The sequence below is a fragment of the Amycolatopsis sp. SB7-3 genome (assembly GCF_041021335.1).
In the GTDB taxonomy this organism is placed as follows: domain Bacteria; phylum Actinomycetota; class Actinomycetes; order Mycobacteriales; family Pseudonocardiaceae; genus Amycolatopsis; species Amycolatopsis japonica.
In genome coordinates, this window is sequence record NZ_JBFPJQ010000004.1 from 341398 (window position 1) to 455162 (window position 113765).

The 113765-nt window shown below is 69.7% G+C and carries 108 protein-coding genes (2 of these 108 only partly in view); 59 read left to right on the plus strand and 49 right to left on the minus strand.

The features are described from left to right. Together AB8M46_RS29160 and pruA are read right to left on the minus strand one after the other, a co-directional pair. Positions 1 to 188: the 5' end (the start) of a proline dehydrogenase family protein gene (locus AB8M46_RS29160; RefSeq protein ID WP_072027892.1), read on the minus strand. 742 nt of this gene lie to the left of the window's left edge; 188 of the gene's 930 nt are visible here — the first part of the coding sequence; its start codon is at positions 186 to 188; its stop codon lies beyond the left edge, outside the window. A gap of 16 nt (positions 189 to 204) precedes the next feature. Continuing rightward, positions 205 to 1833 (minus strand): L-glutamate gamma-semialdehyde dehydrogenase, encoded by a 1629-nt coding sequence (pruA, locus tag AB8M46_RS29165; protein ID WP_378428249.1) that lies wholly within the window; start codon positions 1831 to 1833, stop codon positions 205 to 207. 206 nt (positions 1834 to 2039) lie between these two features. On the opposite strand from pruA, the gene AB8M46_RS29170 reads away from it, so the two are divergent. Continuing rightward, positions 2040 to 3554 (plus strand): PucR family transcriptional regulator, encoded by a 1515-nt coding sequence (locus AB8M46_RS29170; protein WP_394362303.1) that lies wholly within the window; start codon positions 2040 to 2042, stop codon positions 3552 to 3554. Between the two features lie 83 nt (positions 3555 to 3637). On the opposite strand, the gene AB8M46_RS29175 is transcribed toward AB8M46_RS29170, so the two are convergent. The 3 genes from AB8M46_RS29175 to AB8M46_RS29185 form a co-directional block, all read right to left on the minus strand. After that, a complete protein-coding gene (locus AB8M46_RS29175; RefSeq protein WP_037343811.1) occupies positions 3638 to 3874 on the minus strand; it encodes a S1 RNA-binding domain-containing protein in 237 nt (78 codons plus the stop codon). A 152-nt stretch (positions 3875 to 4026) separates the two neighbouring features. Then, a complete protein-coding gene (locus AB8M46_RS29180; protein ID WP_394362304.1) occupies positions 4027 to 5067 on the minus strand; it encodes an LLM class flavin-dependent oxidoreductase in 1041 nt (346 codons plus the stop codon). 7 nt (positions 5068 to 5074) lie between these two features. Beyond that, positions 5075 to 5467, minus strand: coding sequence for a DUF6221 family protein (locus tag AB8M46_RS29185; RefSeq protein WP_037343808.1), 393 nt, complete (start codon positions 5465 to 5467; stop codon positions 5075 to 5077). Positions 5468 to 5649: 182 nt separating this feature from the next. Here AB8M46_RS29185 and AB8M46_RS29190 point away from each other — a divergent pair, with 182 nt between their 5' ends. Beyond that, positions 5650 to 6132, plus strand: coding sequence for a hypothetical protein (locus AB8M46_RS29190; RefSeq protein ID WP_394362305.1), 483 nt, complete (start codon positions 5650 to 5652; stop codon positions 6130 to 6132). On the opposite strand, the gene AB8M46_RS29195 is transcribed toward AB8M46_RS29190, so the two are convergent. Together AB8M46_RS29195 and AB8M46_RS29200 are read right to left on the minus strand one after the other, a co-directional pair. Continuing rightward, a complete protein-coding gene (locus AB8M46_RS29195; protein ID WP_394362306.1) occupies positions 6129 to 7148 on the minus strand; it encodes a DNA polymerase domain-containing protein in 1020 nt (339 codons plus the stop codon). The two genes, AB8M46_RS29190 and AB8M46_RS29195, sit on opposite strands and share 4 nt — an antisense overlap. Before the next feature lie 19 nt (positions 7149 to 7167). Beyond that, positions 7168 to 7725: a GNAT family N-acetyltransferase gene (locus AB8M46_RS29200; RefSeq protein WP_394362307.1), complete on the minus strand. Its 558-nt coding sequence runs from the start codon at positions 7723 to 7725 to the stop codon at positions 7168 to 7170. A 24-nt stretch (positions 7726 to 7749) separates the two neighbouring features. Between AB8M46_RS29200 and AB8M46_RS29205 the strand changes: the two genes are divergently transcribed. The 8 genes from AB8M46_RS29205 (at position 7750) to AB8M46_RS29240 (ending at position 14171) form a co-directional block, all read left to right on the plus strand. Further along, the gene (locus AB8M46_RS29205) at positions 7750 to 8436 is read left to right on the plus strand and encodes a TVP38/TMEM64 family protein (protein ID WP_037344502.1); all 687 of its coding nucleotides are present in this window, start codon (positions 7750 to 7752) and stop codon (positions 8434 to 8436) included. A 166-nt stretch (positions 8437 to 8602) separates the two neighbouring features. Next, positions 8603 to 10204 (plus strand): protein kinase, encoded by a 1602-nt coding sequence (locus AB8M46_RS29210; RefSeq protein ID WP_394362431.1) that lies wholly within the window; start codon positions 8603 to 8605, stop codon positions 10202 to 10204. 73 nt (positions 10205 to 10277) lie between these two features. Then, entirely contained in the window at positions 10278 to 10583 is a 306-nt protein-coding gene (locus AB8M46_RS29215; RefSeq protein ID WP_037343798.1) for a hypothetical protein, read from the plus strand. A 19-nt stretch (positions 10584 to 10602) separates the two neighbouring features. After that, positions 10603 to 11025 (plus strand): peptide-methionine (R)-S-oxide reductase MsrB, encoded by a 423-nt coding sequence (gene msrB / locus AB8M46_RS29220; RefSeq protein ID WP_034318341.1) that lies wholly within the window; start codon positions 10603 to 10605, stop codon positions 11023 to 11025. Positions 11026 to 11100: 75 nt separating this feature from the next. Continuing rightward, positions 11101 to 11985, plus strand: coding sequence for a TIGR04222 domain-containing membrane protein (locus AB8M46_RS29225; RefSeq protein WP_394362308.1), 885 nt, complete (start codon positions 11101 to 11103; stop codon positions 11983 to 11985). Positions 11986 to 12098: 113 nt separating this feature from the next. Further along, positions 12099 to 13025: a TIGR04222 domain-containing membrane protein gene (locus AB8M46_RS29230; RefSeq protein WP_394362309.1), complete on the plus strand. Its 927-nt coding sequence runs from the start codon at positions 12099 to 12101 to the stop codon at positions 13023 to 13025. Next, on the plus strand, positions 13015 to 13830 hold the full coding sequence (locus tag AB8M46_RS29235) for a DUF692 domain-containing protein (RefSeq protein ID WP_038515728.1): 816 nt from the start codon (positions 13015 to 13017) through the stop codon (positions 13828 to 13830). The genes AB8M46_RS29230 and AB8M46_RS29235 overlap by 11 nt, the downstream gene beginning before the upstream one ends. Further along, entirely contained in the window at positions 13827 to 14171 is a 345-nt protein-coding gene (locus AB8M46_RS29240; RefSeq protein WP_394362310.1) for a hypothetical protein, read from the plus strand. Before AB8M46_RS29235 ends, AB8M46_RS29240 begins: the two co-directional genes overlap by 4 nt. Positions 14172 to 14188: 17 nt before the next feature. Here the strand turns inward: AB8M46_RS29240 and AB8M46_RS29245 are convergent, their stop codons facing one another. The 4 genes from AB8M46_RS29245 to hemE are packed head-to-tail and all read right to left on the minus strand — an operon-like array spanning position 14189 to position 18702. Beyond that, positions 14189 to 15535: a CoA transferase gene (locus tag AB8M46_RS29245; RefSeq protein ID WP_394362311.1), complete on the minus strand. Its 1347-nt coding sequence runs from the start codon at positions 15533 to 15535 to the stop codon at positions 14189 to 14191. Continuing rightward, positions 15535 to 16227, minus strand: a complete 693-nt coding sequence (hemQ, locus tag AB8M46_RS29250; RefSeq protein WP_038515732.1) for a hydrogen peroxide-dependent heme synthase — start codon at positions 16225 to 16227, stop codon at positions 15535 to 15537. The genes AB8M46_RS29245 and hemQ overlap by 1 nt, the downstream gene beginning before the upstream one ends. A 25-nt stretch (positions 16228 to 16252) precedes the next feature. Further along, positions 16253 to 17632 (minus strand): protoporphyrinogen oxidase, encoded by a 1380-nt coding sequence (gene hemG / locus AB8M46_RS29255; protein ID WP_394362312.1) that lies wholly within the window; start codon positions 17630 to 17632, stop codon positions 16253 to 16255. Continuing rightward, the gene (gene hemE / locus AB8M46_RS29260; RefSeq protein ID WP_394362313.1) at positions 17629 to 18702 is read right to left on the minus strand and encodes a uroporphyrinogen decarboxylase; all 1074 of its coding nucleotides are present in this window, start codon (positions 18700 to 18702) and stop codon (positions 17629 to 17631) included. Before hemE ends, hemG begins: the two co-directional genes overlap by 4 nt. Before the next feature lie 88 nt (positions 18703 to 18790). Between hemE and AB8M46_RS29265 the strand changes: the two genes are divergently transcribed. The 3 genes from AB8M46_RS29265 (at position 18791) to AB8M46_RS29275 (ending at position 22296) form a co-directional block, all read left to right on the plus strand. Beyond that, positions 18791 to 19354 carry a DUF3000 domain-containing protein gene (locus tag AB8M46_RS29265; protein ID WP_037343785.1) on the plus strand — a complete coding sequence of 188 codons (564 nt, stop codon included), beginning with the start codon at positions 18791 to 18793 and terminating at the stop codon, positions 19352 to 19354. Positions 19355 to 20245: 891 nt separating this feature from the next. Further along, positions 20246 to 20962 (plus strand): response regulator transcription factor, encoded by a 717-nt coding sequence (locus AB8M46_RS29270; protein ID WP_034318331.1) that lies wholly within the window; start codon positions 20246 to 20248, stop codon positions 20960 to 20962. A 68-nt stretch (positions 20963 to 21030) separates the two neighbouring features. Next, positions 21031 to 22296, plus strand: a complete 1266-nt coding sequence (locus AB8M46_RS29275; protein ID WP_394362314.1) for an HRDC domain-containing protein — start codon at positions 21031 to 21033, stop codon at positions 22294 to 22296. Between the two features lie 7 nt (positions 22297 to 22303). Here AB8M46_RS29275 and AB8M46_RS29280 read toward each other — a convergent pair whose 3' ends face one another. Further along, positions 22304 to 22960, minus strand: coding sequence for a TetR/AcrR family transcriptional regulator (locus AB8M46_RS29280; RefSeq protein WP_037343783.1), 657 nt, complete (start codon positions 22958 to 22960; stop codon positions 22304 to 22306). A gap of 177 nt (positions 22961 to 23137) precedes the next feature. Here AB8M46_RS29280 and AB8M46_RS29285 point away from each other — a divergent pair, with 177 nt between their 5' ends. From AB8M46_RS29285 to AB8M46_RS29310, 6 genes are all read left to right on the plus strand, one after another. Next, positions 23138 to 24604 (plus strand): amino acid permease, encoded by a 1467-nt coding sequence (locus tag AB8M46_RS29285; RefSeq protein ID WP_037343782.1) that lies wholly within the window; start codon positions 23138 to 23140, stop codon positions 24602 to 24604. Positions 24605 to 24615: 11 nt separating this feature from the next. Further along, complete coding sequence (locus AB8M46_RS29290) at positions 24616 to 25398, plus strand: DUF1989 domain-containing protein (protein WP_394362315.1); 783 nt, start codon at positions 24616 to 24618, stop codon at positions 25396 to 25398. After that, complete coding sequence (locus AB8M46_RS29295; protein ID WP_394362316.1) at positions 25395 to 26009, plus strand: urea amidolyase associated protein UAAP2; 615 nt, start codon at positions 25395 to 25397, stop codon at positions 26007 to 26009. The genes AB8M46_RS29290 and AB8M46_RS29295 overlap by 4 nt, the downstream gene beginning before the upstream one ends. Further along, positions 26006 to 29572 (plus strand): urea carboxylase, encoded by a 3567-nt coding sequence (uca, locus tag AB8M46_RS29300; protein WP_394362317.1) that lies wholly within the window; start codon positions 26006 to 26008, stop codon positions 29570 to 29572. The genes AB8M46_RS29295 and uca overlap by 4 nt, the downstream gene beginning before the upstream one ends. Continuing rightward, on the plus strand, positions 29569 to 31182 hold the full coding sequence (gene atzF / locus AB8M46_RS29305; protein ID WP_394362318.1) for an allophanate hydrolase: 1614 nt from the start codon (positions 29569 to 29571) through the stop codon (positions 31180 to 31182). The genes uca and atzF overlap by 4 nt, the downstream gene beginning before the upstream one ends. Positions 31183 to 31469: 287 nt before the next feature. Next, positions 31470 to 32057 (plus strand): D-alanyl-D-alanine carboxypeptidase family protein, encoded by a 588-nt coding sequence (locus AB8M46_RS29310; RefSeq protein ID WP_394362319.1) that lies wholly within the window; start codon positions 31470 to 31472, stop codon positions 32055 to 32057. Positions 32058 to 32064: 7 nt separating this feature from the next. Here AB8M46_RS29310 and bla read toward each other — a convergent pair whose 3' ends face one another. Next, positions 32065 to 32976, minus strand: coding sequence for a class A beta-lactamase (bla, locus tag AB8M46_RS29315; protein WP_394362320.1), 912 nt, complete (start codon positions 32974 to 32976; stop codon positions 32065 to 32067). Between the two features lie 185 nt (positions 32977 to 33161). Between bla and AB8M46_RS29320 the strand changes: the two genes are divergently transcribed. The 3 genes from AB8M46_RS29320 (at position 33162) to AB8M46_RS29330 (ending at position 38332) form a co-directional block, all read left to right on the plus strand. Beyond that, positions 33162 to 34394, plus strand: coding sequence for a thiolase family protein (locus AB8M46_RS29320; protein WP_005156956.1), 1233 nt, complete (start codon positions 33162 to 33164; stop codon positions 34392 to 34394). 1 nt (position 34395) lies between these two features. After that, positions 34396 to 36507: a 3-hydroxyacyl-CoA dehydrogenase NAD-binding domain-containing protein gene (locus tag AB8M46_RS29325; protein WP_394362321.1), complete on the plus strand. Its 2112-nt coding sequence runs from the start codon at positions 34396 to 34398 to the stop codon at positions 36505 to 36507. Between the two features lie 223 nt (positions 36508 to 36730). After that, positions 36731 to 38332 carry a histidinol-phosphatase gene (locus AB8M46_RS29330; RefSeq protein WP_394362322.1) on the plus strand — a complete coding sequence of 534 codons (1602 nt, stop codon included), beginning with the start codon at positions 36731 to 36733 and terminating at the stop codon, positions 38330 to 38332. A gap of 78 nt (positions 38333 to 38410) precedes the next feature. On the opposite strand, the gene AB8M46_RS29335 is transcribed toward AB8M46_RS29330, so the two are convergent. The 4 genes from AB8M46_RS29335 to AB8M46_RS29350 are packed head-to-tail and all read right to left on the minus strand — an operon-like array spanning position 38411 to position 42581. Beyond that, positions 38411 to 39235 (minus strand): aldo/keto reductase, encoded by an 825-nt coding sequence (locus AB8M46_RS29335; protein ID WP_394362323.1) that lies wholly within the window; start codon positions 39233 to 39235, stop codon positions 38411 to 38413. A gap of 26 nt (positions 39236 to 39261) precedes the next feature. Beyond that, positions 39262 to 40389 carry a cell wall metabolism sensor histidine kinase WalK gene (locus tag AB8M46_RS29340; RefSeq protein ID WP_037343763.1) on the minus strand — a complete coding sequence of 376 codons (1128 nt, stop codon included), beginning with the start codon at positions 40387 to 40389 and terminating at the stop codon, positions 39262 to 39264. Then, positions 40386 to 41063, minus strand: coding sequence for a response regulator transcription factor (locus AB8M46_RS29345; RefSeq protein WP_007033550.1), 678 nt, complete (start codon positions 41061 to 41063; stop codon positions 40386 to 40388). The genes AB8M46_RS29340 and AB8M46_RS29345 overlap by 4 nt, the downstream gene beginning before the upstream one ends. An 18-nt stretch (positions 41064 to 41081) precedes the next feature. After that, complete coding sequence (locus tag AB8M46_RS29350; protein ID WP_394362324.1) at positions 41082 to 42581, minus strand: PucR family transcriptional regulator; 1500 nt, start codon at positions 42579 to 42581, stop codon at positions 41082 to 41084. A gap of 111 nt (positions 42582 to 42692) precedes the next feature. Between AB8M46_RS29350 and AB8M46_RS29355 the strand changes: the two genes are divergently transcribed. The 5 genes from AB8M46_RS29355 (at position 42693) to AB8M46_RS29375 (ending at position 49689) form a co-directional block, all read left to right on the plus strand. Then, positions 42693 to 44144 carry a sodium:solute symporter gene (locus tag AB8M46_RS29355; protein ID WP_394362325.1) on the plus strand — a complete coding sequence of 484 codons (1452 nt, stop codon included), beginning with the start codon at positions 42693 to 42695 and terminating at the stop codon, positions 44142 to 44144. Positions 44145 to 44163: 19 nt separating this feature from the next. Further along, positions 44164 to 45117, plus strand: a complete 954-nt coding sequence (gene speB / locus AB8M46_RS29360; RefSeq protein ID WP_037343759.1) for an agmatinase — start codon at positions 44164 to 44166, stop codon at positions 45115 to 45117. Continuing rightward, positions 45114 to 46763: a thiamine pyrophosphate-binding protein gene (locus AB8M46_RS29365; protein WP_394362326.1), complete on the plus strand. Its 1650-nt coding sequence runs from the start codon at positions 45114 to 45116 to the stop codon at positions 46761 to 46763. The genes speB and AB8M46_RS29365 overlap by 4 nt, the downstream gene beginning before the upstream one ends. After that, positions 46760 to 48166, plus strand: a complete 1407-nt coding sequence (locus AB8M46_RS29370) for an aminobutyraldehyde dehydrogenase (RefSeq protein WP_394362327.1) — start codon at positions 46760 to 46762, stop codon at positions 48164 to 48166. Before AB8M46_RS29365 ends, AB8M46_RS29370 begins: the two co-directional genes overlap by 4 nt. An 80-nt stretch (positions 48167 to 48246) precedes the next feature. Beyond that, complete coding sequence (locus tag AB8M46_RS29375) at positions 48247 to 49689, plus strand: cytosine permease (protein ID WP_063274499.1); 1443 nt, start codon at positions 48247 to 48249, stop codon at positions 49687 to 49689. Here the strand turns inward: AB8M46_RS29375 and AB8M46_RS29380 are convergent. Beyond that, a complete protein-coding gene (locus AB8M46_RS29380) occupies positions 49686 to 50501 on the minus strand; it encodes an oxidoreductase (RefSeq protein WP_350599174.1) in 816 nt (271 codons plus the stop codon). The genes AB8M46_RS29375 and AB8M46_RS29380 overlap by 4 nt on opposite strands. 91 nt (positions 50502 to 50592) lie before the next feature. Here AB8M46_RS29380 and AB8M46_RS29385 point away from each other — a divergent pair, with 91 nt between their 5' ends. Next, positions 50593 to 51120: a TetR/AcrR family transcriptional regulator gene (locus tag AB8M46_RS29385; RefSeq protein ID WP_037343749.1), complete on the plus strand. Its 528-nt coding sequence runs from the start codon at positions 50593 to 50595 to the stop codon at positions 51118 to 51120. Between the two features lie 174 nt (positions 51121 to 51294). Here the strand turns inward: AB8M46_RS29385 and dxs are convergent, their stop codons facing one another. Continuing rightward, entirely contained in the window at positions 51295 to 53199 is a 1905-nt protein-coding gene (gene dxs, locus AB8M46_RS29390) for a 1-deoxy-D-xylulose-5-phosphate synthase (protein ID WP_125736473.1), read from the minus strand. Between the two features lie 254 nt (positions 53200 to 53453). On the opposite strand from dxs, the gene AB8M46_RS29395 reads away from it, so the two are divergent. From AB8M46_RS29395 to AB8M46_RS29415, 5 genes are all read left to right on the plus strand, one after another. Next, positions 53454 to 54938, plus strand: coding sequence for an aldehyde dehydrogenase family protein (locus tag AB8M46_RS29395; RefSeq protein WP_394362328.1), 1485 nt, complete (start codon positions 53454 to 53456; stop codon positions 54936 to 54938). 16 nt (positions 54939 to 54954) lie between these two features. After that, the gene (locus AB8M46_RS29400; protein ID WP_394362329.1) at positions 54955 to 56466 is read left to right on the plus strand and encodes an APC family permease; all 1512 of its coding nucleotides are present in this window, start codon (positions 54955 to 54957) and stop codon (positions 56464 to 56466) included. Then, complete coding sequence (locus AB8M46_RS29405; RefSeq protein ID WP_394362330.1) at positions 56463 to 58016, plus strand: GMC family oxidoreductase; 1554 nt, start codon at positions 56463 to 56465, stop codon at positions 58014 to 58016. Before AB8M46_RS29400 ends, AB8M46_RS29405 begins: the two co-directional genes overlap by 4 nt. A gap of 231 nt (positions 58017 to 58247) precedes the next feature. Beyond that, positions 58248 to 58790 (plus strand): DUF1062 domain-containing protein, encoded by a 543-nt coding sequence (locus AB8M46_RS29410; RefSeq protein ID WP_394362331.1) that lies wholly within the window; start codon positions 58248 to 58250, stop codon positions 58788 to 58790. 478 nt (positions 58791 to 59268) lie between these two features. After that, positions 59269 to 60525 (plus strand): DUF222 domain-containing protein, encoded by a 1257-nt coding sequence (locus AB8M46_RS29415; protein ID WP_394362332.1) that lies wholly within the window; start codon positions 59269 to 59271, stop codon positions 60523 to 60525. Between the two features lie 235 nt (positions 60526 to 60760). Here the strand turns inward: AB8M46_RS29415 and AB8M46_RS29420 are convergent, their stop codons facing one another. The 3 genes from AB8M46_RS29420 to AB8M46_RS29430 form a co-directional block, all read right to left on the minus strand. Beyond that, on the minus strand, positions 60761 to 61048 hold the full coding sequence (locus AB8M46_RS29420; RefSeq protein ID WP_228694581.1) for a hypothetical protein: 288 nt from the start codon (positions 61046 to 61048) through the stop codon (positions 60761 to 60763). Between the two features lie 248 nt (positions 61049 to 61296). Beyond that, on the minus strand, positions 61297 to 62502 hold the full coding sequence (locus AB8M46_RS29425) for a TRAM domain-containing protein (protein ID WP_350594297.1): 1206 nt from the start codon (positions 62500 to 62502) through the stop codon (positions 61297 to 61299). Next, positions 62499 to 64526: an APC family permease gene (locus AB8M46_RS29430; RefSeq protein ID WP_037343739.1), complete on the minus strand. Its 2028-nt coding sequence runs from the start codon at positions 64524 to 64526 to the stop codon at positions 62499 to 62501. Before AB8M46_RS29430 ends, AB8M46_RS29425 begins: the two co-directional genes overlap by 4 nt. A gap of 97 nt (positions 64527 to 64623) precedes the next feature. On the opposite strand from AB8M46_RS29430, the gene AB8M46_RS29435 reads away from it, so the two are divergent. Together AB8M46_RS29435 and AB8M46_RS29440 are read left to right on the plus strand one after the other, a co-directional pair. Then, complete coding sequence (locus AB8M46_RS29435) at positions 64624 to 65289, plus strand: TrkA family potassium uptake protein (RefSeq protein WP_016332962.1); 666 nt, start codon at positions 64624 to 64626, stop codon at positions 65287 to 65289. After that, the gene (locus tag AB8M46_RS29440; protein WP_016332961.1) at positions 65289 to 65945 is read left to right on the plus strand and encodes a TrkA family potassium uptake protein; all 657 of its coding nucleotides are present in this window, start codon (positions 65289 to 65291) and stop codon (positions 65943 to 65945) included. Before AB8M46_RS29435 ends, AB8M46_RS29440 begins: the two co-directional genes overlap by 1 nt. Here AB8M46_RS29440 and AB8M46_RS29445 read toward each other — a convergent pair. Then, complete coding sequence (locus tag AB8M46_RS29445; protein WP_394362333.1) at positions 65942 to 66670, minus strand: DUF3159 domain-containing protein; 729 nt, start codon at positions 66668 to 66670, stop codon at positions 65942 to 65944. The two genes, AB8M46_RS29440 and AB8M46_RS29445, sit on opposite strands and share 4 nt — an antisense overlap. A gap of 9 nt (positions 66671 to 66679) precedes the next feature. Further along, positions 66680 to 67060 carry an OB-fold nucleic acid binding domain-containing protein gene (locus tag AB8M46_RS29450; protein WP_034316985.1) on the minus strand — a complete coding sequence of 127 codons (381 nt, stop codon included), beginning with the start codon at positions 67058 to 67060 and terminating at the stop codon, positions 66680 to 66682. Positions 67061 to 67163: 103 nt separating this feature from the next. Between AB8M46_RS29450 and AB8M46_RS29455 the strand changes: the two genes are divergently transcribed. After that, positions 67164 to 67871, plus strand: a complete 708-nt coding sequence (locus AB8M46_RS29455) for an alpha/beta fold hydrolase (protein WP_394362334.1) — start codon at positions 67164 to 67166, stop codon at positions 67869 to 67871. Here AB8M46_RS29455 and AB8M46_RS29460 read toward each other — a convergent pair. Together AB8M46_RS29460 and dut are read right to left on the minus strand one after the other, a co-directional pair. Next, positions 67868 to 68521, minus strand: a complete 654-nt coding sequence (locus AB8M46_RS29460) for a DUF3710 domain-containing protein (protein ID WP_037343736.1) — start codon at positions 68519 to 68521, stop codon at positions 67868 to 67870. The two genes, AB8M46_RS29455 and AB8M46_RS29460, sit on opposite strands and share 4 nt — an antisense overlap. Next, entirely contained in the window at positions 68521 to 69003 is a 483-nt protein-coding gene (gene dut, locus AB8M46_RS29465; RefSeq protein WP_007033571.1) for a dUTP diphosphatase, read from the minus strand. Before dut ends, AB8M46_RS29460 begins: the two co-directional genes overlap by 1 nt. A 24-nt stretch (positions 69004 to 69027) precedes the next feature. Here dut and AB8M46_RS29470 point away from each other — a divergent pair, with 24 nt between their 5' ends. Beyond that, the gene (locus AB8M46_RS29470) at positions 69028 to 69528 is read left to right on the plus strand and encodes a DUF3093 domain-containing protein (protein ID WP_052120910.1); all 501 of its coding nucleotides are present in this window, start codon (positions 69028 to 69030) and stop codon (positions 69526 to 69528) included. Between the two features lie 87 nt (positions 69529 to 69615). Here the strand turns inward: AB8M46_RS29470 and AB8M46_RS29475 are convergent, their stop codons facing one another. Further along, the gene (locus AB8M46_RS29475; protein ID WP_005164528.1) at positions 69616 to 69924 is read right to left on the minus strand and encodes a DUF4193 domain-containing protein; all 309 of its coding nucleotides are present in this window, start codon (positions 69922 to 69924) and stop codon (positions 69616 to 69618) included. Between the two features lie 454 nt (positions 69925 to 70378). Between AB8M46_RS29475 and cei the strand changes: the two genes are divergently transcribed. Then, positions 70379 to 71062 carry an envelope integrity protein Cei gene (gene cei, locus AB8M46_RS29480; RefSeq protein ID WP_037343732.1) on the plus strand — a complete coding sequence of 228 codons (684 nt, stop codon included), beginning with the start codon at positions 70379 to 70381 and terminating at the stop codon, positions 71060 to 71062. 68 nt (positions 71063 to 71130) lie between these two features. Here cei and AB8M46_RS29485 read toward each other — a convergent pair whose 3' ends face one another. Continuing rightward, positions 71131 to 71949, minus strand: coding sequence for an inositol monophosphatase family protein (locus tag AB8M46_RS29485; RefSeq protein ID WP_394362335.1), 819 nt, complete (start codon positions 71947 to 71949; stop codon positions 71131 to 71133). Between the two features lie 67 nt (positions 71950 to 72016). On the opposite strand from AB8M46_RS29485, the gene ppgK reads away from it, so the two are divergent. The 3 genes from ppgK to AB8M46_RS29500 all read left to right on the plus strand — a co-directional run bounded on the left by ppgK (position 72017) and on the right by AB8M46_RS29500 (position 75038). Next, a complete protein-coding gene (gene ppgK, locus AB8M46_RS29490) occupies positions 72017 to 72778 on the plus strand; it encodes a polyphosphate--glucose phosphotransferase (RefSeq protein WP_037344485.1) in 762 nt (253 codons plus the stop codon). 246 nt (positions 72779 to 73024) lie between these two features. Beyond that, complete coding sequence (locus AB8M46_RS29495) at positions 73025 to 74425, plus strand: RNA polymerase sigma factor (RefSeq protein ID WP_016332951.1); 1401 nt, start codon at positions 73025 to 73027, stop codon at positions 74423 to 74425. A 94-nt stretch (positions 74426 to 74519) separates the two neighbouring features. Further along, positions 74520 to 75038 (plus strand): pyridoxamine 5'-phosphate oxidase family protein, encoded by a 519-nt coding sequence (locus AB8M46_RS29500; protein ID WP_394362336.1) that lies wholly within the window; start codon positions 74520 to 74522, stop codon positions 75036 to 75038. A gap of 9 nt (positions 75039 to 75047) precedes the next feature. On the opposite strand, the gene AB8M46_RS29505 is transcribed toward AB8M46_RS29500, so the two are convergent. Together AB8M46_RS29505 and AB8M46_RS29510 are read right to left on the minus strand one after the other, a co-directional pair. Further along, positions 75048 to 76247: a hypothetical protein gene (locus AB8M46_RS29505; protein WP_394362337.1), complete on the minus strand. Its 1200-nt coding sequence runs from the start codon at positions 76245 to 76247 to the stop codon at positions 75048 to 75050. 47 nt (positions 76248 to 76294) lie between these two features. Further along, positions 76295 to 76672, minus strand: a complete 378-nt coding sequence (locus AB8M46_RS29510; RefSeq protein WP_378413492.1) for a hypothetical protein — start codon at positions 76670 to 76672, stop codon at positions 76295 to 76297. Between the two features lie 62 nt (positions 76673 to 76734). Here AB8M46_RS29510 and AB8M46_RS29515 point away from each other — a divergent pair, with 62 nt between their 5' ends. Both AB8M46_RS29515 and AB8M46_RS29520 read left to right on the plus strand, forming a co-directional pair. Further along, on the plus strand, positions 76735 to 77526 hold the full coding sequence (locus AB8M46_RS29515) for a class I SAM-dependent methyltransferase (RefSeq protein ID WP_394362338.1): 792 nt from the start codon (positions 76735 to 76737) through the stop codon (positions 77524 to 77526). Beyond that, entirely contained in the window at positions 77523 to 78713 is a 1191-nt protein-coding gene (locus AB8M46_RS29520; RefSeq protein ID WP_037343721.1) for a hypothetical protein, read from the plus strand. The genes AB8M46_RS29515 and AB8M46_RS29520 overlap by 4 nt, the downstream gene beginning before the upstream one ends. On the opposite strand, the gene AB8M46_RS29525 is transcribed toward AB8M46_RS29520, so the two are convergent. Both AB8M46_RS29525 and AB8M46_RS29530 read right to left on the minus strand, forming a co-directional pair. Continuing rightward, on the minus strand, positions 78705 to 78911 hold the full coding sequence (locus tag AB8M46_RS29525) for a hypothetical protein (protein WP_394362339.1): 207 nt from the start codon (positions 78909 to 78911) through the stop codon (positions 78705 to 78707). The genes AB8M46_RS29520 and AB8M46_RS29525 overlap by 9 nt on opposite strands. Further along, positions 78908 to 79492, minus strand: coding sequence for a hypothetical protein (locus tag AB8M46_RS29530; protein WP_394362340.1), 585 nt, complete (start codon positions 79490 to 79492; stop codon positions 78908 to 78910). The genes AB8M46_RS29525 and AB8M46_RS29530 overlap by 4 nt, the downstream gene beginning before the upstream one ends. A gap of 110 nt (positions 79493 to 79602) precedes the next feature. Here AB8M46_RS29530 and AB8M46_RS29535 point away from each other — a divergent pair, with 110 nt between their 5' ends. The 3 genes from AB8M46_RS29535 to AB8M46_RS29545 all read left to right on the plus strand — a co-directional run bounded on the left by AB8M46_RS29535 (position 79603) and on the right by AB8M46_RS29545 (position 82947). Next, entirely contained in the window at positions 79603 to 80781 is a 1179-nt protein-coding gene (locus tag AB8M46_RS29535; protein WP_125736489.1) for a sensor histidine kinase, read from the plus strand. After that, the gene (locus AB8M46_RS29540) at positions 80778 to 81440 is read left to right on the plus strand and encodes a response regulator transcription factor (RefSeq protein WP_037343712.1); all 663 of its coding nucleotides are present in this window, start codon (positions 80778 to 80780) and stop codon (positions 81438 to 81440) included. The genes AB8M46_RS29535 and AB8M46_RS29540 overlap by 4 nt, the downstream gene beginning before the upstream one ends. A 67-nt stretch (positions 81441 to 81507) precedes the next feature. Further along, complete coding sequence (locus AB8M46_RS29545) at positions 81508 to 82947, plus strand: APC family permease (protein WP_394362432.1); 1440 nt, start codon at positions 81508 to 81510, stop codon at positions 82945 to 82947. On the opposite strand, the gene AB8M46_RS29550 is transcribed toward AB8M46_RS29545, so the two are convergent. From AB8M46_RS29550 to AB8M46_RS29560, 3 genes are read right to left on the minus strand one after another with little or no spacing between them, the layout of a single operon-like run. Further along, positions 82922 to 83590 carry a DUF6885 family protein gene (locus tag AB8M46_RS29550; RefSeq protein WP_125736614.1) on the minus strand — a complete coding sequence of 223 codons (669 nt, stop codon included), beginning with the start codon at positions 83588 to 83590 and terminating at the stop codon, positions 82922 to 82924. The two genes, AB8M46_RS29545 and AB8M46_RS29550, sit on opposite strands and share 26 nt — an antisense overlap. Next, entirely contained in the window at positions 83590 to 84006 is a 417-nt protein-coding gene (locus AB8M46_RS29555) for a GNAT family N-acetyltransferase (protein ID WP_037343707.1), read from the minus strand. The genes AB8M46_RS29550 and AB8M46_RS29555 overlap by 1 nt, the downstream gene beginning before the upstream one ends. A gap of 46 nt (positions 84007 to 84052) precedes the next feature. Beyond that, positions 84053 to 84847, minus strand: coding sequence for a DMT family transporter (locus tag AB8M46_RS29560; protein WP_037344482.1), 795 nt, complete (start codon positions 84845 to 84847; stop codon positions 84053 to 84055). Positions 84848 to 85186: 339 nt separating this feature from the next. Here AB8M46_RS29560 and AB8M46_RS29565 point away from each other — a divergent pair, with 339 nt between their 5' ends. The 3 genes from AB8M46_RS29565 to AB8M46_RS29575 all read left to right on the plus strand — a co-directional run bounded on the left by AB8M46_RS29565 (position 85187) and on the right by AB8M46_RS29575 (position 86923). After that, complete coding sequence (locus tag AB8M46_RS29565; protein WP_016332937.1) at positions 85187 to 85366, plus strand: hypothetical protein; 180 nt, start codon at positions 85187 to 85189, stop codon at positions 85364 to 85366. A 107-nt stretch (positions 85367 to 85473) separates the two neighbouring features. Then, the gene (locus AB8M46_RS29570) at positions 85474 to 86337 is read left to right on the plus strand and encodes an alpha/beta fold hydrolase (RefSeq protein ID WP_394362341.1); all 864 of its coding nucleotides are present in this window, start codon (positions 85474 to 85476) and stop codon (positions 86335 to 86337) included. Further along, positions 86318 to 86923, plus strand: coding sequence for a TetR/AcrR family transcriptional regulator (locus AB8M46_RS29575; RefSeq protein ID WP_037343703.1), 606 nt, complete (start codon positions 86318 to 86320; stop codon positions 86921 to 86923). Before AB8M46_RS29570 ends, AB8M46_RS29575 begins: the two co-directional genes overlap by 20 nt. A 57-nt stretch (positions 86924 to 86980) precedes the next feature. Here the strand turns inward: AB8M46_RS29575 and AB8M46_RS29580 are convergent, their stop codons facing one another. The 5 genes from AB8M46_RS29580 to AB8M46_RS29600 all read right to left on the minus strand — a co-directional run bounded on the left by AB8M46_RS29580 (position 86981) and on the right by AB8M46_RS29600 (position 93726). Continuing rightward, positions 86981 to 88162, minus strand: coding sequence for an ROK family protein (locus AB8M46_RS29580; RefSeq protein WP_394362342.1), 1182 nt, complete (start codon positions 88160 to 88162; stop codon positions 86981 to 86983). Between the two features lie 11 nt (positions 88163 to 88173). After that, positions 88174 to 89634, minus strand: coding sequence for a sugar ABC transporter permease (locus AB8M46_RS29585; protein WP_037343699.1), 1461 nt, complete (start codon positions 89632 to 89634; stop codon positions 88174 to 88176). Between the two features lie 23 nt (positions 89635 to 89657). After that, complete coding sequence (locus tag AB8M46_RS29590) at positions 89658 to 90431, minus strand: ATP-binding cassette domain-containing protein (RefSeq protein ID WP_005164482.1); 774 nt, start codon at positions 90429 to 90431, stop codon at positions 89658 to 89660. Positions 90432 to 90511: 80 nt separating this feature from the next. Next, positions 90512 to 91645 carry a sugar ABC transporter substrate-binding protein gene (locus AB8M46_RS29595; RefSeq protein WP_016332932.1) on the minus strand — a complete coding sequence of 378 codons (1134 nt, stop codon included), beginning with the start codon at positions 91643 to 91645 and terminating at the stop codon, positions 90512 to 90514. 326 nt (positions 91646 to 91971) lie between these two features. Next, positions 91972 to 93726, minus strand: a complete 1755-nt coding sequence (locus tag AB8M46_RS29600) for a DEAD/DEAH box helicase (RefSeq protein ID WP_037343694.1) — start codon at positions 93724 to 93726, stop codon at positions 91972 to 91974. A 264-nt stretch (positions 93727 to 93990) separates the two neighbouring features. Between AB8M46_RS29600 and AB8M46_RS29605 the strand changes: the two genes are divergently transcribed. Together AB8M46_RS29605 and AB8M46_RS29610 are read left to right on the plus strand one after the other, a co-directional pair. Next, a complete protein-coding gene (locus AB8M46_RS29605; RefSeq protein ID WP_037343692.1) occupies positions 93991 to 95094 on the plus strand; it encodes a YihY/virulence factor BrkB family protein in 1104 nt (367 codons plus the stop codon). A gap of 134 nt (positions 95095 to 95228) precedes the next feature. After that, complete coding sequence (locus AB8M46_RS29610) at positions 95229 to 98363, plus strand: efflux RND transporter permease subunit (RefSeq protein WP_394362343.1); 3135 nt, start codon at positions 95229 to 95231, stop codon at positions 98361 to 98363. Between the two features lie 87 nt (positions 98364 to 98450). Here AB8M46_RS29610 and AB8M46_RS29615 read toward each other — a convergent pair whose 3' ends face one another. Further along, positions 98451 to 99287, minus strand: a complete 837-nt coding sequence (locus AB8M46_RS29615; RefSeq protein WP_394362344.1) for a hypothetical protein — start codon at positions 99285 to 99287, stop codon at positions 98451 to 98453. A 120-nt stretch (positions 99288 to 99407) separates the two neighbouring features. Further along, positions 99408 to 99650, minus strand: a complete 243-nt coding sequence (locus AB8M46_RS29620) for a DUF3039 domain-containing protein (protein WP_007033595.1) — start codon at positions 99648 to 99650, stop codon at positions 99408 to 99410. Between the two features lie 58 nt (positions 99651 to 99708). Here AB8M46_RS29620 and AB8M46_RS29625 point away from each other — a divergent pair, with 58 nt between their 5' ends. The 4 genes from AB8M46_RS29625 to AB8M46_RS29640 are packed head-to-tail and all read left to right on the plus strand — an operon-like array spanning position 99709 to position 102955. Further along, positions 99709 to 100515, plus strand: coding sequence for a sporulation protein (locus AB8M46_RS29625; protein WP_350594330.1), 807 nt, complete (start codon positions 99709 to 99711; stop codon positions 100513 to 100515). Continuing rightward, the gene (locus tag AB8M46_RS29630; protein ID WP_125736498.1) at positions 100515 to 101159 is read left to right on the plus strand and encodes a hypothetical protein; all 645 of its coding nucleotides are present in this window, start codon (positions 100515 to 100517) and stop codon (positions 101157 to 101159) included. Before AB8M46_RS29625 ends, AB8M46_RS29630 begins: the two co-directional genes overlap by 1 nt. Positions 101160 to 101168: 9 nt before the next feature. Continuing rightward, the gene (locus AB8M46_RS29635; protein ID WP_037343679.1) at positions 101169 to 102086 is read left to right on the plus strand and encodes a pseudouridine-5'-phosphate glycosidase; all 918 of its coding nucleotides are present in this window, start codon (positions 101169 to 101171) and stop codon (positions 102084 to 102086) included. Next, positions 102083 to 102955 (plus strand): carbohydrate kinase family protein, encoded by an 873-nt coding sequence (locus AB8M46_RS29640; RefSeq protein ID WP_037343677.1) that lies wholly within the window; start codon positions 102083 to 102085, stop codon positions 102953 to 102955. Before AB8M46_RS29635 ends, AB8M46_RS29640 begins: the two co-directional genes overlap by 4 nt. A 79-nt stretch (positions 102956 to 103034) precedes the next feature. Here AB8M46_RS29640 and AB8M46_RS29645 read toward each other — a convergent pair whose 3' ends face one another. After that, a complete protein-coding gene (locus tag AB8M46_RS29645) occupies positions 103035 to 103388 on the minus strand; it encodes a DUF3099 domain-containing protein (RefSeq protein WP_037343675.1) in 354 nt (117 codons plus the stop codon). A gap of 17 nt (positions 103389 to 103405) precedes the next feature. After that, positions 103406 to 104671 carry an amidohydrolase gene (locus AB8M46_RS29650; protein ID WP_394362345.1) on the minus strand — a complete coding sequence of 422 codons (1266 nt, stop codon included), beginning with the start codon at positions 104669 to 104671 and terminating at the stop codon, positions 103406 to 103408. 27 nt (positions 104672 to 104698) lie between these two features. Here AB8M46_RS29650 and AB8M46_RS29655 point away from each other — a divergent pair, with 27 nt between their 5' ends. From AB8M46_RS29655 to AB8M46_RS29670, 4 genes are all read left to right on the plus strand, one after another. Continuing rightward, positions 104699 to 106195, plus strand: a complete 1497-nt coding sequence (locus tag AB8M46_RS29655; RefSeq protein WP_394362346.1) for a methyltransferase — start codon at positions 104699 to 104701, stop codon at positions 106193 to 106195. After that, the gene (dtd, locus tag AB8M46_RS29660; RefSeq protein ID WP_394362347.1) at positions 106195 to 106620 is read left to right on the plus strand and encodes a D-aminoacyl-tRNA deacylase; all 426 of its coding nucleotides are present in this window, start codon (positions 106195 to 106197) and stop codon (positions 106618 to 106620) included. Before AB8M46_RS29655 ends, dtd begins: the two co-directional genes overlap by 1 nt. A gap of 247 nt (positions 106621 to 106867) precedes the next feature. Then, positions 106868 to 107899 (plus strand): sigma-70 family RNA polymerase sigma factor, encoded by a 1032-nt coding sequence (locus AB8M46_RS29665; RefSeq protein ID WP_016332919.1) that lies wholly within the window; start codon positions 106868 to 106870, stop codon positions 107897 to 107899. Between the two features lie 306 nt (positions 107900 to 108205). Next, a complete protein-coding gene (locus AB8M46_RS29670) occupies positions 108206 to 109864 on the plus strand; it encodes a fumarate hydratase (RefSeq protein WP_037343664.1) in 1659 nt (552 codons plus the stop codon). A gap of 314 nt (positions 109865 to 110178) precedes the next feature. Here the strand turns inward: AB8M46_RS29670 and AB8M46_RS29675 are convergent, their stop codons facing one another. The 5 genes from AB8M46_RS29675 to AB8M46_RS29695 all read right to left on the minus strand — a co-directional run. Continuing rightward, positions 110179 to 110586 carry a hypothetical protein gene (locus tag AB8M46_RS29675; RefSeq protein WP_037343662.1) on the minus strand — a complete coding sequence of 136 codons (408 nt, stop codon included), beginning with the start codon at positions 110584 to 110586 and terminating at the stop codon, positions 110179 to 110181. Positions 110587 to 110754: 168 nt separating this feature from the next. Next, positions 110755 to 111225 carry a hypothetical protein gene (locus tag AB8M46_RS29680; protein WP_073846868.1) on the minus strand — a complete coding sequence of 157 codons (471 nt, stop codon included), beginning with the start codon at positions 111223 to 111225 and terminating at the stop codon, positions 110755 to 110757. Positions 111226 to 111261: 36 nt separating this feature from the next. After that, on the minus strand, positions 111262 to 112059 hold the full coding sequence (locus tag AB8M46_RS29685; RefSeq protein WP_394362348.1) for an ABC transporter permease: 798 nt from the start codon (positions 112057 to 112059) through the stop codon (positions 111262 to 111264). Then, positions 112037 to 112891: a 2-aminoethylphosphonate ABC transporter permease subunit gene (locus AB8M46_RS29690; RefSeq protein ID WP_394362349.1), complete on the minus strand. Its 855-nt coding sequence runs from the start codon at positions 112889 to 112891 to the stop codon at positions 112037 to 112039. The genes AB8M46_RS29685 and AB8M46_RS29690 overlap by 23 nt, the downstream gene beginning before the upstream one ends. Next, on the minus strand, positions 112888 to 113765 hold the 3' portion of the coding sequence (locus AB8M46_RS29695) for an ABC transporter ATP-binding protein (RefSeq protein ID WP_394362350.1). It continues 184 nt past the right edge of the window; the window shows 878 of its 1062 coding nt (coding positions 185–1062); the start codon falls outside the window, past its right edge; it ends in the stop codon at positions 112888 to 112890. The genes AB8M46_RS29690 and AB8M46_RS29695 overlap by 4 nt, the downstream gene beginning before the upstream one ends.

Genomic DNA, 113765 nt, shown 5'->3' on the forward strand with positions numbered 1-113765 from the left:
TCCTCGCCGAGGTGGTCGAGGGTGACCCGGAGGCCGTCGTCGGCCAGTTCGCGGACCACCCGGGCGGCGTCGGGCGTCTTCGCGCCGGCGACGAACCGGCTGACCACCGATCGGGTGGCGGGGACGACCTCGACCAGCTTGCGCATCCGCTGGGATCGAGCGGCGGCGAGCAACGGGGCACGCAACATCACGAACTCCTGGTTCTCAGCCCTGGTGGGGGTAACGGACGCTGGTGGGCGGGACGAAGGTCTCCTTGACCGAGCGCGGGCTCGTCCAGCGGAGCAGGTTGAACACCGAACCGGCCTTGTCGTTCGTGCCGGACGCGCGGCCGCCGCCGAAGGGCTGCTGGCCGACGACCGCGCCGGTCGGCTTGTCGTTGACGTAGAAGTTGCCGGCGGCGAAGCGCAGCGCCTCGGACGCCTTCGCGACGGCGGTGCGGTCGTTCGCGATGACCGCACCGGTCAGCGCGTAGTCGGCGGTCTCGTCGACCAGCTTGAGCACCTTGTCGAAGTCCTCGTCCTCGTACACGTGGAGCGCGAGGATCGGGCCGAAGTACTCGGTGCGGAAGATCTCGTGCTCCGGGTTGTCCGACACCAGGATCGTCGGGCGCACGAAGTAGCCGACGCTGTCGTCGGCGGTGCCACCGGCGATGACCTCGATCTCGGGGTCCTCGGCCGCGCTGGCCAGCACGGCGGCGTGCTTGTCGAAGGCGCGGCGGTCGATCACGGCGCCACCGAAGTTGGTCAGGTCGTTGACGTCGCCGTAGGTGATGGCCTCGGTCTCGGAGACCAGCTCGTCCTTCAGGCTCGCCCAGAGCGACCGCGGGACGTAGGCGCGGGACGCGGCCGAGCACTTCTGGCCCTGGTACTCGAAGGCGCCGCGGATCAGCGCGGTGCGCAGGATGTCGACGTCGGCGGAGGCGTGCGCGAGCACGAAGTCCTTGCCGCCGGTCTCGCCGACCAGGCGCGGGTACGTGCGGTAGCCGGAGATGTTGGCGCCGACGGTGGCCCACAGGTGCTGGAAGGTCGCCGTCGAACCGGTGAAGTGGATCCCGGCCAGGTCGCGGTGGGTCAGGGCGACCTCGGAGACGGCCTTGCCGTCACCCGGCAGCAGGTTGATCACGCCCGGCGGCATGCCGGCCTCTTCGAGCAGCCGCATCAGCATGTGCGCGGCGTAGCTCTGCGTCGGCGACGGCTTCCACAGCACGACGTTGCCCATCAGCGCGGGCGCGGTCGGCAGGTTGCCGGAGATCGCGGTGAAGTTGAACGGGGTGATGGCGTACACGAAGCCCTCGAGCGGGCGGTGCTCCATCCGGTTCCAGATGCCGGGCGAGCTGACCGGCTGCTCGGCGAGGATCTGACGGCCGAACGCGACGTTGAAGCGCCAGAAGTCGATGAGCTCGCAGGCGGAGTCGATCTCGGCCTGGAAGGCGGTCTTCGACTGGCCGAGCATGGTGGCGGCGTTCAGCTTGGCGCGCCACGGGCCGGCGAGCAGGTCGGCGGCGCGCAGGATGATGGCGGCGCGGTCGTCGAAGGACAACGCGCGCCAGCCGGGAGCGGCGGCCTTGGCGGCGGCGATCGCGTCGTGGGTGTCCTGCGCGGTCGCGCTGTGGATGACGCCCAGCACCGCCTTGTGGTTGTGCGGCTGGACGACCTCGATCTTCTCGCCGCCGCCCTTGCGCTGCTCACCACCGATCGTCGCGGTGATGTCGATGGGGTCGGCGTTGCCCAGCAACTTGAGCGCGCCCTCGAGTTCAGCGCGCTCAGCGCTGCCCGGCGCGTAGTTCAGCACCGGCTCGTTCTTCGGGGCGGGGGTCTGGGTCACGGCGTCCACTGACTGCTCCTGACTTCACTTCGCCGGATAGAGGTCTCACCCCGAACGGTAGACCGGACGGCGTCGCCACGGCTTGTTCGACTGGCTAGAATCGGGGTGACCATCTTGTCCGATCGGCTTAATTCGGTGATGACCTGACCACGGATACGACCACAGGCGCCTCGCTCCGGCATGTCCTCGCCACGCTCGGGGAACCGCTGGTCAGGGTGCTCGCGGCCCCCGGCGGGCTCGGCGTCCAGGTGGAGGACGTCGTGATCCACGATCCGGAGGATCCACCCGACGCCCATCCGGGTGACCTCGTCCTGGTGATCGGCGCTCGCGGACGCTCCGCCGCGGGAGCGATCCGGGCGGCGGGGCGGTCCGGCGCTGCCGCCGTCGCGGTCAAGACCGGCTCGGCCGTCGTCGACGTCGCGGCCGACGCGGGGGTCGCGCTGATCGAGGTCGGCCACGAGGCGCGCTGGGAGCAGGTCGAAGCACTGGCCAGGGGCGTGGTCGACGCGGCGCGCGCCGGTGGCGAGGCGGACAGCGGCGAGGTGCTGGGCGATCTGTTCTCGCTCGCGCAGACCATCGCGACGCTCACCGGCGGCCTGGTCAGCATCGAGGACACCGCGAGCCGCGTACTGGCCTATTCGCGGGCCGGCGACGAGGTGGACGAACTGCGCCGGCTTTCGATCCTCGGCCGCGAAGGCCCGGAACGGTATCTCGCGATGTTGCGCGAATGGGGCGTCTACCAGCGGCTTCGCGCCGGTGAAGGCATCGTCCGCATCGACGAGCGGCCCGATCTCGGCATCCGGCGCCGGATCGCGGCCGGGATCCACGCCGGATCGCAGCCGCTGGGCACGATCTGGGTCCAGGAGGGCGCGCATCCGCTCACCGAAAGCGCGGAGGTCGCGTTGCTCGGGGCGAGCCGCGCGCTGGCGCCGCAGCTGATCCGCCACCGGACGCTGCCCAGCCCCGAACTCCGGCTGCGCGAGGATCTTCTAGCCGGCCTGCTCGACGGCCGCGTCGACGCCGAGTCCGTCGCCGACGACATCGGCGCGGATCCCGGGAAACCCGCCATGGTGCTGGCGTTCTCGCTCCCCCGCGACCGGGCCGCCACCGACCGGCAGCTGCGGCGCGCCGAGCTGGTGCACCTGATCACCGTGCACACCGCCGCGTACCGGCGGAGCGCGCTGGTGAGCGTGATCGGCGGCCGGGTCTACGCGCTCCTTCCCGACCTCCCCGAGCACGCGGAAGCGCGCATCCTGGCGCTGGCCAAGGAAATCGTCGCTACCGCGCAACGGCATCTCGACGTCCGGGTGCGCGCGGCGCTCGGCGGTGTCGTGCCCCGGCTCTCGGACGCGGCGGCCTCACGTGGCGACGCCGACCGCGTACTGGCGACGATGGCGCGCGGGCACGAGACCGCGGACGTCGCCTCGCTGGCCGACGTCCGCGCCGAAGTCCTGCTCTCGGAGGTGCTCGCGTTCCTCGGCGAGCAACCGAGGATCCGCGATCCGCGGCTGACCGAACTGGTCGCGCACGACGCGGAGCACGGCGGAATCCTGGTGCCCGCCGTGCTCGCGTACCTCGACGCGTTCGGGGACGTCCGGCGCGCGGCGCGCGAGCTGAACATCCATCCGAACACGGTCCGGTACCGGGTGCGCCGCGCCGGCGAGGTGTCCGGGATCGACCTGGACGACCCCGCTCAGCGCATGCTCACCCAGCTCCTTTTGCGCCTCTAGGGTTTCCCCCTGCCCGCAATTAGTCCTCTGGATGCGGTCCTTGCGTGTGCAAGTACCGCATCCAGAGGACGAAACGCGTGGGGTCAGGCCAGGGTCAGGCTGAACCGGCGGTTCTGGACGTCCAGTTTGTCCAGCCGCACCGCGACGGCCGCCCCGGCGGCGAACGGGCCGGTTCCGCCGACGGTCGGCAGCAGCCCCTCCATCCCGGGGGCCACTTCGACGAACGCGCCGAACGGGAGCACCCGCGTGACGACTCCGTCCAGGACGCCGCCCTCGGCGTGCGCGACGACGAACTCGCGCCAATTCTCGGTGGGAGACATGCGATTCACCTCCTTTCCGCGCATGGTCCACAGGAGGACACCTACGCGGAGGCGGGCTGCGGGCCCGCGCGGAGATCAAACGGCGGCCGGGGAACCCGTCCGCTCACGGCACGAGGCCGACCCGGCAGTCATGGCCGTGACCCTAGCAAAGGTCACGACACGGCCACCAGGCTGCGAAGTACGGCGACCTCGGCCAGCGCGCGATAGGACTCCAGCCGCTCCGCCTGGTCGAAGGTGCTGGTGGTCACCAGGATCTCGTCGGCGCCGGTCTTGGCGACGAGATCCGCCAGCCGGTCGCCCACCTCGTCCGGGGTGCCGGCGAGCTGACCGTCGAGCGCCCGGTCCAGCCGGTCCCGGTCGCGGTCCGACAGCGGCCCGGCGAGGATCTCCTCCACCGGCGACAGCGGCGGGAAGACGCCGTGCGTGCGCGAATAGACGGTCGACCACGCTTCGGGGATCAGCAGCCTCCGGGCCCGTTCGGCCGTCTCGGCGACCGCGATGGCCGTGGACACCACGACGTACGGCCGCGAAGCCTGAGGGGAAGGCCGGAACCCGGACCGATACCCCTCGATCGCTTCGAGCAGCGGACCCTCGCCCCGGACCGGCGCGATCACCAGCGGCAGCCCCAGTTCCGCGGCCAGCCGCGCCCCGGCGCCGGTGGCCAGCAGGAACGCGGGCACGCGCAGACCTTCCGCCGGAATGGCGTGCACGCCCGGATACGTCGTCTGATCGCCCGCGAGGAAGCCCAGCAGTTCGCGGACCTGCTCACCGAAGCGATCGGCGTCGTCCTTCTCGTGCCCGAGCGCCTGCCGCACCCCGCCGGTGAAGCCGACCGAACGCCCCAGCCCCATGTCGATCCGGCCGGGGAAGAGCGATTCGAGCACGCCGAACTGTTCCGCGACCACGAGCGGCCGGTGGTTGGGCAGCATCACACCGCCGGTGCCGACCCGGATCCGCCCGGTCGCCGAGGCGACCGCCGCGGCCAGGACGGTGGGCGCGGAACCGGCGACACCGGGCACGCTGTGGTGTTCCGACACCCAGAACCGGTGATACCCCAAGGCTTCGATGTCCCGCGCGAAGGCGACCGTGTCCCGCAAGGCGCGGGGCGCGTCGCCGCCGCGGCGGGTCGGGGACCGGTCCAGTACCGAAAGCGTGATCACCCTCGGGTCAACGCGTCCGGGCCCGGCGGGCATTCCCCGCTCAGGGGCGCCAACGCTCGCTGTAGTCCGGGTGGTCGGCGTGCGGCAAGGCCAGCAGCCGCAGGGTGAGGCACCAGTTCGTGCCAGCCTCGTCGGCGGGCACATGGCACGTCTCGCACCAGTACTCGTTGCCGTACAAGGGGAATCCCGGGACCTTCTCCGAAACCGTGGTGCGATGCGCCTGCAGGAGCCGCCGGGTCGCCTCGATCTCGTTGATCATCTGATTGATCGCGTCGAGTTCGATGTCGTTGAGCGAGCGGATCTTCTTTTCGATGACGACCTTGGTCTCACCACGATTGAGGGATTCGTTGATCTCGGTTTTCTTGACCGCCTGCATGATCAACGCCTGGCGTTGCCCCACACGCGCGGCGAGGAAGGCGATCAGGTCGTCCACGGGTACTCCTTCGTCTCCCCCAGCCTAGTGTTCGGAGGGAAATGTCGCTGGCAGGAAGCCCTGCGTTACGGCTGAGTCCCACGCGTCACACAGTCTCGTATCGGTCACGGGCGAAGCGGTAACAGGTTTCTAGATCGACACGAAAGCGCAATCACTCCGCGAGCAAAACGAAGAAGAGACCGATGCCGGGCGCGAATTCGTCACCGATACCGCACACCTCGTCACGAAATGCGTTCCCCGTCGTGGCGGGGCTCGCCGTCGCGCTCACTTTGGGCGCCGGCGCCGGTGTGGTGGCGGCCACCCGGCCGGGTGAGCCCGTCGCCGCGCCGGCCACTCCGGCGACGGTGACCGTCACGGCGGAGGCCGCGCCCGCGCCCACCGTGACCGTCCCGGCACCACCGGTCACCTCGGGACGCACGGCGGTCGCGTCCTCAGTGGACCGCTTCGCCGACGGGACCTATCTGGTCGGCACGGACATCCGAGCGGGCTCGTACCGTTCCCCCGGACCGGCGCCGGGCGGAAACGGGCACTGCTACTGGGCGCGGCTCCGGCCCGATGGCGCGTCGAAGATCGTGGCCGACCAGCTGACCACGGGCGCCGCACGGTTCACCGCCCGCAACGGCGAGTTCGTCCAGGTCGCCGGGTGTGAGTTCACCCGGTTCTAAGTATCGTCGCGCGCCTTGCTCGGCTGGACGCGTTTCGGCTCACCGGGCATCTTCGGATAGTCCGGCGGATACGGCATCTCGCCGAGGCCGTGGTCGCGTTCGTCGCGCGCGTACCAGTCCAGCAGCGTCTCGATGCCGAACGCCTGCTCGTCCATCGGCGCGTGGAGGTCGCCGCGCTCGGCGTAGAAGGCGCCCGCGGTGAGGACGTCGAAGTCGTCCGGGTCGACCTCGGTCAGCAGATCCCAGGTCAGCGGCGTCGACACCGTCGCCCGCGGGGTGCCGCGGACCGACCAGGACGACGCCACCGTGCGATCACGGGCCGCCTGGTTGTAGTCGATGAAGACCCGGCCGCCGCGTTCTTCCTTCCACCACGCGATGGTGGCCTTCTCCGGGATCCGGCGCTCGACCTCGCGGCCCAGCGCGATCACCGCGTGCCGGACTTCGATGAAATCCCAGTCCGGCCGGATCCGCACCAGCACGTGCACCCCGCGCCCGCCCGAGGTCTTCGGGTAGCCGGTCAGGCCCGCCGAGTCGAGGACCTCGCGGACCACGCCCGCGACCTCGACCGCGTCGGCGAAACCGGCCTCGTCCGGCGGATCCACGTCGATGCGGAGTTCGTCGGGATGGTCGACGTCGGGCCGCCGCACCGGCCACGGGTGGAAGTCGAAGGTGCCCAGGTTCGCCGCCCACGCGAACACGGCGGGCTCGGTCGGGCAGACCTCCTCGGCCGTCCGGCCCGACGGGAAGGTGATCTTCGCGGTCTCCACCCAGTCCGGGGCGCCCTTCGGCACGCGCTTGGCGTAGAACCACTCGCCCTCGACGCCGTCGACGTAGCGCTTCAGCGTCGTCGGCCGCTCCCCGATCGCGCGCAGCAACGGCACGCCGACCGCGACGTAGTGCTCCACGACCTGGCGCTTCGTGATCCCCCGGGCCGGGAAGTACACCTTGTCCGGGCTGGACACCCGGACCTTGCGCTCGCCTGCCTCGACCTCGATCGGCTCACCGTTCTTGGGCATGCGCCCACCGTATCGCCGATCAGGGCCGGGGATCGGTCTCCAGGACCGCCATGCTGATCGCGTCGTGCCATTCGCCGTCCCACCACAGCGCGTCGCGTTGGAGACCCTCGCGGACGAACCCGGACTTCTCGTACACCCGCTGCGCGCGGGGGTTGAAGTCGAAGACCTCCAGCGAGACGCGATGGAGGCCGACGATGTCGAACGCGAAGTCCAGGATGAGCTTCGTCGCCTCGGTGCCGTACCCCTTGCCGAAGACGTCGGGCCCGGTCAGTGCGATCCGGAACGAGGCCGAGCGGTTGTCCGCGTCGACCTCGTTGAGCACGACGTCGCCCAGATAGACGCGGTCGTCCTTGCGCAGGATCGCGTAGTCCGCCCGGTCGTCGAGGCCCGGCCGGGACGAGAGCCAGGTACGGATCTGCTCCTCGGTGAACGTCGCGTGCGTTCCGGTGAACCGGGTGCCCTCCGGTTCGTGCAGCGCCTGCCACGCGGGTTCGAAGTAGGTCTCGTCGAGCTGCGTGAGCACGACGTTCTCGCCGGTGAGTTCGGGCTGTGCCCGCAGCGCCTCGGTGTCGATCACGGCGGACACGGTACGGTGGACGCGGTGTCCGGGCGTACCAAATTAATCCTCGCGCTCGCCGTACTCGCCCTGTTCGTGGCGGCGGCGGTGCTGCTGCCGATCCCGAGTCCCGCCGGGCTGCGGGCCTGGGCCGCCGAGACCGGCCCGGCCACCCCGCTGGTGTTCTTCCTGGTCTATTCGGTGCTGACGGTGGCACCGATCCCGCGCACCGTGTTTAACCTGGCGGGCGGGCTGCTGCTCGGTGCCACGACGGGGATCGTCGTCGGCATCCTGGCGACCACGGTCGCCTCGGGGCTCTCATTCGCTCTTTCGCGGGCACTCGGCCGCGATCTGGTCACCCGGCACCTGCACCGGGCGAAGGTCCGCGCGGTCAACGACCGGCTTTCGGACGGCGGGGTACTGGCGATCACCTCCTTACGGCTGATCCCGATGGTGCCGTTCGCTCCGTTCAGTTACCTGTGCGGAGTGTCATCGGTCCGTTTCGCCCCGTATCTGATCGGGACCGCGCTCGGCAGCCTGCCGGGTACGGTCGCCGTCGTCGTCCTCGGCGACGCGCTGACCGGGGAAACACCTCCCGCCCTGCTGATCTGTTACGCCGTCTTCGCCGCCGCGGGGGCCATCGGGCTGGTCAAGGTCTTCCGGCGCAAGGCCCCTCCGACGCCCGAACCGAGCGGCGAGGAAGAATTGCCCGCCTCCGCACCGGCGAGCTGACGGGGAGCCGAAACCGCCGCCCGCTACACTCGATCGGGTGCGCGGGACCTGTCAGGCCGCGTAACGCCACCATCACCCGGAGAATGTGTCAGGAGCAGTCGCCATCGACACCGGTCAGCTGATCGCTGGGCACTATCGCCTGGTCGAGCAAATTGGTAGCGGTGCCATGGGGGTGGTCTGGCGTGCCATCGATGTCCGCCTCGAGCGCTCGGTGGCGGTCAAGCAGATCCTCCCGCAGCCAGGTGTCTCCGAGGCCGAACGCGACAACATGCGCCAGCGCGCCATGCGCGAGGCGAAGAACGCGGCCCGGTTCCAGCATCCGAACGCGATCGTGGTGTTCGACATCGCCGAGCACGGCGGCGACCCCTGCCTGGTGATGGAGTACCTGAACGGCCCGAGCCTTTCGGCGATCATCGCCGACGAAGGCACGCTGCCACTGGGGCGCGTCGCGAAGATCGGCGAGCAGGTCGCGTCGGCACTGGTCGCCGCGCACCGCGCCGGGATCGTGCACCGCGACGTCAAACCGGGCAACATCCTGATCGACGAGTCCGGCACCGCGAAGATCACCGACTTCGGCATCTCCCGCGCGGCCGGCGACATGACGCTCACCCAGACCGGGCTGATCGGCGGCACCCCGGCGTATCTCGCGCCCGAGCTGGCGCGCGGCTCGGACCCGGTGCCCAGCTCCGACGTCTTCGCGCTCGGCGCGACGCTCTACCAGGCGATCGAGGGCCAGACGCCGTACGGGAACAGCTCCAACCAGCTCGCGCTGCTGTACGCGGCCGCGAACGGCCAGATCAACCCGCCGCAGCAGGCGGGTGCCGCGACGGCGCTGCTGATGAGCCTGCTGCGCACCGAGCCGACCGAGCGCCCGACCATGGCCGAGGCCAGGGAGCGCCTCGCCGCGCTGGCGGCGAACGAATCCGGCGCGGGCGCGGCCGCCTCGCCGCGGCTTTTCGGAGCGGGCGGCGGTAGACAGCCCGCCGTGCCCGAGACCCCCGGGCACGGCATCCCCGGCGGAGACCGCCCGCCGTGGCAGCGGACCGACAAGCCGGCCGCCTCCACCGCGGCTCCCCCGCAACCCACCAAGACGCACACGCCGACGGCCGCGTTCATCCCGATGCGCTCGCCGTCCGCGCCGCCGAACACCCCGCCGCGTCCGGTCGCGGCGATGAGCCCGCCGCCGTCCGCGGCCGCCCCGATGCGCCCGTCGCCCGCCAAGCCGACCGACGCGAAGCGCAAGGCCGTCCTGTTCGCGGGCGCCGGTGCCGCGGTCGTGGTGATCGCCGTGATCGTGTTCCTGATCCTGAACTCGAGCAACGGGGGCAACACCCCGGGCGGGAACAACGCCGGGGCGAACCCGCAGCCGGGCACCTCTGCGCCCAAGTCGAGTGCCCCGTCCTCGTCGCGTCCCGCGCCCGCGGGCCTGGGCAAGACCCCCAGCGAAAAGGTCACCAGCTACTCCAGCGTGGGCAGCTTCCTCCTGGACTTCTTCGACACCGGCAAGATCGGCACGTCCGCGAGCTGGAACAAGCTCACTGACGCGGCGAAGGCCGTGTACGGCTCCGAGCAGGCTTTCGCCGAATACTGGGCCGCGCACAAGGTCACCGGCTCCGAAAAGGCGCGAGCCGACAGCGGCGGCGGAAACCCCGACGGCTCGATCGACATGAACATCACGATCAACGGCGGCCCGCGGCCGGCGCTGCGCGTGGTCCAGGTCGGCGGGCAGTACCTCATCGACGCCGACACGCGGGTACTCGGCAACTGACGCAGCGTGGCGGTGGTGAGACCCGCCTCGCTGGTGGTAGGCCAATCGCCGATCGTGGCTTACTGTTGCCGGTATGGCCGATAGCGGACCTTTCGGACCTCGCCAGAATCCTCGCTTCCAGGAAGACCTGGTAGGCCTCGATCCGCACGACCCCGAGGCCCGGGCCTTCGCCGAGCATCTGGACCGCATCGAACGCTGCGGCCCGAACTTCACCGTGGAGGCCTGCCTCGACGGTGTCTCCGATTTCGCCGACTCCAGCAACCGGCTCGGCGGGTTGCGCTGGTGGGTTTCGGCACTGGTCGTGGTCCTCATCGTGCTCGGCGTGATGGTCACCGCATGGGACATCATCGGCCGGGCCATCGCGTGGCTCGCGGAGTAACGTGGAACCGGTGAAAGGCATGAAACCCGTTGTCGGAGCCACGCCGCGCGTGGTCAAGTCCGAGCAGGAATGGCGGGAGCAGCTCAGCCCCGACGAGTACGCCGTCCTTCGCCAGGCGGGCACCGAGCGCCCCTTCACCGGTGAGTACACCGATGAGAAGACCACCGGTGTCTACCAGTGCCGAGCCTGTGGCGCCGAGCTGTTCCGCAGCGACACGAAATTCGAGAGCCACTGCGGCTGGCCGTCGTTCTACGACCCGGCCGACACCGACGCCGTCCTCCTCCGCGAGGACACCACCATGGGGATGCGCCGGATCGAGGTGCTGTGCAAGTCGTGCCACAGCCACCTCGGGCACGTCTTCGAAGGCGAGGGTTACGCCACGCCGACGGATCAGCGGTACTGCATCAACTCGATCTCGCTGAAGCTCGTTCCCGAGTCGTAACCGAACGAAGCGAACCACCGCCCTTCCCGGCGCGTTCCCGGATGACAGGAACAGCGTCGGGGAGGGCGGTGTCGTATGAACGAACCCTGGGGGATCTCCGGACCGGGTTTCGCGTGGCTGTACGGAGTCTGTGCCGTACTGCCGGTCGCGCTCGCCGTGGCGAACGAGTGGTGGCTGCGCCGTGACACCGGTGCCAGGACGGTGCCCGGTCTCTACCACCTGGCCGCGCTGGCGGACGGCGCGGAGCGGGTCACCGACACCGCCGTCGCCGGCCTGATCGCGAGGCACTTCCTGCGGCCGGACGGACGCGGCGTCCTGCACCCGGTCAGGCCGGTCCCCGCCGATCCCTTCGAGCGCGCGGTCGTCTCGCTCGTGCACGGCAACGGGATCGGCCTGCGCGAGCTGCGTTCGAAGATGGCTCGGCACGCGGCCGTCCGGGCACTGCGCGCCGATCTCGAACAGCGTGGCCTGCTGGTCTCCGAGAAACACCGCCGGATGGGCTGGCAGTACGCGATCGCCTTGTCCGTGGCCGTCTTGGCCTTGGGGATCGTGCGGCTGGCGAACGCCGTACCGCTGCACCGGCCGGTCGGTGCCCTCGTGGTCCTGATCGTCGGCGTGATCGGCGCGATCGGCCTGGCCGCGTGGCGGCAATGGCCGGACGGATCCGGCCGGGCGACCGCCGCGGGCACGCTGGCGCTCCGGTACGGCGACTGGGATCGCGGCCTGGCCCGCACCGCGGCCGGGCAGGTGGCGCTCGACGGCTGGCAGGCATTCCCGGACAAGGTCGTCGCGGTGACGCTGATCAGGACAGGCGGCACCAAGGCCAGGCTGTTCGCCGGTACGGCGGGCACGTGTGGCGGAGGCGCCACGTATGTCGCCGGTCCCTCGTGCGGCGGCGGAGGCTCCTCGTGCGGCGGCGGGGGTTCTTCCTGCGGCGGCGGAGGTGGCTGCGGCGGCTGACGGCCCAACTGCCGTCGCCGGACTCGACACCGGATGCTCGAATCACGGAACCACGATCGGACCGCGCGGCGTCCGACTACGGTAAGTGCACCTGCTCGTGAAAGGCCCGTGCGATGGAATACACCTGGGGCATCCCCGGACCCACGTTCCTGGCGATCTACGCCGTCCTGCTGGTGTTCCCGCTGATCGCCGGTCTCGTGTGGACGATCGCGGCCAAACTGGGCACCAGAACCCCGAGCGCCGAAGTGAGCGGCCCGCAGCCGACGGTGTACGAGTTCGCCTATCTCGCCGGCGGCTCGGACCGGGTGGTCGACACGGCCATCGCGGCGCTGGTCGACCGCGGGACCTTGCGGGTCAGCAGCTCGAAGCAGCTCCAGCTCACCGGCCCCGAGCCGGCCGACCCGATCGAGAAGGCCGTCGCCAAGAGCGCGCGGCCGGGGCACAACGCCACGACCCGCGGCATCCGTGACCGGCTGCGGCTGTCGGGTCCGATGCAGGCGCTCGCCAAGGATCTGGAGGCACGAGGGCTGGTCGTCGTCGATCAGGGGCCACGGATCCGCCGGGTCGTGTACTTCCTGTACCTCGCCGTCCTGGTCTTCGGTGTGGTGCGCCTGATCGCCGGGCTGGCCGGCGACCGCCCGGTCGGCTTCCTGATCCCGATGCTGCTCGCGGCGGGGGCCGCGACCCTGATCGCCCGTGCGCTCAAGAACAGGCAGCCTGGCCCTCGTCCGACCGCCGAAGGCAACCGGGTCCTCCACAAGGCCAGGTCCGCGCACGGACGGGAGCGCAAACGCGGCATCCCGAACGGACCGGGCTACGTCGGCGGCGCCGTGCTGGGTGGCGCCGCGGCGGCGGTCGCGTTCGGCGGCCTCGCCTCCTACCCCGACGAGGAGCTGAGCGCGGCCCTGATCCCGCCGCCGGTCTCCAGCGGTTTCGGCGGCGGTTCGTCCGGCGGCGGCGGCTCCTCGTGCAGCAGTGGCGGAAGCTCGTGCAGCAGCGGCGGCAGCTCCTGCGGTGGAGGCGGCGGCTGTGGCGGCTGACGGACCCGGCAGGCTCGGGATCGGCATCGGCTGGCGGCACGAGCTCGACCTGTCGATCGCGCGGCTGCCGGGCGTCGACTGGGTCGAGGTCGTCGCCGAGAACCTGCACGCCGGGCATCTGCCGGAGACCCTGGTCGCCTTGCGCGACAAGGGAATGCCGGTCCTTCCGCACGCGGTCTCGCTGTCGCTGGGCGGGGCCGAACCGCTGGACACCGCGCGCGTCGAGCATCTCGCGGAGGTCACCCGCGAGCTCGGCGCGCCGCTGGCCAGCGACCACGTGTGTTTCGTGCGCGCGGGCGGCCTCGACTCGGGCCATCTGATGCCGCTCCCCCGCACCCGCGAAGCCCTCGACGTCCTGGTGGACAACGTCAAACTGACGCAATCCATCGTGGAGGTCCCGTTCGCGCTGGAGAACATCGCGGCGGTGCTGGAATGGCCGGACGCGGAGTTCACCGAGTCGGAGTTCCTGCGGGAGCTCACCGACCGGACCGGCTGCCTGCTGATCGTCGACGTGGCCAACCTGTACGCCAACGCCCGCAACCTCGGCACCGATCCCGAGCGATTCCTCGACGAGATCCCGTGGGAGCGCCTGGCGTACACCCATATGGCGGGCGGTGTCGAACGCGACGGCGTCTATCACGACACGCACGCCCATCCGGTGGTGCCGGAAGTCCTGGACCTGCTGCGCGAACTGCGGCGGCGTACCGAACCGCCCGGCGTCCTGCTGGAACGCGACGACGACTACCCGTCCGACACCGAACTGGCGGCGGAGCTGGCCGCGTTGCGGGAAGCGGTCTCGCCGTGACGTCGCCCCGCGAGCGGCTCGCCGGGCGGCAGGCGGAGCTGCTCAAGGCGCTTCTCGCCGGAGGCGACGCCCCGGCGGGCTTCGACGCGGACAGGCTCCGCATCGAGGCGGACGTCTTGCGGAACAAGCAAAGCAGGCTGGCCGCCTACCTCCGCCCGGACCTCGCCGAAGCCCTCGGTGACCGGTTCGCCGCGCTCTTCCGCGAGTACGCGACGGCTCACCCGAAGACCGACGCGATCCGGGCGCGGGCCTATGCGGACGCTTTCGGCACGTGGCTTGTCGAGCGCGGTGAGATCCCGAAGCCCCGAGGCCGGTTCACACGCTGGCTCCGCCGCATTTAGTCCTCTAAATGCGGCGGTCACCAAACCGGGCGGTCGCTCCCCGGTACGTGCGTCGCTTCCGTCCACTGTGGATTCGAGCCCGGCAGGGTGCCCGCCATTTTGACCCGGGTGACGCGGCCGAGCTGGCCGTCGACGTCTTCGAGCCACTCGCCGCCGTCGAACCCGGCGGGCCCGGCTTCCTTACGCCCCAAGGAGTTCAGCCACTCCCCCGTCCCGGCGAGCGAGGTGCGGACGTGCTGGCTGCCGCCCTCGGTGGCCGCCCGGCGGACCGCGGTCATGATCGCCGCCGCGGTGAGCCAGCCGGTCGCGTGGTCGAGAGCCTGCACCGGAAGCGGTCCCGGACCGTCGAGTCCGGCCGCATTGCCGCCCTCGTCGGCGATCCCCGACGCCATCTGCACCAGGCTGTCGAACCCGCGCCTGCGTGCCCACGGCCCTTCCCAGCCGTACGCGGACAGGTCGGCGACCACGATGCCCGGCCGCAGCTCGGCGATCGCTTCCGGGGCGAACCCCTTGGCGGTCAACGAACCCGGCCGGAAACCCTGTAGCACGACGTCGGCGCGGGCGATCAGCTTGCGCAGCCGCGAGCGCCCGGCTTCGGTCTCCAGGTCGACGTACGCCGACAGTTTCCCCATCCCGGTGTCGACGGCCAGCGGCGGCACGGTCGGCAGCTGCGCCGAACCGATGTGCATGACGGTCGCCCCGTGCGCGGCGAGCACGCGGCCCGCGACCGGCCCGGCGATGACGTGGGTCAGGTCCAAGATCCGCACCCCGCCCAGCGGCCGGTCGGATTCGAAGAGCCGCACGGGTTCCGATGTCCCGAGCGGCCGGATGTCGGCGACCGGCAACGCGCTCGACGCCTGCCCCTGCTTGTGCGCCAGCCACTCGTCACGGGTGCGCAGCACGGCCGCGGCACCGCCCGCGCCCACCACGGCCGATTCGACCTCGTACTTCGACTTGGCCGCCACGACCTTCTCGAACGCCGCCCGCGTCGCGGGAACGCCGAGACCCCAGCACACGGCGGACACGTGACGCGGGTAGTTGCAGTGCAGCCGCACCCAGCCGTCGTTCGCGCGGTAGTCGCCGGACAGCGGCGCGCTGAACGGCACCGGCTCGCCGTCGACGCGGACGTACTGCTCGCTGTGGAACGACGCGGCGGCGTGCCGGGTGTCGACCGAGACCTTGCCCGGCTCGATTCCCCGCAACCGCAACAGTTCCCCGGCCGCGAGCGTCGCCGCGGCGATACTCGTCGTGGCCGCCTCCTCGACCCGGAAGGTCCCGGGCAGCACCGACTCGGGGCCGGTGATCTCGACGGCGTCTTCGGCGAGGGTGTCGCCGGTGAGCGTGGTCCAGACGCGGGTGTCCACTAGGGCAGCAAGGCGATCAGCTCGGCGGGGGCCACCTTCGTCCCGGTGTAGAACGGGATCTCCTCGCGCACGTGCAGGCGGGCCTCGGTGCCGCGCAGGTGACGCATCAGGTCGACGATGCGGTGCAGTTCGTCGGCCTCGAAGGCCAGGATCCACTCGTAGTCGCCCAGCGCGAACGACGCGACCGTGTTGGCGCGGACGTCGGGGTAGTCGCGGGCCTCCTTGCCGTGGTCGGCGAGCATCTTGCGGCGCTCGTCGTCCGGCAGCAGATACCACTCGTAGGAGCGCACGAACGGGTAGACGCAGATGAACTTGCGGGCCTCTTCACCGGCGAGGAACGCCGGGATGTGGCTCTTGTTGAACTCCGCCGGGCGGTGCAGCGCCACCTGGCTCCACACCGGCGCCGACGCGCGGCCGAGCGGGGTGTGCCGGAAACCGCTGTACGCCGCCTGGACCTGCTCGATCTCCTCGGCGTGCCACCAAATCATGTAGTCGGCGTCGGCGCGCAGCCCGGAGAGGTCGTAGACACCGCGGACGACGACGCCCTTGGCCTCCAGCGCGTCGAGGTACTCGGTGGTCTCCGCGGTCGCCTTCGTGCGGTCTTCGCCGAGCTTGCCCTGCTCGGCCCGGAAGACCGACCAGGCGGTGTAGCGGATGGTGTCATTGAGCTCGTTGTAGTTCAGCCGCGCCATACCGCCATCTTGGCACTGCCCGCGCTCAGGAGCCCTCGTGGGTCGATGTGATCCCGGCGATGCGGCGGGCGGCGGCGTCGGCGGTGGCGATGCAGGCCGGGAGCCCGACGCCGTGCAGTGTCGCGCCCGCCACGGCGAGCCCCGGGACACCGGCGACGGCGCGTTCGATCCGCTCGACGAGTTCGAGGTGCCCGGTGCCGTACTGCGGGAGTCCGCCACCCCATCGGGTCACCAGGGTGTCGATCGGCTCGGCGGTGACGCCGCTCAGCCGGGCGAGGTCTTCGCGGACCACGCGCACGAGTTCGTCGTCGTCGGCGTGCAGCGCGCCCGGTTCGCCGAAGCGGCCGACCGAGCCGCGCACCAGCACCGGCCCTTCGCCGTACTGCGCCCATTTGCGGGACGAGAAGGTGAACGCCTTGGCGGCGAACGGTTTCCCGGCGGCGTCCCGCTCCCCGGCACCGATCAGCACGCCGGACGACTCGGGCAGCGCGGTGCCCGGCGGGAGCGCGAGCGCGACGACGGCCATCGACGCGAGTTCGACCTCGGCGAACGCCGAAGACGCCACGCCCGCGACGCCGTCGAGCAGCCGCCGTGCCGAAGGCGCAGGGACCGCCAGGAGAACGGAGTCGGCGTCGAGGTCGTCGACCTTCCAGCCGTCGGCGGTGCGCTCGAGCGCCGTCACCGTGGTCCCGGTGCGGATCTCGGCGCGGGACAGCTCCGTGAGCCGGGCGATCAGCGTCCCGAGGCCGCCCAGCAGGGTGCCGAAGACCGGCGCCGTACTCGGCGACGCGGGCATGAGCGACGCCGCGCCTTCGGTGAGCGAACGCGCGCCGCGGTCCACCGCGGAGGCGAGCCCGGGCATGGTCGCGCGCAGGCCGAGCCCGTCCGCTCCCCCGGCGTACACCCCGCCGAGCAGCGGATCGACGAGCCGGTCGACCAGTTCGTCACCGAACCGCTCGCGCAGCAGCGGACCGAGCGGCACATCACCGGCGGGCAGTTCCAGCGGAGACAGCGACGCCTCGGCCTCGACCAGGGCACGGCCCTTCTCCGACAGCACCCCGGCGACCGCGTCGGCCGAGGCGGGAACGCCCATGACCGTGCCCGGCGGCAGGCCGAGCACGGAGCCGCCCGCGTGGATCTTGGCGCGGGCCTTGGTGGGATGGACGAGGCTTTCGCCCAGCCCGATCTCGCGGACCAGGGCGAGCGCTTCGGGACGGCGGGCGAGGAAGGCCTCGGCGCCGACGTCGTAGCGTTCACCGGCGAGTTCGACCGTGCGGAGTTTCCCGCCGAGCGACCCGGTCGCCTCGAAGACGACGATCCGGGCATCCTCGCCGAGCAGGGTTCGCAGCCGGTACGCCGCGGTCAGTCCCGAGATGCCGCCACCGACGACGGCGACCGTCGTCACGGCCGAAGCTCGTGCACCAGCCCGACCACGCGCGTCAGAACGTCCGGGTCGACACCGGGCAGCACGCCGTGGCCGAGGTTGAAGATGTGACCGTCGGCCGCGCGGCCCTCGGCGAGGATGCGCCGCACCTCGGCCTCGATGACCGGCCAGGACGCGTGCAGCAGCGCCGGGTCGAGGTTGCCCTGGACCACACCGCCGCCGAGCCGCCGCACGGCTTCGTCGAGCGGGATGCGCCAGTCGACGCCGACCACATCGGCGCCCGCGTCGCGCATGGCCACCAGCAGCTCGCCGGTTCCGACGCCGAAGTGGATCCGGGGCACGCCGTAGCCCGCGACCGCGGACAGCACCTTCGCCGAATGCGGCAGGACGAACTCGCGGTAGTCCCGCTCCGAGAGCGCGCCCGCCCACGAGTCGAACAGCTGGATCGCGTCGGCCCCGGCGTCGAGCTGCGCGGAGAGGAAGGTGATCGCCATGTCGGCCAGGCGCCCCGCCAGCTCGTGCCACAGCCCGGGCTCGGAGTGCATGAGCGCCTTGGTGTGCTCGTGGTTGCGGCTCGGCCCGCCCTCGATGAGGTACGAGGCCAGGGTGAACGGCGCGCCGGCGAACCCGATCAGCGGCGTCTCACCCAGCGAGCCGACCAGCAGCCGGACACCCTCGGCGACCCGCTCCACCTGCTCGGGCTCCAGCACCGGCAGCGCGCGCACGCCCGCGGCGTCGCGGATCGGCTCGGCGACGACCGGCCCGGTACCCGCGACGATGTCGATGTCGAGGCCCGCCGCCTTGAGCGGGACGACGATGTCGCTGAAGAGAATGGCCGCGTCGACGCCGTGACGGCGGATCGGCTGGAGCGTGATCTCGGCGAGCATCTCGGGGTCGAAGCACGCCTCGAACATCGAGGTGCCCTCGCGCAGGGCCCGGTATTCGGGCAGCGACCGGCCCGCCTGGCGCATGAACCACACGGGGGTGTGAGCCGGGCGTTCGCCGCGCGCGGCGGCCAGGAACGGCGCCCCGGGCAGGGCGCGACGGGCCGCCGGGACGGTCTGCGCGGGAGAAGCAACTGAAGGAGACATCACGGTTCATGGTGCCATGTGCGCTCGGAGGCCTTACTCTCGGCGCGTCTGCGCCCCGAACCGGACGATCGCGTCTTACAGTCGGTTGGTGACCGCGATGACGTCAGTACCCGATCTCTTCCGTGAAGCCGTCGCGGCGTTGCAATCGGTCCGGCCCCGTCCCGAAGTGCGGCTGGAGAAGATGCGCCCGCCGCAGCGGCTGGCGCCGTGGTCCTACGCGGTGAGCTGTGAGGTGGAAGGGCCGGCGGACGTCCTGGCGTCGGGGCGGCTGGTGCTGCTGCACGATCCCGACGGCCAGGAAGGCTGGGACGGCGTCCTGCGGCTGGTCATGTACGTCCGCGCGGAACTCGACCGGGAACTGGCGACCGATCCCTTCCTGCCCGCCGTGGGCTGGTCGTGGCTGACCGACGCGCTGGAGACCTCCGGCGCGGAGTGGACGGCGCTGGGCGGCACGGTCACCGAAACCTCGTCGGCCCGCTTCGGCGACATCTCCGGGCCCGCGCGCACCGACGATCTGGAACTTCGGGCGTCGTGGACGCCGACGGACGCCGCGTTGCGGTCGCACGGGCAGGCGTTCTGCCAGGTGATGGCGAGCGTCGTGGGGCTGCCGCCGGTCGGCGTGACGCTGTTCGAGCAGCGCCAGTCCTCCTGAGCCGCTTCTTCTCAAGTCCGTGAAGGCCTCCTTGAGGGACTCTGGGTCCCCCAAGGAGGCCTTCACGGACTTGAGCCACGGCCCCGACACGCCGGATTCCCATCAATCGAGACATGGCATTCGGGTTATATTGCGAACACCGGCCATCTAGCGCTGCTAGGAAAACTAGCGCGGTAGCAAAGGTCCCTTGCTCCCCTCCGCGGCTCCGTGAAGGCCCCCTTCACTACCCTCAAGGTAGGCAAGGAGGCCTTCACGGACAGCCGCGAGCCGCGAAGGGGCCGAAGCGCCTTCGCTTACCCCATTCGCGGGCCCCTCAGGGTGTCTGCACGACGCCGAAAGTCGCTTCAGGGCCATCTGGACTAGACCAGCCTCCACCTGCGCGAAGCCGGTCGCTCAGAGGTCTGGACCACCCCGTTCGTGCTAACCCGGCTGTCACCGTCCGCAACAAGATCGAATCCGCTCCCGAACACGCCCCGACGCTTCCGGAGCGTTACCATCACAGTCACCGAGCGGAGCGATCATGACTCTCCGCGAAGTTGATCAAGCCCCATGCCGGAGGCACATTCCGGCGGCCCCGCGAAGGTCCCGGGCAGAGGCACCGGCAGGTGCACGGCTCATCTGCACAGTCGGTTGGACCCTGGTAACCCCAGTGCATCGTGTTCTTTCGGCGATGTGTTAGCCACCGGCTGTGTACTAGCCCGATCGTGTTACTACGAACTCCCTGAGTGACCACTGGTTTGAGATAGATACCCATTCGATCCCCCCGCGAAGGCCTCAGGGCGGCTACAGTGCCATCGACGACACCACTTTCGGTCTAAAGCTGGCGCGGCTAAACGGCCGAAAGTCCCGGTGCCGGTCGGGGGGCACGACCGACTCCAGGGAGGTAGTGACGTGGCTACCGTCGGCATTTCTCAGGCCGTCCGATCCACGCCAGCCGGTTCATTGCCGGCGAGCATGGTTCCGCACCCGCGGGAAGAGCTTTTTTCCGTGTTGGTGGTCGATGACCACCCGCTGTTGAGGGAGGCAATCTCAGCAAGACTCGCACAGATGGGTGCGGGCACCGTCCACGAGGCCGCCACGGTGGCCGAGGCGAGGGCGCGAGCACAGGCCACCGGGCCTTGTGACCTGGCGATCCTCGATCTCGGACTGCCCGATGGCAGCGGCATCGAGCTGGTTACGGAACTCCGTAGCCACGGCTGGCCTCGGGTAGTGGTGCTCGCTTCATCAGACGACCCGTACGCGGTCAGGTCGGCGTTCCAGGCCGGCGCCCAGGCATACCTGCTCAAGTCGGCTTCGCCGGTCGTGGTGACCGACGGCGTCCGCAGGGTGCTCGAGGGCGGCGTCTACGCGGACCCGAGCGTCGCACCGGTCTTGGCCACCGGCACCCGGGTCGCCGGCACCGACAACACCCCGCGCGAGCTTTCCGCGCGCGAGGTCGAGGTGCTGCAGCTCGTGGCCGACGGCCAGAGCAACAAGGAGATCGGCGAGGAACTCAGCCTCTCCGCTCTCACGGTGAAGTCTCACCTCTCCCGCATCGGGCGCAAGCTCGGCACGGGTGACCGGGCTCAGATGGTGGCGCTGGCCATGCGTGCCGGCGTGATCCGCTGACAAAGGCGAACAGCCCTGCGGGGCGGGCGGACCAGGCGCGGCCCGCTCGTCCCGTAGGGTCTTCACCTATGGAAGGCGACCGACCCGGAGAACCGCAGACGGACCCGAAGACCGGCACCGACGACACCGGTGGACCGGTCCTGCTGCGTGAGCCCGCCGAGGGCACTCCACCGGTGATCGCCGACGCGACCGCCCTCGCCGAAGCCTGCGCGAAGATCGCGGGCGGCAGTGGGGCCATCGCCGTGGACACCGAACGCGCGTCCGGCTACCGATACTGGCCCAAGGCCTATCTCGTGCAGCTGCGCCGCGAAGGTGCCGGCTCCTTCCTCATCGACCCCATTCCGCTCGAAGGGCAGCTCGAACCCCTCGCGGAAGTGCTCAACAACGCCGAATGGGTGCTGCACGCGGCCTCTCAGGACCTGCCGTGCCTCGCCGAACTCGACCTGCACCCGAAGAGCCTGTTCGACACCGAACTCGCCGGGCGGCTCGCCGGGTACGAGCGGGTCGCCCTGGGCACCCTCGTCGAGCTCCTCCTCGGCTACCAGCTGGAGAAGGGGCACAGTGCCGCCGACTGGTCGAAGCGCCCGCTTCCCGTCGATTGGCTGAACTACGCCGCCCTCGACGTCGAGCTGCTCATCGAGCTGCGCGAGAAGCTCGAAGCCGACTTGGCCGCCCAGGGCAAGCTCGAATGGGCCCAGCAGGAATTCGAAGCCGTCCGCACGGCGCCGCCGCCCGCCCCGAGGGCCGAGCCGTGGCGCCGGACGTCCGGGGTGCACAAGATCCGCAGCGCCCGCGGCCTCGCCGCCGTCCGCGAACTGTGGCAGGCGCGCGACGAGCTCGCCCGCAAACGCGACCGCGCGCCGAGCCGGATCCTGCCCGACAGCGCGATCATCAACGCCGTCACCGCCGACCCGAAGACCGTCGAGCAGCTGCAGGCGCTGCCGGTGTTCAGCGGCCGGGTGCAGCGCAAGTACACCGCGAGCTGGCTGCGGCATCTGCAGGCCGCCCGCGCGCTCCCCGCCGACGAGCTGCCGACCCCCGCGCAGCAGACCGACGGACCGCCGCCGGTGAACCGGTGGTCGGACAAGGATCCCGACGCCGCCGCCCGGCTTTCGGCCGCCCGCGCGGCGCTGTCCGCCATCGCGGAGGACCGGCGGCTGCCGGTGGAGAACCTGCTGTTGCCGGAACTGGTGCGCCGCACCTGCTGGCGTCCGCCGTCGGACCTGAGCGAGGATTCGGTCGCCCAGGTCCTGCGCGACGGCGGCGCGCGGCCGTGGCAGGTCAAGCTGACGGTCGCGGTGCTGAGCAAGGCGCTCCACTCGACCGCCGCCTGACCCGCGTTCAGCCCTCCAGCAACGCTCGCGCGGAGCCGCGCAGACCCGCGTCCGGCTCCCCGAGCCCGACGAGCCTCAGCACGCTGTCGGCCCCTTCGACGGCGTGCGCTTCGACGTCCAGATCCGGCTGGTCGCGCCGGACGATCGCGATGCTCTCGACGAGCCCGAACACGAGGTCGGTCCGGATCCCCTGGAGGGCTGGGGTGACCCCCGCCGCCGCGACGAGCGAGCCGTAGACGCGTTTGAGCTCCGCCCGTTCGGCCCGGAACCGCGCCAGCCGCGGCGACGAGATCTCGGGCAGCAGGTACAGGGCGCCGAGGTTCTGCCGCGCGCTGCCGAGCAGGTGGATGTCCGCGTAGGCCAGCGCCCACAGCCGTGTGCCGACCGGCGCGAGCTTGGCCGACAGCCCGCCCGCGACGTCCAGTGACGGCCGGACGGTGTCCTCCAGCAGCGCAGCGAGAATGTCCTCTTTGGACGGAAAGTGGTAGTAGAGCGACGCCTGGCGCAGTCCGGCGCGTTCGGCGATGGCCCTCGTGGTCGTCGCCGCGTAGCCGGCGCCGGTGAACAGCTCCCCCGCAGCGTCCAAAACGGCGAGCCGCGCCTCGCGCTTGCTCGCCGCGGCGCCGCTGGCTCTCGGTCTGCCCACCCCGGTCGTTTTCGTCATCTATCCGATCCTGCCATTTCTCCGCGAAGATCTTTGTTACGTCCGGCGGTCGGCCCAGGTTACCGAATCCGGTATCTGTTAACACCGCGCTTACCCGGCGGAGATCGGAAGGATCCCGCACGCGCTTAATTTCGGTCAGCCGATCGAAATCCGGCCCTTGAGACAGGAGCCTCCGCAATGCCTTCCGAAGACCTTTCCGCCTTCGGGTACCGCCAAGAACTTCGCCGGACACTGGGCGGTTTCTCCGCCTTCGCCGCCGGTTTCTCCTTCGTTTCCATCCTCACGACGGTGTTCCAGCTGTTCGCCTTCGGCTATTCCTTCGGCGACACGCTCTTCTTCTGGACATGGCCGCTGGTGATCACCGGGCAATTGCTCGTCGCGCTCAACTTCGCCGAACTCGCGGCCCGATTCCCGCTGGCGGGATCGGTTTACCAGTGGGCGAAACACCTCTCCCCCGGATTCGCGGGGTGGCTCGCCGGCTGGATGATGCTGGTGGGCTGCGTCGTGGCGCTCGCCGGTGCCGCGATCGCGCTCCAGGTCGTCCTCCCGTCGGTCTGGAGCGGGTTCCAGCTCGTCGGCGGGGATCCGGCGATCACCTCCCCGACCGGTGCCAGCAACGCGGTCCTGCTCGGCACCCTGCTGATCGTCCTCACCACCGCCGTCAACGCGGGCGGTGTGCGGCTGATGGCGCGGATCAACGACGTCGGGGTCGCGGCCGAACTCGTCGGCGTCCTCGTGCTGATCGCCGGGCTCGCGTTGTTCGCGGTCCGCGGTCCTCAGGTCGTGCTCCAGCCGGCGGGTGAGAGCCCGGGAGCCGGCGGTGTCCTCGCTTCGGCCTTGATGGCCGCGTATGTGCTGTACGGCTTCGACACCGCCGCCTCCGTCGCCGAGGAGACGAAGGACGCACGCCGCACCGCCCCGCGTGCCGTGCTCCGTGCCCTCCTGATCTCCGGGATCGGCGGGCTGGCCGTCGTCCTCACCGCGCTGATGGCGGCACCGAGCCTGACCGACGGGCAACTCGCCGGGAAGGGCCTGCCGTATGTGATCACGGCCGTCTTCGGCGACACCCTCGGCCGGGTCTTCCTCGCCGACGTCGCGATCGCGGTCGTCGTCTGCACGCTGACCATCCAGACCGGCACGGTCCGGTTGATCTACTCGATGGCCCGCGACGGCGCGCTTCCCGGCGCCAAACGCCTTTCCGCGGTGAACGCCCGCACCGGCACGCCGATCGCGCCCGCGGTGCTGTCCGGGGCGCTCGCCATCGGGCTGCTTCTGCTGAATCTGGGGAATCCGACGATCTTCAGCACCATCACCGGCACTTCGGTGGTCGTGGTCTATCTGGCCTATCTGCTGGTGACCGGACCGCTGCTGATCCGGCGCCGTCAAGGCCGTTTCACCGCCGAACCCGGCCATTTCTCCCTGGGGCGATGGGCTATTCCGGTCAACATCGCGGCAGTAGGGTACGGCGCGATGATGATCGTCAACATCGCCTGGCCACGAGCCGAAATCTACGACCTGGCGGGCACCGGTTCCGTCTGGGTCCTGTTGTTCCCGATCGAGTTCGTCGGCGCCGCGCTGCTCACCGGCTACCTCTGCTGGCGCCGCCGCTCCGCGCTCACCACGGTTCCCGTCCCCGCGACCTGAAGGAAGGTTCCATGAGCACGACATCGACCACGTACGGCGCTCGCGACCACGCGCGCGCCCAAGCGGGCACGGTCACCGAAGCGATGCCTGCCATCCCGGCGTCCACCTGGCCGGACCCGCCGCCCGGGATCGACCCGGCGAAGCTGACCTGGGCCGAGACCGTCGCCGGCGGCGGCTACACCCACAAGGTCCTCGCGAGGGGCACCGAACTGCGGCTCACCGACGTCGAAGGCGACGCCTGCGCGCATGTGCTGCTGTACAACGCCGACCAGCCTTGGGAACGGCTGAACGTCGCGGACACGGTGAAGGTCCAGTGGAACGCCTATCTCGGCGAGGCGATCGCGCTGCTTTCGGATCAGGCGCGGGTGCTCGCGACCGTCGTCACCGACAAGAGCGGGAAACACGACGCCCTCTGCGGGACGTCCACTGTGGACGGACTCAGGCTGTTCACCCTCGCCGCCGCCAAACACGGCCTCACCCCACGCGATCTCCCGCCGAGCCTGTCCTTCTTCCAGGGCGTCCACGTGGAGACCGACGGCGGGCTGACGTTCACCGGTTCCGCGGGCCCCGGCAAATCCGTGGTCCTGCGCACCGAACTCCCGGTGATCGTCCTGATCGCCAACGTCGCGCACCCGCTCGACCCGCGTCCGGACCACACGGTCACCCCGCTGCGCGTCCTCGCGCAGCGGAGCGCGCCGTCCACACCGGACAGTCCTGAATGGACAGCGTCACCCGAAGCGCAGCGCGCCTTCGAGAACACCGCCGACTACCTCACCGCTAGGGGCCTGGCATGACGACGATCATCTCCGACACCGAGGTCGCCGCGCGGGCGCCGTACTCCACCGTGCTGCGCGAGGGCGAGACGCTCGCGATCATCGACCTCGGCGGCAACCAGGCCGTCGACTTCCTCTGCTACGACGCCGCCGACACGGCGAAGAGGTACAGCGCGGCCGCCACGATCGCCGCGCAGCGCAACATCTTCCTCACCACCGGCAGCGTGCTGCGCACCGGCGAGGGCACGCCGCTGCTGACCGTCGTCGAGGACACCTGCGGGCGGCACGACACGATCGGCGGCGCCTGCAGCAAGGAATCGAACAGCCTCCGCTACGGCCAGCACACGCGGTACCAGCACGCCTGCGTCGAGAATTTCCTGACCGAGGGCGCGAAATGGGGCCTCGGCAAACGGGATCTGGTCAGCAACGTCAACTGGTACATGAACGTGCCGGTGGAACAGGACGGCACGCTCGGCATCGTCGACGGCATCTCCGCGCCCGGTCTCGAAGTCAAGCTGCGCGCCGAGACCGACGTGCTCGTGCTGGTGTCGAACTGCCCGCAGATCAACAATCCGTGCAACGGCTTCGACCCGACGCCGGTCCGGATGATCGTCACCGGCGGTGGCGCGTGAAGCTGCTCGTCGCCAACCGGGGGGAAATCGCGGTCCGGATCATCCGGACGGCAAGGGAGATGGGCATTCCGACGGTCGCCGTCTACTCCGACGCCGACCGTACGGCCGCGCACGTACGGCTTTCCGACGAAGCCGTCCGGCTCGGCCCGGCACCGGCGAGGGAGAGCTATCTCCTCGGCGACGCCATCATCGAAGCCGCACTGAAGACCGGCGCGGACACGATCCACCCCGGCTACGGTTTCCTGTCCGAGGACGCCGCCTTCGCCAGGGCGGTGGAGGCGGCCGGGCTCCGGTTCGCCGGCCCCACGGCGGACCACCTCGAGGTCTTCGGCAGCAAGCACACCGCACGGGAGAAGGCCGTCGAAGCCGGTGTCCCGCTGCTGCCGGGCACCGGACTGCTGGACACCCTGGCCGACGCCGAAGCGGCGGCGGACGGGATCGGCTACCCCGTGATGCTCAAGGCCACCGGCGGTGGCGGCGGGATCGGCATGCGGGCCTGCGCGTCCGCCGCGGAACTCCGCGACGCCTGGGAGGCGGTGCAGAGCATCGCGGCCAAGAGCTTCTCGACTTCTGGCGTGTTCCTCGAACGGCTCGTGACGCACGCGCGGCACGTCGAGGTCCAGGTGTTCGGCGACGGTACGGGTGAGGTGCTGGCGCTGGGCACGCGGGACTGCACCCTGCAGCGACGCAATCAGAAGGTGCTCGAAGAGTGCCCCGCGCCGGGACTTTCCGAAGCGGCGCGGGAGAAACTGGTCTCGGCGGCCGTCGATCTCTGCGCTTCGGTGCGCTACCGGTCGGCCGGGACGGTCGAGTTCATCTACGACCCGGTCCGCGAAGAGGCGGCCTTCCTCGAAGTCAACACGAGGCTGCAGGTCGAACATCCGGTCACCGAGGCGGTGTACGGCGTCGACCTGGTCTCGTGGATGCTCCGGCTCGCCGACGGCGAGACCGGGATGTTCGCCACCACGCCGTCCCCACGCGGGCACGCGATCGAAGCCCGCGTCTACGCGGAGGATCCGGCCGCCGGGCACCGGCCGAGCGCGGGTCTGCTGACCCGCGCCGATTTCCCCTCCGGTGTCCGGGTCGACACCTGGGTCGAGGCCGGGGCGACCGTGACGACGCATTACGACCCGCTGCTCGCCAAGGTGATCACCGTCGGCGCGGACCGGACCGAGGCGCTGACGGCGTTGGGCGAGGCGCTCGGTGAGAGCCGGGTGGACGGTGTCCGGACGAATCTCGGTCAGCTGCGCGCGGTCGCCGCGGATCGGCGGCTGCGCGAGGTCACGCACGACACCGCGACGCTCGACACGATCACCGACCCCGAACCGCGGATCGAGGTGCTGCGGGGCGGCACGATGACCACCGTCCAGGACTGGCCGGGGCGGCTGGGGTTCTGGCACGTGGGTGTCCCGCCGAACGGGCCGATGGACGATCTGTCCCTGCGGCTGGGCAACCGCGCCCTCGGCAATCCCGAAGGCGCGGCGGGCCTGGAGTGCACTGTGGATGGTGTCTCGCTCCGGTTCACCGAAGACGCAATCGTTTGCGTCACGGGATCGCCGTCACCGGTGACCGTCGACGGCTCCCCGGTTCCACAATGGACACCGGTCGAGATCCCCGCGGGCGGGGTGCTCGACGTCGGCACCGGGACCGCCGGGCTCCGCGCGTACGTCCTCGTGCGCGGCGGGATCGACGTGCCGGACTTCCTCGGCAGCGCGGCCACGTTCACGCTCGGCGGTTTCGGCGGGCACGGCGGGCGCGCGCTGGCGACCGGCGACGTCCTCTCCCCCGGGCCGCTGCCGGAGAACCCCGTCGGCGGGCCCGTTCCCGAGGCCGAACGGCCGGTTTTCGCCACGCACTGGGAGATCGGCGCGACCGAGGGACCGCACGCGGCACCGGAGTTCTTCACCCCGGACGACGTCGAGACGTTCTACGCCACCGACTGGGAGGTGCACTTCAACTCCGCGCGGACGGGTGTCCGGCTCGTCGGGCCCCGGCCGCGCTGGGCACGGGAGGATGGCGGCGAGGCGGGCCTGCACCCGTCGAACATCCACGACACCCCGTACGCGATCGGCGCCGTCGACTACACCGGCGATCTGCCGATCCTGCTGGGCCCGGACGGGCCGAGCCTCGGCGGATTCGTCTGCCCGGCGACCGTGGTGACCGGGCAGCGCTGGAAACTCGGCCAGCTGCGGCCGGGCGACACCGTGCGGTTCGTGCCGATCACCACCGAGCACGCGGGCTCTTTGCGTGTCTCGCCGAGCAAGGCGGTCAAGGCGAGCCGGAAGCCGATCGACGACGGTGGCATCCTCGGCCGTCTGTCCACATCGGACGAGAACCCGGAGGTCACCTACCGGCGCAGCGGCGACGACAACCTGCTGATCGAGTACGGGCCGATGAAACTCGACCTGGCCCTGCGGATGCGGGTCCACGCGCTGGCCGACCGGCTGGCCACGGAAGGGCTCGACGGCGTCGTCGACCTGACCCCCGGCATCCGCTCGCTGCAGGTGCACGTCGATCCGGACGTGCTGCCGGTGCCGAAACTGCTCGGCCTCGTGCAGGAGGTGGAGCACGATCTGCCGCGTACCGGCGACCTCGTGGTGCCGAGCCGGACCGTGCGGATGCCGTTGTCCTGGGACGATCCGGCGACGCGCGAGGCGATCGAGCGGTACATGGCGGGCGTGCGCGACGACGCGCCGTGGTGCCCGTGGAACATCGAGTTCATCCGCCGGGTAAACGGTCTGTCCAGTGTGGACGATGTCTACCGTACGGTGTTCGACGCGGAGTACCTGGTGCTCGGCCTCGGCGACGTCTATCTCGGCGCGCCGGTGGCCACTCCTCTGGACCCGCGGCACCGGCTGGTGACCACGAAGTACAACCCGGCCCGTACGTGGACCGCGGAGAACTCGGTCGGCATCGGCGGCTCGTACCTGTGCATCTACGGGATGGAGGGTCCCGGCGGCTACCAGTTCGTCGGGCGGACGGTGCAGGTGTGGAGCGGCTGGCGGCAACGCGGATCGTTCGAACCGGGTTCGCCGTGGCTGCTGCGGTTCTTCGACCGGATCTCCTGGTACCCGGTGAGCGCGGAGGAACTACTGGATCTGCGGGCACAGAGTTCGGCCGGGGAACTGGAACTCGACATCACCGACGGCGAGTTCGCGCTGGCCGACCACGAACGCTTCCTGGCCGACAACGCGGCCGACATCGCCGCGTTCCGGGCGAAGCAGAGCGCGGCGTTCGAGGCGGAGCGGCAGGCGTGGGCGGCGGCGGGCGAGTTCGACCCGCGGCCGGAGCCGGTCGGCGCGAAGGTCCCGACCACGAAGGTCGAGGCCCCGCCCGGCGGGCACGTCGTCGAGGCGCCGTTCGCGGCGACCGTGTGGCGGGTGGACGTCGAGCCCGGCAAGAAGGTCGACGCGGCCGAGACGCTGGTGATCCTCGAAGCGATGAAGACCGAGGCGCGGATCCCCGCACCCGCCGGCGGCGAGGTCGTCGAGGTGCTCGTCTCGCCCGGTGATCAAGTCGCCCCCGGCACTCCGCTGGTGGTTCTGGGAAGGAGCGCGGGATGAGCGTGCGGGAGCGGGTGCGCGCCGCGTACCACCGGATCGCCCGGGTCGACCGGCCCGAGATCTGGATCGACCTGCGTCCCGAGGAGGACGTGCTCGCCGACGCGGAGAAGCTGGAAGCCCGTCGCGTGGCGGGGGAATCCTTGCCGCTGTACGGGAAACTCGCCGCGGTCAAGGGCAACATCGACGTCGCCGGGCTGCCGACGACGGCGGCGTGCCCCGAGTACGCCTACTCGCCCGCCGAGGACGCGCCGGTGGTGGCGCGGCTGCGCGCTGCCGGGGCACTGATCCTGGGCACCACCAATCTGGACCAGTTCGCGACCGGGCTGGTCGGGACGCGCAGCCCGCACGGGGCGGTGCGGAACGCGATCGATCCGGCGTACGTCTCGGGCGGGTCGAGTTCGGGATCGGCGGTCGCGGTGGCGCTCGGGATCGTGGATCTCGCGCTCGGCACGGACACCGCCGGATCCGGCCGGGTTCCGGCGGCGTTCAACGGGATCGTCGGGCTGAAGCCGACGCGGGGGCTGCTGCCGACGACGGGTGTCGTGCCCGCGTGCGCGAGCATCGACTGCGTGACCGTGTTCGCGCGGACGGTCGACGAGGCGACGGCGGCGTTCGCCTGCTTGAGCGAGCCGCGGGATCTCCCGGTGCTGAACCGTCCTTTCCGGGTCGGCGTACCTTCCGAGCTGGGCCCCTTGCAGGACGGCTGGGCCGAAGCGTTCGCCGCGGCGGCTCGCTCGTATCGGGACGCGGGCGCCGAGCTGGTGCCTGTCGACATATCGTCGTTCCTGGCCGCGGCGCGCCTGCTGTACGAAGGCGCCTTCGTGGCCGAGCGGTACTCGGCGGTCGGCGAGTTCATCGAGGCTCATCCGGACGCCGTCGATCCGGCCGTGCGGCAAATCATCGGCGCGGCGAAGGACGTCCCGGCGCATCGGTTGTTCAGCGACCTGGCGAGGCTCGACGGTCTTTCGGCCGAGACGTCGGCGATTTTGTCCACAGTGGACTGTCTTCTGCTGCCCACGACGACGGAACACCCGACGATCGCCGAAGTCGAGGCCGATCCGCTGGGCGTGAACGCGCGACTGGGCCGGTTCACGAACTCGACGAACCTGCTGGGTCTGTCGTCGCTCGCCGTGCCCGCCGGGACCGTCGACGGGCTGCCGTTCGGGGTGATGCTGGTCGGCCCCGCGTACGCCGACCGGATCCTCGCCGACGTCGCCCGCTCGGTGCCGCGGCGGACGCGGATCGCGGTCGTCGGCGCGCACCTGCGCGGGCAGCCGCTGAACCACGAACTGACCTCGCGGGGCGGCCGGTTCGTCTCCGCGGGACCGACGGCGGCCGAGTACCGGTTCTACGCGCTGGACACCGTGCCGCCGAAACCCGGTCTCGTCCGGGTCGCTTCGGGCGGCGAGCCGATCGAAGCGGAGGTCTGGGACCTGCCGCTGAGCGGTTTCGGCGAGCTCGTGGCGGGCATTCCCGCGCCGCTGGCCATCGGGAAGGTGCGACTGGCCGACGGGAGTGAGGTGTCGGGGTTCGTGTGCGAACCCGGAGCGGTGGAGGGCGCCCAGGACATCACGGAGTACGGGGGGTGGCTCGGGTACCTGGATCGCTGACTCGGCTGATCAGCGGTGGAACACCCCGAGTGCGGCCGCCAATCACGCGAGTCACGCCCCTGATCACGCGAGTCACGCCTCCCCTCACGCCGCGCCTTGGGTGCCCGGTCCGTGAAGGCCTCCTTGAGGGACCCAGAGTCCCTCAAGGAGGCCTTCACGGACTTCCGCCCGAAACGTCACTCACGACCACCCGGACCAGGCGGTTTCCGATTTGGTTGGCTTCACCGGGCGTTCTGGGAAGAAGCTCACAAACCGTGGCGGCCCGCCGGGGGCTGGGTAGCTTCGGAGTGGTGCCCACCACATCCACCTCCAGCCGCAGGACCGTGATCAGCGTGTTCGCGGCGCTGGGCCTCGTCGTGGCCGCGATGGTGACGCTCGGCGCCACCGGCCTGGCCGTCAAACCGGTGAACGGACAGGCGCTCGCGGTCCTGGAAGAGGTCCCCGGGCCCGAGAGCGGGCCGACTTGCGTCGTCGACAAGCGTTATGTCGACGAAGACACCTTCGGTATGCGCCCGGACGTGATCGAAGCGTGGAACGCCATGCGCGCCAAGGCCAAAGCCCAGAACGTCACGCTCTGCGTGAACGACGGCAAACGCAGCCGGGGCCAGCAACAGCGCGAATTCGACAAGGCCGTCGAGCGGTTCGGCTCCGTGGAGCAGGCCAAGAAATGGGCACTGCAGCCCGAGACGTCCATGCACGTCAAGGGAATCGCCGTCGACATCCAGCCGCTGAACTCGGCGGCGTGGGTGGACAAGAACGGCGGCCCGCTCGGCTGGTGCCGTCGCTACGACAACGAGAAGTGGCACTTCGAGTACGACCCGGCCTACAAGACCGCCGGCTGCCCCGCCCTGCTCCCCAGCGCCACCGGCAACTGACCCGGAACTACGCCAGCTTTTCGACGACGTACTTCGCGGCCTCCGCGAGTAGCGCTTCGTCGTAGGGAGCGTCCTTCGCCGACTTGCTGGACATGACCGCCAGGACGATCGGTGCCTTACCCGGCGGCCACAGGACGGCGATGTCGTTCAGCGTGCCGTACTCGCCTGTTCCGGTCTTGCCGGCGATGGTCCAGCCGGGCGGGAGGCCCGCGCGGATCCGTCCGGCGCCGGTGACGGTGCGCTGGAGCAGGTCACGCAGGAAGTCGCGTTTTTCGGCCGTCAGCGTGTCCCCCAGCACGATCTCCCGGTAGTCGGCCGCGAACGCCCGCGGCGTGGTGGTGTCGCGAAGGTCGCCCGGGGTGGCCTCGGTGATGGCCGGCTCGACCCGGTCCATCCGCGTGACCGTGTCGCCGAGACCGCGTGTGAACGCCGTCAGTGCGGCCGGGCCGCCGAGATCCCGCAGCAGCAGATTGCCCGCGGTGCCGTCGCTGAACCGGACGGCGGCGTCGCACAGCTGGCGGATCGTCATGCCCGTGGCCACGTGCCGCTCGGTGACCGGCGCGTGTTTCATCAGGTCGTCCCGCGAGTAGCTGACCCGCGTTTCCAGATGCGACAACGGGTTGCGCTGCAGGACCGCGGCCGCCGCGACCCCTTTGAACGTCGAGCAGAACGCGAACCGCTCGTCAGCGCGGTGTTCGACGGTGCCGCCGCCTTCGGTGTCGAGCGCGTAGACGCCGAGCCTGGCGTCGAACTTGTTCTCCAGTTCCATCAACCGGTCGTGGAACTGGCGGGTGGTGGACGGCGGGGGTGGCGGAGGCGACGGCACGGGCGGGTTCGCCCGCGTGCAGGCGGCCAGTGACGCGAGGACCGCCATCCCCAGCAGCGCACGACGGGTGACGGCCGGCCCCGGCGAGTTCATCGTGATCCCTCCCCCTGATCACTTCGAACATAGCAATTTCCCCACCGCTCCCGGATCGGCCAAGCGGCCGAGGCGGGTGACCCCGGGAGTGTGCCTTCCCCCACTCGACCGGGCCACCATCCTGGTTACCGACCGGTAACCGGGGCTAGGGTGCGGTCAGGACAACCTCTACTTCAGGAGCATTCGTGGCCGCAGGAGCAACACCGCTCGCGCCGAACGCGCGGTCGGTACGCAATGTCGCCTTCGTCGAAGGGGTGCGGACGCCCTTCGGCAAGGCAGGCGAAAAGGGTATGTACGCCGGCACCCGTGCCGACGATCTCGTCGTCAACGCCATCCGTGAACTGCTGCGGCGGCACCCCGAGCTGCCGCCCGAACGCGTCGACGAGGTGGCGATCGCCGCCACCACCCAGATCGGCGACCAGGGCTTGACCATCGGCCGCACCGCCGCGCTGCTGGCGGGCCTGCCGAAGTCGGTGCCCGGTTTCGCGCTGGACCGCATGTGCGCGGGCGCGATGACCGCCGTCACCACCACCGCGAGCGGGATCGGCTTCGGCGCCTACGACATCGCCATCGCCGGCGGCGTCGAGCACATGGGCCGCCACCCGATGGGCGAGGGCGTGGACCCGAACCCGCGCATCATCGCCGACAAACTCGTCGACCCGACGGCGCTCGTGATGGGCCAGACCGCGGAGAACCTGCACGACCGGTTCCCGGCGATCACCAAGCAGCGCACCGACGCCTTCGCCGCGCGCAGCCAGGAGAAGTACGCCGAGGCCGTGAAGACCGGCAAGATCGGCCCCGAGCTGGTCCCGGTCGCCACGCGTTCGAAGGAACTCGGCTGGGGTCTCGCGACCGAGGACGAGCCGCCGCGTCCCGGCACCACCGTCGAGCAGCTCGCCGGGCTGAAGACGCCGTTCCGCCCGCACGGCCGGATCACCGCGGGCAACGCGGCCGGGCTCAACGACGGCGCCACCGCGGCGCTGCTCGCCGACGAGGACACCGCCCGCGAACTCGGCCTGCCGATCGGCATGCGCCTGGTGGGCTACTCGTTCGCCGGGGTCGAGCCGGAGGTCATGGGCATCGGCCCGGTGCCCGCCACCGAGAAGCTGTTCGCGCGCACCGGCCTGTCGATCGACGACATCGGCCTGTTCGAGATCAACGAGGCGTTCGCGGTCCAGGTGCTCGCGTTCCTCGACCACTTCGGCATCGCCGACGACGACCCCCGCGTCAACCAGTGGGGTGGCGCGATCGCCTGCGGTCACCCGCTCGCGTCCTCCGGGGTGCGGCTGATGACGCAGCTTTCGCGTCAGTTCGCCGAGCGCCCCGACGTGCGCTACGGCCTGACCACCATGTGCATCGGCATCGGCATGGGCGGCACGGTCATCTGGGAGAACCCGGCTTTCGAGGGGGCCAAGTAACATGACTTTCACCGCTGAGCAGGCGAAAGCCGCCTTCCCCGACGAGGTCGTCACGAACGCGGTCACCCGCCTGGTGAAGGTGCCCGGGCTCGACAAGCCCGTCGCGCTGATCACCCTCGACAACGGCCACGACCACACCCGGCCGAACACCTTCGGCCCGCAGGGCCTGGTGAGCCTCAACGCCGCGATCGACGCCGCCTTCGCGGCCGAGCCCGCCGCGATCGCGGTCACCGGCAAGCCGTTCATCTTCGCCGTCGGCGCCGACCTTTCCGGCGTCGAAGCGGTCGCGGATCCGGCGCTGGCGCGGGAGATCGCGCAGACCGGGCACGACGTGTTCCGGCGCCTCACCGAGACCGAGATCCCGACCTTCGGGTTCATCAACGGCGCGGTGATGGGCGGCGGGCTCGAACTCGCGCTCTCCTGCCACTACCGCACGCTTTCGGAGAACACCGCCGCGATCGCGTTCCCCGAGGTCTTCCTCGGCCTGTTCCCGGGCTGGGGCGGCACGCAGCTGCTGCCGAACCTCATCGGCCCGGACGCCGCGGTCACCGTGATCATCGAGAACGCGCTGGCCCAGAACAAGATGCTGAAGGTCGCGCAGGCGGCCGAGCTCGGCATCGTCGACGAGGTCTTCGGCTCGGCCGACTACCTCGAGCAGTCCCTGCTGTGGCTGGCGAAGGTCGTCAACGGCGAGATCACCCCCGCCCGCCGCGAGATCGACCGCGGCGCGGGCTGGGACGCCGCGATCGCCCGTGCCAAGGCCATTGTGGACGGTCGCACGAAGGGCGCCTCCCCCGGCGCGACCAAGGCCGTCGAGCTGCTGGAGCTGGCCCGCGAGAACGACCTCGACCGCGGCTACGCGGCCGAGACCGACGGGCTCGCCGAACTGCTCATGGACGACACCCTGCGCGCGGGGCTGTACTCGTTCAACCTGGTCAACAAGCGGGCCAAGCGGCCGGCCGGTGCGCCGGACAAGTCGCTGGCGCGCAAGGTGAACAAGGTCGGCATCGTCGGCGCGGGCCTGATGGCCAGCCAGATGGCGCTGCTGTTCGTCCGCCGCCTCAAGGTGCCGGTGGTGCTCACCGACGTCGACCAGGAACGCGTCGACAAGGGTGTGTCCTATGTGCACGGTGAGATCGACAAGCTGCTGGCCAAGAAGCGGGTTTCGCCGGACGGCGCGAACCGGCTGAAGGCGCTCGTCACCGGCTCGCTCGACAAGTCCGCGTTCGCCGACGCCGACTTCGTGATCGAGGCGGTGTTCGAGGAGCTGGGCGTCAAGCAGAAGGTCTTCGCCGACCTGGAGCAGTACGTCTCGCCCGAGGCGATCCTGGCGACGAACACCTCGTCGCTGTCGATCACCGCGATGGCGTCGCAGCTGAAGCACCCCGAGCGCGTGGTCGGGTTCCACTTCTTCAACCCGGTCGCGGTGATGCCGCTGCTGGAGATCGTCCGCGCGGAGAAGACCGACGACGCCACGCTGGCCACTGCGTTCGCGCTCGGCAAGCAGCTCAAGAAGTCGAGCGTGCTGGTCAAGGACGCGTCCGCGTTCGTGGTCAACCGGCTGCTGCTGCGGTTCCTCGGCGAGGTGCTGGTGACCGTCGACGAGGGAACGCCGTTCGACGTCGCCGACAAGGCGCTCGAGCCGCTGGGCCTGCCGATGACGCCGCTGACGCTGATGCAGCTGGTCGGCCCGGCGATCGCCCTGCACGTCGGGGAGACCCTGCACGGGGCGTTCCCGGACCGGTTCACCGTCAGCGAGAACCTCGACCGCTTCGTGAAGGCGGGCAAGAAGGGCGTCTGGCAGTGGGACGACAAGGGCAACGCCACCGTCGATCCCGAGGTGGCCGAGCTCTGGCGGCAGGGCGACTCGCCGTCGACGTCCGAGCAGGTGCGTGACCGCGCGCTGGCGGCGATCGCCGAGGAGATCCGGATCATGCTCGACGAGGGCGTGGTCGCGGAGGCGCAGGACATCGACCTGTGCCTGATCCTCGGCGCGGGCTGGCCGTTCTGGCTGGGCGGCATCACGCCGTACCTCGACCGGGCCGGCGTGTCCGAGAAGGTCAACGGCAAGCCGTTCCTGGCGCCGGGCGTGGCGAGCGTGCCGCTCTCCTGAGCCTCGGCGAAAGGCCACCGTCGGCGATCCCTTGATCGCGGACGGTGGCCTTCCGCGTTTTTCGTGGATTCGATGGCGAGTGACTACGTTTTCGTGAAAGCCTGGGGTTCGTACGGGAACGTTCGTCTCCCCGGCCATCCCCCGGGGAGACGGGCATCACAGAACGCCGTGCGTTGGCCGTCCGGACATCGTCCGTTCAACGACGCTCTTTAGCGTCCGGCCGGTGAACAGCGAAAAACCCGGCGTCGACCGCCGCGGATTCCTCAAACGCGCGGGCCTCGTGTCCGCGGCGGCCGCCGGCGCGCCACTCGCCGCCGCGGCACCGGCGGACGCCCTCGATCTGGATCTGGACCTCGACCTCGGCCTGCTCTTCGGCCGGGACCGCTATCGGTGGCTGGCGGGCGATCACCACATCCACACGCAGTACTCCTACGACGCGATGTACACAGTGGACGGAATCGCCACCGACGCGCGCCGTCACGGCGCGGACTGGGCGGTGATCACCGATCACGGCCACGCCGCGCACGAGAAGTCGTCGGTGGAGCGCACGAACGCCGCGATCCGGGCGGCGCAGCGCGAACATCCCGATCTCCTGCTGTGGCAGGGCATGGAGTGGAACGTGCCGGGTGCCGAGCACGCGACGCTGTTCTTCCAGGCGGGCGCGGCCCAGGCCGCGAAACTGCGCGAGTTCGAGCGCGCCTTCGACTGGCGGCTGACCGGGACCGAACCGGGCACGCCGGACAACGAGGCGCTGGCCGTCGAGGCGATCCGCTGGCTCGCGGCCGAAGAGCGGGCCCGCCGGATCCACGCGCCGGTGGTGGTGATCAACCATCCGCTGCGCAACGGCCGGATCGCCCCGCACGAGATCCGCGCCCTGCGCGACGCCGCGCCCGGCATCGTCATCGGTATGGAAGGCGCGCCGGGAGCGCAGGCCGACGGTTTCCCCAAACCGCTCGGGAGCGGCGGGGGCGCGCGTGGCGGGTACGGCAACTCGCCCGGCTCGAACTCGTGGCCGGGCTTCCCGGCGTCGGCCTACCGCACCTACGGCGGCTTCGACTGGAGCACCGCGACCGTCGGCGGACTCTGGGATTCGCTGCTGGCCGAAGGAAAGCCGTGGTGGATCACCAGCAACTCCGACTCGCACTACAACCGCGGCGACACCCACGTGCGGCCCAGCGTCCCCGACGGCTACTACGACGAGCACGGCGGCTACCCGGACCCGATCGACACCGGCGTCCCGCAGACCCTGCCGCCGTACGCGGACTTCGCCCCCGCAGAGTTCAGCCGGACGATGGTCGGCGTGACCCGCCGAAGCCACGAAGGTGTGCTGGAAGGTCTGCGCGCGGGCCGCGTCTGGGTGGTGCACGGCGGGCTCGGGCAGGAACTCGAGTTCGGCGCGTACAGCGGCTGGAGCTCGGCGACGATGGGCGGCAGGCTGCGGGTCCGGCGCGGATCCGACGTCACGGTCGTCGTCTCGGCGAAGCTGGCGGCCCGGCCGAACGGCGGCGGCGCGATCCCGCGGCTCGCGCGGCTCGACCTCGTTTCGGGACCGGTGACCGGCCCGGCCGCCGACCGCGACACACAGACCGCCCCGGGTACCCGGGTGGTGCGGTCGTTCGAGCCGCGGTGGGCGCCCGGGCGGCGGGTCACCTTCCGGCACACGTTCCGCGACGTGCGTGAGCCGTTCTTCGTGCGGACACGCGGGACGGACGGCAAGAAGCACGTGCCCGGCGGGATCGAGCCGAGCGCCGACGTGATCGGGCAGTCGAACCCGTTCGAAGACCTGTGGTTGTACGGGAACCCGATCTTCGTCGACGTGCGGTAGGTCTCCCGCGGATGTCATGAAAGGGCCGTTCAGGACGAAAAATGTCCTGAACGGCCCTTTCATGACACTTCCGAAACGCTAGGCGCCCAGTTTGTCCGGGTCCGGCCCCAGTCGCTTCCCCTGCTCCAGCGTCGCGATCGCGGCGGTGTCGTGCGCGTCGAGCGCGAAGTCGAAGACGTCGATGTTCGCCTTGATCCGTTCCGGCGTGACGGATTTCGGGATCACCAGATGGTCCATCTCGACATGCCAGCGCAGCACGACCTGGGCCGGCGTCTTGCCGTGTTTCTCCGCGATCGTGGTGATCTTCTCGTCGGCGAGCAGGTCTCCGCCGCGCGCCAGCGGGCCCCACGCCTCGGTGACGATCTCGTGCTTCTCGTGGAAGTCCCGCAGCAACGGCTGCTGCAGCCACGGGTGGCATTCGATCTGGTTCACCGCGGGAACGGTCCCGGTCTCCTCGATCAGCCGTTCCAGATGCGGGATCTGGAAGTTCGAGACGCCGATCGCCTTCGCCCGGCCGTCGGAGGCGATCTTTTCCAGCGCCCGCCACGTTTCCACGTACTTGTCCTGCGCGGGCAGCGGCCAGTGGATCAGATACAGGTCGACGTAGTCGAGCCCCAGCTCGCTCAGGCTCGTGTCGAAGGCGCGCAACGCCGAGTCGTAGCCGTGTTCGGTGTTCCACAGTTTCGTGGTGACGAACAGTTCCTCGCGTGGCAGCCCGCTGGTGCGGACGGCCTCGCCGACGCCGCGCTCGTTGGCGTACAGGGTCGCCGTGTCGATGGCGCGGTACCCCGCCTCGATGGCGGTGCGGATCGCGCCGGTGACCTCGTCGTCGCCGATCTTGTACACCCCGAACCCGAGTTGCGGGAGGGATGTTCCGTTGTTCAGCCGAATACTGGGAACCATGCTCGAACCGTAACCCCCGCCGGGGGTCAGGGCAGAGCGGGCAGGTGGACGGTCACCGAAAGGCCGCCGCCCACAACGGGTTCCGCGGACACCGTGCCACCGTGCGCCTGCACCGCGGCCCGCACGATCGAGAGCCCCAGCCCGGCGCCGGTCCGGGCCGTCCTGGCGACGCCGGCGCGGCGGAACGGCTCGAACAGTTCCGGGACCGCGGCCGGATCCAGCAGCCCGCCCGAAGACCGCACCCGCAGCACCGACCACTGTGGACCGGCCTGCGTGACGACGTCCAGCCAGCCGCCGTCGACGTTGTGCCGCACGGCGTTCTCCAGCAGGTTGCCCGCGATCCGTTCCAGCAGCGCGGGATCGCCGAACGTCACCGCGCCCTGGGTCGCGAATTCCGTGCGGATGCCGCGCTTTTCGGCTTCGGCACGCACCGCGCGCCAGGCACTCGCGACGATCACCGCCAAATCGACCGGTTCCCTGGCCACCAATCCCGCGCCGTCCGTACGGGCGAGCAGCAGCAGCGAACCGACCAGCCGCTCGGCCCGCTCCGTCGCGTCACGGACGACACCCGCCATCCGGCGTAACTCGGCTTCGTCCGCGTGCTCGTCGGCCAGGGTGACGTCGAGTTCGGTGCGGATGACGGCGAGCGGCGTCCGCAGTTCGTGGCTGGCGTTCGCGACGAAATGCCGCTGCGCGTCGAACGCGGCCTGCAACCGGTCGAGCATGTCGTCGAACGTCTCGGCCAGTTCCGCGAGTTCGTCCTTCGTGCGGACCTCGCCGATCCGCTCCCCCATCGACTCGATCGAGAGACGGCGCGCGGTACCGCTGATCTCGCGCAGCGGCCGCAGGACCCGCGCGGTGAACGTCCACGCGAGGATCCCCGCCGCCAGCACGACGAAACAGAACGCGACCGCGCCGAACAGCAGCACCCGGTTCCTGGCGTAGACCCGCAGATGCTCGGTGACGGCGGACGCGTCGACCTCGACGCCGTCGACGCGCACCGTGGTGCCCGGCGGCAGCTGCGGCACGGCGGAAACCGCGTCGCCGACGAGGTTCCAGGTCAGCCAGAGCAACAGGACGCTGACCAGTGCCACCAGCCCGGTCGCGAGCAGCGTGACCCGCCCGCGCAGGCTGCGGGCACCGGACAGGTTCACCCGCGTGCGGTCCCCTGCTCCGGCACCCGGTAGCCGGAGCCGACGACGGTTTCGATGATGCCCGGCTCGCCGAGCTTCTTCCGCAGGGTCATCACGGTGACCCTGACGGTGGTGGTGAACGGGTCGGCGTTCTCGTCCCACACGCGTTCGAGCAGTTCTTCGCTGCTGACCACCGAACCGGCGGCCGACAGCAGCACCTCCAGCACGCCGAACTCCTTGCGGGTCAGCTCGACCGGACCGCTCGCGCGGCGGACGGTCCGCCTCGCCGGGTCCAGTTCGACGTCGCCCGAAGTCAGCAGCGGCGGCGCGGCCGGGGTCGCGCGGCGGCCCAGCGCCCGCACACGTGCGACGAGTTCGGGGAAGGCGAACGGTTTGGCGAGATAGTCGTCGGCGCCGAGGGAAAGGCCGTCGACGCGGTCCGAAACGGAACTGCTCGCGGTGAGCATCAGCACGCGGGTCAGCTCGCCGGACGCGACGATCTCGCGGCACAGGTCGTCACCGGACATGCCGGGCAGGTCGCGGTCGAGCAGCACGACGTCGTACCGGGTGACGGCGGCCTTCTCGTGCCCGTCGTCACCGGTGAGCGCGATGTCCACCGCCATACCCTCGCGCCGCAGGCCGCGTGCGATCGCGTCGGCGAGGGGTTCTTCGTCTTCGACTACCAGAATTCGCACGACCCTACGTTGCCACATTTACCTGAGAGTGACCTGATTGGACCAGCGCAGGGCGAACCACAGCCGCATCCGGGTCTCCGGATCCGCCAGATCCACCCCCAGCGCCCGTTCGATCTGCCCGATCCGGTGCCGGACGCTGTTGCGGTGCACGCCGAGTTCGGCGGCCGTGCGGTCCCAGCCGCCGTGGTGCGCGAGCCACGTCCGCAGCGTGCCGACCAGTTCGCGATCACCCTGCCGGTCGAGTTCGCGCAACGGCGCCAGCACCTGGGCGGCGAACCCGGCCGCGGCATCCGGATCGATCAGCGCGTCCAGCCCCGACGTGCCTTCCGCGACCACCGGCCGCCCCAGCGCGGCGGCCCGCGTCAGCAGCAGCTCGATCTCACCCGCCGCTTCGGGAAGCCGTCCGGGTGGGACGGGCGAGCCCACCACCGCGAGCCAGCCATCGGCGCGGAGCCGGTCGAGATCACCGGCCTCCGGCGCCTCGCGGACGATCGCGTCGAAGCGCGGCCCCGGCCGCAGCCGTACGAGCGGGGTGTCGAGCCGGGCGCGCAGCCAGTCGTAGCGGACGGCCACCTCGTTCGGCCCTTTCCGGTACGCGATCCCGGCGACCAGACGGCGTTCGTCCCCGCCGATCACCTCGGTCTCCCCCAGCAGCAGCCCCGTGGCGGTGGCGCCCAGCCCGGCCGCGTCCGAACCCGCGCGCCCCGCCAGCCCGAGCAGCGCCGCCCCGACCGACAGGATCGAGCGGTCCGCGCCGTCGAACCGCGCGACCCGGCCGACCACGACCAGATGCGACGCCGTCGCCTGCGGGTACACCGGCTGCGCGACGACGTGCGTGCCGTCGGCCAGTTCCGTGGTCGCACTGCGGATGCCCCGGCCCGCCCGCAGCGTGGCGACCAGTTCCCGGACCTCGCCGGGCAGCGGCGACGGCGCCCCGTGGTCCGCGGCCAGGACGTCGTCTGCGCCGACCAGCGCCACCCATGCCCCCAGCCGTCCGGCCAGCGCGCTCGCCAATTCGCCGAGCCCGTCGCCCGCCGCCCTGGTCAGCGCCTCGCGCGCGGCCGCGATCCGCCGCTGTTCCCGCTGCCCCGCCTCGGCGAGCGCGACCGACACCGCCCGGCTGATCGCGAGGAACGGCGTCCGCGGCTGGACGACCAGCAGCGGGAGACCGTGCCGGGCGCACGCCGTCAGCAGGGGCGGCGGCAACGTCTCGTAGGCGCCCGGGGTGAGGCCGAACCCGAGCGCGGAGATACCGCTGCCGGCCAGCCGTCGCACGTACCGATCGATCTCGGCCGGTTCCACCGGCAGGTTCACCCCGGCGGTGAGCAGCAGCTCCGCCCCGAGCAGGTAGGGCACGGGATCCAGCAGCTCGCTGACGTGGGCCCAGCGCACCGGGGCGTCGAGCGCGCCCGGCCGCAAGGTCTCCACGACCGGGTCGAGTGCGAGTTCCGGGTTGCCGACCACGGCGCGTAACGGGACATTCACATCCGAGTCGAACGGATCGCGACTTTGGGTCATTTCATCCTCGATCTCCGATGAGTTCGGATGGATCATCCCATGTCGTTCAAGGTGCGAACGAACCTACGGTGACCCGAACGAAGCGAACAGCCCCAAGTCAAGGAGGACACCGTGGCCGGTGACTACGCGGTGATCGCGCTCTACATAGCGGGCATGATCGGGGTCGGCTGGTTCGGGCTGCGGCTCGCCAAGACCAAATCCGACTACCTCGTCGCGGGCCGCCGCCTCGGCTGGTTCATGTACTCGGGCACGATGTCCGCAGTCGTCCTCGGCGGTGCTTCCACGGTCGGCGGGGTGAAGCTCGGCTACACCTACGGCATCTCCGGCGCCTGGCTCGTGATCGCGATCGGGGTCGGCATCCTGGTCCTGCACACGCTGTTCGCGCGGCGGCTGGTGAAACTGCGCGTCTACACCGTCGGCGAGATGCTCGACCTGCGGTACGGCGGCTCCACCAGCACCATCTCCGGCGTGGTCATGTGGGGCTACACGCTGATGCTGACCGTCACCTCGACGCTGGCGTTCGCCACCATCTTCAAGGTCCTGTTCAACGTGCCGAGCTGGGCGGGTATCGCCATCGGCGGCTCGATCGTGGTGCTCTACTCGGTGCTCGGCGGCATGTGGTCGATCACGCTGACCGACATCGTCCAGTTCGTCATCAAGACCATCGGCATCCTGCTGATCCTGCTGCCGGTCTCGATCGTCTCCGCGGGCGGTTTCGACGGTATGGCCGCGCGGCTGGACGAGAGCTACTTCGAACTGACCGCCATCGGCGGCGACACGATCTTCACGTACTTCCTCATCTACAGCTTCGGCCTGCTGATCGGCCAGGACATCTGGCAGCGCGTGTTCACCGCGCGGACGCCGGGTATCGCGACCGGCGGCGGCGTCATCTCCGGCGTCTACTGCCTCGTCTACGGTCTCGCCGGCGCGCTGATCGGCACCGCGGCCAAGACGCTGTACCCGAACCTCGCCAGCGCGCAGGACGCGTTCGCGACCATCGTCGAGCAGCAGCTGCCCGCCGGGATCCGCGGGCTGGTGCTCGCGGCGGCGCTCTCGGCGATGATGTCGACCGCGAGCGGCGCGCTCATCGCCTGCTCCACGGTCAGCACGTCGGACCTGCTTTCCAAGCTGGGCCTCAAAAAGGCCGTCGACGAGGTGACAAGGAACCGGGTCACCACGCTGGTACTCGGCATCGTCGCGATCGGCATCGCGATGATCGTGGACGACGTCGTCAACGCGCTGACCATCGCTTACGACATCCTCGTCGGCGGTCTGCTGGTCGCGATCATCGGCGGGCTGGCGTGGAAACGCGGTACCCGCCAGGGCGCGCTCGCGTCGATGGTGGTCGGCACCGTCGTGGTCATCACGTTCATGTTCGTCGACGGCGTCGAGGCCAACAGCCCGATCTACTGGGGCCTCGGCTCCAGCCTCGCGGTGTACCTGCTGGTCAGCTTCCTGACGCCGCGTACCTCCGACGAAATCCTCACCGTGTGGACCCGCCGCCTGAACGGCAGCGCGGCCGCCGAAGAAGAAGAGGCGAAACTCGCCGCTTCGCAGTCCTGAAACACCAGAAGGAGACACAGTGCCTGAGCAGAACCCGATCGGACCCGTCGACTCTTCGAGGGTGCCCCGGTTCGCCGGTTTCGCGACCTTCGCGAGGCTTCCGCGGATCGATCAGGTCGAGCGCGCCGACGTCGCCGTCGTCGGGGTGCCGTTCGACGCCGGGGTGTCCTACCGCCCCGGCGCGCGCTTCGGCCCCTCCGCGCTCCGTGAGGCCAGCCGGCTCCTTCGCCCGTACCACCCCGAACTCGACGTTTCCCCGTTCGCCGAAACGCAGGTGGTCGACGCCGGTGACATCGCGCTCAACCCGTTCAACATCGGCGAGGCGATCGAAACGCTGCAGAGCGAGGCCGAGGCGCTCACCGCGAACGGGACACGGCTGGTGACCGTCGGCGGCGACCACACGATCGCGTTGCCGCTGCTGCGGGCGGCGGCGAAGAAGCACGGACCGGTGGCGCTGCTGCACTTCGACGCACACCTCGACACCTGGGACACCTACTTCGGCGAGCCGTACACCCACGGCACCCCGTTCCGGCGGGCGTCCGAGGAAGGCATCCTCGACACCGAAGCGCTGTCCCACGTCGGCACGCGCGGCCCGCTGTACGGCAAGCGGGATCTGGAAGAGGACCGCCGCCTCGGATTCGGCATCGTCACCTCCGGCGACGTCATGCGCCGCGGGGTCGCCGAGACCGTCGACGCGCTGCGCCAGCGCATCGGCGGCCGCCCGCTCTACATCTCGGTCGACATCGACGTGCTCGACCCGGCGCACGCGCCCGGCACCGGCACTCCCGAAGCGGGCGGCATGACCAGCCGCGAACTGCTGGAGATCCTGCGCGGACTGCGGGACTGCAACCTCGTCGGAGCCGATGTGGTGGAGCTGGCCCCGGCCTACGATCATGCCGAGATCACCGCCATCGCGGCTTCCCACGTCGCCTACGACCTGGTGAGCCTGCTCAGTTTGGGGAAGAGCGCATGACACAACGCATCGGCGGCGACATCGTCGTCGAAACCCTCCACGCGCTCGGCGCGGACACCGTGTTCGGCCTGCCGGGCCAGCACGCGCTCGGTCTGTTCGAAGCGTTGCGGCGCACGGACGACCTGCGCGTCATCAGTTCACGGGTGGAGAACAATCTGGCGTTCGCGGCCGACGGACACGCCCGCGCCCGGCTCGCGGCGGATCCCGAGGGCCCAGTCCCGGTGACACCGATGATCGTGTCGACCGGTCCCGGCGCGCTGCTGACTTTGGCCTCACTGCAGGAATCGCGGGCGGCGTCGGTCCCGGTGCTCGGGATCTCCAGCCAGATCCCGGTCGCCGGGCTCGGCGGCGGACGGCACGGTTATCTGCACGAACTGCCCGATCAGCAGGCCAGTTTCCGCGATGTCGTGAAGTCGGTGCACGTGGTGCGCACCGTCGGCCAGATCCCGACGGCGTTGCGCGAGGCGTGGGAATCGGCGGCGACCGCGCCGTACGGCCCGGTGTGGGTCGAGATCCCGCAGGACATCCTGCTGGCTCCGACGGATCTGCCGCGGATCACGTCCGTGACCGCACGGCCCGCTCCGCTCGCGCCGTTGCCGGAGCTCGTCACGGAAGCGGCGAAACTCCTTGGCGCGGCCGAGAATCCGGTGATCCTCGCCGGGGGCGGCGCACTGCGCTCGGGCGCGCACGCGGAACTGAAGGTGCTCGCGGAGGCTTTGCGCGCCCCGGTGCTGTCGACGTTCGGCGGCAAGGGCGTCTTCGGCTGGGATCACGAGCTGTCCGGACAATCGTGGCTGGAGGACTGGCACAGCACCGAGTTCCTCTCGGCCGCGGACGTGCTGCTGGTGCTGGGCTCCGGGCTCGGCGAACTGTCCAGCAACTACCGCGAGTTCGCCCCGCGCGGCCGGGTGATCCAGGTCGAGGCCGATCTCGGGAAGCTGGAGTCGAACTACCCGGCCTTGGGCATCCATTCCGACGTTCGCCTTGCCCTGCAAGGACTTCTGGAACAGGTTCCGTTCCGGCAGTCAGACGGCGCCGCCGAAGCGGCGGTGACGGAACTGCTGGCCAAGGTGCGCGAACGCCTCGACGGCCAGCCCCTCGAAGCCGAGCGCAAGCTCATCGACGACATCCGCGCGGCGATCCCAGAAGGCACCCAGACGTTCTGGGACATGACGATCGCGGCCTACTGGGCCTGGTCGGCGTGGAATCCCGAGGGCGCGCCGATCCACACCGCGCAGGGTGCGGGCGGGCTCGGCTACGGCCTGCCCGGCGCGCTCGGCGGTGCCGCGGCGACCGGCGGCCCGGCGCTCGCGGTCTCCGGCGACGGCGGCGCGATGTACGGCATCGCGGAACTCGCGACGGCGGTCCAGCACGGGCTGGACGTCACCTGGCTCATCGTCGACGACGGCGGTTACGGCATCCTGCGCGAGTACCTGACCGGCGCGTTCGGGCAGTCCACCGCCACCGAACTCGCCCGCCCCGATTTCGCCGCGCTGGCGAAGTCCTTCGGCGTCGGCGCGACCGTGTCCTCTTTGGACACCGTCGGGAAGGACCTGGCCGACGCGTTGGCCACACCTGGCCCGTCCGTGGTCGTCCTGCCCGCCCTGCTCAAGATGTTCGAGCCGACCCACCTGGAGAAGAAATGACTCAGGTCCTCAATTTCGTCGACGGCGCCGAGGTACCGGCGTCGGGCTCGCGGACGCTCGACCTGGTGAATCCCGCCACCGGCGAGGTCTTCGGCACCAGCGTCCTTTCGGAACAGTCCGATGTGGACGCCGCGCTGGCCGCGGCCGAACGGGCGTTCGAGGTGTGGCGCAAGAGCACGCCCGCCCAGCGTCAGCTCGCGCTGCTGAAGATCGCCGACGCGCTGGAATCCCGCGCGGAGGAGTTCGCCGAGCTCGAAATCCGGGAGACCGGCAAGATCCGCGCCGTCGTGCTGGAGGAGGAGATCCCGGAGTGCGTCAGCGCGCTGCGGTTCTTCGCCGGTGCGGCGCGGCAGCTCGAAGGCACCGCGTCCGGGGAGTACCTGCCCGGGCACACGTCGGCGATCCGCCGGGAGCCGGTCGGTGTCTGCGCGCAGATCGCGCCGTGGAACTACCCGCTGATGATGGGTGTCTGGAAGATCGCCCCGGCCTTGGCGGCGGGCAACACCGTCGTGCTCAAGCCCGCGGAGACCACGCCGTCGACGGCCGTCCTGCTGGCCAAGGTCGCGGCGGAGTTCCTGCCGCAGGGCGCTTTCAACGTGTTGTGCGGCGACCGCGACACCGGCCGCGCGCTGGTGAAGCACCCGATCACCGAGCTGGTGTCGATCACCGGATCGACCCGCGCCGGGATCGACGTCGCCACCGTCGCGGCGGCCGATCTCAAGCGCACGCACCTCGAACTCGGCGGCAACGCGCCCCTGCTGGTCTTCGGCGACGTGAACCTCGCCGAAGCGGCCGAGGGCATCGTCGGGGCGGCGTTCTACAACGCCGGGCAGGACTGCACCGCGGGCAGCCGGGTGCTGGTGGACGCGGCGATCCACGACGAGTTCGTCGCGGAGCTGACCAAGGCCGCCGCCGTGCAGACCCCGGGCGAGGACTTCGGCCCGCTCAACAGCGAGGCGCAGTTCGGGCGGGTCCGCGGACTCGTCGAGCGGCTGCCCTCGCACGCCCGCGTGGAGACCGGCGGCACCCCCGCCGGCGACCGCGGTTTCTTCTTCTCCCCCACCGTGGTCTCGGGTCTGGAGCAGGACGACGAGATCGTGCAGGAGGAGATCTTCGGCCCGGTGATCACCGTCCAGTCCTTTGTGGACGAGGGCGAGGCGGTGCGCCTGGCCAACGGCGTCCCCTACGGGCTGGCGTCGTCGATCTGGACCAACGACCTGTCACGCGCGACCCGCGTTTCGGGCGAACTCGACTTCGGCTGCGTCTGGGTCAACACCCACGGGCCGCTGGTCTCGGAAATGCCCCATGGCGGCTTCGGGCACTCGGGCCACGGGAAGGACCTCTCGTCCTACTCCTTCGCCGAGTACACCCGCGTGAAGCACGTCATGACCCGCTTCGCCTGATCGCGTTTCGTCCTCTGAACGCGGTACTTGCGTGTGCAAGGACCGCATTCAGAGGACTAAACGCATAGCTGGAGGTCCCCATGGGTGACAAGGTCACCGAAGTCGAGCAGCACGGCATCGCACCGATCCCGCCGGAAGAACAGACCTCGCGTCCGCGCGACCTGTTCCGGATGGCGTTCGGCGGTGCCAACACCTTCGCCACCATCATCCTCGGGACCCTCCCGATCGCCTTCGGGCTGAGCTTCTGGGCGGCGGTGGCGGCCACCGTCGCGGGCGTGGTCGTCGGCGCGCTGGTGCTCTCGCCGATGTCGCTGTTCGGCCCGCTCACCCGCACCAACAACGCGGTCTCCTCCGGCGCGCACTTCGGCGTCGTCGGCCGCTGTGTCGGCTCCTTCCTCTCCCTGCTGACGGCGATCACCTTCTTCGCCATCTCGGTCTGGGTGAGCGGCGACGCCGTCGCCGGTGCGGCACAACGGCTTTTCGGCTTCGACGGCGGTGAAGTGCTCCGCGGCGTCGCGTACGGCGTCATCGCGATCGCCACGCTGGTGGTGTGCATCTACGGCTACCGGTTCATGCTGCTGGTGAACCGGGTCGCCGTGGTGCTGGGCACGGCGATCATGCTGCTCGGCATCGTGGCCTACGGCGGCACGTTCGACCCCGGGTTCGCCGGCACCGGCACGTACGCGCTCGGCGACTTCTGGCCGACGTGGATCCTCGCCGCGCTCACCACGATGGCGAACCCGATCTCGTTCGGTGCTTTCCTCGGCGACTGGACGCGCTACATCCCGGCGCGGCACAGCCGCCGTTCCCTGCTGGCCGCGCCGTTCCTGGCGCAGGTGGCGACGTTGCTGCCGTTCGGCTTCGGCATCGCCACCGCGACCCTGGTCGCGGATCCGGCCGACTACATCACCGGCCTGACCGCGATCTCCCCGCTCTGGTACGCGATCCCGCTGATCGTCGTCGCGCTGATCGGCGGGCTGTCCACCGGTACGACGTCGCTCTACGGGACCGGCCTGGACTTCAGCTCGATCTTCGTGAAGCTGAGCCGGGTGCAGGCGACGCTGCTGATCGGCTCCCTCAGTGTCGTGTTCATCTTCGTCGGCAATTTCGTGCTGGACATGGTGTCCAGCATCAACGCCTTCGCCACGCTGATCGTGCTGTGCACGTCGCCGTGGATGGTGATCATGATGATCGGCTTCGTGCTGCGGCGCGGGTTCTACGACCCGGACGACCTCCAGGTGTTCAACCAGGGCCGCAAGGGCGGGCGCTACTGGTTCACCCGCGGGGTGAACTGGCGCGCGATGGCCGCGTGGATCCCGGCGACGACGCTGGGCCTGCTGACGGCCAACACCCCGATGATCGCCGGGCCGTTCAAGGACATCGCGGGCGGCGTCGACATCAGCATGGTGGTGACGCTGTGCACGGCGGCGATCGCGTATCCGGTGCTGGTGAAGCTCTTCCCCGAGCCGCGGGAGGTCTACTCGTACGCGGAACCCGTCGCGGAACCGGCCGTCGCGGTCTAGGCGAAGCGGCGCAACGCCCCGAGGAACAACGCGTCGAACGCGCGGTCCGGGAGCACCCGGCGCACGAACAGGATCGGCTTCGCCCCGAAACCGGCGGCGTAGCGGGTCTTCGGGCGCCGGGCCCGGACGGCCTTCACGATGACGTCGGCGATCACCTTGGGGTGGGAACCGCGTGCGGCCTGGTCGAAGAACTTCGCCAGCGCCTTGGCCTGCGGCGCGTACGCGGTGTCACCCGAGGTCTTGAGCAGGTTCTCGACGGCGATACCGCCCCATTCGGTCTTGATGGCGCCGGGTTCGACCACCACGACGTCGATGCCGAACGGCTTGAGCTCCAGCCGCAGTGAGTCGCTGAGTCCTTCGACCGCGAACTTCGTCGAGTGGTACCAGCCGCCGAGCGGTTCGTAGATCTTGCCGCCGATGGACGAGATGTTCACGATCTTGCCGGAGCCCTGGGCACGCATATGCGGCGTGGTCAGCTGGACGAGCCGCGCGAGCCCGAACAGGTTGACCTCGAACTGGTACTTCCCCTCCGAGAGCGGCACGTCCTCGAAGGCGCCGTACGAGCCGTAGCCCGCGTTGTTGACCAGGACGTCGATGCGGCCGGACTCCTCGATGATCCGCTCGACGCCCGCGACCATCGAGGCGTCGTCGGTGACGTCCATCGCGAGGACCTTCACCCCGCGCTCGGCGAGCCCCGCCATCCGCTCGACGCGCCTCGCGGCGCCGTAGACCGTGTAACCCGCGTCCTTCAGCGCGAGCGCCGTGGCTTCGCCGATCCCAGCCGAGGCTCCCGTGACCAGTGCGACCTTCATGACCGTCTCCTAACTAACCAGTTGGTTGTCAACTCAGGCTGCCATGCGGCCCGGCTGGATGTCAACCAACCAGTTAGTTAGACTCGGTCACATGGTCAGGGACAAGGAAGCGACCAAGCGGAAACTGCTGGACGCGGCGACGACGGAGTTCGCGACGTACGGCATCGCCGGCGCCAGGGTGGACCGCATCGCGAAGAACGCGGGTGCGAACAAGGCGCTGATCTACGCCTACTTCTGCAGCAAGGAAGAGCTTTTCGAGAAGGTCGTGGAGGAGCAGGTGGACCTCGCCATCCGGACCCTCACGATCACGCCCGAGGACCTGCCCGGCTACGCGGGCAGGCTGTTCGACCGCTACCTCGAACACCCCCATCTCCTGCGGCTCATGGGCTGGCTGCGCCTGGAGAACGGCTTCGACGCGACGCCCGAAGCCGAGGTCCGGGCGCACGCGGACAAGGTCGCCGCGATCCAGGCGGCGCAACGGGCGGGAACCGTGCCGGACCACTTCGACGCCGAGGAACTGCTGAGCCTCGTCGTGCACCTGTCGATCCTGGGGTTCTCCTCCCCTACTGCGACGCGAGACCTCGTGGTGCGGGCGGTCGGGCGGATCGTGGGCACCTGAGCCGGGCTTTCGCACGACCGCTGGGACACCCCCCCCAAATGTCATGAAAGGGACGTTCAGGACACTTTTCGTCCTGAACGCCCCTTTCATGACATTTGGAAGTGCGTAGCGCGTGCAATGAAAGGTCCTTTCCTTGCAAATTTTGCAAGGAAAGGACCTTTCATGGCGCACTTGTCAGCGGCGCGTGTCCTCCGGAGCCGGAGTGCGGCTCGCCAGCTTCGCCGACCACTCGGTCACCCGCCGCGCCACGTCCTGCGCGGTGAGCCCAACGCGAGCCAGCACCTCCTCGCGCGAACCGTGATCGTGGAACACCTGCGGCACCGCGAGATCCCGCAGCGGCACGTCGCATTCGGCGTCGCGGAACAGCGCGGCCAGCGCGGAGCCGAAGCCACCGTGCCGCCCGCTGTCCTCGACGGTCACGACGAGCTTGTGCTGTTCGGCCAGCGCGACCAGTTCGGCCGGGGCCGGGACGACCCAGCGCGGGTCCACCACGGTCACGCCGATGCCCTGGTCGGCCAGCCGGTCCGCGGCGGCGAGCCCGAGCATCGCGAACGCGCCCACCGCGACGAGCAGGACGTCGGCGTCGCCGTCGGGTTTGCGCAGCACGTCCACCGTGCCGACGCGTTCCACGGCGGGCACCGAGTCGATCACGCCGCCCTTGGAGAACCGCAGCGCCGTCGGCCCGTCCTCGACCGCGACGGCCTCCCGTAGCTCCTCGCGCAGCGTGCCGGCGTCACGCGGAGCGGCGACCCGCATCCCGGGCACCATGCCCAGCAGCGAAAGGTCCCACATGCCGTGGTGGCTGGGACCGTCCGGACCGGTGATGCCCGCGCGGTCCAGCACCAGCGTCACTGGCTGGCGGTGCAGCGCGACGTCCATCAGGACCTGGTCGAACGCCCGGTTCAGGAAGGTCGAGTAGACGGCCACGACGGGGTGCTTGCCGCCCATCGCGAGCCCGGCGGCCGAGGTCACCGCGTGCTGCTCGGCGATCCCGACGTCGTACCAGCGGTCCGGGTACGCCTCGGCGAACTTGTGCAGCCCGGTCGAGCGCAGCATGGCCGCGGTGATCGCGACGACGTCCTCGCGGTCGGCGCCGATCTTGACCATTTCGTCGGCGAAGACGCCGGTCCAGCTCGGGCCCTTGACCGGCGGCAGGCCGGTTTCCGGGTCGATCGGGTCGGTCTGGTGCATCTGGTCGGCCTGGTTGGTGACCGCCGGCTCGTAGCCGTGGCCCTTCTCGGTGACCACGTGCACGATGACCGCGCCGCCGAAGTCACGGGCACTCTGGAACGCCTTCTCCAGCGCGACGAGGTCGTGCCCGTCGACCGGGCCGAGGTACTTGAGGCCGAGGTCGGAGAACATCATCTGCGGGCTCAGCGCGTCCTTGAGACCCGCTTTCGCCGCGTGCAGCGCCGCGTAGATCGGCTTGCCGACGACGGGCGTGTGCCGCAGCAGTTCCTTGCCGCGGTCCAGCACGCGCTCGTAGCCCGGCTTGAGCCGCAGCGACGCGAGGTGGTCGGCGACGCCGCCGATGGTCGGCGAGTAGGAGCGGCCGTTGTCGTTGATGACGATGACGACCGGGCGGCGCGGGTTCGCGGCGATGTTGTTGAGCGCCTCCCAGCACATGCCGCCGGTCAGCGCGCCGTCGCCGACGACGGCGATCGCGTGCCTGCCGCCGCCTTCGAGTTCGAACGCCTTGGCCAGACCGTCCACATAGGACAACGCGGTCGAGGCGTGGCTGTTCTCGACGAGGTCGTGCTCGCTCTCGCAGCGCGCCGGGTAGCCGGTGAGGCCGCCGAGCTGGCGCAGCTTGCCGAAGCCGTCATGACGGCCGGTGACGATCTTGTGCACGTACGCCTGGTGGCCCACGTCCCACACGATCGCGTCGTCCGGCGAGTCGAAGACGCGGTGCAGCGCCATGGTCAGTTCGACCACACCCAGGTTCGGGCCGAGGTGACCACCGGCGAGCCGCACCTTCTCGACGAGGAAGTCCCGGATCTCCGCGGCCAGCTCACCGAGCTGGTCCTGGTTCATCCGCTTCAAGTCGGCCGGTCCGTGCACGGACTCGAGCAACGTCACTCTCCCACCTCGCCTGGTTCCTCTTCCGCCGTTCCGGCCAGTCTACGGAGGTCGCCTGAGAGTCTTCCGTCCGCCGCGTCACGGGTCACATGTCAGAAAATCACCACTCGGCACCCAAGGGTGTGAACATGGTCTCTTTTGCCAAGTAGCGGTCACGTCGGGTGGCCGCGATAATCGCTGATCGGCGGTCAGTTCGAAGTACGTTTTCCCGCTGAGAACTCATCAGCGCAGCAGGAGCCGGTTCGGAGGGCTTGATGGCGGACTTTTTCATCGGTGGCGAGTGGGTCGACGCGGTCGGCGGTGGTCGCCGGGAAATCCGCTGCCCCGCTGACGGGTCGCTGGTCGCGGAGGTCGCCGAGGGCACCCGTGAAGACACCGAAGCGGCCATCGCCGCCGCGCGGAAGGCGTTCGACACCGGCCCGTGGCCGCAGACGCCCGCCCCGCAGCGCGGCGACCTGCTGCTGAAGGCCGCCGACCTGCTGGACCGCGACGCCGCCGCCTTCGCCCGCGCCGAATCGCTCGACACCGGGAAACGGCTGGTCGAGAGCGAATACGACATGGCCGACATCGCCGCGTGCCTGCGCTACTTCGGCAAGCTCGCCGCGAACGACGCGGGCCGTGTGGTCGACACCGGCAACCCGGACGCGTTCAGCCGCATCGTGCACGAGCCGGTCGGCGTCTGCGGCTTGATCACGCCGTGGAACTACCCGCTCCTGCAGACCATCTGGAAGGTCGCCCCGGCGCTCGCGGCGGGCAACACCTTCGTCCTCAAGCCCAGCGAACTGACCCCGCACACCTCGATCATGCTGATGAAGCTGCTGACCGAGGCCGGACTCCCCGGCGGCGTGGCGAACCTCGTGCTCGGCGCCGGCGCGCAGGCCGGAGCACCGCTCTCGGAGCATCCGGACGTCGACCTCGTGTCGTTCACCGGCGGCCTCTCGACCGGCAAGATCATCGCCGCCTCGGCCGCGGCCACCGTCAAGAAGGTCGCGCTGGAGCTGGGCGGCAAGAACCCGAACGTCGTGTTCGCGGACTCGGATTTCGACACCGCCGTCGACTACGCGCTCACCGCGGTGTTCCTGCACTCCGGGCAGGTCTGCTCGGCGGGCGCGCGGCTGATCGTCCAGGAGGAGTGGCACGACGAGTTCGTCGACGAACTCGTCCGCCGCGCCGAGCTGATCCGACTGGGTGGACCTTTCGACCCGAAGGCTGAAACCGGTCCGCTGATCTCGGCCGCCCATTTGGAAAAGATCGAACGCTACGTCGCCGCGGCGCTCGAAGAGGGCGCCGTCCTGCGCACCGGCGGCAAACGCCCCGACGATCGCGAACTCGCGAAGGGGCACTACTACCTGCCGACCATCCTCGACAACGTGAAGCAGGGCAGCAGCGCCGTCGTCGACGAATCGTTCGGCCCGGTGCTCACCGTCGAGACCTTCACCGACGAGGACGACGCCGTCCGCATCGCCAACGACACCCACTACGGCCTCGCCGGCGCGGTGTTCACCTCGGACGCCTCCCGCGCGCAGCGGGTCGCGAACCGGATGCGGCACGGCACGATCTGGATCAACGACTTCCACCCGTACCTGCCGCAGGCGGAATGGGGCGGCTACAAGCAGTCCGGCTTCGGGCGCGAGCTCGGCCCGACCGGACTGGCCGAGTACACGGAGGCGAAGCACATCTACCAGAACCTCCGGCCCGCTCCACAGCGCTGGTTCTCCGGGGAGCCCGCGTCCAACTAAAGAGGGGAAACTGCCGATGAGCAATCCTTCCGACGACGGCTTGGCCGGTTTCGGCTACAAACAGGAACTCGAAAGAACGCTCGGCAATTTCCACACCTTCGCCGCCGGGATCAGCTACATCTCGATCCTGACGGGCACCTTCCAGCTGTTCTACTTCGGCTTCAGCTTCGGCGGGCCCGCGTACTGGTGGTCTTGGCCGATGGTGTTCGTCGGCCAGCTGATGGTGGCGCTGTCGTTCGCCGAACTGGCCGCGCACTATCCGGTCGCCGGGTCGATCTACAACTGGTCGAAACGGCTCGGCAGCCCGCACGTCGCCTGGCTGGCCGGGTGGATGATGCTCACCGCGTCGATCGTCAGCATCGCCGCCGTCGCGCTCGCATACCAGATCACGCTCCCCCAGATCTCGTCGTTCTTCTCCTTCTCCGGCGACAGCGCGGTGAACGCGGTCATCCTGGGCACGGCGCTGATCGTGTTCACGACGCTGGTGAACGCGTGGGGCGTCAAGCTGATGGCGCGGATCAACAGCGCCGGGGTGTTCATCGAACTGATCGCCGCGGTCCTGCTGATCGTCGCGCTCGCGGTGAACATCACGCGGGGCCCGGAAGTCGTCATGCAGACGAACAACACCGGCGCGGACCAGCCGTGGGGGTACTTCGGTGCGTTCCTGGTCGCTTCGCTCGCGTCGACCTACGTCATGTACGGCTTCGACACCGCCAGTTCGCTCGGCGAGGAGTCGCACGACCCGCGCAAGAACGCGCCCAAGGCGATCCTGCGCGCGCTGATCGCGTCGTTCGTCATCGGCGGGCTGATCCTGCTGCTGGCGCTGATGGCCGTGGGCGACATCAACAACCCGGAGATCGCGACCGGCGGCCTGCAGTTCATCGTGCTCGACGTCCTCGGGAGCACCATCGGCACGATCTTCCTGCTGGCGGTCGTCATCGCCATCACCGTGTGCAACCTGGCCGTGCAGTCGGCGGCGATCCGGATGATGTTCGCGATGGGCCGCGACAACAACCTGCCCGCCGGGAAGCATCTGGCCCGGGTGTCGCCGAAGACGAAGACGCCGGTGGTCCCCGCGATCGTGTCCGGCGTGATCGCCGTGCTGATCCTGGTGGTCAACGTCGGCCAGCCGCAGATCTTCACGGTGATCACCAGTATCGGCATCATCATGATCTACCTGGCGTACCTGCTGGTCACCGTTCCGATGCTGGTCAAGCGCCTCCGCGGGCAGTGGCCGCCGCCGAAGGTGGCGGGCACCAAGTACTTCTCGCTCGGCAAACTGGGGCTGCCGGTCAACATCCTCGGCGTGCTGTGGGGCGGCGCGATCGTGGTGAACCTGGCCTGGCCGCGGCGCGAGGTCTACAACGCGACCGAGCCGTATCACTGGTACCTCGAATGGGGGGCCGTGCTGTTCGTCGGCGCGGTGGCGGTCGCCGGTTTCGCGTATTACTGGTTCGTCCTGCGGCACAAGAGCGGCGTCCTGGCCGATCACGCCGCGGAAGCACATCCCGAGGAGGCAGCACAGTGACCGGAGAGTTCGACTACATCGTCGTCGGCGGCGGGACGGCGGGTTCGGTGGTCGCGGCGAGACTCTCGGAAGATCCGGACGTCACCGTGGCACTCCTGGAAGCCGGACCATCCGATGTGGACGATCCGGCGGTGCTGGAACTGACGAAGTGGATGGCCCTGCTGGAATCCGGCTACGACTGGGACTACCTGGTGGAGCCGCAGGAGTCCGGCAACTCGTTCCTGCGCCACGCCCGGGCGCGGGTGCTCGGCGGCTGCTCGTCGCACAACTCGTGCATCGCGTTCTGGGCGCCGGCCGAAGACCTCGACGAATGGTCGTCACTCGGCCTGCCCGGTTGGGCGGCGAAGGATATTTTCCCGCTGTACCAACGTCTTGAGACCAACGACGGCCCCGGCGACCACCACGGCCGCTCCGGTCCGGTGACCATCCGCTCGGTGCCGCCGAACGACCCGACCGGTGTCGCGCTGCTGCAGGCCTGCGAGCAGGCGGGGATCCCGAGGACGGAGTTCAACTCGGGCAAGACCGTGACGCACGGGGCGAACTGGTTCCAGATCAACGCGCGCGAGGACGGCACGCGGTCGTCGGCGTCGGTGTCGTACCTGCACCCGATCATCGGCAAGCGGCCGAATCTGGAGATCATCACCGGCGCCCGCGTCCGGCGGCTGCTGTTCGACGGAAAACGCTGCACCGGCGCGGAATACCTCGCCGACGACCTGATCCACGGTGTCCAGCTGCGCGCGCGGCGCGAGGTGATCCTGTCTTCGGGCGCGATCGACACCCCGAAACTCCTGATGCTGTCCGGGATCGGCCCCGCTTCCCATTTGCGCGAGGTCGGCGTGGACGTGCTGGTGGACTCCCCCGGCGTCGGCGAGAACCTGCAGGATCACCCCGAAGGCGTCATCCAGTGGGACGCGCTGCAGCCGATGACGACCGAATCCACGCAATGGTGGGAGATCGGCATCTTCACCACCACGGAGGAAGGCCTCGACCGGCCGGACCTGATGTTCCACTACGGCTCGGTGCCGTTCGACATGAACACCCTCCGGCACGGCTATCCCACCACGGAGAACGGCTTCTGCCTGACCCCGAACGTCACGCGTTCGCGGTCGACCGGGACCGTGCGGCTGCGCAGCCGCGACTACCGGGACAAGCCGAAGGTGGACCCGCGGTACTTCACCGACGAACACGACATGCGCGTGATGACCTACGGCATCAAACTGGCGCGCAAGATCGCCGAGCAGCCCGCGCTGGACGAATGGGCGGGCACGGAACTGGCGCCCGGCAAGGACGTGAAGACCGACGACGAGATCGCGGACTACCTGCGCAAGACGCACAACACGGTCTATCACCCGTCGTGCACCGCGAAGATGGGCGGCGACGGGGACCCGACGGCCGTACTGGACGCCCGGCTGCGCGTGCGCGGCGTCGAAGGCCTGCGGGTCGCCGACGGTTCGGCGATGCCGTTCCTGGTCGCGGTGAACCCGTGCATCACGACGATGGCGATCGGTGAGAAGTGCGCGGACATGCTGAAGGAGGACGCGCGCTCCTAGGACTCGCTCGTCCGGCCCCCTGGCTTCGGCCAGGGGGCTTCTTCTTGCCCGGAAAACCGGTGGGGCGGCTGCCGGCGGGCCATTACCGTGCTGCCGGACCACGTCGCCGAGCCGAGGGCCTGCCGTTGTACACCCTGTGAGACCTCCCGAGCGCTGATTTCGTCGCGCGTCGCGTCTTTCGCGCCGCGCCGCCTTTTGCTGCGGATTTCTCACTGAACGGGTGTATTTCCCATGCTCGAAAACTGGGTGGTCGTTCCCACCTGCCTTCCGGTCGTCCTCCGTCGTTGCCACGCCTGCGGGTCCGGGCGCTTCCGGGCGAACGGCAAATTCCGGGTCAACGCCAACCACAAACTCATCGACGTCTGGCTCCTCGTGCTCTGCACTCGGTGCGGGGACACCACGAAACTCACGATCCTGGAGCGCGTGCACGTGCGCTCCGTCCGGCCTGAACTGCTGGATCGGCTGCACGAGAACGACCTCGGCCTCGCCGCCGAGCTGCTCCAGGATCCGGCCGTGCTCCGCCGTAACCACGTCGCCCTCGATTGGGCGGGCGCCTGGCGGCTCGATACCGGTTCCTTGTGTCATGGGGACTTTCGCGATGTCTCAGTTCGTTTCGAGGCCCGGATTCCGCTTCGGCCTGTGCGGTTGATCGCCGAGGGGTGTGGTCTTTCGCGGGGTGAGGTCGAGAGACTGATCGAGGAGGGGAAGGTGGTTTCGGCGGTGCGGTTGCGGGGGAAGGTTTCCGGGGACTTCACTTTTACCCTGAAACGCTGATCTTGGGTCTCGTGAGTGGTAAGGACGGCTCTAACCGTCCTCGCCACTCACGAGGACGCGGCACCGCACTCACGTGATCAGCGGCGTGACTCGCGTGATCGAAGGCGGAACTCGCGTGATCAGCAGCGGAACACCCGAGTGCGGCCTCTAATCACGCGAGTCACGTCCCTGATCACACGAGTAACGCCGCTGATCACGCCGAGCCCTGTGTGCCCAGTCCGTGAAGGCCTCCTTGAGGGACCCAGAGTCCTTCAAGGAGGCCTTCACGGACTTCAGACCAGGAGAGGATTGCGGCCTTCGCACCTTCAGCGTTGCGAAGAGACTTTCGCGACACACTGACCTCCCGTCCGCCACCTTCACGAATCGCGAGAGTCACGACGCGCGGAAATCAAATAATCCATCAGTGGTAAATGCGCAATTACCGTTGTCGCTTAAAATTACGAATGATTCCCGCTGCATTTTTCGGTAATATGGAGACGTGCCCGAGACGACCATTCCCGAACTGCCGCAGGAACTGTGGCGCGCCGGCAAGCTGGAGCTTGCCCACGGCGTGACGCACCTGCTGCAGGTCATGAGAGTGGCCTCCGCCGGAGTGGGGAAGTACCTGGCGGAGATCGAGTCGCGGGGGCCGGAAGACTTGTTCGGCTACGGGAGCGCGGCATCGTGGCTCGCCGATGTCGCCCGGATATCCCTTGGCGACGCGCAAGACATGGTGAACCGGGCCTTGGCTTTGAACCCCGCGCCGAGCGTCGGTGGCGAGATCGCCGTGTTCGCGCCAGCGACCGCCGCCGCGGCCGAGGACGGCGCGCTCGGGGAGCAGCACATCGACCTGATCCTGGAGATCCTGCGCAAGATCCCGTCCGAGGTGCCCGTGGAAGACCGGGCCGGGGCGGAGAAGATCCTCGCCGACCTCGCCCGCGACGCCGGGCCGAAACAGATCGCCGAGGCCGGAGCCGACCTGCTCGCACACCTCGACCCCGACGGGAACGAGCCGAAAGACCCCGAGCCCGCCCCGCCGCGCCGCGAGGTGTTCGTCGAGCGCCGCAAGGACGGGTTCTGGAAGCTCTCCGGCTTGCTCGACCCCGAAACCGGCGCCCGCACCGCGGCCGCGCTGGACGCCTACGCGGCGAAACGACCGGTCGACGAGTTCGGCCAGGCCGACCACCGCACCCTGCCCCAGCGCCGAGGCGACGCGTGGGCCGAGCTCCTCGATCTTGCCATCGCCTGTCCCGACCAGCCGGGCACCTCCGGCTACCGCACGCTGGTGCACGTGACCGTCGGGCTCGATGCGCTGAAGACCGGACTCGGGACCGCGTGCCTCGACTTCGTCGGCCGGATCACCGCCCGCGAAGCCCGGCTGGCCGCCTGCGACTGCCTGATGATCCCGGTGGTGCTGGGCGCCGCCGGCGAACCCCTCGACGTCGGACGGATGAAACGCTTCGTCACCCCCGGCCAACGCCGGGCCCTGAACATCCGCGACGGCGGCTGCGCGTTCCCCGGCTGCCATCGAGCACCGAAACACTGTCACGCCCACCATATTCGGCACTGGGCCGACGGCGGCCCGACCGATCTCCGGAACCTGGTCCTGCTTTGCTCCTTCCACCACCGGCTCATCCACCACGGTGACTGGCAGGTCCGGATGGCGCCCGAGGGGATACCGGAATTCGTGCCGCCCCAGTACCTCGATCCGCTACAGGTGCCACGGCGCAACACCCTCCATCGCGTCGTGACCTGACCTTCGCCCCATCCCGAGGAGCCCGCCGACCGCACCGGCGACGGGCTCCTCGGCATGCCCATATTCAGCCCCAGACGTTTGTGTGTCGCGAAAGCCACTTTCGGGACATCACACGTCGCGAAAGTGGCTTTCGCGACATGCGCCAGACCGCGGGTCTCACCAACGCCTTCACCATCCCTGGGCCGAGCGGGAAGAAATACCGACCCATTCCAATCCGAAACGCCACGCAGAACCCTCAAAGGTAAATGGCCGCCGGAGTTCCCCGATTCCCCGTCATCTGGTCCAGCGCCCACGCCCGTCCGAACTCGGCCAGCGCGGGGCCCGACCAATACGCGGGAATACTGATCCCCTTCCACAGCGGCATCTTCGGCCCACTCAGGGTTCCGTGACTGACCTGCACCTGAACCGCGCCTTCCACCCAGGTGAAGACGAAATGCGCGTACATGAACATCCACGCCTGCCTGCCCAGCAGATCACGCGCGAGCACCGGCCCTTCGGATGGGTACGGCGCCGTGTAGATCACTTGCTTCCGACCACTGCGATAACTGATCTCCTGGGCTGTGACACCAGGAGGAAGCATTGAGGGTTCCATTCGATCAGTCCTCCACAATGGTGATCGTGCCGTGCCCGTCACAGCCGGAACAACCTTTTCCATCACAGTCGCCACAGACCGAGGTAAGATAGTTCATAATGCGAGCAAGTTAACGAGCACGACGACACCCGGACAAGCCGAACGAAGCCACTCCATTCCGACGGATTACAAATCCGGAATTATTGCAACAACGCAACGCATTCGACGTGGTGCGTCATCGGGAAAGCGTCGAAAGCGCGCAGATCCACCAGCCCGTATCCGTGTTCCTTGAACAGCGCGATGTCGCGCGCCAAGGCAGCCGGGTCGCACGCCACGTAGACGATCCGGTCCGGGGAGCCCTCCACAATGGACTCCACGACCGCCTTGCCCGCGCCCTTGCGCGGCGGGTCGAGCACGACCACGTCCACCGGTTTGGGGGCATCGGCCAGCAGGTGTTCGACGCGGCCGGAGCGCCAGCGGACCTGAGGGAGGTCGGCCAGGTTCTCCTCGCCGTCGGCCACGGCACGCCGTCCGGATTCGATGGCCAGGACCCGTCCGCGCGGGCCGACCTGCGAAGCGAGCACGGACGCGAAGAGGCCGACGCCGGCGTACAGGTCCCAGGCCACGCCGTCGCGCGGCGCCTCGGCCCATTCCGCGACGACGGCGGCGAGCGCGTCCGCGGCGGCCGGGTGGACCTGCCAGAAGCCGTGGGCGTCCAGGCGCCAGTCTCGGCCGGCGGCGTGCTGTACGGCGATGCCGCCCGCCAGCTGCCGCGCCCGGGTCTTCCCGTGGACCGTGGACAGGTCGCGAAGGTGCACTTGCCCCTCGCCGTCCTTGGTGACCTCGATTTCGCTGCCGGGCCGCCAGTTGCGCGACACGACGTCGTCGAGCGCGCCGGGCACGGTGATCGGGCAGTCGTCGATCGCGATCACGCGGTGACTGTGGTGCGCCCGGAAGCCCGCCTTCCCGTCCTTGCCCGCCACGAGCCGCACGCGGCTGCGCCAGTCCAACGGGCCACCGTCGAGCGCTTCGACGACGACGTCGCGCTCGATCCCGGCGAGCCGCTTCAGCTGCTCCATGACCACGGCGGCCTTGAGTTCACGCTGATGCTTGGGCGTGGCGTGCTGCCAGTCGCAGCCGCCGCACTCCCCCGGCGCCGCGAGCGGGCACGGCGGCTCCACGCGTTCGGGGGATGCTTCGAGGACCTCGATCGCGTCGGCGCGGCAGAACGAGCCGCCCTTGTCCTCGGTGACCGTGGCCAGGACCCGCTCGCCGGGCAGCGCGTGCCGGACGAACACGACCCGGCCCTCCGTCCGGGCGACGCAGTGCCCGCCGTGCGCGACCGCGCCGACCTCCAGCTCGATCGTTCGTCCGAGCCAGGTGCCGGTCGACGCGTCCACACTCATTCTGCTTTTTCCTTGTTCTTCTCGGGTTGCTTGACGACCGGGGAAAACCCACGGCGCACGTCGCCTGCCGCCGGACGCGCCTTCCGGTCGCGTTTGATCGCCTTTTCCGACGATTCGAGCTGCCACGGCACGCTGGTCACCATGACGCCGGGCTGGAACAGGAGACGTCCCTTCAGCCGCAGCGCGCTCTGGTTGTGCAGGACCTGCTCCCACCAGTGCCCGACCACGTACTCGGGGATGAACACGGTCACCACGTTGCGCGGATTGTCACCGCGGACGCGCTTCACGTAGTCCAGCACCGGTTTCGTGATCTCGCGGTACGGCGATTCGATCACCTTCAGCGGCACCTTGAAATTGTGGTCGTCCCATTCCTGGACGAGTTTGCGGGTCTCGACGTCGTCGACGTTCACCGTCACGGCCTCGAGGACGTCCGGCCGCACCGCCTTGGCGTACGAGACCGCGCGCAGGGTCGGCAGGTGCAGTTTCGAAATCAGCACGATCGCGTGGTTGCGCGAAGGCAATACGGCCGGTTTCCGGTCCATCTCGCGCAATTCCTCGGCGACCCGGTCGTAGTGCTTCCGGATCGCGGTCATCAGCACGTAGATCGCCACCATGGCCGCGATCGCGATCCAGGCGCCGAGGAGGAACTTCGTCACCAGCACGATGATCAGCACGGTGCCCGTCATGGTGAGGCCGATCGCGTTGACCGTCTGCGAACGCCGCATCCGCCGCCGCACCGTGGGATCGGTTTCCCTGGCCAGCAGCCGGTTCCAGTGCCGGATCATGCCCGCCTGGCTCACCGTGAAGGAGACGAACACCCCCACGATGTAGAGCTGGATGAGCTTGGTGACCTCGGCGTCGAACGCGATGATCAGCACCAGCGCGAAGGCGGCGAGGAACAGGATGCCGTTGGAGAAGGCCAGCCGGTCGCCGCGGGTGTGCAGCTGACGCGGCAGGTAACGGTCCTGGGCGAGGATCGAACCGAGCACTGGGAAGCCGTTGAACGCGGTGTTCGCGGCCAGCAGCAGGATGATGCCGGTGGCGAAGGAGATGTAGTAGAACGCGGGGGTGAAGTCGGCGAACACCGCCTGCGCGATCTGCGCGACGATCGTCTTCTGCTCGTAGCCGGCCGGGGTGCCGGTGAGCTGGGTTTCCGGGTGCTCGGCGAATTTGACGTCGGTGATGATCGCCAGCGTGATGATGCCGACCAGCATCGTCACCGCGAGCACGCCCATCATCAGCAGGGTGGTCGCGGCGTTCTTCGATTTCGGCTTCTGGAACGCCGGGACCCCGTTGCTGATCGCCTCGACCCCGGTCAGCGCCGCCGCACCGGAGGAGAACGTGCGCAGCAGCAGGAAGAAGAACGCGAAACCGGTCAAAGAGGCTTCTTCGTGCAACTGGAAGTCCGCGCTCTCGGCCCGCATGTCGGCGCCGGAGGCCGCTTCGATCAGGCCCCAGATCACCATGCCGAGGATGCCGATGATGAACCCGTAGGTCGGGATCGCGAACGCTTTGCCCGATTCGCGCACTCCGCGCAGATTCAGCGCGGTCAGCACCACCACGATGATGACCGCGGCGATCACCTTGTGCTGCGCCACCCACGGAATGGCCGACCCGATGTTCGCCACGCCGGACGACGTCGACACCGCGACGGTGAGCACGTAGTCGACGAGCAGCGCGCTGGCGACGGTGAGGCCGAATTTGCCGCCCAGGTTGGTGTTCGCGACTTCGTAGTCACCACCGCCGCTGGGATAGGCGTGCACGTTCTGCCGATAGGACGCCACCACGACCAGCATGACGAGCGCGACGGCGACGCCGATCCACGGCGCGAACGCGTACGCCGACAAACCGGCGACGCTGAGGGTCAGAAAGATTTCCTCAGGCGCGTAGGCGACGCTCGACAACGCGTCGGACGCGAAAATCGGCAGCGCGATGCGCTTCGGCAGCAGCGTATGCGAGAGGCGGTCACTCCGGAATGGACGTCCGAGGACGAGCCGCTTCAATACGGTCGGGAACTTCGACACCGCAGAAGCGTAACGGGCGGTGCTCACGGTAGGTTCGGCGCTGGTATGTCTGGGTACCTGCGGACGGGTGAACGTCCGACGACGAAGGAGGCAGGGCGTGCACGTGGTGATCATGGGATGCGGCCGGGTAGGCGCATCCCTGGCCGCGGCGCTGGAGCGGCTGGGGCACGAAGTCGCCATCATCGACAAGACCCAGCAGGCGTTCCGGCGGCTCGGCAGTGATTTCCACGGTCAGCAGGTGGTCGGCGTCGGTTTCGACCGGCAGGTGCTGATCGAGGCCGGGATCGAACGCGCGGGGGCTTTCGCGGCGGTGTCCAGCGGCGACAACTCCAACATCATCTCGGCGCGGGTGGCCAGGGAGAACTTCGGCATCGACAAGGTCGTCGCCAGGATCTACGACCACAAACGCGCGGCGGTCTACGAACGGCTCGGCATCCCGACCGTGGCGACCGTGCCCTGGACGACCGACCGGTTCCTGCGCACCCTGCTCCCCGACGGCGTCGCCTCGGAATGGCGGGACCCGTCGGGCAGCGTGGCGCTGCTGCAGCTGCCGCTGAACGAGGGCTGGGTCGGGCACAGCGTGCGCGACCTGCAGGACACCACCGGCGCGCGGGTCGCGTTCATCATGCGGTTCGGCACCGCCGTCCTGCCCGACACCAAGGCCGTGATCCAGGCGGACGACGTCGTGTACGTCGCCGCGAAATCAGGCACTGTCAGCGACGTGACCAGCGTCGCCGCTCGCGAACCGGAAGAGGAGAACTGATGCGGGTCGCGATTGCCGGGGCCGGCGCGGTCGGCCGGTCGATCGCCGCGGAGCTGATCGACGGGCGCCACCAGGTGATGCTCATCGAACGCGAGGCCGACCAGTTCGAGCCGCACACCGTCGAACAGGCGGACTGGGTGCTGGGCGACGCGTGCGAGGTCTCGATCCTCGAGGAGTCCGGGATCGAGGAGTGCGACGTCGTGATCGCCGCGACGGGCGACGACAAGGCGAACCTCGTGGTGTCGCTGCTGGCGAAGACCGAGTTCGCGGTGCGCCGGGTGGTGGCGCGGGTCAACAACCCGGCCAACGAATGGCTGTTCAACGACGCCTGGGGCGTCGACGTCGCCGTCTCGACCCCGCGGATGCTCGCGGCGATGGTCGAGGAGGCGGTGAGCGTCGGCGATCTGGTGCGGCTGATGACGTTCCGGCAGAGCCAGGCGAACCTCGTCGAACTCACCCTCCCGGAGGAGACGCCGCTCGCGGGCAAGGCGGTCAGCGAGATCAACCTGCCGCGGGACGCGGCGCTGGTGACGATCCTGCGCGGCGACCGGGTGATCGTGCCGCAGCCGGAGGACCCGCTGGAGCCGGGTGACGAGCTGCTGTTCGTGGCGACGTCGGACGTCGAACCGGAGATCCGGACCGCGCTGGGATATTAGTTGTCGACGGCGGGCGCCTGCGCGTACTTCGCGCGCAGGCGGGCCTCGACCTCTTCGTCGGTCTCCTCGCGCGGGGCCTCTTCGGCCTGCGCCTTGAGGTGCTTGTCCGACCGCCGCACCGCCCAGACGACGGTGAGCAGGCCGAGCGCGTACAGCGGGTAGCCCATCGCGATCTTCGCGAAGGCCAGCCAGCCGGTGTAGTCCTCGTCGTAGAGCCAGCGCTGCACGACGAACCGGGCGCCGAAGATCAGCGCCATCGCGGCGGTCGCGATCGAGTAGGAGATCAGCGACTTCTTGTCCTTGCGCCACGCGTGGCCGCTGCCGTTGAGCGCGTTCCACACCACGCCGGCGAGCGGCCAGCGGACGAGGATCGACAGCACGAAGACGCCGCAGTAGACCAGGCTCGTCCAGATGCCGAACAGGAAGAAGCCCTTGGCCGAACCGGTCCGGTAGGCGATGAACGCCGCGATCGCGACGCCGAAGAACCCGGAGATCGCGGGCTGCAACGGCTCCTTGCGGACGACGCGCAGCACGGTGATCGCCACCGCGCTGCCCACCGCGGCCCAGATCCCCACCGTGAGCCCGAAGATCGCGTTCGCGATCACGAACACGATGACCGGCAGCGAGGAATAGAACAGTCCGGACAGCCCGCCCATCTGTTCCAGCAGGGTGGGCTGGGGCTTCTTGTCTTCGGTCTTCTCTTCGCCGCCGACGGGTTCAGTCACGATGCGGGATCAACTCACAGGGCTCTGAAGTTCGTAATAGGGGTTGTAAAGCACCTTCTGACCATCACGTTCGGCCATCCGGCCGCGCACCTTGATGGTTCGCCCGGGTTCGATCCCGGGGATCCGGCGGCGTCCGAGCCAGATTAGCGTCACACCCTGTGTGCCGTCGAACAGCTCGGCCTGCAGGGTCGCCGCCTCGTTGGTCGGGCAGAGTTCCACACTGCGGAGTCTGCCGAGCACCGTCACCTCTTGACCCGACCGGCAGTCGCAGGCGCGCTGCGCTCCGCCGGCCTCGGATTTTTCGGACAGATCGTCGGCGTCGAGATCCTCGACGTCGCTGGTCAGCTTGCGGACCAGCCGGCTGAAGTAGCCGCCGTCTTTGGCGGACATAACGGTGCTCCTGTGCTCCGGGGCCCCCGACTTGAACGGCCCGTGCGTAATCCAGCGTAACTGTGCTCGGACCAGGACAACGGGTTTGGGAGAAGATCGCAACGTGACCTCCGCTATTCCGCCTACGACGGCAGTAGTACTCCCCGGCACCGGGTCCGACGAAGTGTTCGTGCGCGCCGTGTTCGCCGGTCCGCTGCGGGCACTCGGCATCCGGTTGCTCGCCCCTCCCCCGCCCCCTGGCGAGAGGCTCGCGGAGGGCTATCTCGAGGAGCTGGACAGGCTCGCCGACGAGCACGGTCCGCTGCTCGTCGGCGGCATTTCGTTCGGCGCGCACCTCTCGGCGGAGTGGGCGGCGCGGAATCCGGGCCGCTGCACCGGCCTGCTGGCCGCGCTCCCGGCCTGGAACGGCCCGGCCGGGCGAGCACCCGCGTCGCTCGCCGCGCGGCTGTCAGCGGATCTGGTGGCCGAAAACGGCGTCGGCGGCGCGCTGGCGAAATCCTCCGACGGCGTCCCGGAGTGGCTCGCGGCGGAACTCGGCCGCGCGTGGCGGCGGCACGGCGACGGACTGGCGGCGAGTCTGCGCACGGCGGCGGCCCATCCCGCGCCGTCGCTCGAAGACCTCAAGGGCCTCGACGTGCCGGCGGGGATCGGCGCGTGCGTGGACGATCCGATCCATCCGGCGGAGGTCGCCCGCGCCTGGGCGGACGCCCTGCCGCGCGCCGAGGTCGGCGAGTCGACGCTCACCGCACTCGGCGCGGACCGGGAGTCACTGGGCCGGGCGACCCTGCTGGCCTGGTTGAAAGCCCGCTAGCCCTGCTGTTCGGCGATGTGCTGCGCGACGGCGTCGGGCAGCGTGATGGTCAGCGGGGTGCGGACCGGCATCGGCGCGTCACCGCGGTCGACGATGGTGTGCCGCACGATCTCCCGCAGCACGGCCGGCGCCTGGGACGCCTGCGACTGCGGACCGGCGATGACGCCGCGGAGCATCCAGCGCGGGCCGTCGACCCCGACGAACCGCAGCGCGACGTCGCCGACGATCGCCGACAGCTCCAGCCCCCACTCCCCCATGCCGACCGAGACCTTGGCGCCGTCGGCCCGCAGCTGCTCGGTGAGCTCGGTGCTGACGTCCTTCCACAGGCCGCCGGACCGCGGTGCCGCGTAGCCGCTGACGGTGATCTGGCCCTGTTCGGTGACGACGTGCACCGCGCGGACTCCGCCGCTCTCCGGGTCCATCTCGACCTGGACCTGGGAACCGTCGGGCACCGGCACCTTCACCGAGCCGAGGTCGATCCTCGGGATGCCGTCCTCGGGCGCGTCGGCGAGGTCGAAGGGGCCGTCGGAGGTCTCCGACAGCTGCGACTCGATCTCTTCGTCGGCGTCGTCGGCAACTGGACGCTCGTCGACCTCGGGCGCGGCGTGCCGTCCGGTCGGCTTCGCGCGCTTGCGTCCGAAAATCCCCACTAGTTCTCCGTTCCTTCCCTGGCTCCGGCTCCCAGTGTGGCGTGTCCGCCCGTGGAGCCATACCCTCCCTCGCCGCGCTCGGACGGCTCGAGCTCGGCGACCTCGACGAACTCGGCCTGTTCGACCCGTTGCACGACCAGCTGCGCGATCCGGTCGCCGCGGGTGAGCACGACCTTCTCGGAGAGATCATGGTTGATCAGGCAGACGCGGATCTCACCGCGGTACCCGGAGTCGATCGTGCCGGGGGTGTTGACGACCGAGAGGCCGACGCGGGCGGCGAGACCCGAGCGGGGGTGGACGAAGCCCGCGTACCCGGGCGGCAGCGCGATCGCGACGCCCGTGCCGACCACGCCGCGTTCACCCGGCGCGAGCACGAGATCCGAGGTGGTGACGAGGTCGGCGCCCGCGTCGCCGGGGCGCGCGTAGGCGGGGAGGGGGACCGAAGGATCGATCCGGGAAAGCAGTACCTGAACGGTGGACACGGGCGGCGAGACTACCCTGAAGAGGTGGTTGAAAGTGTGAGCGCGGCCGAAGGCGGCGACGTCAAGCATTCAGAGCGGCTCTATGTCCCGTGGTGGGGCTGGCCGTTGCCGCTGCTGGGCGGCGGGCTGCTGGCGGCGGAGATCGACATGGGCTATCCGGGCCTCCGCGGATGGCTGCCGTACGTGGTGCTGATCCCCGCGGTGATCGCGCTGATGATCTCGCTCGGCCGGTCCCGCGTCCGGGTGACCGGTGGCGCCGAGCCGGAGCTGTGGCTGCGCGACGCGCATCTGCCGCTCAAGTTCGTCGGCGACGTCGACGTCATCGACAAGGAAGCCAAGCGCAAGGCACTCGGCCGCGACGCCGATCCGGCGGCGTTCGTGCTGCACCGGGGCTGGGTCGGCCCGGTCGTGCGGGTCTGGCTCACCGACCCCGACGACCCGACGCCGTACTGGCTGTTCAGCACCCGGCATCCGGAGAAGGTGGCCGCGCTGCTCCGCCAGCCCGCCTCGAAGCCCCAGGCATAGGAAAGGGGGCCGACCATCCGGTCGGCCCCCTTTGTTCCTGTTTCAGTCCCCGAAGCCCCTGTCGCGCCGTCCCCTGTGCCCGTAGGCTCAGGCGCAGTCGCGGCAGATGAGCCGTCCGCCACTCTCCTCCGCCAGCCTGCTGCGGTGGTGCACCAGGAAGCAGACGGAGCAGGTGAACTCGTCGGCCTGCTTGGGCACGACCTTGACGGTCAGGTCCTCCCCGGAAAGTCCGGAGAGGTCCGCGCCCGGCAGCTCGAAGTTCTCGGCGGTCGCGTCCTCGTCGACGTCCACGACGCCGGACTGGTTTTCGTTACGCCTTGCCTTCAGCTCTTCCAACGAGTCTTCGGCCAGCTCGTCGGCTTCGCTGCGGCGCGGAGCGTCGTAGTCGGTCGCCATTAGTCCCTCACCCCTGCGATGCTTTCGATGTCAGATGGCCCGGACCCGCGAGCGCGCGGCTCGTGAGTCCTTCGTGCCGCTGGTTAACGTCCCAGCGCCCCTGTTTGTGCCCGGCTGGGCAGTGAGCGAGGTCTCTCTTTTGCGCCTCTTACTGCCGCCTGAGCCCGCGAAGGGTAGCTCACGTCGATACCGGCTCTGCAACGAGTCAGACATTGCTGCGATTACGTCACCCAACAGGGGGAACCCTGCTGTCAAGACGCCTGTCGTCCGAATGGGTTGCCCCCGCGTCGGGTACCTCACCCCTTGGGCCCGGCTGCTTGCCCGGAGTGGCCATCGCGTGGTGCTATCCGGAGGCCCGCGCCGATCACCCGCGCCGCAACGCATAGGCTGATCGGACACGATGGTGAGTTGAAGCACCGTCCGGGGATCCGGGCTTTGGGGAAGGGACTGGCAGGTGGCGTCGGGGAACGGCATCGGGGACCGCGGGGCGAGGCCGTATCGCAAGCACAATCCGCTGCCCGCGCTCATCGTCATCGGGGTGATGGCGCTCGGCGCGGTGATCGTCTGGGTGAACGTCGTCGCGAGCAAATCCGACATCGACGCCAGGGTCCGCTGCGATCCGCCGCCCGTGCCGCAGCAGGGTGTCACCTACACGCCGCTGGCCCACAACGGTCTCGACGACCGCGCGCCGGTCCCGCCGGACAAGGTCGCCGTCCAGGTGCTCAACGGATCCCAGGTGCGCGGCCAGGGCGGCATCGTCACCAGCACGCTCCGGGAACTCGGTTTCTCGCAGATCGTCGAGCCGGACGTCGACCCGGCCTACAAGAACGCGGAAGCCAAATGCCGCGGCCAGATCCGCTTCGGCGAGAACGGCGCCGCCGCGGCCCGCACGCTGAGCCTGGTGGTCCCGTGCGCCGAACTGGTCAAGGACAACCGCAAGGACGCTTCCGTCACGCTCACCACCGGCACCCTGCTCGGCGACATCCGCCCGAAGGCGGAGGCGCGCCAGGTCCTCGACCAGCTCACGAAATGGTCGAAGGCGCAGCAGGGCAGCGGTGGCGGTGAGCAGTCCGCGGGCGGCGGTGCCCCGGTGATCGACCAGGCGCTGCTGAAGGCCGCCCGCGAAGCCCCCTGCTGAGAGTCTCTCAAGCGCTATGAAAGGTCCTTTCCTTGCAAAATTTGCAAGGAAAGGACCTTTCATGGCATTCAGATCGTGCCCACGCCCGAGTCGATGAGCGCCTCACGCAACGGCGCCGCGATCGACGGCGCCACCGCGAACGTCGCGTCCGGCCCCAGCTCCGTGTCCTCCCCCGGCAACGACACCCGAGCGCCCGCCTCGGCCGCGATGAGCGCGCCGGCGGCCCAGTCCCAGTGCCCGAGGCCGTGTTCGACGTACGCGTCCAGCCAGCCCGCCGCGACGGCGCACAGGTCGAGCGAGGCGGCCCCGTTGCGCCGGACGTCCCGCACCCGCGTCGCCAGTTCCGCGACGAACCGGGCCTGCTTCGTCCGCCGTTCCACCTTGTAGGCGAATCCGGTGCCGACGAGCGTCAAGTCCAGCCGGGAAGGGGCGTTGACCGACAGCGGCCGCCCGTCGAGGAACGCGCCCTGCCCGCGCGCGGCGGTCCAGCGGCGCCCGCTGACCGGTTCGACGACGGCGCCCGCCACCGACACCCCGCCGACCTGCGCGGCCACCGACACGGCGAACCAGGGCAGTCCGTAGAGGAAGTTCACCGTCCCGTCGATCGGGTCGACCACCCACGTCACGCCGTCACCGGCGATACCGCCGCCCTCCTCGCCGAGCACGGCGTCGTCCGGGCGCAGTTCGGCGAGCCGGGCGCGCACCAGCCGTTCCGACTCGTGGTCCACGGCGGTCACCACGTCGGTGTCGGCGGATTTGGTGTCCACGCGCACCTCGCGGCCCGCGTTCATCCCGGTCCAGGCCTCGTGGACCAGTTCGGCGGCCTCGCCCGCGACACGCTCGGCGACACCCTTCAGCAACGTCTCGTCAACTCCCACGTCCGCCATGTCACCACATCCGGTTAAAGTCTCCGAGGCAGGCTTCTGAATCGTGCGAGAAGGGACCACGTCCGTGGTGGAGGCGACCCGAGGGTTCGGTATCGACATCGGCGGCAGCGGGATCAAGGGCGCGCTGGTGGACTTGGCGCAGGGACAGCTGATCGGCGACCGGATCCGCATCGACACGCCGAAGCCGTCGACCCCGGAGGCGGTGGCGGACGTCGTCGCCGAGATCACCGGCCAGGCGGGCTGGGACGGCCCGGTGGGAGTCACGCTGCCCGCGGTGGTCAAGAAGGGGGTCGCGCACACCGCGGCCAACATCGACCGCAAGTGGATCGGCACCGACGCCGACGCCCTGTTCGCCAAGCGGCTCGGCCGCGGCGTGGACGACATCGCGATGCTCAACGACGCGGACGCCGCCGGCATGGCCGAGATCCGCTGGGGCGACCCCGTGGCCCGGCGCGGCGTGACGGCGCTGCTGACCTTCGGCACCGGCATCGGCAGCGCGGTCTTCCAGGACGGCAAGCTCGTGCCCAACACCGAGTTCGGCCACATCGAGGTCGACGGCTTCGACGCGGAGAAGAAGGCCGCGGCGTCGGTGAAGGACAACGAGGAGCTGTCGTATCCCGAATGGGCGGAACGGGTGAACAGGTATCTCTCCGTGCTGGAAAACCTGATCTGGCCGGACCTGTTCATCGTCGGCGGCGGGGTCAGCAAGAAGTCGCACAAATGGGTCCCGCTGCTGGACATCCGCACGCCGGTCATCGTCGCGTCGTTGCAGAACAACGCGGGCATCGTCGGCGCGGCGGCCGCCGCGGCGGAGGGCATCGAGCACTGACCCGACCGCGCTGACATCCACCCCGCGGATGTCACTTCGGCGCGTCGCACGGCGTGTCGCGCCCGCCGGTCGGTGGTCCGCGCCGCGACGCTGTCACGTATCGTCGTTACAATGGAACACGGCCCCCGGCGGCGGCACTCACGAGAACGAGGGAAACCGCAGGCCGAGGGGTGTTCCCCGAAGTTTGAGGCAGCCGAGACCATCACGCCTCGGCTCGTCATGATCGACCGCTGCGAAAGGGCGTAAGTGGCAGCCGCAAGAACCGCAACCCGAAGCGGGACGAAGACAGCGACCGCAGCCGGCGAGCCGGCCGACGAGGCAGCCACCGACGCGGCGAAGCCCGCGGCGCGCAAGACCGCCGCCAAGGCGGCCGGCGCGAAGAAGGCCCCGGCGAAGAAGGCTCCGGCCAAGAAACCCAGCACCAAGAGTGCGAAGACCGAAGACGGCGACCCGGAAGACGGTCCCGGCGACCTCGACGAGGCCGACCTCGAGACCCCGGATCTGTCCGACCTCGAAGAGGTCGAGGTGGATGTCGTCGACGCTTCCGTCACCGAGGAGACGGACGAGGACGCGGAATCCGAGGAGGACGTCGAAGAGACGCCCGCCCGCGGGCGCCGCACGTCGACCGACAAGAACGCCGGCAAGTCTTCCGACAACCCGGACTTCGTCTGGGACGAGGAAGAGTCCGAGGCGCTGCGCCAGGCCCGCAAGGACGCCGAGCTCACCGCTTCGGCCGACTCGGTCCGCGCGTACCTCAAGCAGATCGGCAAGGTCGCCCTGCTGAACGCCGAGGAGGAGGTGGAGCTCGCCAAGCGCATCGAGGCCGGGCTCTACGCCGCCGAGCGCGTCCGCAACGCCGAGGAGGAGGGCGAGAAGCTCGTCACCCAGATGCGGCGCGACCTCAAGTGGATCGTGCGCGACGGTGAGCGGGCGAAGAACCACCTCCTGGAGGCGAACCTCCGGCTCGTGGTCTCGCTGGCCAAGCGCTACACCGGCCGCGGCATGGCGTTCCTGGACCTGATCCAGGAGGGCAACCTCGGTCTGATCCGCGCGGTCGAGAAGTTCGACTACACCAAGGGCTACAAGTTCTCCACGTACGCCACCTGGTGGATCCGTCAGGCGATCACCCGCGCGATGGCCGACCAGGCCCGCACCATCCGTATCCCGGTGCACATGGTCGAGGTCATCAACAAGCTCGGCCGCATACAGCGTGAACTGCTGCAGGACCTCGGTCGCGAGCCCACCCCCGAAGAGCTCGCGAAGGAAATGGACATCTCCCCGGAGAAGGTCCTCGAGATCCAGCAGTACGCCCGCGAGCCGATCTCGCTCGACCAGACCATCGGCGACGAGGGCGACTCGCAGCTCGGTGACTTCATCGAAGACTCCGAGGCCGTCGTCGCGGTCGACGCGGTGTCGTTCACGCTGCTGCAGGACCAGCTCCAGTCGGTGCTGCAGACGCTGTCCGAACGTGAGGCGGGAGTGGTGCGGCTGCGGTTCGGCCTCACCGACGGCCAGCCGCGCACGCTCGACGAGATCGGCCAGGTGTACGGGGTGACCCGTGAGCGCATCCGGCAGATCGAGTCGAAGACGATGTCGAAGCTGCGTCACCCGTCGCGTTCGCAGGTGCTGCGCGACTACCTGGACTGAGCCCAGGGTTCACGGAAGACCCCGTCACCGTTTTCGGTGGCGGGGTTTTTCGCGTCCGGTGTCGAATCGCGGCCCGCCCGTTCGACGCGTGGGTATGACGAAACCTCACGCCACCAAGAACCTCGACCGCTACGGAGCCGCGGAACTCCCCTGGAGCCGCGCGCGGGACGTCCTCGACGAGGACACCCCGACCGCCGACCTGACCTTCTTCGTGACCACCGTGCGTCCCGACGGGCGTCCGCATTCGGCGGGCGTCGGCGCCGTCTGGGTGGACGACGTCCTGTACTTCAAAGGCGGGCCGGGCACCCGCCGGTCCCGCAACCTGGCCGCGAACCCGGCGTGCGCCGTTTCGGTGCGGCTGCGGGGAATCGACCTCACGATGGAGGGCGAGGCGCACCGGGTCACCGATCCGGCGACGCTGGAACGCGTCGCGGCGGTCTACCGGACGGGCGGCTGGCCCGCGACGGTGGAGGGCGACGCGCTCACCGCTCCGTTCAGCGCGCCCAGCGCGGGCGCCCCGCCCTGGTATCTGTACCGCCTGGCCCTGCGCCGGGCCATCGGCGTGGCGGGTGCCGAACCCCATGGCGCCACGCGCTGGGACTTCACCCCGTGAGGTCCGGGCTCAGGGGCGGCCGGTCAAGGTGGTCCACGGGACGTGGACGGTCACCCGCTCCCGGAGCTGTTCGTTCATCAGCCACAGCTCCCCCGTCGCCGGCCAGTACGACAGGTTCTGTGAGTTCACCGGCGCCCGCCCGCTCAGCCGCGACGTCGAGGTACCGCCGACCCCGCCGTGCAGGCACGAAGGATGGTCGCCCGCCACCCCGGCGTACTCGGGGCACACACCGGTCAGCACGAAATATCCGTTGCGCGCCACCGCTCCCTGCATGCCCCACACCGGCGACACGAAGCCTTCCTTCGCGTGCACGGTGCCGTCGGCCGACACCTTGGGCAGCCCGGTCGCGCGGTCGAACGGCCACCGCAGCACCCGGCCGCCCGCCGCGTTCGGGATGTGCTCCGCGGTCACGATCGAGCCGTCACCGTGGTCGAACGACATCGTCGCGAGACACGGCCGGATCCCGGGCGCGTTGGTGCAGGCACCGCCGCCGGGGTACCAGTAGGCGCCGATCTGCGGCATCGCGTAGTCGTAGAACGCCGCGTGGTACTTGCCGTCCGGACCCTTGCCGACGACGCCGGAGCTGTCGTCGACCTTCCAGAAGTGCGTGGTGTCGAAGACCCGCACCACACCCCCGGTGGTCGCGACGAACAGCCGGTTCCCGATCCAGGTCATCCCGTGACCGTGTCCTTGCACGACGGCGAAGTTGTCGTTCGACGTCGGTTCGACGAGCAGTACGTGCCGGTAGCCCAGCCCGGTAGCGTCTACAAAGGACAGACGGACCATGGTGTCGCCGGGCGTGTGCCACGACGTCGCCACCACCCGTTTGCCGCCGACCTTCCCGGTCGCCGCGTCCGCGTCACCGGAACCGGTCAGTCCCTGCGGGATCCAGTCGTTGGTCTTGTCGTCGTTGGCGTCTTCCCAGCAGAATCCCGCCGGGTTCAGCGCCGACGCGAGATACGTGGCGTGGCACAGCGGCCGCGCCTTCCGGTTCGCCGACGACAGGATCTCCGGCAGCCCGCGTGCCGGGAGGTGGTTCTCCAGCGCGGCGATCCGGGCGCCGTAGGTGCCGAAGCTCGAACCGGACGTCCAGCGGAAACCGTCGACCGTGGCCGCGTCCATCTTCGGGAAGGCGGCCGCGGCGGAGGCCACGCCCGGGATGAACGCGAACACCAGCAGGAGTGAAGCGAGAAGTCCCAGCCTCTTCATGCCCGCGAGCCTTCCGGCCGCGCGCATACTTTCGATACAAACCCGCGTCAGGACACGGAAAGCCCGCGCTCGGCCAGGGATTCCTCGACGCGCAGCCGTTCGATCTCCCGGTCGAAACCCTCCGGCAGTTCGGCCAGCCGGTGCTCCACCTCGACCTCCCGGCAGGCCTGGACGAGCAGCGCGTCGTACGCCTGCCTGGTGCCGTACCGGCGGACGGCGGAGGCGCCGGACGGAAGCTCCGCCAGCTGCCGGTGCACCCGGCGGAGATCGGCGGCGAGTTTCTCGATGGGCGGCCCGGCCGGGAGTTCGGGTCGGCGGCGGCCGCGCCACCACCGCAGCCCGGCCGGCACTTTCAGCGCGCACCAGAAAAGAACCGAAGGCGCCACGGCGACCACGGCGTACAGCGCGACAGGCCCGATGGCCATGACTCATGGTAATCCCGCGCGGAGCACCGGAGAAACCGCGAATCCGGGCTATATTCGCGACTGTGCTGACCGAGGGCTACCGCTACCCGGACGCCGGCGACCACGTCACCGGTGTCTTCATCCGACGGCACGAACCCTACGACGGCTACTGGACGGCCAGCGAGGACCGCGCGCTCGGGAAGGTCGCCGAACGGCTCACCGAGATCCTCGCCCCACGCGAGCGGGTCAAGGCGCTCGACGCCGGCTGCGGCGAAGGCCGCCTTCTCCCCTGGCTCGCCCGGTTCTCCGCCGACGTCACCGCCACGGATCCCGACCCGGACAGGCTGGCCAAGGCACGCGAGACCGTCGTCGAGGACACCGAGTTCTCCTTCGCCGTCTCGCCGATCACGGATTTGGACGGCGGCCCGTACGACCTCGTGATGTGCAGTCATGTCATCCAGCACGTGCCGACGCCGGACGTCGGACCGATCCTGCGGCGGCTGGCGGGGATCACCGCGCCCGGCGGTGTGCTGGTCCTCGCGTACAGCCGGTCACCGGTCGGGCAGGGCGCGTTCAGCCTCGACAGCGTCGAAGCGGGCGACGAAGTCCGCTCACGCCGGGTATCGCGCGAAGAGTTCGACCAAGCACTGCACGACGGCGGCCCGGCGCTCCCGGTGCGCCATCTGGACCCGGCGGAGATCGCCGCCGACGCGGCCGAAGCGGGCTGGCGCACCGAGTGGGAGTGGACGTACCACGTCCTCGACGATCTCGGCCCGGCCGACGAGCACATCGACCGCGACGAACTCGTCAACGCCTCCGGCCCGCTGCGCCGCCATCTCGGCCGGGACCTGATCACGGTGCTGCGCCGCCGATGACCGCGGTGCTCCTCACCTTCGCGTGGGCGGTCCCGCTGTCGGAGCGGGAGGCCGGGAAGGTGCTGGACGGCGGACGGGACCGCGGCCTGCTGGCCCACCTCGACGGCAAACTCGGCGACGAGTGGACGGCGGCGGAGAATTTCCTGGCCAGTTACACGACACCGCCCCGAAGACGGGTGCTGCGCAAACGCACGCTCGCGATCCGCGTCGGCGAGACCGGCCTGCCGTGTGAACTCGTCGTCACCTGGCATCCCGCCTATCACGCGATGACGCTGGTCCTCGCCACCAAGATCACCGGAGCGGCGGCGGACGGGCCCGCCGCCGAGTTCGACCTCGCCATCGCGATCCTGCAGAGCCTTCAGGGCCGGGAGACGTCGAACGAGGAGAAAGGGCTGCATGGCCGCTACGGCGAGAAGACCTTCCCTTCGCTCCTCAAGGCCGTCACCCACGTCTTCGAGGACTTGACCAAGGGGTGCGGCCTCACCGAAGGGCTCGGCCGCAAGGGCTGGTGCGTCGAACTGCGGTCCCACGACGGGCATCCGCCCGCCCAGCGGGTCGCCGCCGATCCCCGGCCGTTCTACGGGATGGCGACCAGCGACGAGGGCTGGCGGTTCGTGCCCCGCGAGGTCGCCAGGGACGCGCTCGGCCCGTCGTGGGGCACGCGGTCCTTCGTCGCCGCGTACACGATGGCGGGTGGGATCGTCTGCCTCAACAGCAAGGATTCCGAGTACGTCGAACACCAGGCCGAGCTGATGCGCGGCCCGTTCGGCGACGCCGATCCGTACTTCGGCATCGACAGCGAGATCGGCGGGCTCGACCACGGGATGCTCTTCATCCTCGAACGGGTCCTCATCCGGATGGCGCTGGCCGACCAGTGGCTGGCGTCGATGAAGCAGACCGGGAGCCGCACCCGGCTGTTGCGCGGCTCGCTCGACGACATCCTCGAAATGCTCCATTCGGTACTGCCGCCGGAGATCGATTCCCTGGAGCGCCGGCTGGTCACCAGCATGGGCGTGGAGCGGATCATCGCCCAGCTCGACCGCCAGGCCGAGGCGATGGACGAGGAGACCAGGTACGCCTACGAGAACACGGTGAGCGCGCGGGTCACGCGGCTCACCGTGGTGACCGTCGTGCTGACGGTCGTCACCATCGTCCTCGGGGTCCTGCAGGTGCTCGTCTCACTCTGACCGGCGCCCCTTGCGGGCGCGTTCGGCGAACAGCACCCCCACGCCCGCGGCCACCATCAGCGCGCTCGCCACCACGTGCATCCCCGGCGGGAGAAGGTGGAGCTGGACGAACCAGCTCGGGTTCGCACTCCCCAGCAACCGGTTGATCAGTCCACCACCGCCCTGCACCAGCAGCAGGATCCCCAGCAGTTCGATCATCGTCGTGCCCCTTCCCCGACCCGGTCCTTGGGTGAGAGCTCCTGCCACAGCGGCCCGGTGGCGAACCAGATGGCGGTCACGACCCCCAGCCGTGGCAGCCAGCCCCACAACGGGTCGACCTGTGCGGTGCCGCCGACCATGACGATCAGCAGGAGCAGCACCCCGGCGGCCAGCCCGCAGGCCAGCACGCATTTGAACCAGTCACGCCATTCGGCGCGCAGCTTGTCCCGGCCCCTCGGCTTGGGCGGCGGTGGCGGCCCGCCCGCGAACCGGTGCGCGAACCGCACGTCGGCCCACTTGATCATCGAATGCCCGAACACCACGCTGAAGCCCAGGTACACCGCGGCGATGCCGTGCACGAAGTTCGCCGTGGCCCCGTTGCGCAGGTCGATGACCGTCGCGACCAGCACGACGATGTCGATCACCGGGGTCAGGAGCAGCAACGCGACGCCGGTGCGCTTGAGCTTGAGCGGATAGCGGGCCACGAGGCCGGCGAGGATGGCGACCCAGAAACCGATCTCCCCGCCGGCGATCACGGCCGCCATCGGGTTTCTTTCGATGAAGTCCCAGATCTCGTTCACGAGCCGAGTCTGTCTCGCGAGCGGGCGGGGCCGCGTCGGCGAACGGCACGAGATCATCGTCATCAGTTCGTAGGACCCCGCGGCGGGTGCCGGTGTGCTGGGATGGAACGGTGCCCACGTTCGTCCCGCGCCTGAACCACCTCGCCGAATGGAAACAGGACCTCGTCATCGCCTTCGGCACCTGGGTCCTGGGTGTGCTGGTCTATCTCAGTGGGATGCACGTGCTGCTCAACGGCAAGGACGACACGCCGCTGTGGATCCGGCTGACCGAGCTGACCGTGTTGTGCCTCCTGCAGGTGTTGCGCCGCAAGGTCCCTTTAGGACTGTTGTGCGGGCTCGCCGTCCTCGGCGTGGACATCGCGTTCGGTCCCTCGCTGCCGATCTTCGTCATCTTCACCGACTTCCTTTACGCGACGACGCTGTACGGCTCACGACGGGTCAGCCGGGTGATGATCGGCGTCGCCGCGGTCGGGACGCTCGCCGCGGTCTGCCTGGCGCTCCTGTTCTCCGCGCAGTGGCGCACGGCGATCCTCGTCGCGTTCGCGTTCCTGCCGTTCCTGGTCACCCCGGTGTGGTGGGCGGCCAACGTCCGTCAGCAGCGGGACATCGCCCACAACGAGCGGGCGAACGCGGTCCAGCTGGCCACGATCGGCGAATTGGACCGGAAGGCCGCCGTGGCGGGCGAACGGTCGAAGATGGCGCGGGATCTGCACGACGTCATCGCCGGGCATCTCTCGGCGATCGCGATCCAGTCCGAAGCCGCGCTGTCGATGGCGACCGCCGACCCGAAGCTGTCCAGGAAGGTGCTGGAATCGGTGCGGGAGAACAGTGTCAGCGCGCTGGAGGAGATGCGCGCGATGATCGGGCTGCTGCGCGCGGACACCGAGATCGAGCCGACCGCGCCCGCCCGGCTGGCCGAACTGTCCAAACTGGTCGAATCGGCGCGGGCGAGCGGGCTGGCGGTCGAACTCGGTGCCGTACCGGACCGGTCCGCCGACCTGCCCGCCGCGGTCGACCTGACCGCGTACCGGATCGCGCAGGAAGCACTGACCAACGCGATGAAACACGCTCCCGGCGGGCGGGCCGTCCTCGACATCCGGTCGAGCGGCGGCATACTCACCGTCGAGGTGCGCAATGATCTTCAGCCGGGCCGCCCCGGCGACGGCGGGACCGGCCTCGGCCTGCTGAACATGCGGGAACGCGCCGCCGCGGTGGGCGGCACCTTCACCGCCGGGCCGTCCGGCGGCCGCTGGCTGGTCCGCGCCGAACTGCCTCTGGAGGGGTCTTGAGCGACGGGAACATCAGGGTGCTGGTCGCCGACGACCACGGCGCGATCCGTGCCGGGCTGATGATGATCCTCGGCAACGCCGACGGTATCGAGGTGGTCGGCGAGGCCGCGGACGGCGCCATCGCCGTCCGCCAGGCGAAGGCGCTGAAGCCGGACGTCGTGCTGATGGACGTGCGGATGCCCGGGGTCGACGGCATCGCCGCCACGCGGGAGCTGACCGCGGAGGGGCTGTGCGAGGTCCTCGTGCTCACCACCTTCGATCTCGACGAGTACGTCCACGCCGCGTTGCGGGCGGGCGCGGCCGGGTTCCTGCTGAAGTCGGTGGAAGCGTCGCGGCTGATCGAGGCGGTGAAGCTGGTGGCGGCGGGCGAAGGCGTGCTCGCGCCGCAGGTCACGCGGAAGCTGATCGCCGCCTTCGCCGCGGGGACCCGTGAACCTTCCGTCGTCCCCGCGGGGCTCGAAGACCTGACCGAACGCGAACGCGAAGTGCTGGCGTGCCTGGGCGGCGGCCTGTCCAACGCGCAGATCGGCACGCGGCTGCACATCGGCGAGACGACGGTGAAGACGCACGTCTCCCGGGTGCTGACGAAACTGGGGCTGCGGTCGCGGGTGCAGGCGGCGATCCTGGCGCAGGAGAACGGCGTCGTCCTGGAGGGGTGAACTCCCACCGATCTGCGAGGTGGACGGCGATCTTCTAGCGTGACCCTTCATGCGGCGAACTCTGGACGTGGACGAGGTCCTGAAACGGCAGGATTCCGGTGAGCTGAAACGCCGCCTGCACGGGCGCGACCTGATCGGGTTCGGGGTCGGCATCATCATCGGCACCGGCATCTTCACCCTCGCCGGGGTCGAGGCGAAAACGCACGCGGGCCCGTCGGTCACGCTGTCGTTCGTGCTCGGCGCCGTCGTGGCCGGGATGGCCGCCCTCTGCTACGCCGAACTCGCCTCCAGCGTGCCGACGGCCGGAAGCGCCTACACCTACGCCTTCGCCACCCTCGGCGAGACCTTCGCCTGGATCATCGGCTGGGACCTGCTGCTCGAGTTCGCCCTCGGCGCGGCCGTCGTGTCCCGTGGCTGGTCCGGCTATCTCGCGAATCTGATGGGGCTCTCCCCCGACTGGTTCGGCGAGGACGCGAAGGTCAACATAGGCGCGGTCGTGATCATCGCCGTGCTGACCGTGATCGCCGTCCTCGGGATCAAGGAGTCGGCGCGGGTGACGAATCTGCTCGTGCTGGTCAAGGTCGCGGTGTGCGTGCTGATCCTCGCGGTCGGCGTGTTCTACGTCCGCGGCGAGAACCTCACCCCGTTCATCCCGGCCGCGCAGCCGCCGACGGAAACCGCCGGGACCCTGCACCAGCCGATCGTGCAAGCCGCGCTCGGGCTCGAACAGTCCGTCTACGGCATCGCCGGGATGGTGACCGCCGCGGCCGTCGTCTTCTTCGCGTACACCGGTTTCGAGGCGCTCGCCAACCTCGGCGAGGAGACCGTGAACCCGAAACGCGATCTGCGGGTCGGCATCCTCGGCGCACTCGGCGTCTGCGCGCTGCTCTACATCGGGGTCTCGCTGGTGCTGACCGGGATGGTGCCGTTCGCCGAGATCGACGCGGGCGCCCCGCTCGCCGACGCCTTCGACCGCGTCGGGCAGCACTGGGTGGGCGCGCTGATCTCGCTCGGCGCGGTCACCGGGCTGACGTCGGTGATGATGGTGGAACTGGTGACGATCGGCCGGATCGGTTTCGCGATGGGCCGCGACGGCCTGCTGCCGAAGAAGTTCGGCATGGCGCATCCGCGCTGGGGCACCCCGCACCGGATGACCATCGCCGGCGCGGTGCTGATCGCGGCGCTGGCCGCGTTCGTCCCGATCTCCGAACTCGCCGACATGGTCAGCATCGGCGCCCTGTCGGCGATGATCATCGTCGCGCTGGCCGTGCCGGTGCTGCGCAAACGGCGGCCGGACCTGGAACGTCCGTTCACCGTGCCGTTCTCGCCGTATCTGCCCATCGTGGCGGCGCTGGCGTGCTTCTACCTGATGCTGAACCTGGACGTGATGACGTGGCTGCGGTTCGCCGCGTGGCTGCTGCTCGGTCTGCTGATCTACGTCTTCTACGGGCGCAAGCATTCCCGTTTCGCGAAGGACGAGCTCAGCTCCACAGACCGGCCGTCGTGATCGCGGCGACGGCGGCCTCGGCGTCGCCGTCGTCCACCACGACCAGCATCCGCTTCAGCGCCGCGGCCACCCATTCCACCGGCTGGTCGTGCAAACCGTTGTCCCCCAAGGACGGATAGCCGTCCATAATGGACACAAGGGTGCCTTCGGCGCCGATCCGCATCCCGGCGGCCAGCACGTGATGCCCGCCGGGCGGGCGCCAGCGCGACGACCACAGCGGCGGGATACCGGTGTCGAGATAGTCGAGCAGCGCTCGCGCCGGGGTGTCGTGCGCGCCGAACTCGGCCGGGTCGACCTCCGCGATCAACGCGACCCTCGGCAGCCGCCACAGCGCCGCGAGGAGCATGAACAACGAGTGCGGCGCCCAGTCCCCGGTGGCGGGCACGGCGACGAGCCGTCCGCCCGACAGGGTCCCGATCGCCCGTGCCAGACCTTCGTGGGTGGTGCCGGACAGGGCCGCGACCTCGTCCTGGCCCGCGACGTCGAAACCCGCCGCGCGCAGGGCGGCCAGCGCCGTGAAGGGTCCGGCGAGCCCGTCCCGCTGCGGGAGTTCGGCCCGCGCGACGGCGACGAGGTGCTCGCCCCCTGGCAGCCAGCGGCGATCGGACAGCCCCGTCCGGTCGCCGTCGATTCCGGACGACATCAGTCTTCGAACGTCCACGACTGCATGATGAACGGCCCGTCGTTCGACGCCCCGGCCGAGGTGTAGGTCGCCAGCGCGGCCTCGTTGTCCGTTTCGACCCCGACCCACATCCCCCGGCAGCCGCGCTCCCGCGCGATCCCGGCCAGCGCGTCGACGAGGTCGCGACCGATCCCGCGCCGCTGGTAGTCCGGGCTGACGTCGAGTTCGTTGAGGAACATCTCGGTGCCCTTGTCCGGATGCGTCACCTCGGTGCCGGTGATCATCCCCGCGGGCTCGCCGTCCTCGTAGGCGATGAGGAGGTGGTTCTCCTCCCCCGCGAGGAACTTCTCGGACGCCTCACGGTGCGCGGGGCCGTCGAACAGGTGCTGGGCGGCGACGACCTCCTCGACGGTGACGGCCCGCCGGATCTCGGCCACGTGTCCTCCCGGTGCTGAAAGCGCCACAGACCGCTCAGTATCCCGCTCAGAGGGGCGCCGAGTCATCACGTTTCCCCGGGGAACGCAGCGCGACCCCGGCGACGACGGCCAGCGTCCCGAGGGCCTCGGGCAGCGCCGGGACCTGACGGAGCCAGAGGAAGCCGATGACGCCCGCCGTGACCGGCAGCAACGCGAGCAGCAGCGCGAACCGCGCCTGCCCGGCCTTGCGCAGGACCACTTGGTCGAGCCCGTACGGCACGACGGTGGCGAGCACCCCCACCCCGACGCCGAGCAGCACCAAACGTGGCGAACCCCACACCGCGCCGGTGCCGAGCGCCAGCGGCGACAGCACCACGGTGCCGACCGCGAACCCCACGGCCAGCCCGTCGATCCCGTTCCCGCCGACCGCGACCCGCTTCCCGAGCAGGATGTAGCCCGCCCAGGCGGCCGCCGCGCCGAGGGCGAACAGCACGCCGAGCAGGCTGCCTTCGAGCCGGACGTCCGCGATGGCGACCACGCCGGCCACCACCAGCAGCAGCGCGAACACGTCGCGACGGGTCCGCGAACCGAACGCGGCCACCACCACGGGCCCGGTGAACTCGAGGGCGACCGCGGTGCCCAGCGGCAGCCGCGCGATCGCCTCGTAGAAGAGCACGTTCATCCCGGCGGTGACGACGCCGAAGGCGCCCGCGAGCAGGAACGTGCGGCCGGTCCATGCCGAGCGAGGTGGCCTGCGCCACGCGAGAAGGACCACCGCCGCCCCGAGACAGCGAAGCCAGGCCACCCCCGCGGGGGAGGCGACCGAAAAGAGACCTACGGCGACGGCCGCACCGGCGTACATCGAAATTCCGCTGAGAACGAACAAGATCGGCGACGGCACGCTCGGAAGACGGTTCCGGACGACTGCGATTCCCACCCCCGCATGGTGCCTGACGTGGGAAAAGGCCCTTCGGCGGGGAGTCTTCTCCCACGTTGCGTGATTACGCTACGGCATACGAGGTAATTACCAGTGACAAATGAGACACCCGCACGGGAACACTTGCGGGCCGCCAAACGTCTGGAAGAGTGGAAGCACGAACACGGCGGGGCCGGGAACGAATGTTGCCGGCATCAGTGCCGAAGTGGTCGTAGCTGGATCGATGGCACCGGGCCACCGGTGCCGGGACGGAGGGAGACTCCAATGACTTCACCGACGCTCACCCGCCCCGAACTGACCGCTGCCGACCGATGCGACCGGTGTGGAGCTGCAGCCCAGGTTCGAGCCATTCTCAGCACCGGTGGCGAGTTGCTCTTCTGTGGTCACCACGCCCGCGCACACGAGACGAAGCTCAAGGAAATGTCCGCGGACATTCAGCGGTAGCCCACCAGTCCACGACCACCGGCGGCCGGCTACTCCCCCAGGGGAGAGAGCCGGCCGCCCTGTTTTTCACCTTCAAAAACATACAGACAGAATGTATGTTAGTTGGCATGACGACCAGCGACCTCCTCGGTGAAGCACATGTGGTGGATCTCGGCGACGCCCGCATCCGCTATCGCGACCATGGCGAAGGGCCTCCCGTGGTCTTCGTGCACGGCCTCCTCACCAACGGCCTGCTCTGGCGCAAGGTGGCGCCCGCGGTCGCCGACGCCGGGTTCCGCTGCCTGACCCCGGACTGGCCACTGGGCTCGCACGAGATCCCGGTCCCCCACGCCGAGCTGAGCCCGCCCGGGGTCGCGGCGCTCATCGCGCGGTTCCTCGAAGCACTCGACCTGACCGACGTCACCGTGGTCGCGAACGACACCGGCGGCGCACTGACGCAACTGCTCATGACCACGAACCCGGAACGGGTGGGCCGGGTCGTGCTGACCCCGTCGGACTCCTTCGAGCGCTTCCTGCCGCCGTTGTTCGCGGGGCTGAGCCCGCTGGCGCGGATCCCCGGCGGCGTCGGGCTGGTGACCGCGGCGCTGCGCTGGCGGTGGCCGCTGAAGGCGACGGACTTCCTCTGGCTGGCCAAGCACCCGGTCCCGGACCACATCCTCGACGCGTACCTGCTGCCGAGCCGCCGGAGCGCGGAGATCCGCGACGATCTGCGCCGGTTCATGGCGAGCGTCGACAACCGCTACACCCTCACCGCTGCCGAGCGGCTGCCCGCGTTCACCAAGCCCGTGCTGCTGGCCTGGGCACCGGAGGACCGGCACTTCCCGTTGTGGGTGGGCCGCAAGCTCGCCGGGGTCCTGCCGAACGCCGAGCTGAAGACGATCGAGGATTCCTACACCTTCGTGCCGGAGGACCAGCCGGAGCGGCTGAGCGGCATGATGGTGGAATTCCTGCGTGCCCACGCCACGACGTAGCCAGACCGAACGCTCGCAATCGACGCAGGCCGCGTTGATCACGGCGGCGCGGACGCTGTTCGCCGAACAGGGTTACGCCGCCGTGCCCGCCGACGAGATCGTCCGGGCGGCGGGCGTCACCCGCGGCGCGCTGTATCACCACTTCGGGGACAAACAGGGGCTGTTCCGTGCCGTGATCGAGCAGATCGAAACGGAGATCACCGAGGAGCTGAAGACCGTCCTGGGTGCCGCGGGCGACCCGTGGACGGGGGCGCTCGGGGTGCTCAGCCGGTTCCTGGACCTGTGCCTGCGGCCCGAGGTGGTGCGGATCGCGCTCACCGACGCCGTATCCGTCCTCGGCTGGCAGGAATGGCGCGAACTGGAGAACCGGTACGGGCTGGGCATGATCACGGAGATCCTGGAGTCCGCCGCGGCGGACGGGCTGCTGATCGACGCGCCGATCCCGGAGCTGGCGCAACTGGTGCTGAGCGCCTGCGCGGAGGCCGCGCTGATGATCGCGCACGCCGAAGACCGCGAAGCCGCGAAGGAGAAAGCCCTGGCCGCCCTGGTGGCCCTGCTGTCCGGCCTCGTGACAGAACGCATTTAGTCCTCTGGATGCGGTCCTTGCGTGTGCAACTACCGCATCCAGAGGACTAAATGCGAGCTACACGGTGTCCAAAATCATCTCGAACGCCGCCTCAGCCGCCCCCAGCAGTTTCACGTCCGCCCCGAGCGCCGAACTCACGATCTGCGTCCCGCCGACGGCCCGGCTGACCAGGCTCCGCCGCCGGACCTCGGCCGCGACCGACTTCACGACCGAATCGGGCAGCACGGTGAGCAGATCGCCCAGCACCACCAGCTGGGGGCCGAGCAGGTTGACCACGTTCACCAGGCCCAGCGTCAGCCATTCCGCGAACTCCGACAACCGTTCCTCGGCCGCGTGCGGATCCCGGCCCAGCTCGCGCAGTTCGAACAGGATCGCCCCGCGCGGGGTGTCCTCGGGCAGGTCGAGGGCGCGGCACAGCGCCGCCTCGCCGACCTCGGTCTCCCAGCAGCCGCTGGACCCGCAGTAGCAGGGGCGGCCGCCCGGCCGGATCGCCATGTGCCCGATCTCGCCGACGTAGCCCGCGCCGCCGCGCAGCGACGAGCCGTCCGCGATGATCCCGCCCCCGACACCGACGTCGGCGGAGACGTACACGGCGTCGGAAGAGCCCCGCGCGGCGCCGCGCAGGTGTTCGGCGATGGCGCCTAGTTCGGCGTCGTTGCCGACCAGGACGGGGATGCGCAGCACACCGCCGAGCCGTTCCCCGAGCGCCACGTCGGTCCAGCGCAGGTTGGGGGCCTCGTGGACGTGCCCGTCGGCCCGGCGGACGACGCCGGGCACGGACACGCCCGCGGCGATCGGCTGTACGCCGAGGTCGCCCGCCAGCACGGTGGTCGACTCGATCACGTGCGTGATCACCTCGTCGGCCTCCCGCATCCGGCCGCGGAGGTTCCAGCTGTTGCGCCCGAGGATCTGGCCGCCGAACCCGACCAGCGCGATCGCCACGTGTTCGACCTGGAGATCGACCGCGAGCACCACCGCCGCGTGCGGCTGCGGCAGGACCAGGAGCGAGGGGCGGCCCGCCCCTCGTCCCGGCCTCGGGACCCGCTCCTCGACGACCCCCGCTTCCGCGAGGCCGTCGACGAGGGTCTTGATGGTGCTGCGGTTGAGCCCCAGCTCGGTGGCGAGGGTCGCCCTGGTGCTCGGGCCGCTGACGTGCAGCAACCGGAGCAAGGTCGTGCGGTTGTGCCTGCGCACCTCGTCTGGTCGTGCAACGGGTGTGCTGGTCACGGACTTCATCATTCCATGCGGACTCAGCGCGGCGACGCAGCCGCGCGGCGCCGGGACAGCGCGTCCACCGTGGCCGCGAGGAGCAGCACCAGACCGGTGACGATGTTGACCACCGCCGCCGACTGCTTCAGCAGGCCCAGCGCGTTCTCGACGACCGCCAGCACGAGACCACCGATCACCGCGTCGACGACCCGGCCCTTGCCGCCGAACAGCGACGTACCACCGATGACGGCGGCGCCGACCGCGAACAGCAGCGTGTTGAGGCCACCGGCCTGCGGGTCGACCGAACCGACCTTCGACGAGTAGACGATCGCGCCGACCGCCGCCACCGCCGAGCAGATGACGAACACCGAGGCGCGGATCTTCTCGACGTTGATACCGGCGCGGCGGGCCGCCTCGCGGTTGCCGCCGACGGCGTAGATGTGGCGGCCGTACTGCGTGCGGTTGAGCACGTAGGTGCCGAGCACCAGCAGGCCGAGCACGATCGGCACGACGTACGGGACGCCGGAGATGACGATGTTCGGGTTCGGCGCGCGGTTCAGCGTGAGCAGATAGGTCGCGATCGCGGCGACCACGGCGATCGCGCCGACCTTGAACAGCACCATCGGCGTCGGCTGGGTGACCAGACCGCGCTTGAGCCGCGAGAAGTGCTGGCCCAGTGTCACCGCGGCGAAACCACCGGCGGCGATCAGGAACAGGACCCAGCTGCCCACAGTGGACAGATTGCCGTTGGCGACCTTGAACAGCACGTCGGAGGTGCTGATGCCGAGCGTGCCGCCCTCACCGATGAACTGGAGGATGACACCCTGCCAGGCGAGGAAGAGCGCCAGCGTCACGACGAACGAGGGCATGCCGATCTTCGAGACGAGGAAACCGGTGAGGACACCGATCGCGCCACCGACGGAGATCGCGAGCAGCATCTCGATCCACGCGTTGGCCGCGGTTCCCGACAGCACGAGCGCGATGGCGAGCACGGCGAACCCGACACCCGCCCAGATCCGCAGGATCACACCGAGCAGGGCGGCGATGGCGAGCACGACGAGGAACGCGATGAACACGCCGTTCCCCATGCCGCCCAACAGGTTTCCGTTGCGCACGTAGTGCATCGCCAGCACCGCGGCGGTGACGCCGGACGCGGTACCCGCGGACAGGTCGATCTCGCCGAGCAGCAGCACGAACACGATGCCCATCGCGATGATCGCCTTGCCGGCGCCCTGCGCCATCAGGTTCGCGATGTTGTTCATCGTCAGGAAGGTGTCCGACAGCGAGGCGAACACGATCACCAGCACGAGCAGGCCGAGCAGCGCCGGGAGCGAACCCAGCTGTCCGGCCTTGAGCCGGGAGAAGTAGTCGCCGACGGCTTCGCGCGTCGACATCGATGTCGTGTCGATGCCGAAGTCCGTGATGGCCGCCGACGGGTTGAGCGCGGCGGCCGCCGACTTGCCCCCCTCCGGCGAGGCGGGCTTTGCAGGTGTCTCAGTCATTTCCGGTTCTTTCTCGCCTCTGCTCAGAGGACGGCGGCTTCGGGGCGGGCAAGGCCGAGGTCGCCGGAGCGACCGGCGGTGATCAGTTCCACGACCTGGCCGTGGGTGACGTCCTTGGTGTGCACCTCGGCGACGAGACGGCCGAGGTAGAGCACCGCGATCCGGTCGGCGACCTCGAAGACGTCGGCCATGTTGTGGCTGATCAGCACCACACCGAGGCCCTGTTCGGCGAGACGGCGGACGAGGTCGAGCACCTGACGGGTCTGCGCGACACCGAGCGCGGCGGTCGGTTCGTCGAGCAGGACGACCTTCGAGTCCCACAGCACGGACTTCGCGATCGCGACGGTCTGCCGCTGCCCGCCCGAGAGGGCCGAAACGGGCGTGCGGACGGACTTCACGGTGCGGACCGAAAGCGAGGCGAGCGTCTCGCGGGCGGCCTTCTCCATGCTGGCCTCGTCGAGCAGCCATTTGCTGCCGCGTTCCCGGCCGAGGAACATGTTCTGCACGATGTCGAGGTTCTCGGCGAGCGCGAGGTCCTGGTAGACGACCTCGATGCCCAGATCGGCGGCGTCGCGCGGGCCGTGGATGTTCACCTGCTTGCCCTGGAACGTCACCGTTCCCGAGTCGTAGCCGTGGATCCCGGCGATCGACTTGACCAAAGTGGACTTACCGGCACCGTTGTCGCCGACCAGCGCGGTGACCTCGCCGGCGCGCACGTTGAAGTCCACGTCGTGGAGGACGTGGACCGGCCCGAAGCTCTTGTTCAGCTGCTTCAGTTCGAGGATGGGTTCACTCATGGGGGGTTCTCCCGGCTGGGTACCGGGCTGGTGCGCTCCGTCGAGGGAACGCACCAGCCCGGTCGTCTGGATTTAACGGGTCAGGAGATACCGAGCTGCGTGCACGCCGCGGCCAGGTCGCCGCCGCAGATCTCGGCCGCCTTGACGTAGCCCTGCGTCACGACCTCCTTGACGCCGTCCTTCGTGGTCAGCTTCGGCTCGAGGAGCACGGACTTGACCTCGCGGTTGCCCTTCGGGTCCTTCGCCTTGCCGGTGGCCAGCGCGTCGGCACCCGCCTTGTCGCCCTTGGCCAGGAGGACGGCGAGCTTCGCCGCGGCCTCGGCCTCTTCCTTGATGGGCTTGAAGACGGTCATGTACTGGTCGCCGCGCAGGATGGCCATGAGGCCGTCCGCGGTGGCGTCCTGACCGGTGACCGGGACCTTGCCGTTGAGGCCGTTCTTCTTCAGCACGGTGATGACCGCGCCGGCGAGACCGTCGTTCGCGGCGACGACGCCGTCGACCTTGCCCTTGTTGTCGGTCAGGATCTGCTCGAAGGTCTGGCCGCCCTTCTGGTTGTCCCAGTTGTCGATGGCCTGCTCGCGCACGAGCTTCAGGTCGCCGCTGGCGAACTTCGGCTGCAGCACGGACTTCTGGCCGTTGGCGAACAGCGTCGCGTTGTTGTCGGTCGGGGCACCCTCGATCATGACGACCTCGGCGCCCTTCTTGTCCTTCAGCGCGTCGGCGAGGCCCTGGCCCTGGAGCTGGCCGACCTTCTCGTTGTCGAACGAGACGTAGTAGTCGGAGCTGCCGCCGAGGTTGAGGCGGTCGTAGTCGATCGTCGGGATGCCCGCGGCCTGCGCCTTCTTGGCGACGGCCGAGCCGACCTCGCCGTTGATGGCGGCGATGATCAGGACCTTGACGTTCTGCGCGATCATGCCGTCGGCCAGGGTGGTGAACTTCTGGACGTCGCCCTGGGCGTTCTGGACGTCGGCGTCGAAGCCCGCGTCCTTGAGCGCCTTGGTCAGGAAGGGCTTGTCGAAGGACTCCCAGCGGGCGGAGGTGGCGGTCTCCGGCAGGATGACGCCGACCTTGCCACCGGCGGCGGCGCCGCCCGGGGCGGGCGCGGACTGCGAGGAGTTGCCGCTGCCCGAGTCGGCGGTGTTGGCGCCACAGGCGGAAAGCACCAGGCCGGCGCCCACCGTCGCGGCGAGGAGGGTAAGGGTTCTGCTGCGCATCCTCGTTCCTTCTCCGATCTTGCTCGCGGGCGGCGATCCTGAAGGACCGGTCGCACCATCGCGCATATGTTGTGGGCGACAACATATGCCGCCGAACGGGTTTCGCGGAAGACGGCTGAATCGATTAAGCCTCATCAAATGGACACGGTTTGGCAACGTGGCCGTAGCAAGACGTACGAAGTTTAGGTGTGCTGACGGTGTGACCGCCACCACTCACTGAGCGTGATCAGTGCAGCTCCGGTTCTCCGCCCCCGAACGCTATGAAAGGTCCTTTCCTTGCAAAATTTGCAAGGAAAGGACCTTTCATAGCGCTTGCTCGAGAGCGGTCACCAGGAACGCAGGGTGACGATCCGCTCTTCCAGCTGCTCCACCGAAGCCATCGCCGTCGGCGGCCCGCCGCACACCCGGCGCAGTTCGTTGTGGATGGCGCCGTGCGGCTTCCGCGTCCGGTGGTGGTGCACGCCCACCAGCGCGTTCAGCTCCTTGCGCAGCGCGCCGAGCCGCTCGCTGACCGACTGCGGCCGCGCGACCGGCGCCGCCTCCTCGGCCTTGGGCTTGCGCCGCTTCTCATCGGAGAGCTGCTCCTCCTGCCGCTTCCGCAGCAGGGCGCGGACCTGGTCCGGCTCCAGCAGCCCCGGCAGGCCGAGGTACTCCTGCTCCTCGTCGGAGCCGGAGAACACCGCGGTGCCGAACGAGTTGCCGTCGTAGATGACCTGGTCGAGCTCGGCGGAGGCGCCCAGCGAGGTGAACGCCTTCTCCTCCTCGCCCGGTTCGTCCTCGGTGCGGTTGGCCTGGGCCAGGAGTTCGTCGTCCCAGCCCTCCTTCTCGCGGTGGGGCTTGCCGAGGACGTGGTCGCGCTGCGCCTCCAGCTCGCTGGCCAGCTCCAGCAGCACCGGCACGCTCGGCAGGAAGACCGAAGCAGTCTCGCCGGGTTTGCGCGAACGCACGTACCGGCCGATGGCCTGCGCGAAGAACAGCGGGGTCGACGCGCTCGTGGCGTACACACCGACGGCGAGACGCGGGACGTCGACGCCTTCGGACACCATCCGGACCGCGACGAGCCAGCGGTCGGTCGAGTCGGAGAACTCCTTGATCCGCCCGGACGCCTTGGGGTCGTCGGAGAGGACGACCGTCGGGTTCTGGCCGGAGATGCGCTGCAGGATCTTGGCGTAGGCGCGCGCCGAGTCCTGGTCGGTGGCGATCACCAGACCGCCCGCGTCCGGGATGCCGTTGGCGCGGAGCTGCGCGAGACGCGTGTCCGCGGCCTGCAGCACCGACGGGATCCACTCGCCCGCCGGGTCGAGCGCCGTACGCCAGGCCCGCGCGTTCTGCTCGGCGGTCAGCGGCTCGCCGAGCCGTGCGGTGAACTCCTCCCCCGCGCTGGTGCGCCAGGAGGCCTCGCCGGAGTAGGCGAGGAAGACGACCGGCCGGACCACGCCGTCGGCGAGCGCGTCGGCGTAGCCGTAGGCATGGTCGGCCTTGCTGCGCTGGAAACCCGAGCCGTCGGCCTCGTAGGTGACGAACGGGATCGGCGAGTCGTCACTGCGGAACGGCGTCCCGGTGAGCGCGAGACGGCGGACGGCGGGGGTGAACGCCTCGCGGATCGCGTCGCCCCACGACTTCGCGTCACCGCCGTGGTGGATCTCGTCCAGGATGACCAGGGTCTTGCGGTTCTCGGTGCGCACGCGGTGCAGTGACGGATGCGCGGCGACCTGCGCGTAGGTGACCGCGACACCTTGGTAGTCACGCGAGGTGACACCGGTGCCGTTGCGGAAGTTCGAGTCGATCGCGATACCGGCGGCCGCGGCCGAGGCGGCCCACTGGTGCTTCAGGTGCTCGGTCGGCGCGACGATGGTGATCCGCTCGACGGTCCGGTCGCTCAGCAGCTCGGCGGCGATCCGGAGACCGAACACCGTCTTGCCCGCGCCCGGCGTCGCCACGGCCAGGAAGTCCTGCGGTTTCTTTGTGAGGTACTTCGTCAGCGCCCGCCGCTGCCAGGCACGCAGCGGGCGGGCCGTGCTGTCCTTCGCCGCGGGAGGCGCGCCCAGCTCGCCTCGATCGCGTTCAACGGTTTCCGACATGCAGGTCCCCCTCCTCCCTCACTCGAAATGCCTGGTCATCCACCCTGACACAAGCGAAAACCCCCACTTGGGTATCCGGCCGCGACGCCGGCGCCTGAGGTGAGGGCACTCCGGGGAGCCTACCTTCCAGCCCCGTGGAACGCCGGAAGCGCCACCCCCGTTGTCGGGTTACTCACCCGAAAACCCAGGGGTGGCGAGCCGAATGGCGCGGCATGGACCATGCTGGACACCGTCAAGGGCGCTCGGCGCCGGCGGAGGAGCTGCATGAGCGAGGAGAACGGCCGTCCCGACACGGCCGCCGAGGTCGCGAAGGGCCGCAGGGGGCCGTTGCGCCTGCTCAGCCGCACGCTCAGCAAGGCCTGGGACGGCAACATCTTCTCCGAGGCCGCCGAAGCCGCGTTCTGGCAGACGCTGTCGCTGCCGCCGCTGCTGCTCGGTCTCCTCGGTTGCCTCGGTTTCGTCGGCGACTGGTTCGGCCAGGAGGTCGTGACCGCGGTCCACGACCGGATCATCACCTTCAGCAAGACGATCTTCAGCGACAACGCCGTCCACGACATCATCGAGCCGACGGTCAACAGCATCCTCACCGTCGGCAAGGGCGAGATCGTCTCCGTCGGCTTCCTGATCTCGCTGTGGGCCGGTTCGTCGGCGATGTCGTCGTTCGTCGACGCGATCACCGTCGCGCACGACCAGTACGGCGTCCGCAACGACGTCTGGCAGCGGATCTTCGCGCTGCTGCTGTACCTGGCCGGGCTGGTCATCCTGGTGGTCGGGCTGCCGCTGCTGGCGATCGGGCCGGACCTGCTCCCCCAGTTCTTCCCCACCGACTGGCGCGACACGGTGTCGTACTGGGTCGGCACGCTGTACTACCCGGTGCTGGCCGTGATGATCGTGCTGGCGCTGACGACGCTGTACAAGCTGTCCCTGCCACGCAGGCTGCCGTGGCACCGCGGGCTGCCGGGCGCGATGCTCGCCATGGTCGTGTTCCTGCTCTCCAGCATCGGGCTGCGGATCTACCTGAACTGGATCACCAAGACCGGCTACACCTACGGCGCGCTCGCCGCGCCGATCGCGTTCCTGTTGCTGATGTTCTTCATCGGGCTCGCGGTGGTCGGCGGCGCGTACTTCAACAGCGCGATCCAGGAACTGTGGCCCGCCAAGGCGACGAAACGCCAGCGCCGGAAATGGCGGCGGCTGGAAATGGAACGCGCCAGCGAACGGATCCGTGCCGAAGAGGGCCGCAAACTGTGGGAACGGACGACCGTCCCGCTCCGCCGCCCCCGCCAGAACGACGAGACCGAATCAGAACAATCGGTGAACGAAGAAACGCAGAGCGAAACCGATCAGGTGACCGAACGGCAAAATTGAGGCCAGTCTGAGCAGGACCTCATCCCGAAGTCGTACTCCGATTCCACCCGTGGTGTGAATCCAGTCCACCCGCCGCCATGAAAAGCTCGCGGTAATCCGCACGTTCCCGAGTTGTCTTCCTGGGGGATCCCGTCATGTCCACGCTGGCCAGACTGAGCCTGCGCAACCGAAGTCTCATCGGGCTGCTCGCCCTGGTGGTGATCGGCTTCGGCGCCTTCGCCCTGCCGCAGCTGAAGCAGCAGCTGTTCCCGTCACTGCAGTTCCCGCAGGCGCAGGTCATCACGCCGTACGCGGGCGCGTCGCCGGACGCGGTCGACCGTCAGGTCACCGAGCCGCTCGAAGGCGGGCTGCAGGGTTTGAAGGGGCTCGAAGAACTGAGCTCGACGTCGTCGGAGGGGCTGTCGCGGATCACCGCGCAGTTCGAGTTCGGCACGGACATCGACGCGGCCGTGGGGCAGATCCAGCGCGTCATCGACGGGCTCAAGGCCCGCCTGCCGCAGAACAGCGAGCCGACGGTGTCCGCGGGGTCCACCGACGATCTCCCGGTCGTGCTGCTCGCCGCCGGGACCACCGGTGACCCGCAGGCGCTCGCGCCCGCGCTGACCGGGGAGGTCGCGCCGGAACTGCGCAAGATCGACGGCGTCCGCGAGGTCGACGTCACCGGTGTGCGGCAGCCGCGGGTCACCATCGCGCTGGACTACGCGAAACTGGCGGCCGCGGGGGTCGACCCGTCGTCGATCGCCACCACGCTGCAGACCGCCGGTGCCGCCGTCCCGGCCGGGACGCTCACCGAAGGCGACAAGACGCTCACCGTCCAGGTCGGCGGCGGACCGACCACAGTGGACACGATCAAGAACGTGTATCTCACCCCTTCGCAGCCTTCCCGTCCGGGGGCGCCGGCGGGCAAGCCGGTGAAGCTCGGTGACGTCGCGGACGTCCAGGCGGGCTTCGCGCCGCCGACGTCGATCACGCGCACCAACGGCAAGCCGAGCCTCGGGCTTTCGATCACCATGGTGGAGAACGGGAACGCGGTCGCGATCTCGGAAGCGGTGCGGGACAAGCTGCCCGAGCTGTCGAAGAAGATCGGCGCCGAGATGAGCGTCGTGTTCGACCAGGGCACCCCGGTCAAGGACGCGATCAGCGGCCTGACCACCGAGGGCCTGCTGGGGCTGGCGTTCGCGGTCGTGGTGATCCTGCTGTTCCTGATGTCGGTGCGCTCGACGCTGGTGACGGCGGTGTCGATCCCGCTTTCGGTGGTCGTGGCACTGCTGGCGTTGTGGACCGGCGATCTTTCGCTGAACCTGCTCACCCTCGGCGCGCTCACCATCGCCATCGGGCGGGTGGTCGACGACTCGATCGTGGTGCTGGAGAACATCAAACGACATCTGGCCTACGGCGAGGACAAGCAGCGCGCGGTGCTCGACGGCGTGCGCGAGGTCGCGGGTGCGGTGACGTCGTCCACCCTCACCACGGTCGCGGTGTTCCTGCCGATCGCCTTCGTGGGCGGGTTCGTCGGCGAGCTGTTCTCGCCGTTCGCGGTCACGGTCACCGTGGCGCTGCTGGCGTCGTTGCTGGTCTCGCTGACGATCGTCCCGGTGCTGGCGTACTGGTTCCTCAAACCGCCCAAGGCCCCGGCCGACGAACGCGAGGCCGAGCTCACGCGCCAGGCCGCCGAGGACAAGGAACGGCGCGGGCTGCTGCAGCGCGGATACGTGCCGGTGATCCGGTTCGCGACCCGGCGCCGCGTCACCGTCGTGCTGCTGGCGCTGATCATCTTCGGCGGCACGGTCGGCCTGGCCTCGCAGCTGAACACGAACTTCCTCGACCAGTCCGGCTCCACGACGCTGAGCCTTTCGCAGAAGCTGCCGCCCGGCACCAGTCCCGAGGCCAAGGAGAAGGCCGCGGGCGCGGTCGAGCAGGCGCTCGCCGCCGAACCGGCCGTCGAGACGTATCAGGTCAGCATCGGCGGAGGGAACTTCTTCGGCGGTGGCGGGACGGCGACCAGCATCCAGGTCACCGTCGCCAAGGACACCGACCTCGACGCGCTGTCGGATCGCTTGCGGGGCAAGCTGGACAAGCCGGAACTCGGTGAGGTCAAGATCGGCGCGGAAGCCGGCGGGTTCAACTCCGACCAGGTCTCGATCACCGTCACCGCGCCGGACGAGGCGGCGCTGAAGCCCGCCGCCGAGCAGGTCCGCCAGGCGATGTCCGGCGTCCCGGACCTCACCGAGGTGACCAGTGACCTCGCGCAGGGCTCGCCGCGCGTGCAGGTCGAGGTCGACGCCGCCAAGGCCGCCGCGAGCGGGCTTTCGGCGACCACGATCGGCCAGATCGCGAACCAGGCCATCGCCGGCCGCACGGTGACGCAGCTGCCGGTCGACGGTCAGCGCACGGACATCGTGCTGCGCGCGGGCACGGCCCCGGTGTCGGTCGACGCGGTCAAGGCGCTGCCGATCCCGAGCGCGACCGGCGTGGTCCGGCTGGACTCGGTCGCCACCGTGTCCACAGTGGACGGCCCGGCCGCGGTGCACCGCACCTCGGGCGAGCTGAGCACCACGGTCACCGCCAAGAACACCGGCGCCGACCTGGCCGCCACCACGAAGGCCATCCAGTCCAAACTGGACGGACTGACCTTCAGCGGCGGCGCGGCGTACAAGCTCGGCGGGGTCAGCGAGGATCAGCAGGAGGCGTTCGGGAACCTGTTCCTCGCGCTGCTGGCCGCGGTCGCGATCGTGTACCTGATCATGGTGGCGACGTTCCGCAGCCTGATCCAGCCGCTGATCCTGCTGGTGTCGATCCCGTTCGCGGCGACCGGCGCGATCGGGCTGCTGCTGGCCACCGGGACCGCGCTGGGCCTGCCCGCGCTGATCGGGATGCTGATGCTCGTCGGCATCGTGGTGACCAACGCGATCGTGCTGATCGACCTGATCAACCAGTACCGGGCTTCGGGGATGAGCGTCGCCGACGCCGTCGTCGAAGGCGGCAGGCGACGGCTGCGGCCGATCCTGATGACCGCGGCGGCGACCATCTTCGCGCTGGTCCCGATGGCGCTCGGGCTGACCGGGCAGGGCGGGTTCATCGGGCAGCCGCTGGCGATCGTGGTGATCGGCGGGCTGGTCAGCTCGACCCTGCTGACGCTGATCCTGGTGCCGACGCTCTACACGATGGTCGAGACGCGGAAGGAGAAGCGCCGCGCGAAGAAGGCGGCCCGCCGGTCCCCTTCGGCGGCTCCGTCCTCCGAGACGCTGACTCCGGAACCGACCGCGTAGACCTGGGGGCGGGGGAGGAAGGCACGCCGGGGCCGGGTGGGCGCCCGGCGTGCCTTTCGCACTTAGCCGACTAACTGCATGGGCGTGTCACGCCTTGCGGAACCGCCACGTCTTGCTGTCGAAGGCCACGCACCACGAAGGCGAGAGCACGACGACCCGCAGGGTCCCGTCGGCGGCGACGTCGATTCCCTCGGTCTCGAAGTTCCCGCTGCAGGTGCTCTTGAGGGGCAGTTGCCCCAGCGACGTCACCCGCCCGGTCACGTCCGAACCCGACAGCACGCCGGAAAGATCCACCTGCAGCAGCGGCTTCGTGGTCCCGAACAGCAAGCCCTCGGGATCGTCGGACGAGCACAGCAGCCGGGTCGCGGTGACGAAGTCGCAGCCCTGGATGTCCCGCACGGGTTTGTCGAGCCGGATCGCGGACGAGTACGGCAGGTTCGCCGCCGGGTTTGTGTGCGCGACGCCGGGCATCGGGTGCACGAGGAGGCGGTCCATCGTGCCCCACTCGCCCGCCACCATCCAGCGCGCGTCCGGCGTCACGGCGGCGAACGAGTTGTTGTTCGCCTCCCACGATTCCAGCGTGTGCGTGTAGTTCGCCCACTTCCCGTCGGGCGACTCGACGCGGAAGAGCTTCGCTCCCCGGTCGTCGCGCTGGTACGGCTCGACGTACCAGCCCTGCGCGGAACCCGGGTCGCCGACGTGGTTCCAGCCCTGGGTGGAGAGGCTCATCGGGACGGTCGCGATCCCGGTGTAGCGGTAGATCGTCCCGGACGGCCGTTCGATGGTGGCGAGGCCCTGGCCCTCGTCGAGCGGGCGGGCGTTGTCCGAACCGACCGTGGTCCAGCCGGTGACGGCCTGGGCGGCGGCGGGTGAGAACACCGCGACCAACGCGGCGATGGCGAGCACGATCCCGGTTCTACGCATGAAGGCTCCGTCCCGGCTGGGTTTCGCTGGCGGGTACTGATTACCAGCGAAAACCGGGACGGGCAGCCGCCATGTGAAGGATTTTCAGATTTTGTCCGGTATCGGACACCGGACGGACACTCAGTCGCCCGGCTTGAGACCGTCGTAGATCTTCTTACAGTCCGGGCAGACCGGCGAACCGGGCTTCGCCGACTTCGTCACCGGGAAGACCTCACCGCACAGCGCCACCACGTGCGTGCCCATGACCGCGCTTTCGGCGATCTTGTTCTTGCGCACGTAGTGGAACATCTTGGGCGAATCGTCGTCGGTGCCGTCGGTGCCCTCGGGACGGGTATCCGGCTTCGGAAGGGTCTGAGTACTCACCCCTCCATAATGCCCCAAATCCTCCTGCGCACACCGGCGACCTGGCAGGATCTCGCCCATGTTCCAGAAGGTGCTCGCGACGTTCGGCTCGGGCGGGGCGAAGATCGACGCCCGGCTGCTCGACCGCACGGTCTCCCCCGGCCGCCCGTTGCGCGGCGAGGTCCTGCTGCTCGGCGGCGAAGTCGATCAAGAGATCAACGGTCTCTCGGTCAAACTGCTCGCCAGGGTCACGCTCCCGGACGAACGCCGCCCCGGCGTCGAGGACCTCGAGTTCGGCACCCAGCAGCTCGCGGGCAACGAGCGCATCGGCCCCGGCCAGCAGGTCCGCATCCCGTTCGAGGTCGCCCTGCCCTGGGAGACGCCGATCTCCAGCGTCTTCGGCAAACCGCTGAACGGGATGGCCGTCGGCCTGCAGACCAGCCTCGACATCGCGAACTCCGTCACCGACCCGGTCGACGTCGACGCCGCCGCGATCGAGCCGCTGCCCGCGCAGAAACGGATACTGGACGCCTTCAGCCGGATCGGCTTCGTCTTCCGCGAGGCCGTGCTGGAACGCGGCCGGGTCGACGGCGCGGTCCAGCAGCTTCCCTTCTTCCAGGAGATCCGCTTCTCCCCCTCGCCGCGGTTCGCGCCCGTCTTCACCTCGGTGGCGGTGACCTTCCTGTCCTCGCCGTCGGAGACGCAGGTCGTGCTGGAGGTGACCAAACGGGTCCGGGTGTCCAAGAGCGGCGGCTTCGGCGGACGCGGTCAGGAGTTCCTCGGCCTGTTCAAGGTCGACCACGCCGCGCTGGAGCGGGTCAAGTGGGAGCCGCAGCTCGAAGGCTGGCTGCACGAGGTGGCCAAGGCACGCGGGATCTTCGACTGATGGACTGGCCGACCGCGATCACCCGGCTCGGTGGCGATCACCAGATCGCCGCCGTCGCGTGGAACGACCTCCAGGCCCGCTACGCCGAGCCGCACCGGCGCTATCACGATCTCGGGCACGTCACGGCCGTCGCGCGGGACAGCGGGGCCCTCGCCGTCGCCTTCGGGCTCGGCGCCCGCGAACGGGCCCTCGTCGCCATCGCGGCGTGGACGCACGACGTCGTCTACGACGCCCGCCCCGGCGAGGACGAGCAGGCCAGCGCCGCCTGGACCCGCGACGAACTCACCAACGCCGGTGTCCCCGCGGCCGACGTCGAACGCGCCGGCGAGCTGATCCTCAGCACCATCCACCACGCCGCCCCCGACGAAGACCTCCTCGCCACCGCGCTGCTGGACGCCGATCTGGCGATCCTCGGCGCCGCGCCGGAGGACTACGAGCAGTACGCGAACGGTGTCCGGGAGGAGTACTCGATCTACTCCGACGAGGACTGGCGGGCGGGTCGCGCGGCCGTGCTGGAAAACCTGCTGGCCAGGCCGCGGCTGTACCGCAGCGACATCGGGCGGGCACGCTGGGAGGCCAAGGCGCGCGAGAACCTCTCGAACGAACTGACCCGATGGCGTGACGCGGACCCACATCACCGATGATGTTCGTTCGTGACTCCGCAACTGTCCCTTCACGAAGAGGTCGCCTCCGCCCTCGCCGCCGGTGACCCCGTCGTCGCGCTGGAGAGCACCATCCTCTCCCACGGTCTCCCGCCCGGCCGCAACCTCGACGTCGCCCGGCGGCTGGAGAAGGTCGTGCGCGACGGCGGCGCCGTTCCCGCGACCATCGCCGTCCTCGACGGCGTCCCCCTGATCGGCCTCACCGGCGAGCAGCTGGAACGCGTGTGCGCGCCCGGCGCGGACCTGGACAAGCTCTCCCTGCGCGACATCGGCCCGGCCGTCGGCCTCGGCCGCTCCGGCGCGACCACCGTCGCGAGCACCGCGGCACTCGCCGCCGCGGCCGGGATCGGGATGTTCGCCACCGGCGGGCTCGGCGGCGTGCACCAGGGCGCGGCGCAGAGCTGGGACGTGTCGGCGGATCTGGGCGTGCTCGCGAAGGTGCCCACCACGGTCGTCTGCTCGGGCGTTAAGTCGGTACTCGACATCGCCGCGACCCTCGAAGTGCTGGAGACCAACTCGGTACCCGTGCTGGGCTACCGCACCGGCGAGTTCCCGGCGTTCTACCTCCGCTCGTCCGGTTTCGAGGTGCCGTGGCGGGTCGACGACGCCGCGCGGGCCGCCGCGGTCATCGCCGCGCACCGGGCGCACGCGTCTTCCGGTGTCCTGCTGGCGAATCCGATCCCGGAAGCGTCCGAAATGGACCGGGAACTACACGACCGGCTGCTCGCCGAGGGACTGGAACTCCTCAAGACCCGTGGCGTGCACGGAAAGGACGTCACACCGGTGCTGCTGGAGCACTTCCACACCGCCAGCGAGGGCGTGAGCCTCGACGCGAACGAGGCCCTGGTGCTGTCCAACGCGGAACTGGCCACCGAGGTCGCCGTCGCGCTCGCCGGGACGACCGCATGAGCGGCATCGTCGTCGTCGGCGACGTCGGTCTCGACGTCGTCGCGCGGCACGAAGGTCCCATCCCGCACGGCGGCGACATCCGCGCGAAGGTCCACTTCACCAGCGGCGGCGCGGGGGCGAACACCGCGCTGTGGCTGCGGGCCGAGGACACCGAGACCACTCTGGTGGCGCGGATCGGGGACGACTCCGGCGGCCGCATGGTGAAGAGCGAACTGGAGGCGGCGGGCGTCCGCTGCGAGTTCGCGGTGGACCCCGAGGAGCCGACGTTCTGCGTCGTCGTGCTCGTCGACGGGGCGGGTGAGCGGAGCATGCTCGCCGACCGCGCGGCCAACGCGAAGTTCAGCCCGGAGGACATCACCGAGGCGGCCCTGGCCGGGGCGAGTCACCTGCATCTCTCGGGCTACGTCCTGCTGTACCCGTCGTCACGGCCCGCGGCGCTCGCGTCGCTGGCGGCGGCGAAGAAGGCCGGGCTGACGACGTCGGTCGACCCGCAGGCGGCGACGCTGATCACCGATCCCGCGGCCTTCCTCGACGACGTGCGCGGCGTGGACCTGCTGATGCCGAACACCAGCGAACTGGTCGCGCTGACCGGGTCGAGTGATCCCGAGGCGGCGAAGGAACTGCTGGACTACGTCGGCGAGGTCGTGGTCACCGCCGGTCTCGACGGCGCCAGCTGGGTGGACGCGAGCGGCACCATCACCTCGGTGCCCGCGCAGCCGGCGGAGTGCGTCGATTCGACCGGTGCCGGGGACGCCTTCGACGCCGGTGTGCTGGCGGCGTGGCTGCGCGGCGAGTCCACGGTGGAGGTGCTTCGGGCCGGGACGCGGCTGGGTGCCCAGGCGGTCGCGAAGGTCGGGCCGCAGCCTTAAGCCTCACCGAACGCTATGAACGGTCCGTTCCTTGCGAATTTCGCAAGGAACGGACCGTTCATAGCACGCGCGAAACGAGTCAGCCGCCGTCGATGACGCGGTGACCGGAGCTTTCGATGCGGGTCGGTTCGGCCTGGTACCGGTTGACCTTCTCGCTCTTGCGCGGCGGCCGGTCGTTGGCCACCAGGACGGCGATCCACGGCAGCGGGATCGAGATCGCGATCAGCGCCAGCGCGAGCCACCAGGTCTGGTAGAAGATCCCGGCGAGGATCAGGCACGGGATGCGGAACGACATCATGATGATGTACTTCCGCTTCCGCTTGGCCAGCTGGTCTTCGTAGGACGGGGCGGCTTCGGTGATCAGCACCGGAGCGGGTTCCCTCGGTTCGGGACCGTGGGCGGGCGCGTTCACAGCACCACCTCCGGCTTCCATGCTCCCACTCCCCCGGCTCATCCGACACCCGGGTGGGTGAGCCGGTGCAAAGCCGCGACCACGAGCGTCTCGACGCCGGCCGAAAGCGTCGGTTGCGGGATCGGCGCGAAGAGCGGCGAGTGGTTCGACGGGATGTCCTGTTCGAAGCGCCCGGCGGTCATCGCGGCGATCACCTTGCCCTCGTCCAGGCCGCCGACCAGCCAGAACACCGAGGGCACCCCGGCGGCGCGGCCGAATTCGCTGAAGTCCTCGCTACCGGTGACCAGCGGCGCGGGCATCACGCGGCCCTCGCCGAAGTGGTCGCGGAAGGCGGCGGTGAGCCCCTCGGTGGCCGCGTCGTCGTTCTCGGTGACCGGGAACGCGCCGATCCGCTCGATCTCCGGCGGTTTCGGCGCGCCCGCGGTGGCCGCCTCGCCCTGGACGATCCGTTCGACCGCCGCGACGACCTTCTCCCGCACGGCCTGGTCGAACGACCGGATGTTGACCTCGAGGACGGCGTGGTCGGCGATGATGTTGTGCGCGGTCCCGACGTGCAGCGATCCCACGGTCACCACCGCCGATTCGGTCGCCGAGATCTCCCGCGACACGATGGTCTGCAGTTTGAGCACCACGGACGCGGCGAGCACGGCGGGATCCACCGTGGTCTCGGGGCGTGAGCCGTGCCCGCCCCGGCCGTGCAGGGTGATGCGGAGCGCGTCGGTGGCCGCCATGATCACGCCCGGCCTGGTCAGCACCCAGCCCGCGGGACCGGGCACGACATGCTGGCCGAGCACCACGTCGGGCTTGCCGGCGGGACCGAAGACGCCGTCACGGACCATGCCGGCGGCGCCGTCCCCAGCCTCCTCACCCGGCTGGAAGACGACCATCAGCGTGCCCGACCAGTGCTCGCGTCCGGCCGCGAGCAGCGACGCGGCGCCGGAGAGCCAGGTGGCGTGCATGTCGTGACCGCAGGCGTGCATCACCGGCACGTCGCGGCCGTCGGCGTCGACCCCGCGCGCCGTGCTCGCGTACGGCAGGCCGGTCTTCTCCTCGACCGGCAGCGCGTCGATGTCGGCGCGCAGCATCACCTTGGGGCCGGGGCCGTTGCGCAGCACGCCCAGGACGCCGGTGCGCCCGATACCGGTGTGCACCTCGTAACCGTCGGCCTCCAGGCGCCGCGCCAGTTCGGCGGCGGTGCGGGTTTCGGCGAACGACAGCTCCGGATGCCGGTGGAGGTCGATGTACAGGTCTTCCAGTCCGGGCAGCGCCGCCTGCAGCGGTGCCAGGACACTTTCGAGGCTCACGACCTCATCCTGGCAGTATTACTCATCGTGAGCACACGAGCGGCCCTCCCCGACCTGTCCGACGACGTTTGCGCGAGGCTCCGTGACGCCTTCCGCCGGACGGGTTACGACGCCGACGGCGTGGTCGGCGCCCTCGGCTCCGCCCACGGCGCCCTCGGACGCGGCGAACCCGAACTCGCCTACCGCGCGACGCGTGACTCGGGTGAGCTCGGCACGCTGATCCGGCTGTTCCTTCTGGGGTCGACCGAACCGGAGAAGGACGTCGAGGCTGCTTTCGCGCCGCTTTCCCTCGATGACGCGGTCGCCGCCACCCTGCTCGTGCCCGTGGCCGACGGTTACCGCGCCGGTCTCGACGTCCGCCCGCACGGCGACGACGAAGGCTCGTGGTGGGTCGTCGCCGACCTCGACGCCGACATCCTGGGCCGCACGGTGCCCGAAGACCACGTGCTCGGTGTCGGGCACGCCTCCCTCAGCCTGATCCGGGCCACCAGCCGCCGCGAGGTCGGCAACCTGCTCGACGTCGGCACGGGCAACGGCGTCCAGGCGCTGCACGCCACCCGGCACGCGAAGAAGGTCACCGCGACCGACGTCTCGGCCCGGGCGCTGGCGCTGGCCGCGGCCACGTTCCGGCTCAACGAGCTGGACGTCGAGCTCGTCCGGGGCGAATGGTTCGCGCCGGTCGCGCGGCGCCGGTTCGACCAGATCGTCTGCAATCCACCGTTCGTGGTGGGCCCGCCGCGGGTCGACTACACCTACCGCGACTCCGGTCTCGCCGGTGACGACGCCAGCGCGCTCGTGGTGCGGCAGCTGCCCGGGTTCCTCAACGACGGCGGCACCGGCCAGCTCCTGGCGTCCTGGCTGCACGTGAAGGGCGAGGACTGGGGCGATCGGGTGACCCGCTGGCTGCCCGCCGAGACCGACGCGTGGTTCGTCCAGCGGGACATCGCCGATCCGGGCCTCTACGTCGGCACGTGGCTGCGTGACGCGGGCATCGACCCCCGCTCCCCCGAAGGCCGCGCGAAATCGGGCGCGTGGCTCGACTGGTTCGCCGAGAACGACGTCCAGGGCATCGGTTTCGGCTTCGTCACCCTCCGCCGGGCGGACGGCGCGACCCCGACGATCGTGTGCGAGGACCTGCGCCAGGCCTACGACGACCCGCTGGGCGCCGAGGCCGCGAACTGGCTGGACCGGGTGGAATGGCTTCGTACCAACGGGGATTCGCTCCTCGATGTCCGGTTCCGGGTCCCGGAGACCGTCCTTCTGGAGAGCGTCGCCGAGCCGGGTGAGGAGGGCTGGGCCACGACCGTCCAGCGGCTGCACCGCACCGACGGTCCCGGTTGGTCGCACGAAGTGGACGAGCTCGCGACACGGCTGCTCGCCGGCTGTCAGGGCGCTTTGCCTTTGGAGGATCTGATCGTGCTCCTGGCGGCCGCTCAGGGCCTGGAACCGGAGGAACTGGCCGAGGCCGCGCTCCCCGTCGTCCGGGAACTGGTCCGGCACGGCATGCTGCTGCCCGCCGTCTGATGCGGGCGGTGGTGGCGAGGGTCACGGAAGCGAGCGTGACCGTCGGCGACGAGGTGACCGGCGCCATCGACGAGCCGGGTTTGCTGGTGCTGCTGGGAATCCACGCCGACGACGACATGTCCAAGGTGCCGACGATGGCCCGCAAACTGCACGAAGCTCGCATACTTCGCGACGAGGAGTCGTGCGCCACCACCGGCGCACCCCTTCTCGTCGTCAGCCAGTTCACCCTGTACGGCGACACCCGCAAAGGCCGCCGTCCCTCCTGGACCGCGGCCGCCCGGCCCGAGGTCGCCGAACCGCTCGTGACGGCCGTCGTCGACGCGTTGCGCGATCGCGGCGCCCGGGTCGAAACCGGCCGGTTCGGGGCCATGATGGCGGTCCGGAGCGTGAACGACGGTCCGTTCACCCTCCTCATAGAGGTCTAGACCACGTTTCTTTCTCCCGGGCACGGGCATTCTCAGGAAAAGCTCAGGGTTGGTCGAGCAACGCCCCAGGTCAGCCGCCCGTCTCCTCTGTAGCGGCCGGGAACGTTTTCGGACCTCCCGGCGTTGAGCCAAGTGTCCAGCCAAGCTGGGCCGACGAGGAGTAGCGGGTTTTCCACAGGGCCTGTTACGCCGAGGCGGATCCGGCGGACACATCGCAGCACGTTCAGCCCGTGACCGGGGAGGCAGAATGTCAGTCCAGACTCTCGAACGCGAAGCGCGCGGGATTCGCGAGCGCCGTATCCCGGCGCAATCCACCCAGGAGCCGGTGAGCACGGGGGCGCTCACCGACGCCGACCTCGACGCCCAGAGCCCGGCCGCGGACCTCGTTCGCGTGTACCTCAACGGAATCGGCAAGACGGCGCTGCTGTCCGCCGCCGACGAGGTCGAGCTGGCCAAGCGCATCGAAGCCGGTGTGTTCGCCCAGCACATGCTGGACACCGCCGAGGGTCTCACGCCGAAGCGGCGTTCGGAGATGTCCGCCCTCGTGCGTGACGGCCACAGCGCGAAGAACCACCTGCTGGAGGCCAACCTCCGCCTCGTGGTCTCGCTCGCGAAGCGCTACACCGGCCGGGGGATGCCGCTGCTCGACCTGATCCAGGAGGGGAACCTGGGTCTGATCCGCGCGGTGGAGAAGTTCGACTACTCCAAGGGGTTCAAGTTCTCGACGTACGCCACCTGGTGGATCCGCCAGGCCATCACCAGGGGGATGGCCGACCAGGGACGCACCATCCGGCTGCCGGTCCACCTGGTGGAACAGGTGAACAAGCTGGCCCGCATCAAGCGCGACCTGCACCAGCAGCTCGGCCGGGACGCCACCCACGAGGAGCTGGCCGCCGAATCGGGTATCCCGGCGCACAAGATCTCCGACCTGCTCGACCACTCGCGTGACCCGGTGAGCCTCGACATGCCGGTCGGCACCGAGGAGGACGCCCCGCTCGGTGACTTCATCGAGGACTCCGAGGCGACCGACGCCGAGAGCGCCGTGATCTCCGGTCTGCTCCAGGACGACCTGCGCCGCGTGCTCGCGACGCTGGACGACCGCGAGTCCCAGGTGATCCGCCTCCGCTACGGCCTCGACGACGGCCAGCCGCGCACGCTCGACCAGATCGGCAAGCACTTCGGGCTCTCCCGTGAGCGCGTTCGGCAGATCGAGCGAGAGGTCATGTCGAAGCTGCGTCAGGGTGAGCGGGCGGACCGCCTGCGCGCCTACGCTTCGTAGCGGCACAGAGCCTTTCGGCGCGGAAAAAGCAACACCCGTTCGGCAGCGTTGACTTATGACCTGCGTCACGAGACCGTCGAGCAGGTAAAAAGTCTTCGCGGTCGGGTGTTCGCGCCCGGATCGCTTTCCCCGGGAGGTCGGGTCCGTCGGGGTGGGCCCGGCCTCCCGAACTATTCGTGGGGCGCGGCGACAAAATGCAGGGCGGGAATTGCATTCTCGCGCCTTCGCGTCGGACGTGCCGCCGGTCACGTGGGGCCCGCCTAGTACCGTGAGCGGGTTCCCGATGCCGGCAAAGGAGCCCGCGCAGTGGCGCCCACCACGTTCCAGTACACCGAAGTCCTTCCGCTCGCCAAGGACACCCGCACCGAGTACCGGCTGATCGGCACCGAAGGTGTCGAGGTCGTCGAAGCCGCGGGCCGGAAGTTCCTCAAGGTCGAGCCCGAGGCGCTGACCAAACTCGCCAAGACCGCGATCACCGACATCCAGCACCTGTTGCGCTCGTCACACCTGGCGCAGCTGCGGGCGATCGTCGACGATCCCGAGGCCAGCGGCAACGACCGGTTCGTCGCGATGGACCTGCTGCGCAACGCGGCGATCTCCGCCGGCGGTGTCCTGCCGATGTGCCAGGACACCGGCACCGCGATCGTGATCGGCAAACGCGGCGAAGGCGTGCTCACCGGCGCGGACGACGAGCGCGCGCTCTCGCGCGGTATTTTCGACGCCTATCAGGAGTTGAATCTGCGCTATTCGCAGATGGCGCCGGTGAATTTCTGGGATGAGCGCAATACCGGCACCAACTTGCCCGCGCAGATCGAGCTCTATCACAAAGACGGTCAAGGCGACCCGAGCTATGAATTCCTGTTCATGGCCAAGGGTGGCGGCAGCGCGAACAAGACGTTCCTCTATCAGGAAACGAAAGCCGTCCTGAACCCGAAGCGCCTCGCGAAGTTCCTCGACGAGAAGCTGCGCAGCCTCGGCACCGCGGCCTGCCCGCCGTACCACCTCGCGATCGTCGTCGGCGGCACGTCGGCGGAGTTCAACCTGAAGGTCGCGAAGCTGGCCTCTGCCCGCTATCTCGACGACCTGCCCACCGAGGGTTCCGAGCTGGGTCACGGTTTCCGCGACGTCGACCTCGAACAGCAGGTGCTGGAGATGACGCGCCAGTTCGGCATCGGCGCGCAGTTCGGCGGCAAGTACTTCTGCCACGACGTCCGCGTGATCCGCCTGCCGCGCCACGGCGCGTCCTGCCCGGTCGGCGTCGCCGTGTCGTGCTCGGCCGACCGCCAGGCGAAGGCGAAGATCACCGCCGACGGCGTGTTCCTGGAGCAGCTGGAGCGCGACCCCGCGCAGTTCCTGCCGGACGTCACCGAGGACGACCTGTCCGACGAGGTGGTGACCGTCGACCTGAACCGGCCGATGGCCGAGATCCGCGCCCAGCTCTCGCAGCTGCCGGTGAAGACCCGCCTGTCGCTGACCGGCCCGCTCGTCGTCGCACGCGACATCGCGCACGCGAAGATCGCCGAGCGGCTCGACGCGGGTGAAGAGATGCCTCAGTACCTTCGCGACCACCCCGTGTACTACGCGGGCCCGGCGAAGACGCCCGAGGGTTACGCGTCGGGTTCCTTCGGGCCAACGACCGCGGGCCGCATGGACTCCTACGTCGAGCAGTTCCAGGCCGCCGGCGGTTCGCTGGTGATGCTGGCGAAGGGCAACCGGTCCAAGAAGGTGACCGCCGCGTGCAACGAGCACGGCGGGTTCTACCTCGGCTCGATCGGCGGCCCGGCCGCGCGGCTCGCGCAGGACTGCATCAAGAAGGTCGACGTGCTCGAGTACGCCGAGCTGGGGATGGAAGCGGTCTGGAAGATCGAGGTGGAGGACTTCCCCGCGTTCATCGTCATCGACGACAAGGGCAACGACTTCTTCGAGGCCACGTCGGAACCGGTGCTGCAGATCAGCTTCCGGTAGTCCACGATCCTGTCCGTGAAGGCCTCCTTCACTACCTTCAGGGTAGGGAAGGAGGCCTTCACGGACTCGGCGGATCGTCACGTTCGCCCCGAACGCACCAGCAGTCGCAACGGCTGCGCGTGAAGGCCCCCTTCCCTCGGCTGAGCCGAGGAAACTCGACCTTCACACCATGTCGCAGTACATGAAGGCCCCCTTCCTTGCGCTAGACGCAGTGAAGAGGGCCTTCATGTACGTTCGTCAGCTGCAGAACGCTATGAACGGTCCGTTCCTTGCAAATTTTGCAAGGAACGGACCGTTCATAGCGCGCGTAGGCGTTATCGCATCTGCTTGAGGACCACGGTCCGCTCCCCCAGCGGCGCCGAAAGCGCCACCGAGATCACCGGATGCCGGATGTCCATCGTGCACATCTGGCCGGTCTGGCCCTTCAGTTCGGTCAGGTTGACGGTGACCCTGGTCCCGTCCTGCTGCGCGGCCTCCGCCGTCGCGTGCCCGCAGCCGCCTTCCTGGCCGCGGATGTTCAGGATCGTCCCGCCGTTGCTGGTGTACACCTCACGCGGGTAGTCCGCAGGCAGTGCCGACGCGTCGAGCTGCTTGTCCGGCAGCTTGGTGCTGCCTTCCGGCACCTCCTGGCGCGGCGCGCCCGGCACACCCGGCTGGCTTCCCGGCTTGCTGGTCGGCGCGGGAGCCGACGACGAAGGCGGCGCGGTCGGGGACGGCGGCACGGTACTCAGGGTGCCGCTCCCGGGTCCGGCCGCGGGTTCCGCCGCCTGGTTCTGCGCCCCGCAGGCGGATACCGCAACGACGATCAGGCCAAGGCCGATGGCATTCGTTAAGTACCTCATGTGACTGGGACGGAACGAAGCCGCCATCGGGTTGCATCCCGAACCCGGTCAAACGACGACCTTCCGGGTACCGAGCGGCTGGGCGAGTTTCACCGGCAGGACGGCGTAGCGGATCACCTGCGGGCACATCTGCCCCGGCTTCGCGTGGTCGATGGTCACGGTGACCACGACCCGCTGCGCGTTCTCTTCGGCGAGGTTCGCCCTCGCCTCGTCGCAGCCGCTCAGTTCGATGTGCACGGCCAGTCCGTCGTTCTCGGCGCTGACCTGCACGGGCAGTTGGGTCTCGACCTGGGACGGCGGCAGCATCTTGTCCGAGGGCGGCGGGCCGACGGTCGGCCGGGACATCGGCGGTTTCGCGACCGGCGGGCTCGCCGGGAGCGAGGTGGGCAGATCCGAAGGTGTGGTGACGACCGGAGGGGTGCTCGTGTTCGCCGGAGCTCCGGGGCCGCCCGCGCCGCAGGCCGCCGTCGTCGCGGCGAGCACGATCACCGCACCCAGCGTCTTCGCTGCGTTCATCATGGTGTCGAGACGGAACGAAGCGGACGAATGGTTGCATCATCGCTGTGCCGCACGGCCGCGCGCCAGCCCGAGGACCACCACCCCGGCGAGCGTGACGGCCAGCAGCAGCACGGTGCTCGCCGACGCCAGGAACACCTGGCCCCGGTCGGTGAGCGCGAAGATGCTCGCGGGCAGCGTCCGCCAGTCCGGTGGGTACAGCATCATCGTCGCGCCCAGTTCGCCCATCGACATCGCCAGCGCGAGGCTCGCCGACGCCGAGATCGACGGCAGCAGCACCGGAAGCCGCACCCGCAGCAGCACCCGGGCCGGTGACGCGCCGAGGCTCGCCGCCGCCTGTGCCAGCAGCGGATCCATCCGCGCGATCGCGGCCGAGACCGTGCTGTAGGAGAACGGGAGAAGGATCATCACGTGCCCCAGCAGCACGATCCAGCGCGTGCCGTTGAAGGCGAGCGGCGGACGGCTGAACGCGACGAGCAGCGCCAGCCCCAGCACCACCGACGGCACCGCGATCGGCAGGTGGAACAGGGTGTCGACGGCCTTGCGCAGCTTCGGCGGCGCCGACCGCGACGCGAGCGCGGCCCACGTGCCGAGCAGTACCGACACCAGCGACGCGATGACACCCGTCTGGATGCTCACCGAGAGACTCGCGAACGTCTCCCCGGACAGCGCCCGCGCGAAATGCGAGCCGGTGAGCGCGCCCGGCAGAAGTCCCGTCCAGTTTCCGGCGACCGACGCCAGCACGATCATCAGCAGCGGCGCCAGCACGATGGCGGTGAACAGCACCGCGAACACCACCCACAGCAGGACTCGGCTACGCCTGGTCCACAGCAGCACGGCCGCCTCCCTTCGTCAGCCGCCGGTAGGTTCCGTACAGGGCCAGGGAGAACACGACGTTGACCACCGCGATGACACAGGCCTGCGGGAAGTCGAACGTGACGATCCCCTTGCCGTACACCAGCATCGGCAGCGTCGTGACGTCCTTGGCGCCGAGGAACAGCACGATGCCGAACTCGTTCATCGCCAGCAGCATGGTCAGGCACGCGCCGGAAGCCAGTGAAGGCAAGGCCTCCGGGAGGATCACCTGGCGCAGCACGCGACCGGGTTTCGCGCCGAGGCTGGCCGCGACCTCCATCTGCGCCGACGAGACCTGGCCGAACGCGGCGAGCGCGGGCCGCATCACGAACGGCGTGTAGAAGGTGATCTCCGCCAGCAGGATCCCGAACGGCGAGTACAGGAATCCGCCCGCGCCCAGGATGCCGGCGCTGCCGTAGATGAACGTGAACGCGAGCGCGATGAGGAACGACGGGAACGCGAGCACGGTGTCCACCAGCCGCGAGAGCGTCCGCGCGCCGGGGAACGGCACGAACGCGATCACCAGCGCGAGGAACGTCCCCAGCACCACGCAACCCGCGGTGGCGCCGAGCGCGAGGGCGACGGTTTTCCAGGCGGCGTCCCGGAATTCCGCCGAGCCCAGGACGTCCAGCCACACCGAAAGCCCGAACTCACCCGTCTTCGATTCCAGCGACTGCAGGACGACCAGCACCAGCGGGTAGCCGAAGAAACCGAGCAGGACGAGCACCGGCGGCAGCAGGAGCCAGCCGCGACCGGACTGTTTTTCCCGCCGCCGCGCCGGTGCCGCCACGGCGGTGAGCGCGAGGCCGGTCATCCGACGCCCACCAGCGGGCAACCGTCCGGAATGGACACTCCGACCCGCTGCCCCACGTTCGGAAGGCCGTCGATGTCCGGCACTTCGGCGCGGACCTCGTTGCCGTCGTGCGCGAATTCGAGGTCGAGCCGGAAACCCGTGCCACGCCACTGGACACCGCGCAGGACCGCGGGCAGCGCGCCCGGGGTGTCCGCCGCGGTGATCCCGACCCGATGCGGCCGGACGCCGAGCGCGACCGGCTGGCCCGCCCGGAAGGTCCCGGACGGATCGGCCGCCAGTTCGCGGTCGCCGAGGCGGACCCTGGTGCCGTCGGCCTGGATCAGCTCGACCGGGATGAGGTTGGACGCGCCGAGGAAGCTCGCGGTGAACTCCGTCGACGGCCGCTGGTACAGCTCGCGGCTGGGCCCGAGTTCCACCAGGTGCGAATCGCGCATCACGGCGATCCGGTCGGCCAGCGCCAGCGCCTCGCCCTGGTCGTGGGTGACGTAGATCAGCGTGGTGTCGGGCAGTTCGGCCCGCAGCCGCAGCAGTTCCGCGACCATGTCCTCGCGCAGGGCGGCGTCCAAAGCGGACAGTGGTTCGTCGAGCAGCAGCACCCGCGGCCGGATCGCCAACGCCCGCGCGAGCGCGACACGCTGCTGCTGCCCGCCCGAAAGCTCACGGGGGTACCGGCGGGCGTACTTGCCCATCCCGACCAGCTCCAGTGCCTCGGCGACCCGGCTCGCTGTCTCGGCGCGGGGCGTTTTCCGTGCCTTGAGGCCGAAAGCGACGTTGGCCTCGACCCGAATATGCGGAAACAGCGCGTAACTCTGCACGACCACGCCGAGGCCGCGCCGGTGCGGCGGCAGATCGGTGACGTCCTCGCCGTCGAGCA

What these genes read in the sequence shown, in the direction of transcription:
- AB8M46_RS29175 (WP_037343811.1), bottom strand. Translation starts at nt 3,874, where the DNA reads ATGTCTCCCACCGAGAATTGGCGCGAGTTCGTCGTCGCGCACGCCGAG.
- AB8M46_RS29180 (WP_394362304.1), bottom strand. Translation starts at nt 5,067, where the DNA reads ATGCCCGCCGGGCCCGGACGCGTTGACCCGAGGGTGATCACGCTTTCG.
- AB8M46_RS29190 (WP_394362305.1), top strand. Translation starts at nt 5,650, where the DNA reads ATGCCGGGCGCGAATTCGTCACCGATACCGCACACCTCGTCACGAAAT.
- AB8M46_RS29195 (WP_394362306.1), bottom strand. Translation starts at nt 7,148, where the DNA reads ATGCCCAAGAACGGTGAGCCGATCGAGGTCGAGGCAGGCGAGCGCAAG.
- AB8M46_RS29210 (WP_394362431.1), top strand. Translation starts at nt 8,603, where the DNA reads ATGGGGGTGGTCTGGCGTGCCATCGATGTCCGCCTCGAGCGCTCGGTG.
- AB8M46_RS29215 (WP_037343798.1), top strand. Translation starts at nt 10,278, where the DNA reads ATGGCCGATAGCGGACCTTTCGGACCTCGCCAGAATCCTCGCTTCCAG.
- msrB (WP_034318341.1), top strand. Translation starts at nt 10,603, where the DNA reads ATGAAACCCGTTGTCGGAGCCACGCCGCGCGTGGTCAAGTCCGAGCAG.
- AB8M46_RS29225 (WP_394362308.1), top strand. Translation starts at nt 11,101, where the DNA reads ATGAACGAACCCTGGGGGATCTCCGGACCGGGTTTCGCGTGGCTGTAC.
- AB8M46_RS29230 (WP_394362309.1), top strand. Translation starts at nt 12,099, where the DNA reads ATGGAATACACCTGGGGCATCCCCGGACCCACGTTCCTGGCGATCTAC.
- hemQ (WP_038515732.1), bottom strand. Translation starts at nt 16,227, where the DNA reads ATGGCGCGGCTGAACTACAACGAGCTCAATGACACCATCCGCTACACC.
- hemE (WP_394362313.1), bottom strand. Translation starts at nt 18,702, where the DNA reads ATGTCTCCTTCAGTTGCTTCTCCCGCGCAGACCGTCCCGGCGGCCCGT.
- AB8M46_RS29275 (WP_394362314.1), top strand. Translation starts at nt 21,031, where the DNA reads ATGGAAGGCGACCGACCCGGAGAACCGCAGACGGACCCGAAGACCGGC.
- AB8M46_RS29280 (WP_037343783.1), bottom strand. Translation starts at nt 22,960, where the DNA reads ATGACGAAAACGACCGGGGTGGGCAGACCGAGAGCCAGCGGCGCCGCG.
- AB8M46_RS29285 (WP_037343782.1), top strand. Translation starts at nt 23,138, where the DNA reads ATGCCTTCCGAAGACCTTTCCGCCTTCGGGTACCGCCAAGAACTTCGC.
- AB8M46_RS29290 (WP_394362315.1), top strand. Translation starts at nt 24,616, where the DNA reads ATGAGCACGACATCGACCACGTACGGCGCTCGCGACCACGCGCGCGCC.
- AB8M46_RS29295 (WP_394362316.1), top strand. Translation starts at nt 25,395, where the DNA reads ATGACGACGATCATCTCCGACACCGAGGTCGCCGCGCGGGCGCCGTAC.
- atzF (WP_394362318.1), top strand. Translation starts at nt 29,569, where the DNA reads ATGAGCGTGCGGGAGCGGGTGCGCGCCGCGTACCACCGGATCGCCCGG.
- bla (WP_394362320.1), bottom strand. Translation starts at nt 32,976, where the DNA reads ATGAACTCGCCGGGGCCGGCCGTCACCCGTCGTGCGCTGCTGGGGATG.
- AB8M46_RS29325 (WP_394362321.1), top strand. Translation starts at nt 34,396, where the DNA reads ATGACTTTCACCGCTGAGCAGGCGAAAGCCGCCTTCCCCGACGAGGTC.
- AB8M46_RS29335 (WP_394362323.1), bottom strand. Translation starts at nt 39,235, where the DNA reads ATGGTTCCCAGTATTCGGCTGAACAACGGAACATCCCTCCCGCAACTC.
- AB8M46_RS29350 (WP_394362324.1), bottom strand. Translation starts at nt 42,581, where the DNA reads ATGACCCAAAGTCGCGATCCGTTCGACTCGGATGTGAATGTCCCGTTA.
- AB8M46_RS29365 (WP_394362326.1), top strand. Translation starts at nt 45,114, where the DNA reads ATGACACAACGCATCGGCGGCGACATCGTCGTCGAAACCCTCCACGCG.
- AB8M46_RS29370 (WP_394362327.1), top strand. Translation starts at nt 46,760, where the DNA reads ATGACTCAGGTCCTCAATTTCGTCGACGGCGCCGAGGTACCGGCGTCG.
- AB8M46_RS29375 (WP_063274499.1), top strand. Translation starts at nt 48,247, where the DNA reads ATGGGTGACAAGGTCACCGAAGTCGAGCAGCACGGCATCGCACCGATC.
- AB8M46_RS29380 (WP_350599174.1), bottom strand. Translation starts at nt 50,501, where the DNA reads ATGAAGGTCGCACTGGTCACGGGAGCCTCGGCTGGGATCGGCGAAGCC.
- AB8M46_RS29385 (WP_037343749.1), top strand. Translation starts at nt 50,593, where the DNA reads ATGGTCAGGGACAAGGAAGCGACCAAGCGGAAACTGCTGGACGCGGCG.
- AB8M46_RS29395 (WP_394362328.1), top strand. Translation starts at nt 53,454, where the DNA reads ATGGCGGACTTTTTCATCGGTGGCGAGTGGGTCGACGCGGTCGGCGGT.
- AB8M46_RS29400 (WP_394362329.1), top strand. Translation starts at nt 54,955, where the DNA reads ATGAGCAATCCTTCCGACGACGGCTTGGCCGGTTTCGGCTACAAACAG.
- AB8M46_RS29410 (WP_394362331.1), top strand. Translation starts at nt 58,248, where the DNA reads ATGCTCGAAAACTGGGTGGTCGTTCCCACCTGCCTTCCGGTCGTCCTC.
- AB8M46_RS29425 (WP_350594297.1), bottom strand. Translation starts at nt 62,502, where the DNA reads ATGAGTGTGGACGCGTCGACCGGCACCTGGCTCGGACGAACGATCGAG.
- AB8M46_RS29440 (WP_016332961.1), top strand. Translation starts at nt 65,289, where the DNA reads ATGCGGGTCGCGATTGCCGGGGCCGGCGCGGTCGGCCGGTCGATCGCC.
- AB8M46_RS29450 (WP_034316985.1), bottom strand. Translation starts at nt 67,060, where the DNA reads ATGTCCGCCAAAGACGGCGGCTACTTCAGCCGGCTGGTCCGCAAGCTG.
- AB8M46_RS29475 (WP_005164528.1), bottom strand. Translation starts at nt 69,924, where the DNA reads ATGGCGACCGACTACGACGCTCCGCGCCGCAGCGAAGCCGACGAGCTG.
- AB8M46_RS29485 (WP_394362335.1), bottom strand. Translation starts at nt 71,949, where the DNA reads ATGGCGGACGTGGGAGTTGACGAGACGTTGCTGAAGGGTGTCGCCGAG.
- AB8M46_RS29500 (WP_394362336.1), top strand. Translation starts at nt 74,520, where the DNA reads ATGACGAAACCTCACGCCACCAAGAACCTCGACCGCTACGGAGCCGCG.
- AB8M46_RS29505 (WP_394362337.1), bottom strand. Translation starts at nt 76,247, where the DNA reads ATGAAGAGGCTGGGACTTCTCGCTTCACTCCTGCTGGTGTTCGCGTTC.
- AB8M46_RS29510 (WP_378413492.1), bottom strand. Translation starts at nt 76,672, where the DNA reads ATGGCCATCGGGCCTGTCGCGCTGTACGCCGTGGTCGCCGTGGCGCCT.
- AB8M46_RS29520 (WP_037343721.1), top strand. Translation starts at nt 77,523, where the DNA reads ATGACCGCGGTGCTCCTCACCTTCGCGTGGGCGGTCCCGCTGTCGGAG.
- AB8M46_RS29525 (WP_394362339.1), bottom strand. Translation starts at nt 78,911, where the DNA reads ATGATCGAACTGCTGGGGATCCTGCTGCTGGTGCAGGGCGGTGGTGGA.
- AB8M46_RS29550 (WP_125736614.1), bottom strand. Translation starts at nt 83,590, where the DNA reads ATGTCGTCCGGAATCGACGGCGACCGGACGGGGCTGTCCGATCGCCGC.
- AB8M46_RS29560 (WP_037344482.1), bottom strand. Translation starts at nt 84,847, where the DNA reads ATGTACGCCGGTGCGGCCGTCGCCGTAGGTCTCTTTTCGGTCGCCTCC.
- AB8M46_RS29565 (WP_016332937.1), top strand. Translation starts at nt 85,187, where the DNA reads ATGACTTCACCGACGCTCACCCGCCCCGAACTGACCGCTGCCGACCGA.
- AB8M46_RS29570 (WP_394362341.1), top strand. Translation starts at nt 85,474, where the DNA reads ATGACGACCAGCGACCTCCTCGGTGAAGCACATGTGGTGGATCTCGGC.
- AB8M46_RS29580 (WP_394362342.1), bottom strand. Translation starts at nt 88,162, where the DNA reads ATGATGAAGTCCGTGACCAGCACACCCGTTGCACGACCAGACGAGGTG.
- AB8M46_RS29585 (WP_037343699.1), bottom strand. Translation starts at nt 89,634, where the DNA reads ATGACTGAGACACCTGCAAAGCCCGCCTCGCCGGAGGGGGGCAAGTCG.
- AB8M46_RS29590 (WP_005164482.1), bottom strand. Translation starts at nt 90,431, where the DNA reads ATGAGTGAACCCATCCTCGAACTGAAGCAGCTGAACAAGAGCTTCGGG.
- AB8M46_RS29595 (WP_016332932.1), bottom strand. Translation starts at nt 91,645, where the DNA reads ATGCGCAGCAGAACCCTTACCCTCCTCGCCGCGACGGTGGGCGCCGGC.
- AB8M46_RS29600 (WP_037343694.1), bottom strand. Translation starts at nt 93,726, where the DNA reads ATGTCGGAAACCGTTGAACGCGATCGAGGCGAGCTGGGCGCGCCTCCC.
- AB8M46_RS29605 (WP_037343692.1), top strand. Translation starts at nt 93,991, where the DNA reads ATGAGCGAGGAGAACGGCCGTCCCGACACGGCCGCCGAGGTCGCGAAG.
- AB8M46_RS29610 (WP_394362343.1), top strand. Translation starts at nt 95,229, where the DNA reads ATGTCCACGCTGGCCAGACTGAGCCTGCGCAACCGAAGTCTCATCGGG.
- AB8M46_RS29615 (WP_394362344.1), bottom strand. Translation starts at nt 99,287, where the DNA reads ATGCGTAGAACCGGGATCGTGCTCGCCATCGCCGCGTTGGTCGCGGTG.
- AB8M46_RS29625 (WP_350594330.1), top strand. Translation starts at nt 99,709, where the DNA reads ATGTTCCAGAAGGTGCTCGCGACGTTCGGCTCGGGCGGGGCGAAGATC.
- AB8M46_RS29630 (WP_125736498.1), top strand. Translation starts at nt 100,515, where the DNA reads ATGGACTGGCCGACCGCGATCACCCGGCTCGGTGGCGATCACCAGATC.
- AB8M46_RS29640 (WP_037343677.1), top strand. Translation starts at nt 102,083, where the DNA reads ATGAGCGGCATCGTCGTCGTCGGCGACGTCGGTCTCGACGTCGTCGCG.
- AB8M46_RS29645 (WP_037343675.1), bottom strand. Translation starts at nt 103,388, where the DNA reads ATGGAAGCCGGAGGTGGTGCTGTGAACGCGCCCGCCCACGGTCCCGAA.
- dtd (WP_394362347.1), top strand. Translation starts at nt 106,195, where the DNA reads ATGCGGGCGGTGGTGGCGAGGGTCACGGAAGCGAGCGTGACCGTCGGC.
- AB8M46_RS29665 (WP_016332919.1), top strand. Translation starts at nt 106,868, where the DNA reads ATGTCAGTCCAGACTCTCGAACGCGAAGCGCGCGGGATTCGCGAGCGC.
- AB8M46_RS29680 (WP_073846868.1), bottom strand. Translation starts at nt 111,225, where the DNA reads ATGATGAACGCAGCGAAGACGCTGGGTGCGGTGATCGTGCTCGCCGCG.
- AB8M46_RS29690 (WP_394362349.1), bottom strand. Translation starts at nt 112,891, where the DNA reads ATGACCGGCCTCGCGCTCACCGCCGTGGCGGCACCGGCGCGGCGGCGG.